Origin of the sequence: Nonomuraea helvata (genome assembly GCF_039535785.1) — a bacterium.
Classification (GTDB): Bacteria; Actinomycetota; Actinomycetes; order Streptosporangiales; family Streptosporangiaceae; genus Nonomuraea; species Nonomuraea helvata.
In genome coordinates this window covers 338,891-451,814 of record NZ_BAAAXV010000009.1, presented here as the reverse complement: position 1 = coordinate 451,814, position 112,924 = coordinate 338,891, and the positions used below count along the sequence as shown (strand labels likewise).

At 69.6% G+C, this 112,924-nt stretch carries 109 protein-coding genes (2 of these 109 cut by a window edge); 69 read left to right on the top strand and 40 right to left on the bottom strand.

Annotated features, from left to right (window positions below; genetic code table 11):
• The 6 genes from ABD830_RS34680 to ABD830_RS34655 all read left to right on the top strand — a co-directional run.
• Positions 1-104 carry the 3' portion of a BMP family lipoprotein gene (locus ABD830_RS34680; protein WP_344997236.1) on the top strand. The gene continues 964 nt to the left of window position 1, outside the view, so 104 of the gene's 1,068 nt are visible here — the last part of the coding sequence; its start codon lies off the left edge, out of view; it ends in the stop codon at positions 102-104.
• Positions 105-187: 83 nt separating this feature from the next.
• Positions 188-1,774 (top strand): ABC transporter ATP-binding protein, encoded by a 1,587-nt coding sequence (locus tag ABD830_RS34675; RefSeq protein ID WP_344997233.1) that lies wholly within the window; start codon positions 188-190, stop codon positions 1,772-1,774.
• Positions 1,774-2,916 (top strand): ABC transporter permease, encoded by a 1,143-nt coding sequence (locus ABD830_RS34670; RefSeq protein WP_344997231.1) that lies wholly within the window; start codon positions 1,774-1,776, stop codon positions 2,914-2,916. Before ABD830_RS34675 ends, ABD830_RS34670 begins: the two co-directional genes overlap by 1 nt.
• Positions 2,913-4,193 carry an ABC transporter permease gene (locus ABD830_RS34665; protein WP_344997229.1) on the top strand — a complete coding sequence of 427 codons (1,281 nt, stop codon included), beginning with the start codon at positions 2,913-2,915 and terminating at the stop codon, positions 4,191-4,193. Before ABD830_RS34670 ends, ABD830_RS34665 begins: the two co-directional genes overlap by 4 nt.
• Positions 4,190-4,588 (top strand): cytidine deaminase, encoded by a 399-nt coding sequence (locus ABD830_RS34660; protein ID WP_344997227.1) that lies wholly within the window; start codon positions 4,190-4,192, stop codon positions 4,586-4,588. Before ABD830_RS34665 ends, ABD830_RS34660 begins: the two co-directional genes overlap by 4 nt.
• Positions 4,589-5,866 carry a thymidine phosphorylase gene (locus tag ABD830_RS34655; protein ID WP_344997225.1) on the top strand — a complete coding sequence of 426 codons (1,278 nt, stop codon included), beginning with the start codon at positions 4,589-4,591 and terminating at the stop codon, positions 5,864-5,866.
• A gap of 27 nt (positions 5,867-5,893) precedes the next feature.
• Here the strand turns inward: ABD830_RS34655 and ABD830_RS34650 are convergent, their stop codons facing one another.
• Positions 5,894-6,280 carry a MarR family winged helix-turn-helix transcriptional regulator gene (locus tag ABD830_RS34650; protein ID WP_344997223.1) on the bottom strand — a complete coding sequence of 129 codons (387 nt, stop codon included), beginning with the start codon at positions 6,278-6,280 and terminating at the stop codon, positions 5,894-5,896.
• 87 nt (positions 6,281-6,367) lie between these two features.
• Here ABD830_RS34650 and ABD830_RS34645 point away from each other — a divergent pair, with 87 nt between their 5' ends.
• The 8 genes from ABD830_RS34645 to ABD830_RS34610 all read left to right on the top strand — a co-directional run bounded on the left by ABD830_RS34645 (position 6,368) and on the right by ABD830_RS34610 (position 12,855).
• Complete coding sequence (locus ABD830_RS34645) at positions 6,368-7,780, top strand: MFS transporter (protein ID WP_344997221.1); 1,413 nt, start codon at positions 6,368-6,370, stop codon at positions 7,778-7,780.
• A gap of 137 nt (positions 7,781-7,917) precedes the next feature.
• A complete protein-coding gene (locus ABD830_RS34640; protein ID WP_344997219.1) occupies positions 7,918-8,505 on the top strand; it encodes an AMIN-like domain-containing (lipo)protein in 588 nt (195 codons plus the stop codon).
• A gap of 4 nt (positions 8,506-8,509) precedes the next feature.
• Complete coding sequence (locus ABD830_RS34635) at positions 8,510-8,860, top strand: cupin domain-containing protein (protein WP_344997218.1); 351 nt, start codon at positions 8,510-8,512, stop codon at positions 8,858-8,860.
• Between the two features lie 33 nt (positions 8,861-8,893).
• Positions 8,894-9,967: an adenosine deaminase gene (locus tag ABD830_RS34630; protein WP_344997216.1), complete on the top strand. Its 1,074-nt coding sequence runs from the start codon at positions 8,894-8,896 to the stop codon at positions 9,965-9,967.
• Positions 9,964-10,575, top strand: a complete 612-nt coding sequence (locus ABD830_RS34625; RefSeq protein WP_344997213.1) for a hypothetical protein — start codon at positions 9,964-9,966, stop codon at positions 10,573-10,575. The genes ABD830_RS34630 and ABD830_RS34625 overlap by 4 nt, the downstream gene beginning before the upstream one ends.
• Positions 10,576-10,629: 54 nt before the next feature.
• Positions 10,630-11,448 (top strand): MerR family transcriptional regulator, encoded by an 819-nt coding sequence (locus ABD830_RS34620; protein ID WP_344997211.1) that lies wholly within the window; start codon positions 10,630-10,632, stop codon positions 11,446-11,448.
• Positions 11,448-12,359, top strand: a complete 912-nt coding sequence (locus ABD830_RS34615; protein ID WP_344997209.1) for a sigma-70 family RNA polymerase sigma factor — start codon at positions 11,448-11,450, stop codon at positions 12,357-12,359. The genes ABD830_RS34620 and ABD830_RS34615 overlap by 1 nt, the downstream gene beginning before the upstream one ends.
• Before the next feature lie 10 nt (positions 12,360-12,369).
• Positions 12,370-12,855 (top strand): GyrI-like domain-containing protein, encoded by a 486-nt coding sequence (locus ABD830_RS34610; RefSeq protein ID WP_344997206.1) that lies wholly within the window; start codon positions 12,370-12,372, stop codon positions 12,853-12,855.
• A gap of 667 nt (positions 12,856-13,522) precedes the next feature.
• On the opposite strand, the gene ABD830_RS34605 is transcribed toward ABD830_RS34610, so the two are convergent.
• Positions 13,523-13,657 carry a hypothetical protein gene (locus ABD830_RS34605; RefSeq protein WP_344997203.1) on the bottom strand — a complete coding sequence of 45 codons (135 nt, stop codon included), beginning with the start codon at positions 13,655-13,657 and terminating at the stop codon, positions 13,523-13,525.
• Here ABD830_RS34605 and ABD830_RS34600 point away from each other — a divergent pair.
• Positions 13,656-13,988: a hypothetical protein gene (locus ABD830_RS34600; protein ID WP_344997200.1), complete on the top strand. Its 333-nt coding sequence runs from the start codon at positions 13,656-13,658 to the stop codon at positions 13,986-13,988. The two genes, ABD830_RS34605 and ABD830_RS34600, sit on opposite strands and share 2 nt — an antisense overlap.
• Before the next feature lie 307 nt (positions 13,989-14,295).
• Positions 14,296-14,817 (top strand): NUDIX hydrolase, encoded by a 522-nt coding sequence (locus ABD830_RS34595; protein ID WP_344997197.1) that lies wholly within the window; start codon positions 14,296-14,298, stop codon positions 14,815-14,817.
• 160 nt (positions 14,818-14,977) lie between these two features.
• Here the strand turns inward: ABD830_RS34595 and ABD830_RS34590 are convergent, their stop codons facing one another.
• The 5 genes from ABD830_RS34590 to ABD830_RS34570 form a co-directional block, all read right to left on the bottom strand.
• A complete protein-coding gene (locus ABD830_RS34590; protein WP_344997194.1) occupies positions 14,978-16,387 on the bottom strand; it encodes an ATP-binding protein in 1,410 nt (469 codons plus the stop codon).
• A gap of 196 nt (positions 16,388-16,583) precedes the next feature.
• Entirely contained in the window at positions 16,584-18,212 is a 1,629-nt protein-coding gene (locus ABD830_RS34585) for a phospho-sugar mutase (RefSeq protein WP_344997191.1), read from the bottom strand.
• Positions 18,209-19,012: a purine-nucleoside phosphorylase gene (locus tag ABD830_RS34580; RefSeq protein ID WP_344997188.1), complete on the bottom strand. Its 804-nt coding sequence runs from the start codon at positions 19,010-19,012 to the stop codon at positions 18,209-18,211. The genes ABD830_RS34585 and ABD830_RS34580 overlap by 4 nt, the downstream gene beginning before the upstream one ends.
• A 3-nt stretch (positions 19,013-19,015) precedes the next feature.
• The gene (locus tag ABD830_RS34575; RefSeq protein ID WP_344997185.1) at positions 19,016-20,320 is read right to left on the bottom strand and encodes a M20/M25/M40 family metallo-hydrolase; all 1,305 of its coding nucleotides are present in this window, start codon (positions 20,318-20,320) and stop codon (positions 19,016-19,018) included.
• Positions 20,317-21,309 (bottom strand): Lrp/AsnC family transcriptional regulator, encoded by a 993-nt coding sequence (locus ABD830_RS34570; protein WP_344997182.1) that lies wholly within the window; start codon positions 21,307-21,309, stop codon positions 20,317-20,319. Before ABD830_RS34570 ends, ABD830_RS34575 begins: the two co-directional genes overlap by 4 nt.
• A 111-nt stretch (positions 21,310-21,420) precedes the next feature.
• Here ABD830_RS34570 and ABD830_RS34565 point away from each other — a divergent pair, with 111 nt between their 5' ends.
• Complete coding sequence (locus tag ABD830_RS34565; protein WP_344997179.1) at positions 21,421-22,722, top strand: MFS transporter; 1,302 nt, start codon at positions 21,421-21,423, stop codon at positions 22,720-22,722.
• Here ABD830_RS34565 and ABD830_RS34560 read toward each other — a convergent pair.
• Positions 22,719-23,210 (bottom strand): gamma-glutamylcyclotransferase family protein, encoded by a 492-nt coding sequence (locus ABD830_RS34560; RefSeq protein WP_344997176.1) that lies wholly within the window; start codon positions 23,208-23,210, stop codon positions 22,719-22,721. The two genes, ABD830_RS34565 and ABD830_RS34560, sit on opposite strands and share 4 nt — an antisense overlap.
• A 195-nt stretch (positions 23,211-23,405) precedes the next feature.
• Here ABD830_RS34560 and ABD830_RS34555 point away from each other — a divergent pair, with 195 nt between their 5' ends.
• From ABD830_RS34555 to ABD830_RS34515, 9 genes are all read left to right on the top strand, one after another.
• Positions 23,406-24,794: an NAD(P)H-quinone dehydrogenase gene (locus ABD830_RS34555; RefSeq protein WP_344997173.1), complete on the top strand. Its 1,389-nt coding sequence runs from the start codon at positions 23,406-23,408 to the stop codon at positions 24,792-24,794.
• 162 nt (positions 24,795-24,956) lie between these two features.
• Entirely contained in the window at positions 24,957-27,245 is a 2,289-nt protein-coding gene (locus tag ABD830_RS34550; protein WP_344997170.1) for a TIM-barrel domain-containing protein, read from the top strand.
• A gap of 18 nt (positions 27,246-27,263) precedes the next feature.
• Positions 27,264-28,571: an ABC transporter substrate-binding protein gene (locus tag ABD830_RS34545; protein ID WP_344997167.1), complete on the top strand. Its 1,308-nt coding sequence runs from the start codon at positions 27,264-27,266 to the stop codon at positions 28,569-28,571.
• The gene (locus ABD830_RS34540; RefSeq protein WP_344997164.1) at positions 28,572-29,435 is read left to right on the top strand and encodes a carbohydrate ABC transporter permease; all 864 of its coding nucleotides are present in this window, start codon (positions 28,572-28,574) and stop codon (positions 29,433-29,435) included. It begins immediately after the preceding gene.
• Positions 29,432-30,253: a carbohydrate ABC transporter permease gene (locus tag ABD830_RS34535; protein ID WP_344997161.1), complete on the top strand. Its 822-nt coding sequence runs from the start codon at positions 29,432-29,434 to the stop codon at positions 30,251-30,253. Before ABD830_RS34540 ends, ABD830_RS34535 begins: the two co-directional genes overlap by 4 nt.
• A 14-nt stretch (positions 30,254-30,267) precedes the next feature.
• Positions 30,268-33,147, top strand: coding sequence for a glycoside hydrolase family 3 C-terminal domain-containing protein (locus ABD830_RS34530; RefSeq protein WP_344997158.1), 2,880 nt, complete (start codon positions 30,268-30,270; stop codon positions 33,145-33,147).
• Positions 33,148-33,261: 114 nt separating this feature from the next.
• Positions 33,262-33,756: a DoxX family protein gene (locus tag ABD830_RS34525; protein WP_344997155.1), complete on the top strand. Its 495-nt coding sequence runs from the start codon at positions 33,262-33,264 to the stop codon at positions 33,754-33,756.
• A 126-nt stretch (positions 33,757-33,882) separates the two neighbouring features.
• Positions 33,883-36,576 (top strand): cellulose binding domain-containing protein, encoded by a 2,694-nt coding sequence (locus ABD830_RS34520; RefSeq protein WP_344997153.1) that lies wholly within the window; start codon positions 33,883-33,885, stop codon positions 36,574-36,576.
• Between the two features lie 602 nt (positions 36,577-37,178).
• On the top strand, positions 37,179-37,709 hold the full coding sequence (locus ABD830_RS34515; protein WP_344997150.1) for a hypothetical protein: 531 nt from the start codon (positions 37,179-37,181) through the stop codon (positions 37,707-37,709).
• Between the two features lie 344 nt (positions 37,710-38,053).
• On the opposite strand, the gene ABD830_RS34510 is transcribed toward ABD830_RS34515, so the two are convergent.
• Positions 38,054-38,554 carry a hypothetical protein gene (locus ABD830_RS34510; RefSeq protein WP_344997148.1) on the bottom strand — a complete coding sequence of 167 codons (501 nt, stop codon included), beginning with the start codon at positions 38,552-38,554 and terminating at the stop codon, positions 38,054-38,056.
• A gap of 111 nt (positions 38,555-38,665) precedes the next feature.
• On the opposite strand from ABD830_RS34510, the gene ABD830_RS34505 reads away from it, so the two are divergent.
• The 4 genes from ABD830_RS34505 (at position 38,666) to ABD830_RS34490 (ending at position 41,452) form a co-directional block, all read left to right on the top strand.
• Positions 38,666-39,130 (top strand): hypothetical protein, encoded by a 465-nt coding sequence (locus ABD830_RS34505; RefSeq protein ID WP_344997145.1) that lies wholly within the window; start codon positions 38,666-38,668, stop codon positions 39,128-39,130.
• Positions 39,131-39,208: 78 nt separating this feature from the next.
• Positions 39,209-39,676, top strand: a complete 468-nt coding sequence (locus ABD830_RS34500; protein ID WP_344997142.1) for a MarR family winged helix-turn-helix transcriptional regulator — start codon at positions 39,209-39,211, stop codon at positions 39,674-39,676.
• Positions 39,673-40,536: a glycoside hydrolase family 16 protein gene (locus ABD830_RS34495; protein ID WP_344997140.1), complete on the top strand. Its 864-nt coding sequence runs from the start codon at positions 39,673-39,675 to the stop codon at positions 40,534-40,536. Before ABD830_RS34500 ends, ABD830_RS34495 begins: the two co-directional genes overlap by 4 nt.
• Before the next feature lie 94 nt (positions 40,537-40,630).
• Positions 40,631-41,452 carry a patatin-like phospholipase family protein gene (locus tag ABD830_RS34490; RefSeq protein WP_344997137.1) on the top strand — a complete coding sequence of 274 codons (822 nt, stop codon included), beginning with the start codon at positions 40,631-40,633 and terminating at the stop codon, positions 41,450-41,452.
• Between the two features lie 156 nt (positions 41,453-41,608).
• On the opposite strand, the gene ABD830_RS34485 is transcribed toward ABD830_RS34490, so the two are convergent.
• Genes ABD830_RS34485 through ABD830_RS34465 form a run of 5 tightly spaced genes read right to left on the bottom strand, consistent with a single transcriptional unit; the run spans position 41,609 to position 46,524 of the window.
• Positions 41,609-42,763: an alpha/beta hydrolase family protein gene (locus tag ABD830_RS34485; protein ID WP_344997134.1), complete on the bottom strand. Its 1,155-nt coding sequence runs from the start codon at positions 42,761-42,763 to the stop codon at positions 41,609-41,611.
• A gap of 11 nt (positions 42,764-42,774) precedes the next feature.
• Positions 42,775-44,184: a S41 family peptidase gene (locus tag ABD830_RS34480; protein ID WP_344997131.1), complete on the bottom strand. Its 1,410-nt coding sequence runs from the start codon at positions 44,182-44,184 to the stop codon at positions 42,775-42,777.
• Positions 44,181-45,233, bottom strand: a complete 1,053-nt coding sequence (locus ABD830_RS34475) for an ABC-2 transporter permease (protein WP_344997128.1) — start codon at positions 45,231-45,233, stop codon at positions 44,181-44,183. The genes ABD830_RS34480 and ABD830_RS34475 overlap by 4 nt, the downstream gene beginning before the upstream one ends.
• A complete protein-coding gene (locus ABD830_RS34470; protein ID WP_344997125.1) occupies positions 45,230-46,120 on the bottom strand; it encodes an ABC transporter ATP-binding protein in 891 nt (296 codons plus the stop codon). Before ABD830_RS34470 ends, ABD830_RS34475 begins: the two co-directional genes overlap by 4 nt.
• Positions 46,117-46,524, bottom strand: coding sequence for a GntR family transcriptional regulator (locus ABD830_RS34465; RefSeq protein ID WP_344997121.1), 408 nt, complete (start codon positions 46,522-46,524; stop codon positions 46,117-46,119). Before ABD830_RS34465 ends, ABD830_RS34470 begins: the two co-directional genes overlap by 4 nt.
• A gap of 32 nt (positions 46,525-46,556) precedes the next feature.
• On the opposite strand from ABD830_RS34465, the gene ABD830_RS34460 reads away from it, so the two are divergent.
• Positions 46,557-46,727, top strand: coding sequence for a hypothetical protein (locus ABD830_RS34460; protein WP_344997118.1), 171 nt, complete (start codon positions 46,557-46,559; stop codon positions 46,725-46,727).
• A 453-nt stretch (positions 46,728-47,180) separates the two neighbouring features.
• On the opposite strand, the gene ABD830_RS34455 is transcribed toward ABD830_RS34460, so the two are convergent.
• Entirely contained in the window at positions 47,181-47,864 is a 684-nt protein-coding gene (locus tag ABD830_RS34455; RefSeq protein WP_344997115.1) for a TetR/AcrR family transcriptional regulator C-terminal domain-containing protein, read from the bottom strand.
• A gap of 110 nt (positions 47,865-47,974) precedes the next feature.
• Between ABD830_RS34455 and ABD830_RS34450 the strand changes: the two genes are divergently transcribed.
• On the top strand, positions 47,975-49,153 hold the full coding sequence (locus ABD830_RS34450) for an FAD-dependent oxidoreductase (RefSeq protein WP_344997112.1): 1,179 nt from the start codon (positions 47,975-47,977) through the stop codon (positions 49,151-49,153).
• A 29-nt stretch (positions 49,154-49,182) separates the two neighbouring features.
• Here the strand turns inward: ABD830_RS34450 and ABD830_RS34445 are convergent, their stop codons facing one another.
• Positions 49,183-50,070, bottom strand: coding sequence for an NmrA family NAD(P)-binding protein (locus ABD830_RS34445; protein WP_344997110.1), 888 nt, complete (start codon positions 50,068-50,070; stop codon positions 49,183-49,185).
• 218 nt (positions 50,071-50,288) lie between these two features.
• On the opposite strand from ABD830_RS34445, the gene ABD830_RS34440 reads away from it, so the two are divergent.
• Both ABD830_RS34440 and ABD830_RS34435 read left to right on the top strand, forming a co-directional pair.
• Positions 50,289-50,666, top strand: a complete 378-nt coding sequence (locus tag ABD830_RS34440; RefSeq protein ID WP_344997107.1) for a hypothetical protein — start codon at positions 50,289-50,291, stop codon at positions 50,664-50,666.
• 51 nt (positions 50,667-50,717) lie between these two features.
• Complete coding sequence (locus tag ABD830_RS34435; protein ID WP_344997104.1) at positions 50,718-51,917, top strand: serine hydrolase domain-containing protein; 1,200 nt, start codon at positions 50,718-50,720, stop codon at positions 51,915-51,917.
• A 4-nt stretch (positions 51,918-51,921) separates the two neighbouring features.
• Here the strand turns inward: ABD830_RS34435 and ABD830_RS34430 are convergent, their stop codons facing one another.
• The 6 genes from ABD830_RS34430 to ABD830_RS34405 form a co-directional block, all read right to left on the bottom strand.
• Positions 51,922-52,902: a WD40 repeat domain-containing protein gene (locus ABD830_RS34430; RefSeq protein WP_344997101.1), complete on the bottom strand. Its 981-nt coding sequence runs from the start codon at positions 52,900-52,902 to the stop codon at positions 51,922-51,924.
• Positions 52,899-55,985, bottom strand: a complete 3,087-nt coding sequence (locus ABD830_RS34425; protein WP_344997098.1) for an NACHT and WD40 repeat domain-containing protein — start codon at positions 55,983-55,985, stop codon at positions 52,899-52,901. The genes ABD830_RS34430 and ABD830_RS34425 overlap by 4 nt, the downstream gene beginning before the upstream one ends.
• Positions 55,986-56,183: 198 nt before the next feature.
• Positions 56,184-56,498, bottom strand: a complete 315-nt coding sequence (locus tag ABD830_RS34420) for a hypothetical protein (RefSeq protein WP_344997095.1) — start codon at positions 56,496-56,498, stop codon at positions 56,184-56,186.
• A 405-nt stretch (positions 56,499-56,903) separates the two neighbouring features.
• Positions 56,904-57,824 (bottom strand): carbohydrate ABC transporter permease, encoded by a 921-nt coding sequence (locus ABD830_RS34415; RefSeq protein ID WP_344997092.1) that lies wholly within the window; start codon positions 57,822-57,824, stop codon positions 56,904-56,906.
• Positions 57,825-57,912: 88 nt separating this feature from the next.
• Entirely contained in the window at positions 57,913-58,899 is a 987-nt protein-coding gene (locus ABD830_RS34410; RefSeq protein ID WP_344997089.1) for an ABC transporter permease, read from the bottom strand.
• Positions 58,886-60,505: a type 2 periplasmic-binding domain-containing protein gene (locus ABD830_RS34405; RefSeq protein ID WP_344997086.1), complete on the bottom strand. Its 1,620-nt coding sequence runs from the start codon at positions 60,503-60,505 to the stop codon at positions 58,886-58,888. The genes ABD830_RS34410 and ABD830_RS34405 overlap by 14 nt, the downstream gene beginning before the upstream one ends.
• A gap of 168 nt (positions 60,506-60,673) precedes the next feature.
• On the opposite strand from ABD830_RS34405, the gene ABD830_RS34400 reads away from it, so the two are divergent.
• The 13 genes from ABD830_RS34400 to ABD830_RS34340 all read left to right on the top strand — a co-directional run bounded on the left by ABD830_RS34400 (position 60,674) and on the right by ABD830_RS34340 (position 71,473).
• Positions 60,674-61,873, top strand: coding sequence for an ROK family protein (locus tag ABD830_RS34400; RefSeq protein WP_344997083.1), 1,200 nt, complete (start codon positions 60,674-60,676; stop codon positions 61,871-61,873).
• Positions 61,874-61,977: 104 nt separating this feature from the next.
• Positions 61,978-64,740 carry a glycoside hydrolase family 3 C-terminal domain-containing protein gene (locus ABD830_RS34395; RefSeq protein ID WP_378520737.1) on the top strand — a complete coding sequence of 921 codons (2,763 nt, stop codon included), beginning with the start codon at positions 61,978-61,980 and terminating at the stop codon, positions 64,738-64,740.
• Entirely contained in the window at positions 64,737-65,741 is a 1,005-nt protein-coding gene (locus tag ABD830_RS34390) for a LacI family DNA-binding transcriptional regulator (protein WP_344997077.1), read from the top strand. Before ABD830_RS34395 ends, ABD830_RS34390 begins: the two co-directional genes overlap by 4 nt.
• A 131-nt stretch (positions 65,742-65,872) precedes the next feature.
• Entirely contained in the window at positions 65,873-66,283 is a 411-nt protein-coding gene (gene gvpJ / locus ABD830_RS54415; protein ID WP_425567224.1) for a gas vesicle protein GvpJ, read from the top strand.
• 5 nt (positions 66,284-66,288) lie between these two features.
• Positions 66,289-67,101 carry a GvpL/GvpF family gas vesicle protein gene (locus ABD830_RS34380; protein WP_344997074.1) on the top strand — a complete coding sequence of 271 codons (813 nt, stop codon included), beginning with the start codon at positions 66,289-66,291 and terminating at the stop codon, positions 67,099-67,101.
• 3 nt (positions 67,102-67,104) lie between these two features.
• Positions 67,105-67,335 carry a gas vesicle protein GvpG gene (locus ABD830_RS34375; RefSeq protein ID WP_344997071.1) on the top strand — a complete coding sequence of 77 codons (231 nt, stop codon included), beginning with the start codon at positions 67,105-67,107 and terminating at the stop codon, positions 67,333-67,335.
• 4 nt (positions 67,336-67,339) lie between these two features.
• Positions 67,340-67,675 carry a gas vesicle protein GvpO gene (gene gvpO / locus ABD830_RS34370; RefSeq protein ID WP_344997068.1) on the top strand — a complete coding sequence of 112 codons (336 nt, stop codon included), beginning with the start codon at positions 67,340-67,342 and terminating at the stop codon, positions 67,673-67,675.
• Position 67,676: 1 nt separating this feature from the next.
• Positions 67,677-67,994, top strand: coding sequence for a gas vesicle protein GvpJ (gvpJ, locus tag ABD830_RS34365; protein ID WP_344997065.1), 318 nt, complete (start codon positions 67,677-67,679; stop codon positions 67,992-67,994).
• Complete coding sequence (locus ABD830_RS34360; RefSeq protein ID WP_344997062.1) at positions 67,991-68,821, top strand: GvpL/GvpF family gas vesicle protein; 831 nt, start codon at positions 67,991-67,993, stop codon at positions 68,819-68,821. Before gvpJ (ABD830_RS34365) ends, ABD830_RS34360 begins: the two co-directional genes overlap by 4 nt.
• Entirely contained in the window at positions 68,815-69,009 is a 195-nt protein-coding gene (gvpJ, locus tag ABD830_RS34355; RefSeq protein ID WP_344997060.1) for a gas vesicle protein GvpJ, read from the top strand. Before ABD830_RS34360 ends, gvpJ (ABD830_RS34355) begins: the two co-directional genes overlap by 7 nt.
• Positions 69,006-69,287: a gas vesicle protein K gene (locus ABD830_RS34350; RefSeq protein WP_344997057.1), complete on the top strand. Its 282-nt coding sequence runs from the start codon at positions 69,006-69,008 to the stop codon at positions 69,285-69,287. Before gvpJ (ABD830_RS34355) ends, ABD830_RS34350 begins: the two co-directional genes overlap by 4 nt.
• Positions 69,288-69,347: 60 nt before the next feature.
• Complete coding sequence (gene sigJ / locus ABD830_RS34345; RefSeq protein ID WP_344997054.1) at positions 69,348-70,244, top strand: RNA polymerase sigma factor SigJ; 897 nt, start codon at positions 69,348-69,350, stop codon at positions 70,242-70,244.
• Between the two features lie 104 nt (positions 70,245-70,348).
• Positions 70,349-71,473, top strand: coding sequence for an NAD(P)/FAD-dependent oxidoreductase (locus ABD830_RS34340; protein WP_344997051.1), 1,125 nt, complete (start codon positions 70,349-70,351; stop codon positions 71,471-71,473).
• Here the strand turns inward: ABD830_RS34340 and ABD830_RS34335 are convergent.
• Entirely contained in the window at positions 71,433-71,984 is a 552-nt protein-coding gene (locus ABD830_RS34335; protein ID WP_344997048.1) for a GNAT family N-acetyltransferase, read from the bottom strand. The genes ABD830_RS34340 and ABD830_RS34335 overlap by 41 nt on opposite strands.
• Positions 71,985-72,512: a P-loop nucleotide/nucleoside kinase family protein gene (locus ABD830_RS34330; protein ID WP_344997045.1), complete on the bottom strand. Its 528-nt coding sequence runs from the start codon at positions 72,510-72,512 to the stop codon at positions 71,985-71,987.
• Positions 72,513-72,646: 134 nt separating this feature from the next.
• On the opposite strand from ABD830_RS34330, the gene ABD830_RS34325 reads away from it, so the two are divergent.
• Together ABD830_RS34325 and ABD830_RS34320 are read left to right on the top strand one after the other, a co-directional pair.
• Positions 72,647-73,204 carry a DUF6939 family protein gene (locus tag ABD830_RS34325; RefSeq protein WP_344997042.1) on the top strand — a complete coding sequence of 186 codons (558 nt, stop codon included), beginning with the start codon at positions 72,647-72,649 and terminating at the stop codon, positions 73,202-73,204.
• A gap of 167 nt (positions 73,205-73,371) precedes the next feature.
• A complete protein-coding gene (locus ABD830_RS34320; protein WP_344997039.1) occupies positions 73,372-73,986 on the top strand; it encodes a nucleotidyltransferase domain-containing protein in 615 nt (204 codons plus the stop codon).
• Between the two features lie 83 nt (positions 73,987-74,069).
• Here ABD830_RS34320 and ABD830_RS34315 read toward each other — a convergent pair whose 3' ends face one another.
• From ABD830_RS34315 to ABD830_RS34305, 3 genes are all read right to left on the bottom strand, one after another.
• Positions 74,070-75,473, bottom strand: a complete 1,404-nt coding sequence (locus tag ABD830_RS34315; protein ID WP_344997036.1) for a hypothetical protein — start codon at positions 75,471-75,473, stop codon at positions 74,070-74,072.
• Positions 75,474-75,614: 141 nt separating this feature from the next.
• Positions 75,615-77,375 (bottom strand): acetyl/propionyl/methylcrotonyl-CoA carboxylase subunit alpha, encoded by a 1,761-nt coding sequence (locus ABD830_RS34310; RefSeq protein WP_344997032.1) that lies wholly within the window; start codon positions 77,373-77,375, stop codon positions 75,615-75,617.
• A gap of 27 nt (positions 77,376-77,402) precedes the next feature.
• Positions 77,403-78,122, bottom strand: a complete 720-nt coding sequence (locus ABD830_RS34305; RefSeq protein WP_344997029.1) for an SDR family NAD(P)-dependent oxidoreductase — start codon at positions 78,120-78,122, stop codon at positions 77,403-77,405.
• Positions 78,123-78,253: 131 nt separating this feature from the next.
• Here ABD830_RS34305 and ABD830_RS34300 point away from each other — a divergent pair, with 131 nt between their 5' ends.
• The 3 genes from ABD830_RS34300 (at position 78,254) to ABD830_RS34290 (ending at position 82,049) form a co-directional block, all read left to right on the top strand.
• Complete coding sequence (locus ABD830_RS34300; protein WP_344997026.1) at positions 78,254-78,526, top strand: WXG100 family type VII secretion target; 273 nt, start codon at positions 78,254-78,256, stop codon at positions 78,524-78,526.
• 99 nt (positions 78,527-78,625) lie between these two features.
• Positions 78,626-79,768 carry a S8 family serine peptidase gene (locus tag ABD830_RS34295; protein ID WP_344997023.1) on the top strand — a complete coding sequence of 381 codons (1,143 nt, stop codon included), beginning with the start codon at positions 78,626-78,628 and terminating at the stop codon, positions 79,766-79,768.
• A gap of 115 nt (positions 79,769-79,883) precedes the next feature.
• A complete protein-coding gene (locus tag ABD830_RS34290; protein WP_344997020.1) occupies positions 79,884-82,049 on the top strand; it encodes a protein kinase domain-containing protein in 2,166 nt (721 codons plus the stop codon).
• Between the two features lie 41 nt (positions 82,050-82,090).
• Here the strand turns inward: ABD830_RS34290 and ABD830_RS34285 are convergent, their stop codons facing one another.
• Genes ABD830_RS34285 through eccCa form a run of 3 tightly spaced genes read right to left on the bottom strand, consistent with a single transcriptional unit; the run spans position 82,091 to position 87,527 of the window.
• Positions 82,091-83,212, bottom strand: a complete 1,122-nt coding sequence (locus tag ABD830_RS34285; RefSeq protein WP_344997017.1) for a transglycosylase SLT domain-containing protein — start codon at positions 83,210-83,212, stop codon at positions 82,091-82,093.
• Positions 83,209-83,544, bottom strand: a complete 336-nt coding sequence (locus ABD830_RS34280) for a hypothetical protein (protein ID WP_344997014.1) — start codon at positions 83,542-83,544, stop codon at positions 83,209-83,211. The genes ABD830_RS34285 and ABD830_RS34280 overlap by 4 nt, the downstream gene beginning before the upstream one ends.
• A complete protein-coding gene (gene eccCa, locus ABD830_RS34275; RefSeq protein ID WP_344997011.1) occupies positions 83,541-87,527 on the bottom strand; it encodes a type VII secretion protein EccCa in 3,987 nt (1,328 codons plus the stop codon). The genes ABD830_RS34280 and eccCa overlap by 4 nt, the downstream gene beginning before the upstream one ends.
• Positions 87,528-87,628: 101 nt before the next feature.
• On the opposite strand from eccCa, the gene eccD reads away from it, so the two are divergent.
• On the top strand, positions 87,629-89,098 hold the full coding sequence (gene eccD, locus ABD830_RS34270) for a type VII secretion integral membrane protein EccD (protein ID WP_344997008.1): 1,470 nt from the start codon (positions 87,629-87,631) through the stop codon (positions 89,096-89,098).
• A gap of 18 nt (positions 89,099-89,116) precedes the next feature.
• Here the strand turns inward: eccD and ABD830_RS34265 are convergent, their stop codons facing one another.
• Positions 89,117-89,554, bottom strand: coding sequence for a YbaB/EbfC family nucleoid-associated protein (locus tag ABD830_RS34265; RefSeq protein WP_344997005.1), 438 nt, complete (start codon positions 89,552-89,554; stop codon positions 89,117-89,119).
• A 111-nt stretch (positions 89,555-89,665) separates the two neighbouring features.
• On the opposite strand from ABD830_RS34265, the gene ABD830_RS34260 reads away from it, so the two are divergent.
• From ABD830_RS34260 to ABD830_RS34250, 3 genes are read left to right on the top strand one after another with little or no spacing between them, the layout of a single operon-like run.
• On the top strand, positions 89,666-89,989 hold the full coding sequence (locus tag ABD830_RS34260; protein WP_344997002.1) for a hypothetical protein: 324 nt from the start codon (positions 89,666-89,668) through the stop codon (positions 89,987-89,989).
• Positions 89,989-90,996: a hypothetical protein gene (locus ABD830_RS34255; protein WP_344996999.1), complete on the top strand. Its 1,008-nt coding sequence runs from the start codon at positions 89,989-89,991 to the stop codon at positions 90,994-90,996. Before ABD830_RS34260 ends, ABD830_RS34255 begins: the two co-directional genes overlap by 1 nt.
• Positions 90,997-91,044: 48 nt before the next feature.
• On the top strand, positions 91,045-91,482 hold the full coding sequence (locus ABD830_RS34250) for a YbaB/EbfC family nucleoid-associated protein (RefSeq protein WP_344996996.1): 438 nt from the start codon (positions 91,045-91,047) through the stop codon (positions 91,480-91,482).
• A 52-nt stretch (positions 91,483-91,534) separates the two neighbouring features.
• Here the strand turns inward: ABD830_RS34250 and ABD830_RS34245 are convergent, their stop codons facing one another.
• Genes ABD830_RS34245 through ABD830_RS34220 form a run of 6 tightly spaced genes read right to left on the bottom strand, consistent with a single transcriptional unit; the run spans position 91,535 to position 95,934 of the window.
• Positions 91,535-92,926 carry a hypothetical protein gene (locus ABD830_RS34245; RefSeq protein ID WP_344996993.1) on the bottom strand — a complete coding sequence of 464 codons (1,392 nt, stop codon included), beginning with the start codon at positions 92,924-92,926 and terminating at the stop codon, positions 91,535-91,537.
• 22 nt (positions 92,927-92,948) lie between these two features.
• Entirely contained in the window at positions 92,949-93,380 is a 432-nt protein-coding gene (locus tag ABD830_RS34240; RefSeq protein ID WP_344996990.1) for a hypothetical protein, read from the bottom strand.
• The gene (locus ABD830_RS34235) at positions 93,377-94,828 is read right to left on the bottom strand and encodes a WXG100 family type VII secretion target (protein WP_344996987.1); all 1,452 of its coding nucleotides are present in this window, start codon (positions 94,826-94,828) and stop codon (positions 93,377-93,379) included. Before ABD830_RS34235 ends, ABD830_RS34240 begins: the two co-directional genes overlap by 4 nt.
• Positions 94,828-95,190 carry a hypothetical protein gene (locus tag ABD830_RS34230; protein WP_344996984.1) on the bottom strand — a complete coding sequence of 121 codons (363 nt, stop codon included), beginning with the start codon at positions 95,188-95,190 and terminating at the stop codon, positions 94,828-94,830. Before ABD830_RS34230 ends, ABD830_RS34235 begins: the two co-directional genes overlap by 1 nt.
• Positions 95,191-95,236: 46 nt before the next feature.
• Positions 95,237-95,548, bottom strand: a complete 312-nt coding sequence (locus ABD830_RS34225) for a WXG100 family type VII secretion target (protein ID WP_344996981.1) — start codon at positions 95,546-95,548, stop codon at positions 95,237-95,239.
• A 50-nt stretch (positions 95,549-95,598) separates the two neighbouring features.
• Positions 95,599-95,934, bottom strand: coding sequence for a WXG100 family type VII secretion target (locus ABD830_RS34220; RefSeq protein ID WP_344996978.1), 336 nt, complete (start codon positions 95,932-95,934; stop codon positions 95,599-95,601).
• Between the two features lie 256 nt (positions 95,935-96,190).
• On the opposite strand from ABD830_RS34220, the gene ABD830_RS34215 reads away from it, so the two are divergent.
• A complete protein-coding gene (locus tag ABD830_RS34215; RefSeq protein WP_344996975.1) occupies positions 96,191-97,267 on the top strand; it encodes a hypothetical protein in 1,077 nt (358 codons plus the stop codon).
• Between the two features lie 7 nt (positions 97,268-97,274).
• Complete coding sequence (locus ABD830_RS34210; RefSeq protein WP_344996972.1) at positions 97,275-98,096, top strand: hypothetical protein; 822 nt, start codon at positions 97,275-97,277, stop codon at positions 98,094-98,096.
• Positions 98,097-98,105: 9 nt separating this feature from the next.
• Here the strand turns inward: ABD830_RS34210 and eccB are convergent, their stop codons facing one another.
• The gene (gene eccB, locus ABD830_RS34205; RefSeq protein WP_344996969.1) at positions 98,106-99,521 is read right to left on the bottom strand and encodes a type VII secretion protein EccB; all 1,416 of its coding nucleotides are present in this window, start codon (positions 99,519-99,521) and stop codon (positions 98,106-98,108) included.
• A gap of 93 nt (positions 99,522-99,614) precedes the next feature.
• Complete coding sequence (locus ABD830_RS34200) at positions 99,615-101,036, bottom strand: alpha/beta hydrolase family protein (RefSeq protein WP_344996966.1); 1,422 nt, start codon at positions 101,034-101,036, stop codon at positions 99,615-99,617.
• A gap of 79 nt (positions 101,037-101,115) precedes the next feature.
• Between ABD830_RS34200 and ABD830_RS34195 the strand changes: the two genes are divergently transcribed.
• On the top strand, positions 101,116-101,700 hold the full coding sequence (locus tag ABD830_RS34195) for an ArsR/SmtB family transcription factor (protein ID WP_344996963.1): 585 nt from the start codon (positions 101,116-101,118) through the stop codon (positions 101,698-101,700).
• A 9-nt stretch (positions 101,701-101,709) separates the two neighbouring features.
• Here the strand turns inward: ABD830_RS34195 and ABD830_RS34190 are convergent, their stop codons facing one another.
• Positions 101,710-106,332 carry an FtsK/SpoIIIE domain-containing protein gene (locus tag ABD830_RS34190; protein WP_344996960.1) on the bottom strand — a complete coding sequence of 1,541 codons (4,623 nt, stop codon included), beginning with the start codon at positions 106,330-106,332 and terminating at the stop codon, positions 101,710-101,712.
• A 311-nt stretch (positions 106,333-106,643) separates the two neighbouring features.
• On the opposite strand from ABD830_RS34190, the gene ABD830_RS34185 reads away from it, so the two are divergent.
• From ABD830_RS34185 to ABD830_RS34140, 10 genes are all read left to right on the top strand, one after another.
• Positions 106,644-107,315, top strand: coding sequence for a hypothetical protein (locus tag ABD830_RS34185; RefSeq protein WP_344996957.1), 672 nt, complete (start codon positions 106,644-106,646; stop codon positions 107,313-107,315).
• Position 107,316: 1 nt separating this feature from the next.
• Positions 107,317-108,033 (top strand): hypothetical protein, encoded by a 717-nt coding sequence (locus ABD830_RS34180; RefSeq protein ID WP_344996954.1) that lies wholly within the window; start codon positions 107,317-107,319, stop codon positions 108,031-108,033.
• Complete coding sequence (locus tag ABD830_RS34175; RefSeq protein ID WP_344996951.1) at positions 108,030-109,325, top strand: TadA family conjugal transfer-associated ATPase; 1,296 nt, start codon at positions 108,030-108,032, stop codon at positions 109,323-109,325. Before ABD830_RS34180 ends, ABD830_RS34175 begins: the two co-directional genes overlap by 4 nt.
• Before the next feature lie 3 nt (positions 109,326-109,328).
• Positions 109,329-110,183 carry a type II secretion system F family protein gene (locus ABD830_RS34170; protein ID WP_344996948.1) on the top strand — a complete coding sequence of 285 codons (855 nt, stop codon included), beginning with the start codon at positions 109,329-109,331 and terminating at the stop codon, positions 110,181-110,183.
• Positions 110,176-111,096: a type II secretion system F family protein gene (locus tag ABD830_RS34165; RefSeq protein WP_344996945.1), complete on the top strand. Its 921-nt coding sequence runs from the start codon at positions 110,176-110,178 to the stop codon at positions 111,094-111,096. Before ABD830_RS34170 ends, ABD830_RS34165 begins: the two co-directional genes overlap by 8 nt.
• Complete coding sequence (locus tag ABD830_RS34160; protein ID WP_344996942.1) at positions 111,096-111,326, top strand: hypothetical protein; 231 nt, start codon at positions 111,096-111,098, stop codon at positions 111,324-111,326. The genes ABD830_RS34165 and ABD830_RS34160 overlap by 1 nt, the downstream gene beginning before the upstream one ends.
• Positions 111,313-111,741 carry a TadE family protein gene (locus ABD830_RS34155; RefSeq protein ID WP_344996939.1) on the top strand — a complete coding sequence of 143 codons (429 nt, stop codon included), beginning with the start codon at positions 111,313-111,315 and terminating at the stop codon, positions 111,739-111,741. Before ABD830_RS34160 ends, ABD830_RS34155 begins: the two co-directional genes overlap by 14 nt.
• Entirely contained in the window at positions 111,738-112,133 is a 396-nt protein-coding gene (locus ABD830_RS34150; protein WP_344996936.1) for a TadE family protein, read from the top strand. Before ABD830_RS34155 ends, ABD830_RS34150 begins: the two co-directional genes overlap by 4 nt.
• Complete coding sequence (locus ABD830_RS34145; RefSeq protein WP_344996933.1) at positions 112,126-112,530, top strand: Rv3654c family TadE-like protein; 405 nt, start codon at positions 112,126-112,128, stop codon at positions 112,528-112,530. Before ABD830_RS34150 ends, ABD830_RS34145 begins: the two co-directional genes overlap by 8 nt.
• 70 nt (positions 112,531-112,600) lie before the next feature.
• On the top strand, positions 112,601-112,924 hold the 5' portion of the coding sequence (locus ABD830_RS34140; RefSeq protein ID WP_344996930.1) for a BTAD domain-containing putative transcriptional regulator. 2,382 nt of this gene lie beyond the right edge of the window; the window shows 324 of its 2,706 coding nt (coding positions 1-324); the start codon lies at positions 112,601-112,603; its stop codon lies beyond the right edge, outside the window.

The window sequence follows — 112,924 nt, the reverse complement described above, 5'->3', positions numbered from 1 at the left end:
GCCTGTCCACCACCGGTGGCGAGATCGACGACATCAAGGACAAGCTCGACGCGGCAAAGAAGGACATCGTCGACGGCAAAATCACGGTTCCGTCGAAGCCGTAATCGGGGTAGGAGTGACAGCTGAGGGCCCGGAGTCCTTGACTTCGGGCCTTCTGTCTATCTCCCGCCCCCCGCTAGGAGAGGCAATGAGTGCTGACACCCTGGCCACGGTGAAACCCGCCGTAGAGCTGGAGGGCATCACCAAGCGTTTCCCCGGTGTCATTGCGAACCACGACATTCGCATCACCGTCCAGCAGGGCACCGTGCACGCCATCGTCGGGGAGAACGGCGCGGGCAAGTCCACGCTGATGAAGATCCTGTACGGCATGCAGAAGCCGGACGAGGGCACCATCAGGGTCAACGGCGAGGAAGTGAGCTTCCGCACGCCCAGCGACGCCATCGACGTGGGCATCGGCATGGTCCACCAGCACTTCATGCTGGCCGACAACCTGACCGTGCTGGAGAACATCGTCCTCGGCGCCGAGCCGAAGAAGGGCGGCAGGCTCGACACGGCCTCCGCCAGGAAACGCATCACCGAACTGGCCGAGAACCACGGACTGCGGGTCGACCCCGACAGGCTCGTGGAGGACCTCGGCGTCGGCGACCGCCAGCGTGTGGAGATCCTCAAGGTCCTCTACCGCGGCGCCCGCATCCTGATCCTCGACGAGCCGACGGCCGTGCTGGTGCCGCAGGAGGTCGAGGAGCTCTTCCAGAACCTGCGCGAGCTCAAGGCCGACGGCCTGACGGTCATCTTCATCTCGCACAAGCTCGACGAGGTGCTCGGCATCGCCGACGCGATCACTGTGATCAGGCGCGGCACCACGGTCGCGAGCGTCGACCCCGGCGAGGTCACCGCGCGCCAGCTCGCCGAGCTCATGGTCGGCAGTGAGCTGCCCACGCCCGAGACTCGCGAGTCCACGGTGACCGACGTCGTGACGCTGCGGGTCGCCCAGGTCACCATGGAGGCCGACGGCTACCACGCCGCCGCCGACCTGGCCAAGCTGCGCGAAGAAGGCAAGCGGCTGCTCCTCGACGACGTGTCGTTCGAGATCCACCGGGGCGAGATCCTCGGTATCGCGGGCGTCGAGGGCAACGGCCAGTCCGAGCTGATCGAGGCGATCATGGGCATCCGGCCCGCGCACGGCGGCATCGAGCTGGACGGCCAGGACATCAGCGAATGGTCCACGCTCAGGCGCAGGGAGTCCGGCATCGGCTACATCCCGGAGGACCGGCACCGGCAGGGCCTGCTGCTCGAGGCCTCGCTGTGGGAGAACCGCGTGCTCGGCCACCAGACCAGGAAGCCCGCCCGCAGCGGCATCTGGATCGACCGCCGGGCCTCCAAGGCCGACACCGAGCGCATCATCAAGGAGTACGACGTACGCACGCCCAGCGTCGACACGCTGGCCCTGGCCCTGTCGGGCGGCAACCAGCAGAAGCTGATCGTGGGCCGGGAGATGAGTGGCGAGCCGAGATTCCTCATCGCGGCCCACCCCACCAGAGGCGTGGACGTCGGCGCGCAGGCCGCCATCTGGGACCACCTGCGCAACGCCAGGGCCGCCGGGCTGGCCGTGCTGCTCATCTCCGCCGACCTCGACGAGCTGATCGGCCTGTCCGACACGCTCCGGGTGATCTACCGCGGGCGGCTCGTGGCCGCGCTCGACCCTTCCGACATCACGCCCGAGCGGCTGGGCGGCTACATGACCGGCGCCATCGCCGGCGATGAGGAGACGTGATGCCCGCCGGTCTCAACCGGGCGCTGTTCACCGTGGCGGGCGCCGTCATCGCCATCGTCCTCGCGATCGCGATCTCCAGCGTGGCGATCATCGCGGCGGGCGCCAGCCCGCTCGACGCGTTCGCCGCCTTCTTCGACTTCGGCGCGACCCCGCGGGCCGTCTCCAACGGCATCGCGACCTTCCTCAACCGGGCCGTGCCCCTGTTCATCGCCGGTCTCGCGGTCGCCGTCGGCTTCCGCATGAACCTCTTCAACATCGGCGTGGAGGGCCAGTACCGGCTCGCGGCCATCGTCGCCGCATACGTGGGCTCGACGTTCCAGGCGCCCGCGCCGATCCAGATCGCGGTGATCATCGTGGTCGCCGCTGCCGTCGGCGGCCTCTACGCGCTGATCCCCGCGGTCATGAAGGTGACCAGGGGCGTGAACGAGGTCATCGCCACGATCATGCTGAACTACATCGCGATCAACCTGACGTCCTACCTCGTACGCGGCCCTTTCGCGGGTCAGCGTGCCGCGGGCCAGCTCACCACGACCACGCCGCAGCTGCCCGAGTCGGCCATGTTCCCCAACCTGAACTTCCTGTTCGACGGGTTCGGCCTGCTCCCGCCCACGCGCGGTGGCGGCCTGTGGGGCTTCCTGATCGTGGCGATCGTGCTCGGCGTGGTGGTCTGGGTGCTGCTGGAGCGGACCAGGTTCGGCTTCAACGTCAAGGCCAGCGGCCTCAACGGCCCGGCCGCACTCGCCTCAGGTGTGAACCCCAAGACGATGGTCATCGCGGCGATGGTGCTGTCCGGCGCGATCGCCGGGCTCATCGGCCTGCCCGAGATCCTTGGCGACAAGGGTGCGTTCAACTCCAACTTCACCGCCGGCCTGGGCTTCCTCGGCATCGCGGTGGCGCTGCTCGGCAGGAACAAGCCCGTCGGCATCGCGATCGCCGCGCTGCTGTTCGCCTTCCTCGACCGGGCGCAGGGCGCGCTGCAGATCGCGAACGTCCCGCCGTCCGTCATCACGATCATGCAGGGCGTCATCGTCCTGCTGGTCGTCGTGGCCAACGAGGTGACGAACCGGCTCGCGCTCAGACTCGAAGAGCGGCGGGCCGCCCAGGAGCTCGGCAGGAACACCCCGGTTGAGGTGGCAGCATGACCAGGCTTGGCAAGTACCACGTGGCGCTCCTCGGAGTCGCCGCACTCATCCTGCTGATGTCGCTGGTACGGGTCGTGTCCGGCCAGAACGACATCACCTCGTCCGGCACGTTCGCCGCGGCGCTGCTGCTGGCGGTGCCGATCGGCCTGGCCGGCCTCGGCGGCCTGTGGGCCGAGCGGGCCGGCGTGGTCAACATCGGCCTCGAAGGCATGATGGTGCTCGGCACCTGGTTCGCCGGCTGGGCCGGATACCAGTGGGGCGCGGTGGCCGCGCTGCTGGCCGGGCTGCTCGGGGGCGCGCTCGGCGGCCTCATCCACGCCGTCGCGACCGTGACGTTCGGTGTCGACCACATCATCAGCGGCGTCGCGATCAACCTGCTCGGCCCCGGCATCACCCGCTTCCTGTCCGAGGTGTTCTACAAGGACGGCACCGCCGCGGCGGACGCGGGCGCGGGCTTCACCGGCTCGCCCGCGATCACCTCGCCCGCGCCGTCGCCGAGCCTGCCGCTGCTCTCCGACGGGCCCGACCTCCTGGGCAAGCTGGAGGGGACCCACTGGTTCCTCCTCTCGGACCTCGCGGGCATCCTGCGCGGGCTCACGCACGAGGTGAACGTGCTGGTCATTCTGGCGGTCCTGCTGCTGCCCCTGACCTACTTCGTGCTCTGGCGCACCGCGTTCGGGCTGCGCCTGCGCTCGGCGGGCGAGAACCCGTGGGCGGCCGAGTCGCTGGGCGTGAACGTCTACCGGATCAAGTACATCGCGGTCGTCATCTCCGGCGCGTTCGCCGGGCTCGGCGGCGTGTTCCTGGTCTTCGTCTCCACCAAGTACGTCGAGGGCCAGACGCAAGGGCGCGGCTTCATCGGCCTGGCCGCCATGATCTTCGGCAACTGGCGTCCCGGCGGGCTCGCCATCGGCTCCTCGCTGTTCGGCTACGCCAGCGGGCTCCAGCTGCGCAGCACCGGGGCGATCACCTCGTTCTTCCTGTTCGGCGCGGTACTGCTGCTCGCCTACCTGATCATCAGGGTCCGCCGGATGCTGTCGCCCGAGCGGCCCGCCGAGCTCGCGGCCAGGAGCGCCAGGGAATATACGCTGATGGCGGCCGCCGCGGCGGGTACGGTCGTGCTCTTCTGGCTCTGGCTGACCGTCGACCAGCTGCCTAACGAATTCGTCTTCATCACACCACACGTGCTCACGCTGCTCGTGCTCCTGGTGGCTTCGCAGCGGCTGCGGATGCCCAAGGCCGACGGCGTGCGCTATCGCCGGGGGGAGCAGCATTGACCGCCATCGACTGGGACGGCCTGCGGGACACGGCCGCGGAGGCCATGCGTAACGCGTACGCGCCGTACTCGAAGTTCCCCGTGGGAGCGGCGGCTCTGGTGGACGACGGGAGGGTGGTCACCGGCTGCAACGTCGAGAACGCCTCCTACGGCGTGGGCCTGTGCGCCGAGTGCGGCCTGGTGTCGGCGCTCCAGTCGTCGGGCGGCGGCCGGCTGGTGGCCTTCACCTGCGTGGACGGGCACGGCGAGCTGCTGATGCCGTGCGGGCGCTGCCGCCAGCTCCTTTATGAGTTCGGCGGCGACGACCTGCTGGTCGAGACCGTGGACGGGCCGAAGCGGATGGCTGAGATCCTGCCGTACGCGTTCGGTCCGCAGGACCTCAGCCGGAGCGCCTGAATGGACGCCATTGAGGTCATCCGCGCCAAGCGTGACGGCGGGGAGCTGACCACGGCCCAGATCGACTGGGTGATCGACGCGTACACCCGCGGCGGCGTGGCCGACGAGCAGATGTCCGCGCTGGCCATGGCCATCCTCCTGAACGGCATGAACCGCCGCGAGATCGCCGACTGGACGCAGGCCATGATCCGCTCGGGCGAGCGCATGGACTGGTCCGAGCTCGACCGGCCGACCGCCGACAAGCACTCGACGGGCGGCGTCGGCGACAAGATCACGCTGCCGCTCGCCCCGCTGGTGGCGGCCTGCGGCGCGTACGTGCCGCAGCTCTCGGGCCGCGGCCTCGGGCACACCGGCGGCACGCTCGACAAGCTCGAGTCGATCCCCGGCTGGCGGGCCTCGCTCTCCAACGGTGAGATGCTGCACGTCCTGCGCTCGGCGGGCGCGGTCGTGTGCGCGGCCGGGGAGGGCCTGGCGCCGGCCGACAAGAAGCTGTACGCCCTGCGCGACGTCACCGGCACCGTCGAGTCGATCCCGCTGATCGCTTCGTCGATCATGTCCAAGAAGATCGCCGAGGGCACCGGATCGCTCGTCCTCGACGTGAAGGTGGGCTCCGGCGCGTTCATGAAGACCCCTGAGACGGCCCGCGAGCTGGCCGAGACCATGGTGGCCCTCGGGACGGACGCGGGGGTGCGCACGGTCGCCCTGCTGACGGCGATGGACCGGCCGCTGGGACGGGCCGTGGGGAACGCCCTGGAGGTCGCGGAGTCCGTCGAGGTGCTCGACGGCGGAGGGCCCGCTGACGTGGTGGAGCTCACCGTACGGCTCGCCAACGAGATGCTGGAGGCCGCGGGGGTGTCCGGCAAGGACCCCGCCAAGGCTCTGGCGGACGGATCGGCGATGGACGCCTGGCGTCGGATGATCAGCGCGCAGGGCGGGGATCCCGATGGGCTGCTTCCCCGTGCGGCGGAGACGCTGACGGTGGAGGTGCCGTCGTCCGGCGTGCTGACCCGGCTGGACGCGTACGCGGTGGGTCTGGCGGCCTGGCGGCTCGGGGCCGGGCGGGCGCGCAAGGAGGACCCCGTGTCGTTCGGTGCCGGCATCATGCTGCACGCCAAGCCGGGCGATCTGGTGCGCGCGGGGCAGCCGCTGATGACGCTGCACGCGGACGAGACGGAGCGCTTCCCGCGGGCTCTGGAGGCGCTGGAGGGTGCCTACGCGGTGGGCGAGGCGAGCGAGGAGCTGCTTCCCCTGGTCATCGACCGCATCACGGCCTCGTAGCGGCTGCGCCCGCCTGTGGCGGGCTCGTCAGCGGGCGAGGGCCGGCGCGTCGGCGAAGATCTCGGCCAGGACGGCGCGCTGCGTGGGCAGGGCCTCGGCGTGGCGGGCGCGACCCTCGTCCGTGATGCAGACGAACACCCCGCGCCGGTCCGCGTCGCAGACCCCGCGCGACACGAGCGCGGCCTTCTCCAGGCGGGCCACCACCCGGGACAGGGCGCTCTGGCTCAGGTGCACCTCGTCGCAGAGCTCCTGGATGCGGAGCTTCCTGTCGTGATGGACGATCCGGTCCAGCACCTCGAACTCGCTCGGCCCCAGCCCGTGCCGATCGCCCAGCTCGCGCTCCAGCGCGCACATGGCCTTGGCGTGCTTGGCCAGGACGTAATGCCAGGTGTCGACCACGAACTCCTCGTCCATGTCGCGGAGGTTACCACTTCGCTAAAACTTATGCAACGGCATTAAATGCGTTTGCATTAGATGTGCTTGCATGTAGTGTTCTGTTCCATGTCCTCTTCCTCATCCCGTTGGGGCGCGCTCGTCGTGCTCTGCGCAGTGGTCTTTCTTGATGCCCTGGATGTCTCGATGGTCGGCGTCGCCCTGCCGGCCATCCAGCACGAACTGGGCCTGAGCACCTCTTCTCTGCAGTGGGTGGTCAGCGGCTACGTGCTCGGCTACGGCGGTCTTCTGCTGCTGGGAGGCAGGACCGCCGACCTGCTCGGACGGCGCAGGGTGTTCCTGGCCGCCTTGGGCGTCTTCGCCGTGGCGTCGTTGCTGGGTGGCATTGTGAACGACGGCGGGTTGCTGATCGCGGCCCGGTTCGTCAAGGGTGTGTCCGCGGCCTTCACCGCGCCCGCGGCTTTGTCGATCATCACGACTACTTTCCCCGAGGGTCCGGAGCGCAACAAGGCGTTGAGCATCTTCACCGCCTGTGGCGCCAGCGGCTACTCGCTCGGCCTTGTGCTGTCCGGCTTGCTCACTGAGATCGGCTGGCGGTGGACGCTGCTGATGCCGGTGCCCGTCGCGATCCTCGCGCTGCTCGCCGCTCCGAAGGTGCTGCGCGGCCGTGACGAGCGGGCCGAGGGCGGCCACGACCTGATCGGCGCGGTGCTGATCACCGCGTCCATGCTGCTGCTGGTGTTCACGGTCGTGCAGGCGCCGGAGGCCGGCTGGGCCTCGCTGCAGACCATCGGCTCGCTGGTGGGCGTGGCCGTGCTGCTCGGCCTGTTCGTCCTCGCCGAGCTGCGGATGCGCCACCCGCTGGTGCGGCTCGGCATCCTGCGCTCCGCCCACATCGTCCGGGCCAACCTGGGGCTGCTGATCCTCATGGGTTCGTACGTCGCCTTCCAGTTCGTCGCCATGCAGTACTTCCAGAACCTCCTCGGCTGGTCGGCCCTGGGTACCGCCCTGGCGTTCCTGCCCGCGGGCCTGCTCGTCGCGGTCACCTCGACCAAGATGGGCGACTTCGCCGACAGGTTCGGCACCGGCAAGCTGATCGTCATCGGCTCCGCCGCGCTGGCCGGCGGGTACGCGATCTTCCTCGGCATCGACCGCGACCCCAGCCTGGCCGGCATGGTGATCCCGGGCATGCTCCTCATGGGCGTCGCGTTCGCGCTCTCGTTCCCCTCACTGAACATCCAGGCCACCACCGGCGTGGACGACGACGAGCAGGGGCTGGCCTCCGGGCTGCTCAACACCTCCGGCCAGGTGGGCGGCGCGATCGTGCTGGCCGTGGTCACCGCCGTGCTCACCTCGGGCGGCGGCGAGACGCTCTCGATCGGCTCGCTGCGCTCGGCGATCGTGGTGTCGCTGGTGCTGGCCGTGGTCGGCCTGGCGATCGCGGCCACCGGCCTGCGCGCCCGCAAGGCCCCGGCCGTCGCGGAGGCCGGCGAGAACGCCAAGGTCTACGAGACCGTCTGACCGCCATCTCGACGCGACAGGGCCCCGTCGCACCCGGCGGGGCCCGGCCGCGTCATTCCGGCCCGGTCGCGAACGGCGGCCGGGAAACCCGCGCCGATCCGTTGCTTGCAGGCCCGTAACCTGGGCATCTACCGGGCATGCGCTCGTCATCCCCGGCCGCGCGCCGATCGGCCCGCTGCCGCGCGGCCGTCCTGCCGGCCTGCCTGGCCCTGCTCACCGCCTGCGGCACGGGCACGCAGGCCGTACTGACGGACAGCCCGTCCGTCAGCGGGTCTGCCGGGCACGAGCCCGGCGCGCCGACGAGCACCGCCGAGGTGGACGTCCAGCGCGACGGCATCGAGCCCGCCGTCGTGACAGGCGTGCGGTACGCCGCCCACGACACCTACGACCGCGTGGTCGTCGACCTGAAGGGCGAGGTCCCCGGATACACCGTCAGGTGGGTGGAGCAGTTCCTGGAGGAGGGCTCGGGCAAGCCCATCGAGGTGCGCGGCGGGACGTACCTCCAGGTCACGCTCTCCCCGGCCGACGCCCACGACGCCGACGGCAAGCCCACATGGACAGGCGGCCCCGTCTTCCCCGCGAACCTGGAGAACCTCACCGAAGTCGTCAGGACCGGCGACTTCGAGGGCCATGTCGGCATCGGGCTGGTGCTGGCGAGGCAGGCCGCGTTCCAGCTCAACGAGCAGGGCGATCCCAGCCGCCTGATCATCGACGTGGCACACTGACCTCGTGGTGAGAAAGATCGAGGCCCCGGCCCGCATACCCGTTCCCGGCGGCAAGCTCATCGACGAGCACGTCGGCCGCGTCAACAGTGGTGACGACGCGATCTCCATAGCCCACATGACGGCTCCGCCCGGCTGGACCGAGCCGCCGCAGACGCCGGAGTTCACCGAGTACACCGTGGTCCTGCGCGGCCTGGTGCTGGTCGAGCACGCCGAGGGCACGACGGAGGTCGCGGCCGGGCAGTCGGTGGTGACGTCGCCGGGGGAGAAGGTCCGCTACAGCACCGGCCCCGAGGGCGCCGAGTACATCGCGGTGTGCCTGCCCGCCTTCTCGCCGGAGAGCGCCGGTCGCGACTGAGCCGTACCACGTGGACGCCCTTATCATGGCCAGATGAGTCCCACGCTTGACGCGATCCGGCGGGCTCCCAAGGTGCTGCTGCACGATCACCTCGACGGCGGGCTCCGCGCCGAGACGATCGTCGAGCTGGCCAGGGAGACCGGCTACGATCGGCTGCCCACCACCGATCCCGACAACCTTCGCCAGTGGTTCGAGGAGGCGTCCGACTCGGGCTCGCTCGAGCGCTACCTGGAGACGTTCGAGCACACCGTCGGCATCATGCAGACGCGCGAGTCGCTCGAGCGCGTGGCCGCCGAGTGCGCCCAGGATCTGGCGGCCGACGGCGTGGTCTACGCCGAGGTGCGTTTCGCGCCCGAGCAGCACACCACCATGGGGTTGAGCCTCGACGAGGTCGTCGAGGCGGTGCTCGAGGGGTTCAGGAAGGGCTCTGCGGGGCGCGGCATCCGCGTCGGCACGCTGCTCACGGCCATGCGGCACAAGGCGCGCTCCATGGAGATCGCCGAGCTGGCCGTGCGCTACCGCGACGTGGGCGTGGTGGGGTTCGACATCGCCGGAGCCGAGGCGGGCTACCCGCCCACGCGGCATCTCGACGCGTTCGAGTACCTCCAGCGGGAGAACGCCCACTTCACCATCCACGCGGGCGAGGCGTTCGGCCTGCCGTCGATCTGGCAGGCGATCCAGTGGTGCGGCGCCGACCGCCTCGGGCACGGCGTGCGGATCATCGACGACATCTCCGTGGCCGAGGACGGCTCCGCCAAGCTGGGGCGGCTGGCGGCGTACGTGCGTGACAAGCGCATCCCGCTGGAGATGTGCCCCACCTCCAACCTGCAGACCGGGGCCGCCGCGTCGATCGCCGAGCACCCCATCGGGCTGCTGCGGCGGCTGAACTTCCGGGTCACCGTCAACACCGACAACCGGCTGATGAGCGCGACCAGCGTGTCGCAGGAGTGCGCCAAGCTGGTCGAGGCGTTCGGCTACGGCTGGGATGACCTGCAGTGGTTCGCGGTCAATGCGATGAAGTCGGCGTTCATCCCGTTCGACGAGCGGCTGGCGCTGATCAACGGCGTGATCAAGCCGGGTTTCGCGCAGCTCAAGTGGCAGCCGTGAAGCAGACCTACCGGTCCAGGACCGCGTTCGTGCTGGGGTGGGTCTGGCTGGCCTTCGTCGCCTTCAACGTGTGGGACCTGATCGCCCACTACACCGGCAAGTCCTCGCTGGTCGCCCTGGCCGTGCTCGGCGCGCTGACGGCGCTGGTCTACGTGGTCGCGATGCGCCCCGCCACCGTGTTCACGGAGGAGGGCCTGCTCGGTCGCAACCCGCTCCGCACCACGTTCCTGCCGTGGGCCTCGGTAGGGGACGTGACGGTGTCCCACTCGATCAACGTCGAGTACGGCGACGGGCAGGTGCTGCGGCTCTGGACGCCGATGAGCAGCGCCCGGGAGCGGGCCAGGGCGCAGCGGCGCGGGGCGCCCAGGCAGACGCGGGGGCGCTACCGCACCGAGCCTACGCTGTCGAAGGCCGAGCAGGCGGCGGCGGAGGCGTTCGCGGGCAAGACGCACGCCGACTGGGTGGGCGAGCAGATCCGCGAGCGCGCCGAGTCGGCCAGATTCCGCGATCAGGAGGCGGCGCCGGGCCGGGTCACGTGGTCCTACGACGCCATCGCGGTGCTGGTGGTGGCCGTGGTGCTGGTGGTCGCGGCGATCGTCATCGCCTAGGTATCGCCATAGGTTGACCCTGACACGGTGTGAGGCCCTACACCTAGAGGTGTCATGTTCAGCATCGGAGATTTCGCCAGGCTCGGGTTGGTGTCGGTGCGGATGTTGCGCCACTACGACGCCATCGGCCTGCTGCGCCCCGCGCACGTGGACCCGGTCACGGGCTACCGCTCCTATCAGGCCGCACAGCTGTCCAGGCTCAACCGGATCGTCGCGATCAAGGGCCTCGGCTTCACGCTGGAGCAGGTCAGCGCGATCCTGGACGAGAAGGTCAGCGCGGAGGAGCTGCACGGCATGGTACGCATGCGCCGCGCCCAGCTCGAAGCCCAGATCAACGCCGACCTGGCCAGGCTCCGAGGCGTCGAGGCGCGATTGCGCACCATCGAAAGGGAGGGCCACTTGCGGACGGCGGAGATTGTTCTCAAGTCGGTGAGTCCCGTCCGGGTCGCCGAGCTGAGCGCCCGGGCGGCCGGCTATGAGAGCGAGCACATAGGCCCCGTGATCACACCGCTCTTCGGCGAGCTCTGCCGCCGGCTGGAGGCCGCCTCCGTCCGGATCACCGGTCCGGGGCTCGCGTACTACGAAGAGGAGGACGACGGGTCCGTCATGATCCACGCCTGCCTGCCGGCCGCCGTGACGTCCGGCGACCCGTACGACTTCCAGGTGGTGGACCTGCCCGCGATGCCGACCGCGGCCACGATCATCCACCATGGGTCGATGGACGCGGCGCTGCCGACGTTCCAGGCGCTGGCCCACTGGATCGAGGAGAACGGCTACCGTTCTCTGGGGCTGGCGAGGGAGATCTCCCTCTACTGCCCCGACAACCTGGACGAATGGGTGACCGAACTCCAGATCGAGGTGACTCCGGCGTAGTGGACGCGACGGAGCTGGAGTGGCACCGGGGCGAGCTGACCGGTTACTGCTACCGCATGCTGGGCTCGGGGTTCGAGGCCGAGGACGCGGTGCAGGAGACGTTCGTCAGGGCGTGGCGCACGTACGACGCTTCGCGCGGACCGCTGCGCTCGTGGCTGTTCCACCTGGCCACGAACATCTGCCTCGACATGCTGCGCGGCCCGCAACGCCGAGCCCGCGCCATGGACCTCGGCCCGGCCGCCGTCCCGGGCGCCGAACTGGGCGCGCCCCTCCCTCCCGAACGCTGGATCCACCCCATCCCGGACAGTCGCGTCAGCCCCGAGGACCTGGCGGTGGCCCGCGAGACCGTCCGCCTGGCCTTCGTGGCGGCCCTGCAGCACCTCCCGCCCCGGCAGCGCGCCGTCCTCATCCTCCGCGACGTGCTCAGGTGGAGCGCCGCCGAGACCGCCGTTCTGCTGTCCACCACGGTCACCTCCGTCAACAGCACCCTGCAACGGGCCCGCGCCAAGCTCCCCGCCGTGGAGCCCGCCGACCTGGAGGTGGACGAGGAGCTCCTGTCCCGCTACGTGTCCGCCTTCGAGCGGTACGACGTGTCCGCGCTGGTGTCGCTGCTGCACGAGGACGCCACGATGTCGATGCCGCCGTTCACGTGGTGGCTGCGGGGCCGCGAGAGCATCCGGGCGGTGCTGCTCGCGTCGGACGCGCCGTGCGCCGGCGCCCGCCTCCTGCCGACCCGCGCCAACGGCTCGCCGGCCCTCGGCCAGTACATGGACGGCCGGGCGTTCGCCCTGGTCGTCCTGGACGTCGCGGGCGGCCTGATCACGGGCGTGACCACGTACCTGGATCCCGGCCTGTTCCCCTTCTTCGACCTGCCGATGAGTTTCGCCCACGCGCTCCGTACTGAGGGGTGAAGGAGGAAACATGCCACACATCATCGATGTCCCGGACCGTCCTTACATCGGGATCCGCAGGACCATCACCATGACCAGCTTCGGCCTGGTCGGGGACCGCATCGCCGGCCTGATCGGCTGGCTCGCCGAGCGCGGCGCGGCCCCCACCGCGGCCCCGTTCCTCAGGTACGACAGCATCAACATGGCCGAGGACCGGCTGGTGGTACAGGCCGGGGTGCCGGTTGCCACGCCGGTGGAGGGAGAGGACGACATCTTCGCCGACGTCCTCCCCGCGGGCCGCTACGTCACGGCCTCCCACCACGGCCACCCGGACCAGTTGGCCGGCGTCATCTCCTCGGTGCTGAAGTGGGGCGAGGAGCAGGGGCTGACCTGGGACATGACCGAGAAGGACGGCACCGAGCTCTGGGGCTGCCGCCTGGAGTTCTACAAGACCAATCCGCTGGAGGAGCCCGACATGAACAACTGGGACACCGAACTCCAGTTCCGCCTGGCCTGACCTCGAAAGCGCACAGAGACACCTGAAGCATCGCCTTCACAAGGCGCGCTCCGCGCGTCGAGAGCTTCGGACAACGCCCTGTGGGGGGCGCGGCCCCCCACAGGACGAAGCCGCCGACCGGTTTCTCCGAAGGACCCTGACAGAACGCCCTGGGGACATTTATCGCGTGTCATTCTTCCGCAAGCTCGACTCGGCGGAGACGCCGAAAACCACGGCTCCGAAGAGGCTTCGGATAGAAACACAATAATCGTCTTGAGTTTCATCTCCTGCTTGTAGTCCGTGGTCGTCGCGGGTGGCGATACGGGCCCGTCCGACTTCGCAGGACATTAAAGTACTCGCCTTCCGTTTTTCTTCCGTCCCTCTTCCGTCGCAGGTGAGCGATGGGATTGTCGCCTGGGAAGCCACTTTTCCGCCGCCGGTCGAACGGAGGGGATTGTTGTCGTGGGCGCTCCCATAATTCGCCGCCGCCCTCGAAGTCCGGGCGAATCTGGTATACCTCTCAAGGCCGCGCGAAATGCGCGCGCATAAACGATCGCGGAGTGCCTGACACAGGTCGTTGAACACCGCATCGTGCGAGACGCACAACGTTCCGGAAAGAGATCCGCATGTCCATGTACGAACGGCAAGCACCCGCCCACTTCGAAGACCGGCGCGCCGCCGAGGCCCCTCAGAGGCCGGCGAACTTAAGCCGAGCGGTGTACGCAGCCATCGCCGCCGCGACGCTCAACGTGATCAGCGCCATCGGACTCATCATCTCCGGCGCAGAGGCGATCAAAGAACAGATCGCCGCGAATTCGGACATGGGCTCTGCCTCCATCAACCCCGCCGAGGTCGACATCCACAGCGACCGGTTCGAGGGGCTCCAGATGATCTACTCTGGGCTCGCCTACAGCACGATCTTCTGGTCGCTCGTGCTCGTACTGCTCGCCTGGCTGGCGTTGCGCGGCGGCGGCGTCGTCCGGATCTTCGCCACGATCATCGTCATCATCTCCGTCCTGTTCAAGGCGGCGGACCTGTTCATCACCCTGCCCACGCTCACGCTGGTCGCCGACGTGCTCGTCGTCGTGCTGGGTGTGGCCGCGGCCATCTTCTTCTTCGGCGCCGGTGGCAAGGCCGCCCGCCAGGGAAGGTGACCCGCTCCGCCGCATGGCAGGCCCCAATGCCGGGAAGTTGAGGTCATCGGCGGTTGGCCAAGGTATCGGCCCGGAAACCGGAGGCATGAGAACGGAGATCCAGCAGAACAGGTGATCTTCCACGACCATCCGTCAACGGACTGGATCTCCGTCGGCGGAGCATGGGCTGCTGCTCCGTCCGGCATCGCGGCGACAGTCGGGAATGCCGTCATGAAGGCGGGCCGGGGATTTCTACGAGCTGCGGCTGTTGAGCTGGGTCAACGCGAGGTGGGTGTGGCTTGTCGGTGGGGGCTGAGATTGTTTCTCCGTGGATGAGTCGATCGAGCGCGTCGATGATCTGGACCGTGTGCTGGGGGTGGTGGATCGAGGCGAGGCGGTGCGTCGAGGCTGGTTGCATCGGATCGCGACGACGATCTGCCGCGACGAGGTGGGGCGGATCCTGGTGCTGCGCCGTTCGGAGCGGCATATCCGCTTTCCCGGTCACTATGACGTTCTGGTCGGTGGCGGTGTTGGCGTGGGCGAGTCGTATGAGGTGGCAGCGGCCCGGGAACTGGCCGAAGAACTGGGCGTCGGTGTCCCGGTGCGTTTCCTTTTCAAGTTTCTGTGCGGGCAGGGGGTCAGTCCCGTCTGGTTCGGCGTGCATGAGGCCGTCCTCACCGAACCGCTGGTCCCGGACCCGTCCGAGATCGCCTGGCTGGGCTGGCTGACCGAGACCGACCTGGCCGAGGTCGTTGATCAGTGGCGTTTCGTTCCATGCGGTCGAGAGGCCCTGCGCCGGTATCTGGGCGCGGGGTTCTGCGGCAGCGCGGAGCAGCCGTCGCCGGGATGACCTGTGCCAAAGCGTAGGTCGGGCGCCAGGGACGTTGCTCGACCGTCGCCGCTCAGTTCGATCATCCGATTTTGGCGGCTCACCTGGGTGCGGCAGGTTGTGGGCTTCCCGCAGCCGTCGTGTCCTCAAGTAGGTCTCATCGGTGAGACCAAGAGCGCCCTTATCGCCAGACGTCCAGCAGTTTCTCCGGCGTGATGTGCGTGATGCCCGCCACATCGCATCCGCTTCGGGAGACCGCATAGAGCGGCGTGGACGTGTCTGCTCCCGGCATCTTTGACTGGTGGACGATGAGTTCTTTCATGTCGTGTTGATCGAATGGCCGGTTCTCCAGCCACTTGATGGAGCCGAGCATGGTGATCTGCTTCGCGATCGGCTCCCGGTCGGCACCGACGATGTCGATCTCCGGATCGTTGCTGCGTGTCCAGTAACCGCCAATGGCGCCAGTCGGCTCGGGCAGCCCGTCCATGCGGCGGAACGACTCCTGGATCAGGGGCTCGATGGCCATTCCTCGCCACGATGTCCAGGACAGGCGGATCCGCTCCAGGACTCTGTCTCCACGGCCGCGCTCGATGTCGGTCAGGCGGGATCCGATGAAGGGGATCCAGAATCGCAGATGCGAGTCGATCACGCGATATCGCGAGTCCCGGGATGGGCGCGTCGACAGCGGTCTGTCCACGGCGATCATGCGCTTTTCCAGAAGAAGCTGGAGTGCGCGATTCATCGTCGCACGGGGGATGCCCTGGGTGGCGGTCGCGATATTGGAGTGCGTGCGTTGCCCGGAGCCGATGGCGTTGAGGACTTGATGAGCGTGCGCTTCAGGCGGGCACTCAGCAGCCAGGGCCCGCTCTCCGCTGACTATCAAGGCCGAGAGCGGGTCCTCGAGTGCCTGCTCCAAATACGTCCAGAGGGAACCGCCCTTGGGCCACTCCTCGCAGATCATCGGCAGCCCGCCCGACACCAGATGTGCGTCGAACGCCTCTGCGGGGGGAAGGTCGAGTGCCTCTCCGATGTCATATGGCGTCAGAGGGTGAACTACGAAATCAGCGGCCCGCTGGTAGAAGGGGCGGCTGTAGGTGTTGATCGCCTCCATCATGGACAGGTCAGAGCCGATGAGGAGCAACAGGACAGGCCGTCTGGAGAACTCCTTGTCGAAGAGCTTCTGGAGCACCCCCTCCAACGTGGGGTCCGCCTTGATGAGGTAGGGAAGCTCGTCGATGACCACGATGCTGGGGGAGTCCTCTGGCAGAGCCCGAGCCAGAAGGGAGAGAGCGTCATGCCATGATCCGGGTTGCTTGTCATCGAAGACCGACGCGGCGGGCAGGTTCGACGCGCGCGCCTCCTCGACGAAGGTGCGGAGTTCCTCGCCCAGCGTCTGACCGGTGGCTGTGTAGTAGACGTGGGGCAGCTGTGCTTGCCGGATGAACTCCTCCGCCAGCCGGGACTTCCCGACCCGGCGGCGCCCCCGTATGAGCAGCGCACGCCCAGGTCGGTCGAACCGCTGACGCGCCGTCTTCTCGAGAGCTCGCCGCAGGACGGTGAGCTCGCGGCGCCTGCCGATGAACGGTTCCATCGATCCTCCAGTTAGTCTCATGAATGAGACTAACTGAAGCGTTGGTATCAACGCATGGTCTTCGTGGCCCTCACTGAGGGTTTGGTCTCACGAATGAGACCTAGTCCTCCGCATGATGACCTTGACGGGGCGGTGCAACCAAATGTGGTTGCACCATCATTGGTTGTCTCGGCGATGAGACCAACCGAGAACCGGGCTACAGACCCAGAGTGACGGACAGGTCGCTCTTCAGGGCGTCGAGGTCGTGGGCGGCCTGGGCGCGCGCCTCCGCCACCTCACCGCTCACCGGAACGACGACCTCCAGATAGCACTTCAGCTTGGGCTCCGTACCGGAAGGCCGGACGACCACGCGGGCGTCGCCGGCGAGCCGGTACCGCAGCCCGTCCGTCGGCGGCAGGCCCCCGTCGCCCTCCGTCAGGTCGTCCGCACGCACCACTGCCCGGCCGCCCAGAGCGGACGGTGGGTGGGTGCGCAGGCGGGTCATGGCGTCTCTGATCAGGGAGAGGTCGCTCACGCGGAACGACAGCTGGGAGGTCGCGTGCAGGCCGTAGCGGCGGGCCTGGTCGTCCAGGAGGTCCAGCAGGGTACGGCCCGAGCGCTTGGCCGCCGCGGCGATGCCGGCCACCGTGAGGGCCGCCCCGATGCCGTCCTTGTCGTGGACCGGGAGGCCCGCGTCGGAGCCGACGCTGTAGCCGATGGCCTCCTCGTAGCCGAAGACCAGCCCGGGACCCGCCTTGATGATCCACTTGAAGCCGGTCAGCGTCTCCCCGTAACGGACGCCGTGCGCGCGGGCGATCTTGCTCAGCAGGGTGGAGGAGACGATGGTGGTGGCGACCATGCGGTCGCCGGTGGTGTGGCTGATCACGTGCTCGGCCAGCAGGCCGCCGACCTCGTCGCCGGTCAGCATGCGGCACGTCCCGTCCGGCAGCGGCACCCCCACCGCGCACCTGTCGGCGTCCGGGTCGTTGGCCAGGACCAGGTCGGCGTTGAGCTTGGCGGCCAGCGCGATGGTCAGGTCCATCGCCCCGGGCTCCTCCGGGTTGGGGAAGGAGACCGTGGGGAAGTCGGGGTCGGGGTTGCGCTGCTCCTCGACGGCCACCGGGTTCTCGAAGCCGGCGGCGAGGAAGGCGCCTGTGAGTGTGGCGCCGCCCACCCCGTGCAGCGGTGTGTACGCCACGCGCAGGCCGCGGGCGTCGCCCAGGGGCAGGGACTTCACGGCGGTGATGTAGTCGTCGACGATGCTCTCGCCGAGCTCCGTCAGCGTGCCGGGACCGTGGAGGGGGAGCAGGTCCACGCGGCCCACGGTGTCGATGGCGGCCGAGATGTCACGGTCGACGGGCGGCACGATCTGGGAGCCGTCGCCCCAGTAGACCTTGTAGCCGTTGTCCCGCGGCGGGTTGTGGCTGGCCGTCACCGTCACCCCGGCGTCCGCGCCGAGGTGACGTACGGCGAAGGCGAGGACGGGCGTGGGCAGCGGGCCGGGCAGGAGGGAGGCGTGCAGTCCGGCGCCCGTCAGCACGGCGGCCGTGTCGCGGGCGAAGACGTCGGACTTGTGGCGGGCGTCGTAACCGATGACCACGTGCTTGCCGGGCCCGAGCACCTTGGCCAGGCCGGCGGCGGCGCGCATGACGGTGACGCGGTTCATCCGGTTGGGGCCCGCGCCGAGCTCGCCGCGCAGGCCCGCCGTGCCGAACTCCAGCTTGGTCCCGAAACGGTCCTGCAGCGCGGGAAGGTCCCAGCGCTCCAGCAGGTCGGAGAGCTCGGCGCGGGTCTCCGGGTCCGGGTCCTGGGCCAGCCACTCACGGACCGCCCTTTCCAGGGTCACAGCTCGTCCACCACCTTGGACAGGAGCACGCCCATGCGGGCGGCCGTGGCGCGGCCGACCTCCAGGACCTCCTCGTGGTTGAGCGGCTCGCCCGACAGCCCCGCGCCCGGGTTGGTGACCAGGGAGACGCCCAGCACCTCCAGGCCGGCCTCGCGGGCGGCGATGGCCTCCAGGACGGTGGACATGCCCACCATGTCGCCGCCCAGCGTGCGCAGCATGCGGATCTCGGCCGGCGTCTCGTACGTGGGCCCGCGGAAGGCCACGTACACCCCCTCAGCCAGACTCGGGTCGATCTCGTGCACCAGCGCGCGCAGGCGGCGCGAGTAGACCTCGGTGAGGTCGATGAACGTGGTGCCGGTGATCGGGTTGGTCCCGGTCAGGTTGATGTGGTCGCTGATCAGGACCGGGTCGCCGACGTTCTGCGTCTCGGGGCGCAGGCCGCCGGCCGCGTTGGTGAGCACGAGCGTGCGCACGCCGGCCGCCGCCGCCGCGCGTACGCCGTGCACGACCGCGTCCACCCCGAGCCCTTCGTACAGGTGCGTGCGTCCGAGGAAGACCAGCGCGTGGCGCCCCGCCGAGGTGCGCACGACGCGGATCTTGCCGCCGTGCCCCGCCACGGCGGGCGCGCGGAACCCGGGCAGGTCGGTGAACGGCACCTCGCTCACCGACTCGCCGATCGCGTCGGCGGCGGGCACCCACCCCGACCCCATGACGAGTGCCACGTCGAAGGTGTCGAGGCCGGTCGCGTCGCGGAGAGCGGCGGCCGCCTCGGAGGCCAGGGTGTATGCGTCGATGGTCACAACTCAGTAGTTTATGAGGAGCCTGTCCAGTACCCGCACGCCGAACTGCAGGGCGTCCACCGGCACCCGCTCGTCCACGCCGTGGAACATCGACGCGAAGTCCATGTCCGCGGGAAGCCGCAACGGCACGAACCCGAACCCGCGCACCCCGAGGTCGGCGAAGAACGTCTTGTTGTCGGTGCCGCCCGACATGCAGTACGGGATCGCGCGAGCCGCCGGGTCCTCGGCCTTGAGCGCCGCGATCATCGACTCGACCAGCGCGCCGTCGAACGAGGTCTCCAGCGCGATGTCATGATGCACGAACTCGCGCCGCACCTTCGACCCGAGCAGCGAGTCGACGGTCTTGAAGAACTCCTCCTCGAACCCCGGCAGGAACCGCCCGTCGATCACCGCCGTGGCCTGGCCGGGGATGACGTTCGACTTGTAGCCGGCGTCGAGCTGGGTCGGGTTGACCGTGTTGCGCAGCGTCGCGCCGACGAAGCGCACGAGCGGCCCGATCTTGTCCAGGACCGGCTGCGGGTCGTCCTCGTCGAACGGGATCCCGAACGCGTCCGCGACCTCGGTGAGGAACCGCCGCACGGTCGGCGTGTAGGTGAGCGGCCAGTCGTGGTCGCCGATCCTCGCCACCGCCTTGGCGACCTCGGTGACGGCGTTGTCGCCGTTCAGCATCGAGCCGTGTCCCGCCGTGCCGTCGGCGATGAGCTTCATCCAGGCCAGGCCCTTCTGGGCCGTCTCGATCAGGTAGAGCCGCAGCGACGGGTCGACCTCCAGCGAGTACCCGCCGACCTCGCTGATCGACTCGGTGACGCCCTCGAACAGCTCGGGGTGGTTCGCGGTGAGGTACTTGGCGCCGTACACGCCGCCGGCCTCCTCGTCGGCGACCCACGCGAACACGATGTCCCGGCGCGGCCTGCGCCCCTCGCGCTTCAGCTGGCGGAGCACGGCCAGCATCATCGCGTCCATGTCCTTCATGTCCACGGCGCCGCGGCCCCAGATGTAGCCGTCGCGGACCTCACCGCCGAAGGGGTCGACGGACCAGTCGGCGGCGTTGGCGGGCACCACGTCCAGGTGCCCGTGCACGAGCAGGGCGGGCAGTGACGGGTCGGTGCCCTCGACGCGGGTGATCACGTTGCCGCGGCCGGGCTCGCTCTCGATGTACGTGGACTCGATCCCGACCTCGGCCAGCCTGGCCATGACGACCTCGGCCGCGGCCCGCTCGCCGGGGCCGCTGCCGTCCCCGTAGTTGCTGCTGTCGGCGCGGATCAGCTCCACGCAGAGGTCGGCGACTTCCTTTTCGGCGGGTGTCATGGCGTTTTCTCCCAACGGTGATCCAACGTGAGCAGTCCGGACTTATGGAGATGACCGCGTTTGTAGGCGCGGGTGATCAGGGTGAGGTCGCTGTCGGTGATCTCGTCGAACTGTCCGACGACGCGGGTCATGAAGCGGTAGAGGTCCGCCTCGTGCGCGGCCACCACCTGCACGATCAGCGAGTGGGTGCCCGAGGTGGCGGCGCAGTAGCGTACGTCTGGGTGGGCGGCCAGTCGCTGACCGACCAGGTCCAGCCCGTACGGACGCACCTTCAGCCAGAGCATGGCCTCGACCTCGAGTCCGAGCAGCGCGGGCTCCACCTCGGCGCGGGGCAGCAGCAGCCGCCGCTCGATCAGCGAGGTCACCCGCCTGCGCGCGGTCGGCACGGAGACGTCGAGGCGCTCGGCGACGGTCGTGAACGCGATCCTGCCGTCGGCGGCGAGCAGGTGGGCGATCTCCTCCTCCAGAGGAGACAGGCCCTCCTCGTCGGGCCGGCACTCGGGGGGCGGCGCGGGCCGCAGCTCGGCCACCTCCTCCTCGCTGAGGTACGGCGCGTGCCATTCGGCCACGGTCCTGAACGTGTGGAGCACCACCATGGCCTGCGTCTGCCGCACGCCGTCGATCTCGGAGACCTGTGCGGACAGGATGTGGTGCAGCTGCTCGCGCGACGGCGGGACCAGCTCGCAGCCGATGTCGGCGGCGCCGGTCAGCGCGTAGACCGAGCGCGTGTCGGGCCGGTCGGCCAGTGCCTCGGCCACCTTGCCCGCCGTGCCGGGACGCACCTGGACGTGCAGGTGAACCGGACGCCCGTGCCCGGTGCGCAGGTCGTCGTAGATGGCCGTGACGCGGACGACCCCCTCGGAGATCAGGCGCTGCAGCCTCCTCGCGACCGTGCGCTCGTGCTCGCCCACCGCTCTGCCGATCTCGCCCCATGAGGCGCGCGGACTGACTTGCAGCGCGGCGACGAGGCGCCGGTCGAGATCATCCACCTGCAACCTGTTCTATGTCGGGTTTGTAAATATCTGGCCAGAGATTTGACTGTTTCGGTCGTCCAACTGCACAGTAAGCCATCTCCGCACATTGCAGCAAAGGAGCCCCCCGTGGCGACCTCCCCCGTGACACATTCGCCAGTCGGCATCCCCAAGAGTCGTGTCCGCCAGCTCATGGCGGCCAGCATCGGCAACGTCGTCGAGTGGTACGACTGGTACGCCTACACCTTCCTCGCGACATACTTCTCCGCCCAGGTCTTCCCCAAGAGCGAGGGCGGCCTCGTGGCGCTGCTGAGCGCCTACGGGGTGTTCGCGGTGGGCTTCTTCATGCGCCCGCTGGGCGGCCTGCTGGTCGGCGCGTTCGCCGACCGGTTCGGGCGCAAGGCCGCGATGACATTCACGATCGTGCTGATGGGCGCGGGGTCGCTGCTGCTCGGCTTGACGCCGACGTACGAGGCCGTCGGCCTCCTGTCGCCGGTCATCCTGACCCTCGCCCGGCTCATCCAGGGCCTGTCCGTGGGCGGCGAGTTCGCCGCCGCCACGACGTTCCTGGTGGAGTCCGCCCCGCAGGGACGGCGCGGCCTCTTCTCGAGCTTCCAGTACGTCAGCACCACCATCGGCCAGCTCCTGGCCTCCGGCCTGGCCGCGCTGCTCGCCTCCAACCTCGTGAAGGAGGACATGGGCTCGTACGGCTGGCGCATCCCGTTCATCGTGGGCGCGGTGATCAGCCTCGTGGGCCTGTGGATCCGCAAGGGTGCGGACGAGACCTCGGCCGTGGCGGAGGAGATCCAGCGCGGTGAGGCCAAGCGGCCGAAGCTCTTCGAGTTCCTGGTGGGCTACCCGAAGGCGGCCGCCACGATCGTCGGCATCACGATCGCGGGCACCGTGGCGTACTACACCTGGACGAGCTTCCTGCCGATCTACGCGCAGATCACGGTCAAGTTCGACGCGGCGCAGTCGCTCCAGGTGGGCACGGTCTCGCTGTTCTTCTTCATGGTGCTGCAGCCGCTGCTCGGCATGCTGTCGGACCGCATCGGGCGCAAGCCCATGCTGATCACCTTCGGCGTCGCCTTCGTGGTGCTGCCGGTGCCGCTGCTCAGCACGCTGGGCAACTCGTTCGGGAGCCTGCTGGCCGTGCAGCTGATCGGCATGCTCTTCCTCGGCTGCTTCACCTCGATCTCGGCCGCGGTGAACTCCGAGCTCTTCCCGACCAGGGTGCGCGCGGCCGGCGCGGGCTTCCCGTACTCGCTGACCGTGGCGCTCTTCGGCGGCACCGCGCCGCTCCTCGGCACGGCGCTCAAGGACGCGGGCAACGTCGAGGTGTTCCCCTACTACATGTCGGCGCTGGCGCTGATCTCCACGCTGGTCTACATCTTCGTGCTGAAGGAGACCAAGGACCAGCCGCTGAGCTAACCGCCGTAAGAGGTGCAGGGGCGCTCCCGCAACTCCTTGACGTAGTCGTCGGGGGCGCCCGCCCGCTCCGCCGCCTCGGCCAGGCTGCCGAGGTAGCGGGCCGAGGGCAGGCCGCCCTCGTAGCCGTCGAGCACGTAGAACCAGGCCACGACCTCGCCCTCGAGGGTCTGCACGCGCAGCCGCACCTTGTGGTAGGCCCCGCGGACCGCGCCCTCCCACTGGTCGAGCGAGGTCTCCTCCCAGTCGGGCACGTCGTAGAGCACCACGAACACGTGCTCGTCGGGGTCCTCGACGATCGTGGCGAGCGCGCCGTCCCAGGCGGGGTCGTATCCGCCGAACGTCAGCCGCCATCCGGTCAGCCAGCCGACACCCCAGATCGGGGAGTGCGGGGCACGCATGGCCATCTGCTCCGGGTCCATGTTCGAGCCGTACGCGGCATAAAGCCGGAGATCACTCGGCTTACCTGCAGGACCTGAAAGCCACGCCACGATCCACCCCTCTCACCGGGTGCCGCTCGTCATTCAGCTACCGCGCCATCCTGTCACGCCGGCCGGCCGTCTCGGTCCATCGGCTGCACACCGGAGGACGACGTGTCACGCTTCGTGATCAAAGCTCCGCGCGTTCTCCCGAGATCCCATGGGTCAGTTGCCGCCTTACCCAGCTCATGCGGGACAATGGTGTATGTGACGAGGATCGTGATCATTGGTGGCGGACCGGGCGGTTACGAGGCGGCTCTGGTGGCCGCCCAGCTAGGCGCGCAGGTCACGATGGTCGAACAGGACGGCCCCGGTGGCGCGTGCGTGCTGACCGACTGCGTGCCGTCCAAGACGCTGATCGCGACCTCTGTGCGCAAGCAGGCGCTGCACGACGCGCCGTCGTTGGGCATCTCCTTCGACGGCGGGCCCGACGGCGAGACGGGCACGGTCGGGGTCGATCTCCCCCTGGTCAACAAACGGGTCAAGGAGCTGGCCCAGGCCCAGTCGGCCGACATCGCCACGCGCGTGGAGGCCGAGGGCGTCGAGATCATCAGGGCGCGCGGGCGGCTGGTCGAGCCGCAGGTGGTCAAGGCGGGCGACCGTACGATCAGGGCCGACGTGGTGCTCCTGGCCACCGGCGCGACGCCGCGCGTGATGCCCACCGCCGAGCCCGACGGCGAGCGCATCCTCACCTGGCGCCAGCTTTACGACCTGGAGGAGCTGCCCGAGCACCTCATCGTGGTCGGCTCGGGCGTGACGGGCGCGGAGTTCGCGGGCGCGTACCGCTCGCTGGGCTCCGAGGTCACGCTGGTCTCCAGCCGCGACCGGATGATGCCCAACGAGGACGCCGACGGCGCCGAGGTGCTCGAAGAGGTCTACCGCCGCCGCGGCATGAACGTCATGGGCCGTTCACGTGCCGCCGGTGTCAAGCGCACGGCCGACGGCGTGGTCGTGACCCTGGAGGACGGCCGCACGGCCGAGGGCACCCACGCGCTGATGACGGTCGGCATGATCCCCAACACCTCCGGCATCGGCCTGGAGGAGGCCGGGGTGCAGCTCGACCGGGGCGGCTTCATCAAGGTCGACAAGGTCTCGCGCACGTCCGCGCCCGGCGTCTACGCGGCCGGCGACTGCACGGGCGTGATGATGCTCGCCTCGGTGGCGGCCATGCAGGGGCGCATCGCGGTCTGGCACGCGCTCGGTGAGGCCGTCCAGCCGCTGCGGCTGTCCACGGTGGCCTCCAACATCTTCACCGATCCGGAGATCGCGGCGGTCGGCGTCGCGCAGCAGGTCATCGAGGCGGGCGAGGTCGAGGCGAACGTGGTCAAGCTGCCGCTGGCCACCAATGCGCGGGCCAAGATGCAGGGGTTCAACGACGGGTTCGTCAAGCTGTTCTGCCGGCCGCACACCGGGATCGTGCTGGGCGGCGTGATCGTGGCGCCGCGCGCCTCCGAGCTGATCCTGGCGGTGTCGGTGGCGGTGCAGCAGCGGCTGACCGTCGACCAGCTCGCCCACACGTTCGCCGTCTACCCGTCGCTGTCCGGGTCGATCACCGAGGCGGCCCGCCGCCTGATGCAGCCGGGCGTGTCCATCTAACTCTCGTTCAGCGCCTCCGCCTCCGCCTCCGCGCGCCGAGGCGCTCCTTGCCATGCCCGCCCACCGCTCTCAGGGGGAAGTAGGGCTCTGACCGTTGACGTTTGTTGGTATGGACAGCAAACTAATTCACGAGTTGGCGCAGCCGTTCGTTAAGGAGCTTCCATGCCCTATCGCCCCCCACTGGTCGCGCACGAGTATTTCGTCGCAGACCCGCCCGAGCTGCCGGTTCGCGCACGAGGCGAGGGTGGTCTGTCGGCGGTGACCGCCGCGGAGCTGGTCGCGGCCGACGGCGCCGAGGTGATGGTGAAAGCCGTCACCACGGCGGAGGAGACGCTGGTCGTCCAGGTGGGAGTGGCCGGTGAGGGAGTCATCCGGGTGCGGCTGTCGGAGGACGCGACCGCCAGGCCGCGTTCGGAAGGCGCCATCTCGCTGGTGACCCCCGGCACGTATCGAGGGGCACGTGTCGGGGCCGCGCCAGGGGAGCCGATCGTCGTGGACGCGGGCTCGCTGCGGGCCGAGATCAGCCTGGCGCCGTGGCACCTGCGCTTCACCGACGCCACCGGGAGGACGCTGGTCGAGCAGGACCGCGGGCACACCGACATCAGCGGGCGGCTGCGCACGCTGCCCTTCGGCCGCTCCAGCTCCGACGGCGCCCCCGTCGCCTACCACGAGAGCTTCGCCGCCGCCCCGGACGAGGCCTTCGCCGGGTTCGGCGAGTCGTTCACCCGGCTCGACAAGCGCGGCCAGCGCCCGCTCATGTGGAACTTCGACGCGTTCGGCGCCGAGTCGCAGCGGGCGTACAAGAACATCCCCCTGTACGTCTCCAGCAGGGGCTACGGCGTCCTCGTGGACAGCGGGGCCCCGACGGAGTTCGACGTGTGCCAGTCCACGCACAGCGTCGTGCAGATCATCGTGCCCGACGACGTGATGGACTACTACGTGATCGCCGGTCCGACGCCTTCCGACGTGCTGGACCGTTACGACCTGCTGACCTGCCGCCCGTCGCTGCCGCCGAAGTGGGCGTTCGGGACCTGGATCTCCTCCGGGTTCTGCGTGGACAGCCAGGAGCGGGTGCTGGCCAGGGCGCGGACGATCAGGGAGCGCGGCATCCCGTGCGACGTGCTGCACCTGGACACGTACTGGCAGGCCGACGGGCACTGGTCGGACCTGCAGTGGGATCCGGTGAACTTCCCCGACCCGGAGGGGATGCTGGCTGAGCTCAAGGGCATGGGGTTCCAGGTCTGTCTGTGGATGAATCCCTATATTTCCCACTTGAGCCCCGCCTTCTCCGAGGCCGCTGAAGCCGGATATTTCCTGAAGAATCAGGAGGGGGAGACCTACGTCGCCGACTGCTGGCACGGGTCCTTCCCGCCGTGCGGGATCGTGGACCTCACCAACCCGCAGGCGGTCGAGTGGTTCACCGGGCTGCTGAGAGACCTGCTCCGCCAGGGCGTGGCCGCGTTCAAGACCGACTTCGCCGAGGGCGTGCCCGCCGACTCCGTCGCCTTCAACGGCATGACCGGCACCGACCTGCACAACGTCTACACGCTGCTGTTCAACGACGCCGTCGCCGCCGTCACCCGCGAGGTGCACGGCCACGAGCTCGTCTGGGCCCGCTCCTCCTACCTCGGCGGCCAGCGCCACAGCGCCCAGTGGGGCGGCGACACCTACACCAGCTACGCCGCCATGGGCAGCACGATCAGGGGCGGCCTCGCGCACGGCCTGTCCGGCGTGCCGTTCTGGAGCCACGACGCCGGCGGCTTCACCGGCCGGCCCACCGACGACCTGTACGTGCGCTGGACCCAGTTCGGCGCGCTCTCCCCGCTGCTGCGCCTGCACGGGACGACCACCCGCGAGCCGTGGGAGTTCCCCGCCGTCGAGGAGCAGGCCGTCGGCGCGCTGAAGCTGCGTTACCGGCTGATGCCGTACATCTACTCGGCGGCCGTCGAGGCCGCGCGCACCGGCGCGCCCATGATGCGGGCGATGTGCGTGGACCATCCGGACGACCCGGTGGCCTGGCAGGCCGACCTGCAGTATCTGCTCGGCCGGGACCTGCTCGTCGCCCCCATGACCGCGCCCGAGGGCACCCGCCAGGTGTACCTGCCGCGCGGCCAGTGGGTGGACTACTGGACGGGCGAGGTGCTCGAAGGCTCCCGTTACGTCACGGTCAGCAAGCCGCTCGACCAGATCCCCCTCTTCGTACGGCACGGTGCGATCATCCCGGTCGCCACCACACCGGGAGACACGGTGGACGTGCCGGCCGAGATCACCCTCGTCGCCTTCGGAGGCGGCGACACGACGGTGGAAATCCACGACGAGGACGGCGTGACGGTCGCCGTCGTCACCAGGGACGGCGACGTGCTGCGCGTCGCCGTCACCGGCCCGAAGCGCGTCACCGGGGTCGAGATCGCCCCGGTGACCGGAGCTCCCGCACGGGCCGTCATCCAGTAACACCCCCCTGGAGGGATCATGGTCAAGTCAAGAGCCGCGGCGGTGCTGGCCGCTGCGGTCCTGGTTCTGTCGGCGTGCGGTTCCGGCGGCTCGGAGACCCCGGCCGCCCAGAACAGCAGTCAGCCGCGCACACTCAAGCTCTGGCACTACGAGTCCGCCGACAGCGCCATGGGCAAGGCGTGGGCCGAGGCGATCAAGAAGTTCCAGGCGTCGCACCCGAACGTGACCGTCAAGTTCGAGGAGAAGGGCTTCGAACAGATCCAGAAGACGGCCAGCATGGTGCTGAACTCGGACGAGGCGCCCGACATCATGGAGTACAACAAGGGCAACGCCACCGCGGGCCTGCTCTCCAAGCAGGGCCTGCTCACCGACCTCAGCGACGAGGTCACCAAGCGCGGCTGGGACAAGCTGCTGCCCGGCGGCCTGCAGACCACCGCCAAGTACGACGACCGCGGCGTCATGGGCTCGGGCAAGTGGTACGGCGTGCCCAACTACGGCGAGTTCGTGATGGTCTACTACAACAAGGACCTGTTCGAGAAGCACAAGGTCCAGGTGCCGACGACGTTCGAGCAGTTCACGGCCGCGATGGACACGTTCGTCAAGGCAGGGATGACCCCCATCGCCACCGCCGGCGCCGAGTACCCGGCCCAGCAGATCTTCTACCAGCTCGCGCTCTCCAAGGCGCAGAAGCCGTGGCTCGACGCCTTCCAGTCCTACAAGGGCAAGGTGGACTTCCACGGTCCCGAGTTCACCTACGGCGCCGACACGTTCGCCGACTGGGTGAAGAAGGGTTACATCGCCAAGAACTCCTCCGGGGTGAAGGCCGAGGACATGGGCGTGGCGTTCATGAACGGCAAGTTCCCCATGATGATCAGCGGTAGCTGGTGGTACGGCCGCTTCGCCTCGGAGATCAAGAAGTTCGAGTGGGGCCACTTCCTCTTCCCCGGCGCCACGATGTACCCGGGCTCCAGCGGCAACATCTGGGTGGTGCCCGAGAAGTCGGAGAACAAGGACCTGGCCTACGACTTCATCGACATCACGATGAGCAAGGACATCCAGAACCTGCTGGGCAACTCCGGCGGCGTCCCCGTGGCCGCGGACCCGGCCGCGATCACCGACGCCAAGAGCAAGGAGCTCATCGAGACCTTCAACAAGGTGACCAGCGGCGACGGCCTGGCCTTCTACCCCGACTGGCCCGCGCCCGGCTACTACGACGTGCTGGTCGCCGGAGTCCAGAACCTCATCAACGGCAGCAAGGCGCCCGCCGCGGTGCTGGACGAGATCGCCAAGCCGTACGAGGACAACCTCGCCGACATTGGCAACTAGATGAGAGTGCGCACGAGGGGATACTGGCTCTACCTGATCCCCAGTCTGCTGCTGTTCCTGGTGGTCATCGTCGTGCCGTTCCTCATGAACGTGGGCGCGAGCTTCACCCGCTGGTCTGGGGTGGGCACGCCCAGGTGGATCGGGTTCGACAACTACGCCAGGCTGCTGAAGGACGAGCGGTTCTGGCAGTCGTTCCAGCACAACGTGGGCCTGATCGTGGCCATGGCCATCGTGCCGACCGCGATCGGCCTCGTGCTGGCGTCCGCCCTGTTCGACTACATCGGCAAGCGGTTCGGGCCGCGTACGGCCTCCGCGCTGCGGGCCATGTACTACCTGCCGCAGGTGCTGCCGGTGGCGGTGGCCGGCGTGGTGTGGGGCTGGATGCTGCACCCGTCGTACGGCGCGGTCAACCAGATCTTCGGCCTGGACCTCGACTGGCTCGGTGATCCCGACCTGGCGCTGGCCACGGTCATGGCGGTGATGGTCTGGTTCCAGCTCGGCTACCCGGTCGTGATCTTCATGGCGGGGCTGCAGCGCGTGGACCCGGCCTACTACGAGGCGGCCGAGATCGACGGGGCCTCGTGGTGGCGCAGGTTCTGGCACATCACGCTGCCGCAGATCCGGCCGGAGATCTTCGTGGTGCTGCTGACCTGCACGATCGCCGCGCTGAAGGTGTTCGGGCCGATCTTCGTGCTGACCCGCGGAGGGCCCGGCAACGCCACCATGGTCCCGTCGTACTTCTCGTACCTGAACTTCTTCCAGAAGAGCAACGTCGGGTACGGCTCCGCCATCGCCACGGTGCTGGCCCTGATCATCATCGTGGTGACGTTCCTGTTCCTGCGCGTCCAGGAGCGTGAGCAATGAGGGGGCCGGGACGCTGGGCGGTGCTGTTCGCGCTGGTCGTGCTGGCGGTCGTGATGGTGTTCCCGTTCGCGATCGTGGCGATCAACGCGGTCAAGTCGCCGGCCGAGTACAGCTCTCAGGGCCCGCTGAGCCTGCCTGACGGGCTCTACCTCCAGGGGATCATCGACTTCTGGAACCGGGTCGAGTTCGGCACGAAGCTCTGGAACAGCCTGCTGATCAGCGCCTCCGTGGCGGTGCTCGCCGTCGTGCTGTCGGTGCTCAACGCGTACGCGCTGGGCATCGGCCGGGTGAAGGGCCGGCTGTCCATCCTCGTGCTGTTCCTGGTGGCCAACACGCTGCCGCAGGAGGCGCTGGCCTACCCGCTCTACTACCTGGCCAAGGCCGTCGGGCTGTACGACACGCAGCTGGCCGTGATCATCGTCATGACGGTGATCCAGGCGGCGTTCGGCACGTACCTGCTGAGCGCCGTGCTGGGCCAGTTCCCGAAGGAGATCCTGGAGGCGGCGGCGATCGACGGCGCGGGGCGGCTGCGGTCGCTGTTCCGGATCGTGGTGCCGATCAGCCGGCCCACCCTCAACGTCCTGCTGATCTTCTTCTTCATCTGGACCTGGAACGAGTTCTTCCTTCCTCTGATCTTCCTGATCTCCAACGACACCCAGACGGTGCCTGTGGCACTCGGCGTCCTGCAGGGCGAGAAGTACATGGACGCCACCATGTCCAGCGCCTCGGCCCTGCTCGGCGTCGTGCCGGCGGTCGCCTTCTTCCTGATCTTCCAGCGCACGCTGACCCGTGGTGTGACGGTCGGCGCCATCAAGTGATGGAGAACCCCCCAATGCGAAAAATCCCGATACTGGCCACCCTCACCCTCGCGGCCGCGCTGCTGGCCGCGCCCCCCGCCCAGGCCGCCGACTACCCGTTCCAGAACCCGGCCCTGCCGGTGGAGCAGCGGGTCGAGGACCTGCTCGGCCGCCTCACGCTTCCGGAGAAGCTGGGGCTGCTGCACCAGTCGCAGGCGGCCATCCCGCGGCTGGGCATCGCCTACCACAAGAACGGCACCGAGGCGCTGCACGGCGTCGCATGGTCCAACGACTTCAACGACAAGTGGAGCCAGAAGCTCGCAAGCGGCACCATGTTCCCGCAGGCCGTGGGGCTGGCCAGCACGTGGGACCCGACGCTGATCAAGAAGGTGGGGTCCGCCGTCGGCGACGAGGCGCGCGGCTACAACGCCATGGATCCGACCCTGTGGGGTCTGCAGGTGTGGGCCCCCGTCGTGGACCTGCTGCGTGACCCGCGGGCGGGCCGCAACGAGGAGGGCTACTCGGAGGACCCGCTCCTGACCGGGGCGATCTCCACGGCCTACGGCAAGGGCCTGCAGGGTGACGACCCCTTCTACCTGAAGACCGCGCCCGTGCTGAAGCACTATCTCGCGTACAACAACGAGACCAACCGCAGCCTCAGCTCCTCCAACCTGACGCCGAAGCTCAGGCACGAGTACTACGAGCAGGCGTTCAAGGCGGCCATCTCGGCCAACGCCGCGACCGGGGTCATGGCGTCGTACAACCTGGTCAACGGGCGGCCCAACCACGTCAACCCCGACCTCGGCACCACGATCAGGTCGTGGACGGACAAGACGCTCTACAACGTCAGCGACGCCTGGGGGCCGCACGCGCTCACCGACCTGGAGAAGTACTACGACACCAAGCCTGAGGCGTTCGCCGCGGTGCTCAAGGCCGGGCTCGACAGCTTCACGATCGACGACAACAACCCGGGGCCGCTGGCCGAGCAGCTCACGGCCGCGCTGAACCAGGGGCTTATCACGCAGGCCGACGTGGACAGGGCCGTACGGAACGTCCTGACCATCCGCACCCGGCTGGGGCACTTCGACCCGGACGGCGGGCCGTACAAGAAGATCACCAAGGACGTGATCAACAGCCCGGCCAACCAGAAGCTCAACCGGGAGGCGGCGGGCAAGGCGGCGGTGCTGCTGCGCAACTCCGGCGCCCTGCCGTTCAAGGGGCCGAAGTCGGCGGCCGTGGTCGGGCCGCTGGCCGGGACGCTGTACCACGACTGGTACGGGGGCACCATGCCGTACCAGGTGACGCCGCTCGACGGGATCAAGGAGCGCGTCGCCGACGTCAGCACCGGAACCGGGCTGGAGCGGATCGCGCTCAAGCACCTGGCCTCCGGCAAGTACATCACCGCCACCGGCACCGGGCCCGACGACAACGCGGCCCTGGTCGACACCGCGCCCACCGCGGCCTCCCAGTGGGACCTGACCGACTGGACCGGCGGCGTGTCCACGCTGCGCAACGCGGGCAACGGCAAGCTGCTCGGCGGCGACTGGCGCTCGCTCGACACCGACGACGACGAGCCCCACGGCTGGTACGTGCAGCAGCAATTCGAGCTCCAAGCACAGGCCGACGGCAGCTACCTGATCAGGTACGCGGGCTACGAGACCGGCGATGGCTGGTACGGCCTGCCCGAGCCGTACGTCACGGTCTCCGCCGACGGCACGCTCGGCCTGGGCGCCAAGGAGCAGGCGGCGAAGTTCGGCAAGGAGGTCGTCTCCGACGGCGTCGCCGAGGCCGCCGCGCAGGCCGCCAAGGCCGAGGTGGCGGTCGTGGTGGTCGGCAGCAACCCGTTCGTCGCGGGCCGCGAGGTCCACGACCGCCCCAACCTGCAGCTCGGCGAGGGGCAGCGCCGGCTGATCGAGGCCGTGCGCAAGGCCAACCCGCGCACGGTCGTCGTCCTGGAGACCAGCTACCCGGTCATCGTGGACGCACCGAACCTGCTGTGGACCACGCACGCGGGCCCGGAGACCGGCCACGCGGTCGCCGACGTGCTCTTCGGCGCCGTCAACCCGGCCGGCCGGCTCACCCAGACCTGGCCCGCCACCGACGACCTGCCGAGCATCTACGACTACGACCTGGCCAAGACCGGGATGACGTACCTGTACGGGAAGGACAAGCCGCTCTACGCGTTCGGGCACGGCCTGAGCTACACCACGTTCGGCTACCAGGGGCTGAGCGTCAAGGGCAACGTGGTGAGTGTGAAGGTCACCAACACCGGCAAGGTGAAGGGTGACGAGGTGGTCCAGCTCTACACCCACCAGCAGCAGTCCCGCTTCAAGCAGCCCGTCAAGCAGCTGCGCGGCTTCCAGCGGGTCACGCTGAACCCCGGTGAGACCCGTACCGTGACCTTCCCCTTGAAGAAGTCGGACCTGGCGGTCTGGGACTACACCCGGGGCAAGTGGACCGTCGAGAACGCCACCCACGACGTGCTCGTCGGCTCCTCCTCCGACAGGATCCGCGTGTCCACGACGCTGCGCGTGTCCGGCGAGACCATCCCCGTACGCGACCTGACCAGGACCACCCGGGCCATGGACTTCGACGACTACGCGGGCGTGACGTTCGCGGACGAGACGAAGACCGGCGGCGAGGCCGTGGAAGGGTCGGCCGGGGACTGGATCTCCTTCACCGGCGCCTCCTTCGGCTCCCGCTTCACAGCCGGGGTGTCGTCGGTGAGCGGCGGCGCCATCGAGCTGCGCTCGGGCTCGCCGACCGGCGCCCTGCTGGGGACCGTCCAGGTGCCCGCCACCGGCGGGATCTACCAGTGGGGTACGGCGACCGCCTCCGTCAAGGCGGGCAGCGGCAGCCTGTACCTGGTGTTCAAGGGTGACCTGCGGATCAAGGACTTCGCCCTCACCCGATGACGTTTCGTGGCGGCCATGAGCATGGTCGTGGCCGCCACGAAACTCCTCTTGCCTCGTATGGATAGTTGTGCTATCTAATTACTAGATAGTTTCGCTATCCAATGGAGGCTTGCGGTGGTTGTGATCGTGTTGCTGGTCGCCATGTCGGCGTTCCGGCTGCTGGGTGTCCTGGGTGTGCGGCGGTTCGGCTCCTGGAGGGTGAGCGCCGCACATGGGCTGGCCGTCATGCTGGTGATGACGGCCAGCGCGCATTTCGTCCCTGCGGGCGTGACCTTCATGCCCAACCACGCCGACATGGTGGCCATGGTGCCGCCGTTCGTGCCGTTCCCGGCCCTGGTGGTCTACCTGACCGGCGTGCTCGAGCTGGCCGGGGCGGCCGGGCTCGTGCTGGAGAGGACCCGGAGGGCCGCCGGGATCTGCCTGGCGCTGCTCTTCGTCGGCCTGCTCCCGGCGAACGTGTACGCCGCGCTCGCCGGCCAGGCCGTGACGCCGCTGTGGGAGCGGATCCCCGAGCAGATCCTCTACATCGCCATCGCGCTGTGGGCGGCCATCGGCCCCCTTAATTCGTCGCCTGTCCAAACTATTGACCCTCGCCACACCCGTGTGTGAGCCTTCTGGTAGAGCTCATGCGCGAAGGCGCGGCGACGGTCAGGGTCCTGCACTCTGCTCGTGCATGGCGGTCATCTGCAGCCTTTGGGGGCGCCTGTCGGCGTGCCTGGAAAGGAAGAGCCGCGCATGCGAAGAAGATTATTCGTCATGCTCACCATCGCCGCCGCCCTGCTGGTGGCGGCGGTCGTGCGAATGTCGCCGGTCTCGGCCGTCGCCTCGGACCCGTACGCGTACAAGAACGTCAGGATCGACGGCGGCGGCTTCGTACCCGGGATCATCTTCAACCCCACGGAGAAGAACCTCATCTACGCCCGCACCGACATCGGCGGGGCGTACCGGTGGAACCAGTCGACCAAGTCCTGGACGCCCTTGTTGGACTGGGTCGGATGGGACAAGTATGGCTACAACGGCGTGATCAGCCTCGCCACTGACCCCGTTCAGACCAACCGCGTGTACGCCGCCGTCGGCATGTACACCAACAGCTGGGACCCCAACAACGGCGCGATCCTGCGTTCTACGGACAAGGGCGACAACTGGCAGGTCACGCCGCTGCCGTTCAAGCTCGGCGGGAACATGCCCGGCCGGGGCATGGGCGAGGCCCTGTCGGTGGACCCGAACAACGACGCCGTCCTCTACCTCGGCGCCCCCAACGGCAACGGGCTGTGGCGCAGCACCGACTACGGCGCCACCTGGTCCAAGGTGGCCAGCTTCCCCAACGCGGGCAACTACGCCCAGGACCCGAACGACTCCACCGGCTACCTGAGCCACAAGCCGGGCGTGGTCTGGGTGACCTACGACCCGCGCTCGTCCGCCAAGGGCAGCACCACCAAGACCATCTATGTGGGCGTCGCCGACAAGGAGAACAGCGTCTACCGCACGACCGACGCGGGCGCCACCTGGTCGCGCGTGGCCGGCCAGCCGACCGGCTACCTCGCCCACAAGGGCGTGCTGGACACGGCCAACGGCTACCTCTACATCGCGACGAGCGACACGGGCGGCCCGTACGACGGAGCCAAAGGCGACGTGTGGCGCTACAACACGGCGACCGGCGCCTGGACCCGGATCAGCCCCGTCCCCTCCTCCAGTTCCGACGACACCTTCGGCTACAGCGGCCTGACCATCGACCGGCAGAAGCCCGGCACGATCATGGTGGCCACGCAGGTCTCGTGGTGGCCGGACGTGATCTTCTTCCGCTCCACGGACTCGGGCGCGACCTGGACCCGCGTGTGGGACTTTACCTCGTACCCGAACCGCAGCTTCCGCTACAAGCAGGACATCACGGAGAACCCGTGGCTGACGTTCGGCGCCAACCCGCAGCCCCCTGAGGTCACGCCGAAGCTCGGCTGGATGACGGAGTCGCTGGAGATCGACCCGTTCGACTCGAACCGGATGTTGTACGGCACCGGCGCCACCGTCTACGGCACCGAGGACCTGGCCAAGTGGGACTCGGGCGGCCAGTTCACCATCAAGCCCATGGCCAAGGGCCTGGAGGAGACGGCCGTCCTGGACCTGATCAGCCCGCCGAGCGGCGTGTCCCTGGTCAGCGCCCTGGGCGACATCGGCGGCTTCCGCCACACGAACCTGGACGCCGTACCGTCGATGCTGTTCACGGCGCCGATCTTCACCACGACCACCAGCCTGGACTACGCCGAGAAGTCGCCGTCGATCATGGTCAGGGCGGGCAGTTTCAAGGACTCCGATCGCCCGAACGACAGCCACGTGGCCTTCTCCACGGACGGCGGCGCCAACTGGTTCCAGGGCACTGAGCCGGGCGGCATCGACGAGGGCGGCACGGTGGCGGCGGCCGCCGACGGCTCCCGCTTCGTCTGGGCGCCGAAGGGTGCCACGCCGGTCTATTCGGTGGGGTACGGCAACTCCTGGCAGCAGGCCTCCGGCCTGCCCACCGACGCGATCGTGGAGTCGGACCGGGTCAACGCGTCGAAGTTCTACGGCCTCAGCGGCGGCCGTCTCTACGTCAGCACGAACGGCGGCGCGTCCTTCACCGCCACCGCCGCCACGGGCCTGCCGACCAGCGGCAAGTTCAAGGCGCTCCCCGGCAAGGAGGGTGATCTGTGGCTGGCCGGTGACGGCGGCCTGTGGCACTCCACCGACAGTGGCGCGTCGTTCACCAAGCTCTCCGGGATCACGAGCTCGGTCAACGTCGGCTTCGGCAAGGCGGCGCCCGGGGGGACCTACATGGCGGTCTTCACGGTGGCCACGATCGGCGGGGTCACGGGCCTGTACCGCTCGGACGACGCCGGGGGGAGCTGGGTGCGCATCAACGACGACAAGCACCAGTGGGGCAACATGGGCGAGGCGCTGACGGGCGACCCGCGCGTGTACGGCCGCGTCTACGTCGGCACCAACGGCCGCGGCATCCTGTACGGCGACCGCACGGGCCCACCGGTGACCGTCACGCCTACGGTCACCCCGACTGTCACCCCGACCGTCACGCCGACTGTCACACCCACGGTCACGCCTACGGTGACGCCGACGGTGACGCCGACCACCGGGTCGGGTTGCGCGGCGACGTACAAGGGAGTGAACGATTGGTCGGGCGGCTTCCAGGCTGAGGTCACGGTCAAGAACACGGGCACGGCGCAGATCTCCGGCTGGAAGGTCACCTGGACCTGGGCCGGGAACCAGAAGATCACCCAGCTCTGGAACGGCACCCCGACCCAGACGGGCACGAACGTCAGTGTCGTGAACGCCAGCTACAACGGCTCCCTTGCGCCGAACGCGACGACCTCGTTCGGATTCACGGGCTCCTACACCGGCACCAACACCCCACCCACCACCCTCACCTGCACCCCGGCGTAAGGGAGCGCCCCTGGGAGGCCACATGCCGCCTCCCAGGGGCGCCCGAGGGAAAAGCACGGCCTTCCACGAGGGCGCTTCGCGCAGGGGTTCCAGACAGCACCTCCCAAGGGGCTCCGCCCCTTTCGATCCCCGAAACCCCCGCTCGCTGTCGCTCGCCATCGCCCACCCGTGACCGGGTTATCGGCTTGGCCTGCTGGAGCCCACCCCGAACGCAACTCGCCGGCGCTCGGACGCAGCCTGACGTGACTGATCGTGATGCCCTAGGCCGGTCGCCTGAGGCTACTCCGTTCGGCCTCCACTCTGGGGATTGTGTGAGACTCTCCGGTCCCGCTCAGTCACATTGAGTCGCAAAGTCGTGCGCCAGGGACAACGCGGGTGGCACGATTGGGCAACACGTCCAGTCCATAGGAGATGGCGGAGCGTGTTGATTGCGCTTCCCCTGCCGCCACGCTCGCGTCCATGCCGGGGCAATGGGAGGCGTCAGGGCGGCAGGCCGAACCGGTTGCAGCCCGAGGCAAAGCTGTGCCCCGGCTGCTTGCTCTGCAGAGGCAACACCGGGGCTTATGCGTTAACCGTAGCACGTCATGAAGAGGTCAGTCAGGATGCAGGAGGCAGAAGCCAAGCGGTTGAGGGACTTGCTCTCCCCAGCTCGCCTGGCCGAATATGAAACGCCCTGTTCGGGCGATTCTGTTGCTGCCCTGCGTCTGCACTGTTGGAACACCGAGATCAGCGAAGCGTTCTTCGGGCCGCTCCAATACTTGGAGATATCCATACGCGCCGCCATGACGAGGGAACTGTCGGCCATGTTCGGGCGTCCGGACTGGTGGTCCCATCCCCAGGCAGTACTCACTTATGGCGCCTGCCAGAGGATCGGCGAGGCAACGCAACAGATACAGCGCACCGGTTTGCCCGCCGATCCACAGTTGATCAGTGAGGAGCTCTCCTTCGGCTTCTACGTGGCCTTGCTGGGGCGTGGCAAGAACTATGACCAACGGCTCTGGCGCCCCGGCCTGTACCGCGCGTTCCCCGGCTACCGCGGACCCCGTCGCGACCTGCACCGAAAAGTCGACTACCTTCGTGTTTTCCGCAACAAGATCGCCCATCATGGGCCGATCCACCATCGCCACCTGTAGCCGATCACGACGCGATCTTGCAATGCCTCGGCTTCATTGACGTCGGTCTGGCCGAAATGGTGGAACGGCACAGCAGAGTCCACGAGGTTCTCACCCGCCGTCCCCGATAGCCGTGCTCTCCAGCCGACGGGGCGACCGGATGGGCTCCTGCGGATTTCCTCAAGATGAAGCCGCCACCGCGCTCATCGGCTTCGCCGACGCCTGCCTGGATCAAGCCCGTGACTGAACATGGGCATGAGCTGATCCGGACTGATCAGATCGTCGCCATGGGAGCCGGCCCTTTGTGTGGGGCATTCCTGGGCTGCAGTGCCTCAGAATGGATGAGGAAGATCGATGCGGTCCTCTCATCGGTCATGAGGCAGATCTGTGGGCGTCTCAGCCCGCAAATAGGTGTCTCTCATGCCCTCCGATGCTCTGGCGGTCTCGGCAGCGTGCTCGTCGGCGGTCATGCCGAGGTTGGGGTCGTGGCGGTTCAGGTCGTGCTGGTCGTCGGCCCATCGCCGGTAGTCCCGCCGAACGGTGAGCTCGTCGGAGTCGATGACGTGGGCGATATCGGCCCAGGTGACCCCGGCCAGCAACGCGTGGTGAACGTTGGCGGGATGGCGCACGGTGCGTGCGATGCACTCCGCCAGCGCCAGGAGTTCGATGTGCTCGGCCACGGTGAGTGGAGGACGGTCATCAGCTCCATGCCGGGCGGGGTCATAGATCCCTCGGTCCACCAACTCCGTCCGGGCGCGAGCCGATGCGTGCTTGGCGGCCAGTTCGTTGTAGCGCTCCAGCTGCCGACCGACGGGCATGTCGTAGCGAGCGTCGCGCCAGGTGGGGATGTGCTCAGGCGTGGTCATCACGGCTTCTCCAGGGCGATCAGGTCATCGGCTTCGATACTGCCTCACCCCTGCGCCGGTCGGTCAGGCAAGTAACCTGGCCCCACGTGTCGCGCCGGCGAAGGGCTGCTCATGATCATCGACCCGACGATCACCCGGATCGGCCAGGGGGTGGAGTTACATCACCACCAAGGTCAGCGTGAAGCCGCTCGCGACCTGTTCGCACAGATCTGGGATGACATCGGCGGCGAGGAAGGCGACCCGCTGCATGTTTGCGTTCTAGCCCACGCGATGGCCGACGTGCAGGACGACGTGCACGAGGAGTTGATGTGGGATCTGCGGGCGCTTGCCGCCGCCGATCTGGTCACCGATGAGCGGGTGGCGCAGGCTGGGGTGACGCTTTCGGTCGCGGGCCTGTATCCGTCGTTGCACCTCAACGTGAGCGAGTGCTACCGCAAGCTGGGCGATCTCGGTCGCGCCCGTGAGCACCTGCGGCAGGCGCGGGCCAAGATCGGCGCGCTTGGCGATGACGAATATGGGCTGCTCATCAAGGGCGGCCTGGAGCGGCTGGCCGAACAGTTGGATGACGCCACCTGATGTTGTTGCTGTTCAGCGCGGGGCCGCAGGCAATCGCGGCGTGGCGGAGAATAGTTGCTATGCGGTAGCATCTAATGTGTGCCTATACCGGAGGATGAGATCGCCGCGCTGGCCGGCGCGGTAATGACGTTGGTGAATCGGATCCGGCGTGGTCAGGCGAAGACGTTCAATCCGGAGCTGGTGGCCGTGCTGGAGACACTGGCCGACCGGGGAGAGCTGGCGCCGAGTGAGCTGGCCGAGGCGCTGGCGGCGCCGGCATCGTCGGTCAGCCGCCGGATCAAGGCGCTCGACGACCTGGGCTGGATCATGGTCATGCCCGGCACGCGGGACCGCCGGTCCTACCGGGTTGCGCTGTCCGCCGCCGGCCGGGCGGAGCTCGACCGGCTTGCCGGGCAGGGCCTGGCCGTGTTCGCCGAGCTGGTCAAGGACTGGGACGTCGAGCAGGTGCGTGCCTACACCACATTGACCCGACGGCTGGCCGAGGCCACGCCACCACCCGACCCACCGCAACCCCGCCGGCTTCCCTGGTGGAAGGAGACCCCATGACATTACGCGGTCGGAGCTGGGCCACACTCGCCGCGGTTGCCGCGCTCGGCTTGCCGCTCGCGATCTGCGTACCGGCGGCGGGTGCGCAACCGGACGGTACGCGGTCGGCGCGCGCACGGCCGGATGGGCCGGCAGTCGTCTGGCGTGACGACTTCACGGGTCCGGCGGGCACACGTCCGGATCCGCGGCGCTGGCAGGTTGACGGCGACGGCCATCACGAGGTCGGCGATCTGGAGGTCTACCGTGACGACCCGGAGAACGTGGCACTGGACGGGCGGGGGCACCTTCGGATCACCGCGACCCGCGACGCGTCGGGACACTACTGGTCGGCGCGCCTGCTGAGCGTCGCGCACGACCTGCTGCCGCCACCGCACGGCTCGCTCACGATCGCGATCCGGGTGCGGGTCGCCCCCGGCGCCGGCGTCGCCACGTCGATGTGGACCTGGGGCGACGACGTGGCGAGCTGGCCCGCGAACGGCGAGATCGACATCGCCGAACAGCTCGGCCGGGAACCGGATCAGGTGCACACCGCGATCCAGTGCCCCACCTGCCACGAGACGGCACCGCCGTTCGGGCTTGGCACCGTCTATGCCGCGCCGGACAGGCGGCCCTACACTGACCGGTTCCATACGTTCGCCGTGCGGTGGACCCGCGATCCGGACACGATCACCTGGTTCGTCGACGGCCGGCGCGCTGACACGCGCACACCCGCCGACACCGGCGTCGCGGGCTGGGTCTTCGACCAGCCGATGTTCCTGTTGCTGTCCGTACGGGTCGGCGGCCCCTTCGTCGGAGACGTGGCATCCGGGACTCTGCCGGCGACGGCCCTGATCGACGACGTCACCGTGATGCGCGCGTAGCCGTACGCGCCTGGCCTGCCTCGGCCCTCGTTCCGCACGATCGAGTCTCCTGGCGTGTTGACCTCAAGCATGGTTGAGGAAGCAGGATGGCGGCATGACCTCTCCTCAGTACGGGAAAGCGCTGGTCCTCGGTGCCGGCGGACTTGTCGGCACGGCCTGGCTGGCGGGGCTCGCCGCAGGGCTGCGCCGGGCAGGCATCGACCTCGCCGACGCCGACCTCATCGTGGGCACCTCGGCCGGAGCCATCGCCGCGGCGATGCTCACCACCGGCCGGGACCTGGCCGATGTGGAGGTGCTGCCGTCCGCGCGCGCCGGGCGTTCCGGGTCACCGGACCTGGCCGCGATGGGGCAGGCGTTCGCCATGCTGGGCGACCCGACTCTGGAACCGGACGACAAACGCCGCCGGGCGGGACGTATCGCGCTCGCTGCCGAGGCCCCGTCCGAGGAGGGACACCTGGCCGGGATCTCCTCCCTGGTCGAGACCGAGACGTGGCCCGACCGTCCCTTGCTGATCACCGCGGTGGATGCCGAGACCGGCGAACCGAAGGTGTGGGACCGCGACGGCGAGGCGACCCTGGTCGAGGCCGTGGCGTCGAGCTCCGCGTTCCCCGGAACGGTCGCTCCGATCACCGTCCACGGCCGCCGCTACATGGACGGCGCTCTGCGCGACGGCGTGAACGCCGACCTCGCCGCCACCGCCGTGACCCGCATTTTCATCGAGCCGCTGGCCGACCGTTCCCCGGCGAGCGAACTCCAGGGCATGCGCATCGGCCCGGACGCCGAGGCGTTGGCGGCGTTCGGCCCCGACCTCGGCAACCGGGAGGCATGGACACCCGTCTACCGCGCCGGAGTCCGACAGGCCCTGCAGGTTGCGGCGATCCTGCGCCCCGTCTGGGACGCGGCTTCCGTCGCCTGACCGGATGCGGCGGCGGCTCGGCGAGAGCCGCCCACCGCTCCTGTCCGTTCAGCCTGTACGAGATTCCCTTCACGTTCCGACATCGGGATACTCCTTTCCGCACGGCTGGACATCGACCTATCGCCACAAAAACACGACAAAACCGACTCTCGCGTCTCAGGAGTGAGCGCAGGTCGCGGGGCAGAACGTGGCCTCGGGGTAGCGTGATGACGGCTTGTCCAGGAGGGGCTGCGGCTGCGACTTCAGGTGCTGGTCGAGGAAGGCCGCCACGTAGGTGCGGGTGAGCTCGGCGGCGCGCGCGGCGGGCAGGACACCGGGGAGGGGCTTGATGCCGAGGGAGTCCCCCAGCAGCGGAGTGTCGGTGAAGGACTGGTGTTCCGAGCCCGACAGCACGATCCAGCGTTTCCACCCGGTCAGCAGCTTCCAGTCACGCTCCCACGAGTTGTCGCGGCCGCCAGGGACGTGCGGCGGCGAACCCAGGAACATGAACGGCCGGGAGAACCCGTTCTTGGGGATGCGGGCGTAGGTGGTGCCGTCCATGTCGATCCCGGCGCGGATCCGAGAGTCCTTGATCATGGCCGCCATGGCGCTGGCACCGCCGATCGACTGGCCCGCCATCGCGATTTTGGAGCGGTCGATCAGGCCGGAACCGTCCCACTTCGTCGTCAGCTGGTCGAGCACGAAGGAGACGTCGGCCGCCCGGCCCGTCACCACCCCGGTGCCGAAGCCCGTGTCAGTGTCGCTGTCGCACGCGAGGCATTCGGCGACCTGCCCGTCAGCCAGGGTCGTGGCGTAGCTTTCGTAGGTGTGGTCGATGCCGGCCACAACGTAGCCTCGGCTGGCCAGATCCTCGGCCAGGGACGTGAGCATGCTCATCGGCCTGGTGAAGCCGGGGGAGAGCACCACCAGCGGAATCTTGCGCCCCGCGGGTTTCGCGTCTTTGACGGCGTTGGTTCGAGTCTTGCTCAGCGTGTCGTCCGGCACGCCGCCGATCCCCCACCCCCTCAGGACGAGCTCCGACTCCTTCGGCGACATGTACGGCGCCTTCCGCCCGTCGCGCTGCTTGGTCGGATACCACAGGGTGACCTTGAGCTCCCTGGCATCGACGTCGAGGTTCCAGGGATCGGGGCGCGAGGTGTCCTTCATATGCAGGACGGTGGTGCCGACCGGATGGGCGCCAGTGGGCGCGGGCAGGACGGCGGGGCCGGTGGGCGTGGCCGACGGGACAGCGGAGCGAGGCGGCGTGGGCGCGGAGCAGGCGGACGCGGTCAGGACGGCCAGTCCGGCGGCGGCTGCCAGGAGGAGTCTCATCGAGGAGTCCTTCATTTGTGCAGCAGGGTCAGGGCCTTGGCCAGCGCGGGGTCGCGCCCGGCGGCCGCGTCCTGCGGGGCCAGGGGCACGTGGTGGTCGGGAGCCACACCGATCCGGTTGATCTCCTCGCGGTCGGCCCCCAGGCCGTGCCTCGAGGGGAAGGCCAGGACGGTGTTGTTGCTGAGCAGGTACGGCTGCGCCGGGCCGGACATGAGACCGGCGGTTCTGGTGCCGACCAGCTTGCCGATGCGCAGGTCCTTGACCGCGGAGCTGACGTGCTCGCATGCCGAGACGCAGCCGCGATCGGTGAGCACGATCAGCGGCAGGTTGAGCAGCTCCACGGTGTCGTCAGTCCGCAGGCTCTCGCATTTGTCGTCCACGGTGCACAGGTAGTGGGTGACCTTGCCGTGGATGAACGCGCTCAGCAGCCGGGTCGACTCCGTGATTTGGCCGCCGCTGTTGCCGCGCAGGTCCAGCACGACGCCGGCGAGCGTCCGGCTGGTGCGCAACCTGGAGATCGCCTTGAGCACCCTGTTCGCGGAATCGGGAGCGAACCCGCGCAGCCGTACATAGGCGACGTCTTTCAGCAGCTTCGACTGCACCGTTTGCAGGGTGGCCAGGTCCCGCTGGTAGAGGCCGGGCTTGAGCGACACGCTCCACCGGCGGCCGGTGCTTTCCCGCAAGATCCCCAGCCGGACCGGAGGATCCTGCGGGTATCGCGGGAAGAGGGCGGCGATCGCGGGCGTGGCCTTCCCGTCGATGAAGGGCGCCGAACCGTTGATCGATTCGATGATGTCGCCCGGGCGCAGTCCGGCCTTCTGCGCCGCGCCACCCTGCACGGTGGTCACGAACAGCGGAGGCAGGGCCACCCCCAGGTTGCGGTCGCCATCGACGTTCGCCTGCAGACCCAGGCCGTAGCCGTCGCCTTCGTAGTAGTCGGGGTGCCGCCCTTTGACGTCGTGTGCCCAGGAGGCGTGGTTGTCGTCGAGGCTGGCCACCATGGCCTCCAGGGTGGCCACGGCCAGCTTGACGTGCAGGTCGGGGACCTGATCGGTGACCTTCCGGAAGGTGGCCTCGAAAGCGGTCCAGTCGGCTTTGCGGTCACCTTTCAGCGCCGGCATGGTCGCCTCGGGCACGTCGTGCCCGTTACGGTTGAGCTCCTGCGTCAAGGCGATGAATCCGGCGATCAGCAGTGAGCGGGCGTCCAGCGTGGCGCCGCTGTAGTAGTTGGCGAGGATGCAGAAGTAAGCCTGCTCGACCACGTCGATCGTGGTGGGCTTCTCCTCGCCGGGAGCGCTCTGGGGCGCCGTGCAGACCGTGCCGCCCGCCGTGCTCGCCTGGCTGCGCGGGGGCGTCGGCGCCGTGCAGGCCGCCGCCAGGAGGAGGGCGAGCCCCGCGGTGGCGGTCCTGATGACGGTCATGACAGCCGCCTGCGGATCCACCAGAAGGACAACCAGGTGAGGGCGAGGGTGAGGATGGCGTAGATCCCGGTCTCGATCCACTGCAAGGGCCAGAAACGTTCGAGGGGCTGGTAGGTCGCCTGCTGCCGGTAGCCGAGCCGGTTGATCTCGGCCAAGCAGCCGTCCTGACCGGCGGCCGATCCCGATGGTGCACAGGGTCCCGACGTCGTGGAGATCCGGATGGATGCTCCACCATCACCACCGGCGATCGCGCGTCCGGATGGGTCGAGCAGATTGTTGGTCAGGACCCAGGCGCCCGCGTGGCCGGGAACGGCCGAATTCAGCGTGATCCTCGGATATCGGCCTCCGTCCCGTGGAATGTTGATGCTGTCCACGTTCGCCCGGCCGAGTTCGAAGGTCGCGGTGATCGAGGGCATCAGGTGGGGACGGATCAGCAGCGGCATGGCGAGCTGGATCGCGGCGAAGACGGCCAGCGTAAGGGCCATGGCGGGCAGCGTGCGGCGCACCAGCATGCCCACGGTCACGCCCAGGACGAAGGCGAAGGCTGCATACCCCATCGGGGCGATGCCGCGTGCGCCGAACACCAGGGGCGCCATCAGGGCCAGGTCCCCCGGAGCCGACTTGTCCAGAGGCTCGGACCACCAGGTCACCGCGAGGCCGCACAGGCCGGTGGCGGCCACGGCGACCAGGCCGGTGAGCCCGAGCTTGACCGCCAGCCAGCGGGCGCGGGTGATGCTCTGGTTCCACACCAGCAGGTGCGTGCCCGTCTCCAGCTCGCGGGTGATCAAAGGTGCTCCCCAGAAGAGCCCGACGAGAGCGGGCAGGAGCAGCACGACGAGGCTGACGGCCATGAAGGGAAGGTCGTACTGGCCGAAGAAGCGGTCGTAGAAGCGGCCGCAGGTGTCGTCCTGGATACAGCCGGCGATCCCGGCGGAGTAGCCGGAGGCCAGGCCCGGTCCGGTCGCAGCCAGGGCGATGGCGAGAATGACGAGCAGGGCGGCCACCATCGCGGCCGAGGCGCGGAGCTGGCGCCACGTCAGCCAGATCATCGCTGCACCTCCAGGGCGAGGCGCCGGTTATCGGCGGTGTGCTTGTCCATGTAGGCCAGGACGAGGTCCTCCAGGTTGAGCTGGGTGACCGTCCAGGCGGGGTCGTGGATCGGGGCGTCGGTACGGATCACGAACGTGCTCTGCCGGTCGGTATGCCGGGCGGAGATCACGTGCTGGTCGGCGGGGAGCCGGTCGGGATCGCGGCGCGGGCCGGTGAGCCGGTGATGAGTGGCCAGCAGCTGGTCGACCTCTCCCGCCACCTGGACGCGGGAGTCGACGAGCACGATCAGGAAGTCGCAGACCCGTTCCAGGTCGGAGACCAGGTGGGAGGAGAGCACGACGCTGAACTGGTGCTCGACGGTCGCCTCCATCAGCCCCTGCAGGAACTCGCGGCGGGCGAGCGGGTCGAGCGAGGCGACCGGCTCGTCCAGGATCAGCAGCTCGGGACGCTTGGCCAGGCCCAGGGTGAGGGCGAGCTGAGCGCGCTGACCGCCCGAAAGCCTGCCCGCCCGCTGGGTGGGGACGAGACCGAGTCGCGCGATCCGTTCCCGCGCCATGGTGGCGTCCCAGCGGGGGTTGAGCCGAGCTCCCAGCCGCAGGTGATCGGCGACGGTCAGCCCGGCGTAGACGGGGGTGTCCTGGGCGACGAAGCCGACCTTGGCCAGCTGTCCGGGACCGTCGGCGGGACGGCCGCCGAGCACGGTGATGCCGCCGGCCGTGGGGTTCAGCTGGCCGCCGGCCAGCTTCAGCAGCGTGGTCTTGCCGGCGCCGTTGGGGCCCACCAGCCCGACGACGTGCCCCGCCGGGATGTCGATGGTGCAATCGCGCAGCGCCCAGCGTCGGCCGTATTTCTTGCCCAGCCCCTGGGCCTCTAAGACAGCGGTCACGCTATGTCCTCCTCTTGTGAGCTGGTCCGAAAGGTGGCCATGAAGAGGGCCTCGATGCTTTCGTCGTCGAGTCCGGCCCGGCGAGCCCTGGCCAGCCAGCGCCGCAGGTCTTGACGGAGCGGGCCGTGCGCGGCCAGCGAGGTGTCGGTCAGCGTCTTCGTCACGAATGTCCCGACGCCCGGCCGGGCGGCCGCCAGGCCCTCGTGCTCGAGCTCCCGATAGGCCTTGAGCACCGTGTTGGGGTTGATCGCCAATTGCGCCACCACCTCCTTGACGGTCGGGAGCTGGTCACCCTCACGCAGCAGACCGAGCCGCAGCGCGTGTCGTACCTGCTGAACCAGCTGCAGGTACGGCGAGACACCCGACCTGCCGTCCAGATGGAACTCGATCAACGGCTCCTCCATTTATCTAGTCTCCTAGTACTTTAGATGCCTAGATGTTAAAGGATCATAAGGAGCGCTTTCTGGCCGCCGTCGCGGGACTGCTCGCCCTCACGGCCCCCATCGTCTGGGCGCCGGCCCCCGCCGCTGCCGCGGGCACCCAGGACGCTGTATCTCCCGAAGCCGACCGGCCCCCCACCGGGGCGGCACGACATCACTGCACCTGACCGACACCTCCCGCCCCGACCCGTGGGTCCCCGCGGCCAAGACGAGGGAGCTCATGGTCTCCCTGTGGTACCCGACGGCGGCGCGTGCCGGACGGCGTACGCCGTACGTCACACCCAAGGAGTCGGAGCTGCTCTTGAAGGGCTCCGGGGATGGCGCGGCGCATGCGGCGATGTCCGCTTTGGGCGTAATGCGAGCTTGTGGGGGTATATCGCCCTGGTGGGTCGTGAATACGCCCATGATTTCTCGAAGGGGGCGAAGCCATGACCTTCCCGCGTTACATGTCCGCCGCGAGAATCTGCCTGCTCGTGCCCGCTGGGCCGGGGCCGGATCCGGTGCATCCGCGCAAGAGGATCAACAGCGACAGCAGCAGTCGTTCCCGGCATCGTCGCAGTCGTCGTTGAGCCACCCTGGCCGCCCGCTCCCTCGGGAGCGGCGGCCAGCGCATGACCGGGTCATTCAAGACGCCGGCGGTCGAGTTCGCCGAGGATGCCGACCAGGCCCAGTTCGAAGCGGTGGGTGAGGCCAGGGCGGGCGGTCAGCTCGTCCGCGACGGCCGTCAGGTGGGGGTAGCGGTCGGCGGGCAGCTCGCGCAGGAAATCGGTGATCTGGCTGAGGCGTGCGTGGTTGGCGGGACCCTTGCCGAAGGCGATCTCCTGACCGGCGAAGCCGACGACGTAGAAGAGCAGGAGCAGATAGCCGTAACCGGACAGCCGGTTGTCGAACCCCGCCTGGCGCAGGATGCCGACGATGTGGTCGGCCAGCCGCAGCCCGTTGGGGCCGAAGGGGACCCTGCCCGGCAGGAGGCGGGTGGCCGCGGGGTGGGCGAGGAGGACCTGCCGGAGTTCGAGGCCGATGCCGACCAGCCGCTCGTCCCAGGGCCGGCTGTCGTCGTCCGACAGCGGGCACTTGCCCACGACCACGTCGATGAGCAGATCGAACAGCTCGTCCTTGCTGCGTACGTGCCAGTAGAGCGACGGCGACTTGATGCCGAGCGCGACGGCGAGCTTGCGCATGCTGAAGGCGTCGAAGCCCTGTTCGTCCAGTAGGTCGAGCGCCGCCTGAGCGATCTGGGCGCGGTCCAGCCGAGGTTCCGCCTCCCCGACGCCGCCTGGGAAGCCGGGATCTTGACGTGCCATGCGGGCTCCCTTGTTTCTGCGCGTCCCCAATCTAGCACTGCAAGGGAATCCCTAGCAGTGTTAGGGTACGCCTTGCAGTGCTAGGGAACATTCGCGAAGGGACGGCTGGAATGCAGGTGATCGTCATCGGTGCCGGGCTGGGTGGACTGTGCCTGGCTCAAGGGCTCCGACAGAGGAACATCGACGTCGCCGTGTACGAGAGCGACGCCTCGCTCACGTCCCGCCGGCAGGGCTACCGGATCCACATCGACGGGCACGGCGACCGGGCCCTGGCCGCCAATCTGCCCGCGCAGCTGCACCGGCTGTTCCGGGCCACCGCCGGAGTGCCGCGGACCAGCACCCCGGTCTTCGATCACCGGCTCGAGCGGCTGGCGGTCCTGGAGCCGTCCGACGACGGTGTGCACCTGGCGGTCAACCGTTTGACGCTGCGGCAGATCCTGCTCGCGGGCCTGGAGGACGTGGTCCGGTTCGGCAGACGCTTCACGCACTACCGTGTCGGTGCCGGCGACCGTGTCACCGCGTACTTCTCCGACGGCACCGCCGCGACCGGCGACGTGCTCGTGGCGGCGGACGGCGTGAACTCCCCGGTGCGCAGGCAGTACCTGCCGCACGCGCGCGTGGTGGACACGGGCCTGCGGCAGCTGTACGGCAAGGTGCCGCTCACGCCGCAGACCCGCGACCTGTTCCTGGACGACATGTTCGCCGTGTTCACGCCGATCGTCGGCCCGGACGGGAGCTTCGTCGGCGTCGCCCCGGTGGAGTATCCCGAGCCCGTACGGCAGGCCGCCGCCAGGCTCGCCCCCGAGGTCGGACTGCGTGACACCGAGGACTACATGACCTGCTCCTTCGGCGCCCGCCGCGAGCTCCTGCCGCCCGACGACGAACTGCGCGCGATGTCAGGGGCCGAGCTGCGTGCCATGGCACTGCGGATGATCGACGGCTGGCATCCCGGGGTACGCGCGATCATCGACCACTGGGACACGTCCACGGTCTTCCCGCTGGCCCTCCGTACCAGCGTGCCGATCGAGCCCTGGCCGACGACCGGCATCACGCTGCTCGGGGACGCCATTCACGCGATGAGCCCCGCGGGCGGGGTCGGCGCGAACACCGCGCTGCGGGACGCGGGCGCGCTCGCCGCCGCGCTCGGCGAGGCCGCCGCCGGCAGGCCGCTCGTTGCGGCGCTGGCCGAGTACGAGGCCGCGATGGTCGCCTATGGCTTCGCCGCCGTACGTACCTCTGCCGAGAACGGGCGGCGCCTGCTCGGCCAGGACCCTCTTCCCGCAGCCTGACCGTGAAGCCGGCGAGCGGGAGTGCGCGGTCACGCCGGCAGGGAGTCCAGCTGGGTGAGGAGCCGCGCCTTGCCCGATCGGTCCAGCCAGGTGCCGAAGTCCATGAGGCCGGCGTGGGCCTCTCGCAGAGGCCCGAGGTCGGAGTCGTAGTAGGTCTCGTCGGCCCAGGTGAAGACCTTGGCCACCTCGGGATCGTGCTCCCACAGGACCTCGAGCGGGATCCGCGTGTGCGGCACCGGCCGGCCGGCCGCCGCGCTCAGCGCGTCGGCGATCTGCGGGGCGGTCAGCCTGTCGCCGGTGACGTCCACGGCCTTGCCCAGGTACGCGGCAGGGTCCGCGAACGCCAGCGCGGCGACGGCCCCGATGTCGTCGATGGCGACGAGCTGCATGACCACGTCGTCCCGCCAGGGCACGTTGAGCGAGCCGTTCTGGAAGAACCGTGCCGGGCTGGTGAAGTCCTCCATGAACCCCGCGGGGCGCAGGATCGTCGCGGGCACATCCAGGTCGCGGATGTGCTTCTCGATCTGCCACTTGTCGATGGCGCCCCAGCCGTGCTCCACGTAGAACCGGTTCTGGCTCTCGACGCCGCCGACTGACGAGTACACCAAGTGCCGCACGTCCGCGGCCTTGGCGGCGTCCGCGACGTTCTTGCCTTGGGCGATCTCGTTGTCGTTGGCGGACTGGACGCTGTAGATGCCGTACGCGCCGCTCGCTGCCGCGGTGATGGAGGCGCGGTCGTCGAGGTCGCCGCGGACGAGTTCGGCGCCGGCGGCGGCGAGTTCGACGGCCGCGGGCACGGTGTCGTCGCGAACGAGGGCACGGACCCGCCAGCCGTCGGCCAGCAGGTGGCGGGCGGTGGCGCCGCCCTGGTTCCCGGTGGCGCCGATCACGAGGACGGTCTTGTCGTGCGTGTCCATCAGTTGCTCCTGCTTTCGGGTGATGTGGCTGACGAGTCGTGACTATATGACGATTTTCAAAAGTTAGTCAACTAAAGAATCGTCGTCTCCTCTGTAGACGATGTTTCTTTCGCGCGCTAACGTTGTCTTCGACGGAGACGACGTTGGAGGAACCCTGCGTCGGGCGTGGTAGTACTGGGAATCCGCGAAGGAGGCCGGACAGACAAGCAGGGGCACCCATGACCCAGCGCTACCTCGGTGTCCTCGGCATCGCCGAGGCCCTGAGCGTGACCAGGCATGCGGTGCACAAGTGGCGCAGCCGCTATTCGGACGACTCCGATCACCCGTTCCCCGTGCCGGACGTCGAGGTCGACGGGGCTCCCGGCTGGCGGCCGGAACGGCTGACGGAGATCGTGCAGTGGCGTGAGGGGCTGCCCGGACGCGGCGCGGGCGGGGGGCGTCCTTCCCTCGCGCGTCAGGAGTACCTCAAGGAAGCGGCGGCGCGTGGCCTGACCCGTGACGAGGCGATACGCACGCTCGCCACGTTCACCGAAGAGTTTCCCGAGATGACCGAGCCGGAGCTCTGCGCCTGGCTCGTCGGGAAATGGCGTAGCTAGCCCTTCCGCCAGACCTCATCAGCACCTCATCAGCACGGAAGGCGATGACGCATGCCCGAAATCGGCCCAACAGTCGGCGGGAACACCGCACCGGGATTCGAAGCAGTACGTGAGGCGTTCGCGGCCAACCTGGCCGGCGGCGCGGACATAGGAGCCGCGGTCAGCGTCTACCTGCACGGACGGAAGGTCGTCGATCTGTGGGGCGGTATCGCCGATCCTGAGACCGGCCGCCCGTGGGGACGCGACACCCTGCAACTCGTCTACTCCACCACCAAAGCCGTCACGGCCACCTGCGCCCTCCTGCTGGCCCAGCGGGGAGAGCTGGACCTCGACGCGCCCGTGGCCGAATGCTGGCCGGAGTTCGCGGCCAACGGAAAGGACCGCCTCCCGGTCCGCTGGCTGCTCACCCACCAGGCCGGGCTGCCCGCGCTCGATCACCCGGTCACGCCGGAGGAGGCGATCGCCTGGGAGCCCATGGTGGCGGCGCTGGCGGCCCAGCGTCCGTACTGGGAGCCGGGCACGGACCACGGCTACCACGGGCTCACGTACGGCTGGCTCGTCGGAGAGGTCGTCCGACGGGTGTCCGGCCGCAGCATCGGCACGTTCCTCGCGGAGGAGATCGCCGCACCGCTCGGGCTGGACCTGTGGATCGGGCTGCCGAAGACCGAGCAGCACCGGGTCAGCCGGATCATCGCGCCCCCGCCCGACTGGGAGGCCATGGCCAGGATCGACCTGAACGCCCTGCCCGAACCCCTGCGCGAGGTCATGGCGGCCTACGCCGATCCGGCCTCGCTGACCAGGCGCTCGCTCGCCGTCGTCACGCCCCCGCTGGACCACGACAGGCCGGAGGAGCAGGCCGCGGAGATGCCCGCGACCAACGGCATCTGTACGGCCCGCGCGCTGGCCCGCTTCTACGCCGCGCTCATCGGCGAGGTCGACGGGCACCGCATTCTCACCGCCGAGACCTTGGCCGCCGCGACCACGGAACAGGTCAGCGGCATCGACCGCATCCTGCGGGTACCCGTCCGCATAGGCACCGGTTTCGGTCTCCCGACACCGGACGCGTTCTGGTACTCGCCCACCGCCTTCGGCTTCCCCGGCCGCGGCGGATCGATCGGCTTCGCCGACCCGGCGACCGGGCTCGCGTTCGGCTACGTCATGAACCGTGTCCTGGAAGGCGTGCCGGACCTCAGGGCCGCGAACCTCCTCGCCGCGGTCCAGCGGTCGATGAAGGCTCTCGGCCTCGGATAGCTTCTCAGAGCGTCCAGAGAGAAGCGGTGCCGTCCTTGCAGCCGGTGGCCAGGTGGCGGCCGTCCGGGCCGAAGGCGAGCGTGGTGACGGCCTTGCGATGGACGGCGCCCTCGGCGAGGAGACTGGGGTGGTAGGGATCGGAGACATCCCAGAAGGCGACGCCGCCACGGGTGTCTCCGGTGGCGGCCAGCGGCTCGGACGGGTGGAAGTCGGTGCTGCGCCACACCCCTGGGCGGACGCGGTCGCGGGCCAGGTGCGCCACGGGTTCGCGGCGGCGAGGCTCGTGCAGATCCCACAGGCAGACCCCGCCGACCGTGCTGGCGGCCAGGAGCCTGCCGTCCGTGCTGTAGCGGAGCCAGCGAGCCCGGCCGTTGTTCGTCTCCAACGTCTGCGCCAGGCTCAGCCGGCCGCGCTCCGTGACCTGCCACACGAAGACCGCTCCGCGCCTGTCAGGGCAGGCCAGGAACGCCCCGTCGGGTGAGAACGCCAGCGCGTCCACGGTGGGCGCCTTGATCTTCGTCTCGGTGAGCTTCTGCGGCGAGGCAGGCTCTCCCAAGTCCCACATCCGCAGCCGCCCGCCCGCGTGGCCGGTCGCCAGCATGCCCGTGCCGGGGCGGAAGGCCAGCGCGAAGGCCGCGCTCACGTCTCCTGTGGCGAACGCCGTCGAGCGGTCGTACCACCTGTGCACGTAGAGCGACCGGATCGGACCGGAGCCCGGGTACTCCCACACCGACGCCACGCGCATCCTGCCGCCGTTGGTCGCCACCACCGGCTGTCCGGGGTGAAAGCCTGCCGTGGTCACCGACTGCGGTCCGGTGCCGGGCCGTACGGCGCCGCGGGCGACCGGACCGTCCCCCGCGCTCAGACCCCACAGGGTGGTCTGCCGGCCCGCGCCCACCAGCAGCAGGTCACCGGCGGCGTTGAAGACGACGACGCTGATCCGCCCGTGCTCACCGGGCAGGGCGCTGACGAGTCGAAGGTTCACCGGTCCTCCTCGAGGTCCCACAGGACGACGGTCTGGTCAAGGCTGCCTGTGGCCAGCCGGCGACCGTCCGGGGTGAAGGCCGCCGCGGTGGCGGTCCCCTGACCGCCGAGCGTCGCCACCCGTACCGGGTTGCGTGGGTCGGAGATGTCCCAGAGGATCGCGCACGACACCGACGTCCCGGTCAGGAGCAGGTGTCCCTGCGGGCTGAAGGCGGTGGTGAGAGCCGCGTCGTCGCTCGCCAGCCGCGTCTGACCGGTGATCCGCGCCAACTGGGTGGGGTTGTCGCCCAGCCCCCAGATGCTCACGGTCGCATCGCGCCCGGCGACCGCGAGCAACCGCCCGTCCGGGCTGAAGACCGCGGCGAACACCCACCCCGAACGACAGCGGAGGCGGTGGCGCACGGCCGGCTCCGACGGCTCTCGCACATCCCAGAGCAGCACGTTTCCATCTCTGCCGCCGGTCGCCAGCCACGTGCCGTCCATGCTGAACGCGACCGTGCGCACGGCCCTGCCGTGCCCGGTCAGCGTGGCCACGCGCGTCGGCGTGAACGGGTCCGAGAGGTCCCAGAGCCCGGCCGTCCTGTCCTGGCTGGCCGTCGCGAGCAGCGATCCGTCCGGGTGGAAGGCCAGACCGGCCACCGGCCGGCGGTGTCCCTTGAGCGAGGAGCCGCGGGTGGGCCTGCGCGGGTCGGAGATGTCCCAGAGCATGACCTGGCGGTCCCAGGATCCGGTCGCCAGGGTCCGCCCGTCCGGGCTGATCGCCACAGCGTCGATCCTCCGCACCTTGGTGGCGGCCATGCCGTGCCAGAATCGCGCGGCTTCGTCCCCCTCCGCCGTGTCCCACAGCACCGCTTCGGCGGCGCGGCTACCGGCGGCCAGGTGGCGTCCCTCCGGGGAGAAGGCCAGGCTGATCACGACGCCTCCGAGGCGTTCGGACCGGAAGACGGGCTCGGGATGCGGCAACCGGGAGAGCTGGAGCGCGTCGCCGCCGATCGCCTCCGCGCGGCCGGCGAAATGGTCGCGGATGATCCGGTGGGCGAACTGGTAGCCGCCACCGACGCGGTTCAGGATCAGGTGATCGGTCGCGTGGTCGAGGAAGGCGACCATGTCGGAGGGGATCAGCCGGTCGCCGCGCAGCCGCCGGACCAGCAGGCGATGACGCAGGTAGGAGTTGCCGCCGACACTGAACAGGCAGGCCAGGCCGGTGAGGAGTGCGGTCAGCCCGCCCAGTGGAAGGCCGGTGCCGGGCTCGAGGCCCTCGTAGCAGACCCCGCTCATGATCCCGGCCGCGAGACCGTGCAGCGCCCCGCGAACCAGGCCGCCCCTTCCGGCGGCCTGGATGCCCTTTCCCGGCACCTGCGGCCGCAACGCCGGTGACGCGTCGGCGGACATGGACAGTATCGCCAGCTCCGTCACCAGCGCCGCCGTGATCAGCGCCGTGACGAGGTCCACCCCCCAAGCCGTCCCCGTGCCGGTCCAGATCAGAAAGAGCGACGCCCGCCAGCGCTGGCGCCGCATGAACAGCTCGGTACTGATGTGGATCGGCTCGACCGGCTCGATCCCGCGCTGCGCCATGAAGATCAGCACCAGGTCCAGCGCGAGCAGCGCCCCGGTGATCGAACTGGCGTACGGCGGGCTCACGGTGACGGAGATCAGCCAGATGAGCAGCGCTCCCGCCAGGCCCAGGACCGCCGCCTCGAGCACCGGGAGCCCCAGTCGTAGCCACCTGGCCCCGCGCTGGTCGGGCAGCCAGTTGGGCTGCATCCAATCGGGATAGAAGTCGACCAGGTTGCGGTGGTGGAGCTCCCAGGCGATCCAGCTGAGCCAGCGATGCGAGTCATCCGGCTGGTAGGGCCGGTCTTCGGGCCGCCGCAGCGCCTCGACGGCCCCGCGGGGGCGTGCCAGCATGCGTTCGGCGTACGTGGCGACGATCGCGGCACGCCGTTCCTCGAGGTCTCCCGGCCCGGGGACGGATACGGGGCCGGGCCCGGCGGAGATCGCTGCGACGAGGGAGAGCATCAGCGGCGAGGAGACGATCTGCGCGAGCTGCGCATCCGAGCGAATGGCGGCCAGCACGCCGGCGAGCGCGTCACCACCCGCCTGGAGGAACTCCTCGATCTGGCTCGGTGCTAAAGGGTGAATGACCACGGCCCCCTTGAGCCGCAGCTTGCCGGTGAGCGACTCGTAGTCGGCGGTCCTGCTGCACACGGCCAGGGGGACCATGCCGTGATCTCTGTTGTACTGGTTGATCGCCTGCAGGCAGGCCTCGCGGTCTTCGGAGACCACCTCGTCGAGCCCGTCGAGCAGCACGGCGAAGCGATTTTCCGTCACCCACTTGGTCGCCGTCTCCGCCGGCATGCCGTACCGTTCGCGCAGTTCGTCGGCCAGCCACGTCGCCAGCGCGCCCTTCGCCGCCGTCCAGGTGGCGAGCTGGAAGTAGACCGGGATGCGGCAGTCGGCGTTCTCTTCGGCCTGCCGTAGCAGGTCGCTGAGGTAGGTCAGCAGCATCGCGGTCTTGCCGCTGCCCGGCTCGCCCAGCACCAGCAGGTGGCCGTTGAAGCCCATCGCGATCTCCAGCAGCGAGGCTGTACCCGGAAGCGGCTGGTCGGGCTGGTCGTACTCGCGGACCCAGGCGCCGAAGGGGTGGTCGACGGCGCTGTTACGCAGGGTGGCACCGAGGTCTAGCCAATGGGGCTGCGCACGCCGGACGTCCGCCAGGACGCCGTCCACCCAGTACGCGCGCACGACGGCCAGCAGTTGCGCCCGGATCTCCCGCTCCCTCGGGTCCGGAGCGGCGATGTGCTGCTGGATGAAGATCGCGCCGACGTTCTGCGCCGCCACGGACTGCTGCCCCGCGGCGACGATCGTCGGCCCGCCGCCCTGCGCCGTCACGGGTTGCCGCACCTCGGTGCCTGGCTGCGCAAATGCCTTCGGGTCCGCCTCGACGGCCGCCGCCTTCTGGGCCGCTCTGAGCGCGTTGATCTCTCCCAGCGCGACGGCGAGCTTGCCGGCGAAGACAGGATCGGCCGCGGCCTCGGCCGCCAACGCGGCCGTGGTGGGGGACCGGCCGAGACGATCGGTCACAATGACGTGCAACCGCTCCAGAGCCGCATCGAGCAACCGCGAGACGGGGGTGTTCGAGCGTCCCGGATTTCCGGTCGCCCATTCTTCTAGATAATGCACAACCAGATCGAGCTCGGACATCGATTCCTTCAGCCAGCTGTACACCTTATTCGCGGACCGAGCGTACGTTAACCGCTGACGACCGTTCCGCGGAAATGGCTAATTCGTGTTCAGGTGGTTGTGATCACCCGTGACGACGTTGCCGAAAATCGTCTGGGCGGCGACGGAACCCTCGCCGGATGCCTCGATCCTCGGCTGTCCCCCTGCCGGCGTCGTCGGCGGGGCTGCCGCCTGGCGACGCGCGATGATCACGCTGTAGATCGACACGGCCAGGCCCGCGACTCCGACGAACAGCCCGGCACTGCTGGCGATTTTGTCTGATTTGTCGAGACCGACGCTGAAGAAGAGCCAGACGCCGAAACCGACCAGAATTACCCCACTTATGCCCGCGCCCCAGCGCAAGATCCTGGCCATGCCGTCATTATCCCATATACCGAAGAAAACGCCTCGCTTAATCAACCGTCCAGAGCGTATTCGAGAAGGTCATTCATGTTCGCGTGGCGCCGCCTGTCGGGGTCGCCGGGCCGCGGCGATCGAAGGACTACACCGATGACGGATGCCCCAACCCCCACGCTCCCCCACCCGGACGTGCTACGGGAGATCGCGCGTCTGGGGCGCCGGTGCTGGCGGGCAAGCGAACCGGGGCTTGGGGTGGGCTCCAGCAGGCTTGCCCGGTGACCGGCCAACGGATGGGGACGGCGAGCGGGGTGGTACGGGGGTAGAAGGGGGCGTGAGCCCCCTGGAGAACGCGGTCCGGAGCCGACTCGCGCGAAGCGCCTCCCTGGCGGAGGCCCCGTGCTTTTCGGCCCCGGGACGGGCTCAGCCTTTGACCGCGCCGACTATGACGCCCTTGATGAAGTGGCGCTGGACGAACGGGTAGATGGCGGCGACCGGGATCATGGCCAGCACGAGGACCGCCATCCGGACGGAGGTGACCGGGACGGCGGCCAGGCCCAGGCTGCTGGCGTCCACCGTGCCCGAGGCGGTCTGCATGGGGGCGCCGTCCAGCACGTAGGTCCGCAGCACCAGCTGCAAGGGCCACTTGGCGCTGTCATTGAGGTAGAGCATGGCGTTGAAGAACGCGTTCCAGTACGACACCGCGTAGAACAGGCCGATCACCGCCAGCGCCGCCTTGGACAGCGGCAGCACGATCTTGCGGAAGATGAGGAAGTCGCTCGCTCCCTCGATCTTGGCGCTCTCGATCACCTCTCCGGGGATGCCCATGAAGAACGAGCGCAGCACGACCAGGTTGAAGGCCGAGATGGCGCCGGGAAGGATCAGCGACCAGTAACTGTCGATCAGGCCCAGGCTGTTGACCAGCAGGTATGAGGGGATGATGCCGGGTCCGAACAGGAAGGTCGCCAACACCGCGAACAGCAGTGGCCGATGCAGGAACGAGCCTGGACGCGACAACCCGTAGGCGGCCATGGCGGTAACGCTCAGGCTGATGGCCGTGCCGACGGCGGTGACGCCGATGCTGACGAGGAGCGCCTTGACCACCACGCCGCCACCGAGCACCTCGGCGTAGGCCTGGAAGCTGAACCCGTCGGGGATCATCACGAGGCCGCCCGCCTCGTTGATGGCCTTCCCGGAGGAGATGCTCGTCAGCACCACGACGTAGATCGGGAAGACGACGACGAGCACCATGATGACGAGGCCGACCGCCTTGGTGAGCTTGCCGGCGATGGACGGCTCGTCGTCCCAGGTGGGCCGGAGCCGCGAGCGTGTGATGGTCGTCATGAGACGGCCTCCGGAGTGAGCATCGCAGGGAGCGCCAGCGGACGAGGAGCGGAGCGCAGGAGGCCGTCGGGAAAATTGGGAAATACTGTCATGAGCGCTGATAGATTCCCTGTTCGCCGAGCCGGTGTGCGATCTTGTTGGAGATCAGGATGAGGGTCAGGCCGATCACGCCCTTGAAGAGGCTGGCCGCCGCCCCGATGCTGTAGTCGGCGGTCTGCAGGCCGAGCCAGTAGACGTAGGTGTCGATCACCTCGGCCGCGTCGGCGCCCACAGCGGACCGCTGGATCAGGAACTGTTCGAACCCGACGTTGAGCGCGTCGCCCAACCGCAGGATCAGCAGCAGGATGATGACCGGCCGGAGGCCGGGCAGCGTGATGTGCCACATCCGCCGCCACCTGGACGCTCCGTCGACCGCCGACGCCTCGTACAGGTTCGGGTCGATCGTGCTGAGTGCGGCCAGGAAGATGATCATGCCCCAGCCGGCGTCCTTCCACACCGACTGCGCCGTCACCAGGAGGAGGAACGTCTTGGGCTGGGTGGCCAGGTCGAAGCCCTCGAACCCGTGCTTGTCGAGCTCCTGCGCGAGCAGCCCCGCCCCGCCCAGCATGTCCTGGAACACCGTGACCACCAGCACCCAGGAGAAGAAGTGCGGCAGGTACACGACGTTCTGGATGAGCGCCCGCAACCGTGGCCGCAGCACGCTGTTGAGCAGGATCGCCAGCGCGATCGGCACGGGGAAGTAGAAGACGAGCTGGAACGCGGTGATCGTGAGGGTGTTGCGCGCGGCGTGCCAGAAGGCCGGATCGCCGAGCAGGTAGACGAAGTTGCCGAACCCGACCCACGGGCTGCCCAGGATCCCGTCCACCGTCGAGTAGTCCTGGAACGCGATGACGTTCCCCAGCGTGGGGACATAGTGGAACACCAGGAGCAGCGCGAGGGCCGGAAGCGTCAGGAGCAGCAGTTGCCAGTCCCGCCGCAGCCTGGTGCGCAGGGCCCCGGCTTTCCGCCTCCCGCGTGTGGTGGCCGCGGCGGGAACGGCGGTGTCCACAGCTGTCTGGCCGCTAGATGCGGCCATTGTCCTTCAGCACCTTCGTGTAGAACGTCCGGGCCTCCTCGCCGCCCGCGTCCCGCCACTGCTGCACGACGGTCGACAGGTCGGACAGGGGGCGGCGGCCCTTGACGATGTCGAGGACCTTGTCCTCCAGCGGCTGCTGCGCGGCGGCCATCCGCGACGGGTCCTGGGTGCGCAGGCCCTTGAACGGGTAGTCCTCCACGCTTTGGGACCAGACGTCGAGGTAGTCTCCGTACGTCTTGATGTAGTCGGGCGTGTAGGGAGCCATGGGCTCGACCTGGTTGGCCAGGAAGAAGTAGGTGGCCGGCTGCGCCTCCTGCTGGCCCTTCTTGGTGTAGACGGGGAAGCCGTTGGCGTCCTTGTCCTTCCAGTCCGTGCCTTCCACGCCGTACTTCCAGGTGTGGTACTCCTGCGTGCCGATGGGCGCGGCCAGCCAGTTCAGTATGCGGAGGAGCTCCTCGACCTTCTCCTTGGGCAGGTCCTTCTTCAGGAAGACGAACATCCAGGCCGGGTCGGAGTACCACCCGTAGGGCTTGCCGCCGTCGGCGGTCCAGTTGTGGGGCTGCATGTTGAAGGCGGGGTTGACCGGCGCCTGGCGGCTGATGGCCTCGTGCCAGGCGCCGGTCCCGTCATCGAAGATCAGTGCCTGGCCACCCTCGAACAGCTCCTTGCTCGGGTCGTTGGCCGATCCCGCCGCGACCACCCTGGGGTGGACCAGCTCCGCCTCGAACAGCTTGCGCATGAAGGCGACGGCGTCGGCGTACTCCTTCGTCTCGTACTTGTGCTCGAGCTTGCCGTTCGCCAACCGCCACTTCGACGGCACCCGGAAGGCCCGCTCGATCTCCTGGTGGAGCGTGGCGAACGCCCAGCGCTTCTTGGACTTGTCGGTGAGCTGCTTGCCCAGCTCGAACAGCTCGTCGGCGTTGTTCCAGAGCTTGGCGCCGAGCGTGTCGAAGATGTCCTTGCGGTAGTACGTCATGCGGGCCGGGCCCTGGCCCGGGTGTGGGACGGACATGAGCTTGCCGTTCCACACGCCGAACGCCCAGGCCTCCTCGGAGATCGCGGCGAGCATCGGGTACTGCGCCGATTTGTCGCCGGACAGGTAGGGGCCGAGGTCGAGGAAGAGCTTGTCCGCCTGGCGGTTGAAGTCGCCGAGCTTCTGGAGGACGAAGGCGGGGATGGCGGTGAGGTCACCGACGTTGCCCGCCGCGAGGATTGGCGCGATCTTGTCCGCGAAGCTGTTGCCGTCGATGATCTGGAACTTGACCGTGGCCCCGAGCGACTTGTTGACCAGGTCGTAGTAGGGGTTCGGACTTGGCGGCGGCGGCCCCCAGAGCGGGGTGATCGCCGTATAGCTCCCGCCGGCTCCGGGGGTTTGCGGGACGGCCTTGACCAGGTTCTTCGGGTAGGTATTGAAGCCGATCGCGATCGGCGTGTTCACGTCGGGGGTGACGCCCTTGTAGGGGATGTGCTTGGGCAGCAGCTGGGCCAGCTTGTCGACGGCCTCGGCCTTCCCAGTGCCCTTGCGGGCCACGGGCTGGCTGCAGGCGGCGGACATCAGCGTCACGCCGGCCAGGGTGAGGAATCCGCGCCGAGTTGTGGAACTCACGGCGTGCTCCCTTCCGGGGTGGGGGGACTCCGAGCTAGAGTTAGTTCGTCTATCAATCAAACAAATTAACGGAGGGTGACCCGCCGCCACAAGGGATCGCGCCCGATTGGTGGCCGGGCCCGCGATGCGGCATCCTATGGTCACGCCAGAGCGGGGAACGGGGCTGATTTGATCACTTCTTCCACCAACCCACGGCCGGCGGACTTCGCCGACGTCCGGGCCACCAACCTCGCGGTGGTGCTGCGCTTCGTGCGCGAGCACGCGCCCTGCTCCCGGGCGGACATCGCCGCCTCCACCGGACTCAACAAGGCGACCGTCTCCAGCCTGGTGGCCGACCTGATCGACCGGCGGCTGGTGCGCGAGATCGGGCTGACGGAGAACCGGGTCGGGCGTCCTGCGACGATGCTGGTCCTGGACGGCTCGCCGTACGCGGCGATCGGGATGGAGATCAACGTCGGCTACATCACGGCCGTGGCCGTCGACCTGGCGGGGGAGCGGCTGCTGTCATGGCGGCGTTCCTTCGACTCGGCGGAGCCCGCCGGGCAGGGGGTGGCCACGGTGGCGGCCGTCGTGCGCCGGGTGGTCAACCGGATGGCCAAGCAGGAGCGGCAGGTGCTCGGGCTGAGCGTGGCCGTGCCTGGGCTGGTCGACACGGCCGGAAGTGTCCGGTTCGCGCCCAACCTGGGCTGGCGTGACGCGGACCTGAGCGGCGACCTGGCCAAGGCGCTGCGCGACCCCGGCTTCACCATCCAGGTGGACAACGACGCCAACCTCGCCGCCCTGGCCGAGCAGCGCTTCGGCGCCCACTCCGGCGCCTCCGACCTGATCTACCTCACCGGCGAGATCGGCGTGGGCGCGGGCATCATCCTCGACGGGCGGCTGCGCCGTGGGCGCCTCGGGTTCAGCGGCGAGATCGGCCACGTCCAGCTCGACCCCGACGGCCCCGAGTGCCACTGCGGGCGCCGCGGCTGCCTGGAGGTCATGGCGGGGTTGGGCGCCGTGCTGGGCAGGGACCCGTCGCCGGCCGAGATCCAGGTGGAGATCGAGGAGTCCGTACGGCTGGCCCGCGCCGGCGACCCCGCCACCCTGGCGACGCTGGAGTCGGTGGGCCGCAGTCTCGGCCAAGGAGTGTCCATCCTGGCGAACCTGCTCAATCCCGAGGTGGTGATCCTCGGCGGCTACTACGTCCCGCTGACGCCGTGGCTCCTGCCCGCCGTCCAGGACGAAATGGCCGACCGCGTGATCGCCGCGGAGGCCGGCGGCTGCCAGGTGGTGGCCTCGACGCTGGGCCATGACGCGGCGGCGCTCGGCGGCGCAGCGAGAGTGCTGGACTCCATAGATTCAGGAAGATTGCCCCGAGTCCCTTGACCTGGGTCACGGGGGCGGGCACTCTTCAGTAAATCCACCGAAATGTCCGCGTAACTTCCCGAGGCCGGTCGTCGAAGCGCTTCGACACTCTCAGAGGGATGACCATGCAAGAACCCTTCCGCGACCCCGCTGTTCCGATTCCCGACCGGATCGACGACCTGGTGTGCCGGCTGACCCTCGAGGAGAAGGTGGGTCTGCTGCACCAGTACCAGGCCCCGGTCGAGCGGCTGGGCGTAGGGGCGTTCCGCACGGGCACCGAGGCGCTGCACGGGCTGGCCTGGCTCGGCACGGCCACCGTCTTCCCCCAGGCCGTCGGGCTCGCCTCGACGTGGGACCCCGACCTCGTGCGCAGGGTGGGCGAGGCGACCAGTGACGAGGTGCTGGCCTTCCACCACAAGGACCCGGCGGGCGCGGGCCGCAACGTGTGGGCCCCCGTGGTGAACCCGCTGCGCGACCCCCGCTGGGGGCGGAACGAGGAGGGTTACTCCGAGGATCCGTGGTTGACCGGGGTCATGGCCGCGGCCTATGCGCGCGGACTCAGTGGGAGCGCTCCCGAAATTCTGAAGACCGCCCCGACGCTCAAGCACTTCCTCGCCTACAACAACGAGACCGACCGCTGCACGACCTCCAGCAACCTGCCGCCGAGGGTGCTGCACGAGTACGAGCTGCCCGCCTTCAGGCCGGCCATCGAGCAGGGCGTGGCCGTGGCGGTCATGCCGTCGTACAACCTGGTCAACGGCCGCCCGGCGCACCTCAGCCCGCTGATCGGGCAGGTGCTGCGGGCGTGGGCGCCCGACGACCTGCTGGTGGTCAGCGACGCGTACGCGCCGGGCAACCTCACCGCGCTCCAGGGCTATCACGACACGCTGCCCGAGGCGTACGCGCACGCGATCAAGGCGGGGCTCGACAGCTTCACCCAGGACGACGACCGCTCCGAGGTCACGCTCGGCCACCTGCGCGAGGCGCTCGCGAAGGGCCTGATGAGCGAGGAGGACGTGGACGGCGCCGTCCGTCACGCGCTGTCGATCAGGTTCCGGCTGGGGGAGTTCGACCCGGGGACGCCGTACGACGACGTCAACGGGAACGTGGTCAACTGCCCCGAGCACCAGGCGCTGGCCGGGGAGGCGGCGCGGCGCTCGTTCGTGCTGCTGAAGAACGACGGGGTGCTGCCGCTCGACGGCGTGACGAAGATCGCGGTGATCGGGCAGCTCGGCGACGCGCTCATGGAGGACTGGTACAGCGGCACCCTCCCGTACGCGGTCACCGCCCGCCAGGGGCTGGGCGAGCGGTGCGAGACCGTCTTCTGCGAGGCCGTGGACCGGGTGACGCTGTCGTCGGAGTCCGGGCCCGTGGCCGCCGACCCCGCGGGCGGGCCGCTGAGCGTGGGGGCCGCCGAGGCGGGCACGTTCGACCTGTTCGACTGGGGCGGCGGGGCCTACGCGCTACGAGCCGTGGCGACCGGCCGGTTCGTGTCGGTGGACGGTGTCACGCTGGTGAACGACCAGCCGGGGCCGAACGGGTGGGAGGTGCGCCAGACGTTCAGGATGGAAGAGCGGCCGCGCGGCACGCTCGCCCTGCGCCACATCTCGACCGGCTGCTACGTCGGCGCGGGCGACGACGGCGTGCTGCGCCTGGTTGATGACGCCGACCAGGCGGTCTGGCTGGCCATGGAGGTGGTCAGGAGCGGCACCGAGCAGGCCGCCCGCCTGGCCGCCGCGGCCGACGTCGCGGTCGTGGTGGTCGGCGACCACCCGCTCGTGAACGGACGCGAGACCGAGGACCGCATGACGCTGGCCCTCGCCCCCGCCCAGGACGCCGTGGTGCGGGCCGCCCGCAAGGCGAACCCGCGCACCGTCATGGTCATCACCAGCGGCTACCCGCTGACCTGGACCGACGACGAGATCCCGGCCGTGCTCTGGTCGGCGCACGGCGGTCAGGAGTACGGCCACGCGCTGGCCGAGGTGCTCTTCGGCGACGCCGACCCGGAGGGCCGCCTCACCCAGACGTGGTACCGCTCGGAGCAGGAGCTGCCCGACCTGCTCGACTACGACATCATCGCCTCCGACGCCACGTACCTGTACTTCCGCGGCGTCCCGCTCCACCCGTTCGGCCACGGACTCAGCTACACCACCTTCGACTACGCGGACCTGCGCGTACACGTGGAAGGCGACGTGGTCAGAGCCGAGGCCACCGTGACGAACACCGGCACCAGGCCCGGCGTCGAGGTCGTCCAGTTCTACACCCACCAGCAGCGCTCCCGCGTCAAGCAGCCGCTGCGCCGCCTGCGCGGCTTCGAGAAGGTACGCCTCGCGCCCGGCGAGAGCCGCGCCGTCACGCTGACGCTGCCCGTCTCCGAGCTGGCCTTCTGGGACGTGACCAGGGGCGGGTTCGTCGTGGAGAGCGCGCCGCACCAGCTCATGGTCGGCCGCAGCGCCACCGACCTGCGCCTGAGCGCCCGCTTCGAGGTCGACGGCGAGACCGTCCCGCCCCAGTCGGGGCTGCTGCGCGCCGCCGCCCACGACGAGTACGACGCGATCACGTTCGTGGACGAGACCAAGGTGGACGGTGACGCCGTCAGGTCCGACGCGGAGGGCGCGTGGATCCTGTTCCGGCAGGTGGACCTCGGCGCCGCCACGACCTGCGTGGCGACGGCGGGCAGCACGGAGGGCGGCGTGATCACCGTCCGCCGCGGCGACCCCCTCTACGGTCAGGCCCTCGCCACGTTCCCGGTACCCAGGACCGACCGCTACGGCTATCACGCCATCACGGCCTCGCTCCCGGAGGTGGACGGGGTGCACGATCTGTATGTGGTGTTCGAGAACGACGGCGTGACACTGGCCCAGCTCGACTTCGGAGCCGGGGCTTGAGCGGGCGCACGGTCACGATCGCCCAGGTCGCCAAGCACGCGGGCGTGGCCGTCAGCACGGTCTCCTACGTGCTCAGCGGCAAGCGGACGATCTCGGCCGACACCAGGCGGCGGGTGCTCGAGAGCATCAGCACGCTCGGCTACCACCCCAACGCCGGTGCCCGTGCCCTGGCCAGCAAGCGCTCCAACGTGATCGCGCTGGTGCTGCCGCTGCGGGCGGGCATGCACGTGCCCGTCCTGATGCGCTTCGCCAGCGCCGTGGTCACGGCCGCGCGCCGCTTCGACCACGACGTGCTGCTGCTGACCGCCGACGAGGGCACCGCCGGCATCCGGCGGGTGGCCGCGAGCGCGATGGTGGACGCGCTGGTGCTCATGGACGTCGAGCTGGACGACCGCCGGGTCCCGCTGCTGCGCGAGCTGCCCGAACCGAGCGTGCTCATCGGCTTCCCCGCCGAGCCGGCCGGGCTGACGTGCGTGGACCTCGACTTCGCCGCCGCGGGCGCGCGGTGCGTGGAGCACCTGGCCGAACGCGGTCATGAGGAGATCGCGCTGCTCGGGGCACCGTCGGTGGTGTACGAGCGGGGGACGGGGTTCGCCCGGCGGACGCGCGAGGGGTTCGTGGAGGCGGTGGAGGCCCACGGGCTCAAGGGCGTCGCGCTGCCGTGCGAGGAGACGTTCGACGAGGTCTACGAGACCGTGCGCGACCTGCTCCTCGACCATCCCGGCCTGTCCGCGCTGGTGGTGCACAACGAGGCGGCGGTCGGCCACGTGCTGGCCGCGCTGCGCCAGCTCGACCGGAGGGTGCCGCACGACGTGGCGGTGGTCGCGATCTGCCCCGACGACGTGGCCGAGCGCGCCGGCCCGCCCCTCACCTCGGTGCTGATCCCCGCGGAGGAAGTGGGCCGCGAGGCGGTCCGCCTGGTCATGGAGAAGCTGGAGGGCCGCGTGGTGCCCGACTCCACCCTGCTCACTCCCCTCCTCGCGGTCCGCGCCAGCACCTGACGCGAACCTCCCCTTCGCCTAAAGGTTGCACACCGTAGCGAGTCGACTACGTCAAGCCCTATCCGTTTTTGGGTTCTATGTGGTTCGGTGTCGCTTTTGGGGGCAGGCTGGCGAGGGCAAGGGGAGGGATGATGACTACGTCTGTGCAACCGGCGGCGACCGGCCAGATGGCCGGACGTCCGTCTCCGACGGGCCTGGCCGACGTCATCGACACGATTCTCGACAAGGGTCTCGTGATCGACGCCTACGTCAGGGTCTCGCTCGTCGGCATCGAGGTCCTCACGATCGACGCGCGCGTCGTCGTGGCCAGCGTCGACACGTACCTGCGGTTCGCGGAGGCCGCGAACCGGCTCGACATGGCCGAGACCGGCGAGCAGGGACTGCCCGAGGTCCTGGAGACCACGAAGGGCGCTCCCAGCGTGGACCGAACCAAGAAGGTGGTCCAGGGGGTCCTGGAGGCGGCGGACGAGAAGCTGACCGACATCGTCGAGAGCCACGGCATGAAGAAGAAGGCCCCTCGCCGGCGCGAAGAGGAAGAGTGAGGCAGATGGGACGATCCACCAAGGTTTCCGGCGGCTCCGTACCCAAGCAGGCCGCGCAGCGGCAGCAGAACATCGCGTCATACCTCTACGGGGTCGTGCCCGCGGACCTGAAGCTCGCCTCGGACGATCGCGGGCTCGGTGACCCGCCAGGCGAGGTCCAGCTCGTACGGCACGGCGAGGTCGCCGCCCTCGTGAGCGACGTGAACGTGGACCAGCCCCTGGGCCGGCCGGGCGACCTGCTGGCCTACGAGCGGCTGCTCGACTCCGTCGCCGCCAAGGGGCCCGTGCTGCCGTTCCGGTTCGGCGCGGTGCTGGCGAGCCCGGAGGCGATCGTGGAGGAGCTGCTCACGCCGTTCCACGACGAGTTCCTGGGAGCGCTGCAGGATCTCGAGGGGCAGGCCGAGTACATCGTCAAGGGCCGTTACGTGGAGTCCGCGCTGATGAGGGAGATCCTGGCGGAGAACCCGGAGGCCGCCGGCCTGCGCGAGGCCATCCGCGGCCAGGCGGAGGACGTGACCAGGAACGAGCGGATCAGGCTCGGGGAGCTCATCGCGGCCGCGATCGAGGCCAAGCGCGACCTGGACACCCGCACGCTGCTCGACGCGCTCTCCTCGCACTACTCGACGGCGATGATACGCCCGCCGTCGCACGAGCAGGACGCCGTACACGTGGCCATGCTCGCCAGGACCGGCGGGCAGCGGGCGCTCGAGAAGGCGCTCGGCGAGCTCGGCGAGACCTGGGACGGACGGGTGAGCCTCCGGCTGCTCGGACCGCTCGCGCCCTACGACTTCGTGATCGCGCAGGAGCCGGGGGTATGAGTCATGGGACTGCTTGGGCTGATCTTCGGGCTGCCGTTCGCGCCCTTCCGCGGGCTGCTCTGGCTCGCCGAGCTGTTCCAGGAGCAGGTCGACATGGAGACCAGGAACCCCGCCTCGGTCAGGCGGCACCTGGAGGAGATCGAGGCGGCCAGGGAGGCCGGGGAGATCACCGAGGAAGAGGAGAGCCAGGCGGTCGAGCGGGTTCTCCAGCTCATGGCCGCGGGGCGGAGGTAATCGCATGATCGAGAAGCGCCCCACGTCCACCCGGCCGCGTGAGGCCCGTGAAGTCCGTGAGCCAAGGCGGAGGGGGTTGACCGCCGCGACCGCCGGTGAGGCAGGGCTCCAACATATCGCCGATCTCACTACGAAGCAGATCGAGGGCGTCACGGCCGTCGAACCGGTAGAGGGCGGTTGGAAGGTCGGCGTGGAGGTCGTCGAAGACCGCCGCATCCCCTCATCGGGCGACATCCTCGCCCTTTATCAGACCGAGATGGACACGGAGGGGAACTTGCTGTCATATCGGAGGCTACGGCGGTACCGGCGCTCCAACGCCGACACCGGTGAGGCGTTGTGACGTGGACAGGGCAGGAACGGCCACCCCTGTGGTGCGCCAGCCGTACGGGGGCACGAGCCGCGAGCCGGCCAATCTCGGGGACATCCTGGAGCGCGTGCTCGACAGAGGTGTAGTGATCGCCGGAGACATCCGGGTGAACCTGCTGGACATCGAGCTGCTCACGATCAAGCTGCGCCTGCTGATCGCCTCGGTGGACACGGCCAGGGAACTCGGCATCGACTGGTGGCAGCACGATCCGTGGTTGTCCGGGCGCGACCGCGAGCTGATCGAGGAGAACCGCCGCCTGCGCCGCCAGCTCGCCGCCAGGGGCGAGGAATGACCGGCACCGGCACGTACGTGTACGCGGTCGCCCGCTCTGCCGTCGAGTGCCCATGTGAGGGCGTCGCGCCCGTGCGCACGATCGCCGGGGCCGGCCTGGTGGCCTACGTGAGCACGGTGCCGCTGGGCGAGTTCGGAGAGGGACCCCTGCGCCGTTCCCTGGAGGACCTGGACTGGCTGGCGGTGACGGCCCGCGCCCACCACCGCGTGGTGGAGGCCGTGGCGGCCGCCACCCCGACGGCGCCGGTCCGGCTCGTCACCGTGTACGCGGACGACGCGCAGGTGCGGGACCTGCTGGAACGGCGCAGGGACGACTTCCTGGAGGTGCTCTCGCACGTCACGGGGAGGAGGGAGTGGGGCGTCAAGGCGTACGTCAGCCCGAGCGCGTCTTCGTCGTCTCCGGCGATCGGGGACGGCCACCGGGGGACCGGGAGCGGCGATCCAAGAGCCGGGGACGGCGATCCAAGGGCCGGGGACGGCGATCCAAGGGCCGGGGACGGCGTCCGGAAGCCCGGGACCGCGTATCTCCAGCGCCGCCAGGCGAGCCTGCGCGGCCGGGAGCGGCTCCGCCGGCAGATCGCCGGCCGCGCCGAGCACATTCACGCCGCCCTGTCGTCGCTCGCCGTCGCGAGCTGCCGCCACCGCGCCCAGGACCCTCAGCTCTCCGGCCGGAACGAGGCGATGCTGCTGAACGGCGCCTACCTCGTGGACGAGGGTCGCGACGAGGAGTTCGCCGCGACGGTCGGCAGCCTCGGCGGGGACGGCGTGGAGGTGCGTCTCACCGGCCCCTGGGCTCCGTACTCCTTCACGGTGATGGAGGCGTGTTGAGACGTGACGTGGTGGCCGACGACCGGATCCCGCCCGAACGCGTGGCCCTCGTGGACCTCCTCGACCGGCTGCTGGAGGGCGGCGTCGTCCTGACCGGCGACCTCGTCCTGTCGATCGCGGACGTGGACCTCGTACGCATCTCCCTCCGTACGATCATCGTGTCGATCGAGGGGGATGAGGCCGCGTGAGCGTCGACCGTCCCAGCCTGCGCATAGCCGCCGACTCGGAGACGATCGAGCGCGACCTGAGCCGCCTCGTGCTCACGCTGGTCGAGCTGATCCGCCAGCTCGTGGAGCGCCAGTGCGTACGGCGTATGGAGCAGGGGAGCCTGTCGGACGAGCAGATCGAGGCGCTCGGGGTGACCTTGATGCGCCTGGAGGAGGCGATGACCGACCTCTGCGACCGGTTCGACCTGGCGCCCGAGGACCTCAACCTGGACCTGGGCCCCCTCGGCACCCTCCTCTAGCGGCCCCGTGCGCCGGTGCCGCGAACCAGGGCGGAACGGCGTCTGGTTAGCATCGATCGGATGGACGGCCATGGGGCGGACGCGGGATCGGTGGAGGTGTTCGAGGGGCAGCGGGTGCGGCTGTTCGGGCTGGCGTACCGGCTGCTCGGCTCCGCCTCCGAGGCCGAGGACATGGTGCAGGAGACGTACCTGCGGTGGAGCCGGGCCTCCTGGCCCGTCGAGGTGCCCGCCGCGTGGCTGACCAAGGTGATCACCAACCTCTGTCTCAACCAGCTCGCCTCCGCGCGGCGGCAGCGGGAGAGTTACGCGGGGCCGTGGCTGCCGGAGCCGGTGCTCACCGCTGACGGCGCGCTCGGTCCGCTGGAGACCGTCGAGCAGCGCGAATCCGTGTCGCTGGGCGTGCTGATCCTGCTGGAACGGCTGACGCCGACGGAGCGGGCGGTGTTCGTGCTGCGGGAGGCGTTCGGGCACAGCCACGCGGAGATCGGCGACATCCTGGACATCGACGAGGCCCACTCCCGGCAGCTCCACCGGCGGGCCAGGGCGCACGTGGGGGAGCCGCGCAAGCGGTTCGAGAGCGACCGGGAGCAGCACCGCCGCATCGTGCAGAGTTTCCTGGAGGCGACCGTGACCGGGGACGTCGCCGCCCTGGAGCGGCTGCTCGCCGCGGACGTGGTCGCCTGGGCGGACGGTGGCGGCGCGACCGCGGCACGCCGGCCCGTACTCGGACCGGCCAAGGTGATCCGTTACCTGCGCGGGCTGCCCTCGCGGCCGGAGGCGGCCGGGGTGCGGGCCGAGATCCTGGACGTCAACGGGGAGCCCGCGGTGCTGGTTCGGCAGCCGGACGGTGACGTGCTGGCGATCATGGCTCTCGAGATCGCCGGGGACCGCGTCGTCGCGATCCGGACCATGGTCAGCCCGGCCAAACTCGCCTTCGCCGCCGTCCAGCTCGCCTGATCCCGCTGCCCGGGTTGGGCGGTGTGAGCGCGATCACAGGGCGGTCGTGTCACGGACGGGCGGGCTCGCCGGTTCAAGTGGGGACTTCGGACTCTGGAGGAACCATGACCGACCACATCGTGGTGCTGGGCGCCGGATACGCGGGGCTGGGGGCGGCCAAGCGGGCCGCCTGGCGGCTGCGGCGCGCGGACGTCCGGGTGACGCTGGTCAACGCGACCGACCGTTTCGTGGAACGCGTCCGGCTTCACCAGCTCGCCGCGGGCCAGCGGCTGCCCGACCTGCCGCTGGCCGGCCTGCTCGCCGGCACCGGCATCGAGCTGGTGGTCGCCCGGGTGATCGGGATCGACCTGGAGGCGAGGACGGTGCGCCTGGACGCGGCTCCGTACGACCTCTCCTATGACGTGCTGGTCTACGCGCTCGGGAGTGCCGCCGAGCTGGACGCCGTGCCGGGGGTGCGCGAGCACGCGTACACGCTGGCCGCCGCCGACGAGGCCGTCCGGCTGCGGGCGCGGCTCGCGGAGAGCCGGGAGGTGACCGTGATCGGCGGTGGGCTGACCGGCATCGAGGCCGCGACCGAGTTCGCCGAGACCGTCCCCGGGCTGCGCGTCTCCCTCGTCTCCGCCGGCCTGATCGGGGAGGGGCTTTCCGCACGGGCCCGCCGCCACCTCCACCGGGCCTTCTCCCGCATGGGCATCGCCGTACGCGAGCACGCGCCGGTCGCCAAGATCGGGCCCGGCGGCCCGCTGCTGGAGTCCGGGGATGAGCTGCCTTCCGAGACCGTGGTGTGGGCGGGCGGGTTCCGCGTATCCGATCTCGCCGCCGCGGCGGGACTGGCCACGGACCGGCACGGGCGCATGCTCGTGGACCGGTCACTGCGGTCGGTGTCACATCCGGAGGTGTTCGGCATCGGCGACGCCGCGGCGGCCGACCGGAGCGGGCGGCCCACCCGGATGGCCTGCCAGACGGGCCTGCCCATGGGGATGTACGGGGGCGAGGCGGTGGCCGACCTGCTGACGGGGCGTAAGCCGCGGCGCGCCAGGTTCCGGTACGTCTGGCAGAACATCAGTCTGGGCCGGCACGACGGGGTCACCCAGTTCACCCGGCGCGACGACAGCCCGGCCGACGCCGTACTCACCGGCCGGCTCTCAGCCGCCTTCAAGGAGGCCATCGTGCGCGGCACCGTCTGGGCTATGCGTCATCCGGGCCCGTACCGGCCGTTTCCGCGGTGATCGCCCACCGCTCGTGGTCCCGCCACGCGCCGTCGATGTACTGGAAGTTCGGCGAATAGCCCTCTCGCCGGAAGCCGACGCGCTTGATCAGGCTCAGGGAGGGGGCGTTCGTGGGCTGGATGTTCGCCTCGATGCGGTGCAGCCCCAGCTCGCCGAACGCGTACCGGACCAGCAGCCGCAGCCCTTCCGTCAGGTAGCCGCGCCCGGTCGTGGAGGAGTAGGCGCAGTACCCGAGGGTGCCGTCCTGGCGCGTGCCCCTGACGATGTTGTTGATGTTGGCCCGGCCCACGATGGCTCCGGTGTCGAGGCGGCAGATCACGAAGCCCTCGTTGGCCGGTTCGTCGAAGCGCGCCACGTACCCTTCGAAGACCTCGTCGGTGGTGATGGGGTCGCCGGGCATCCAGCGGGCGAGGAGGTCGGCGCTCTCCCGGTTCAGGGCCAGGAATTCGGCCCGGTCCTGGCGGCTGATGCGGCGGATCCCGACACGGGTCCCTTCGGCGAGATAGGTCACTTATCCGATGTTACGAATCTTGAAGTTGCCTTGATCCAGGCTCCGGAGGAGGCCGCCGAGCGACTCCTCCGGCGTCTGTCCGGAGGTGTCCACGACGATGTGCTCGCGCTCCCACGGCTCGTATTCGCGGTCGACGACCTCCTGCCAGGTGGGCGGCCGCAGGTCGGGGATGTCGATCGAACGCGAGGCCACGCGGTGGCGGTGCTCCTCCCGGTCGGAGCAGACGACCTCCACCTCGGCCACCGGTACGCCTGCCTTGGCCCCGACCTCCTGCCACGCGTCACGGGTGGCGGCCAGGGGGTTCACCGACTCCGCGACCACGCCCAGCCCCTGGCGCAGGTGCTCCTCGGCCAGTGCGTACCCGACCATGTAGCCCGCGGGGCCGAGGGGTTGGCGGGCCAGGCCGGAGCGGACGATCGCCTGCTCGATGGTGTCGATGCGCACGTGGACCGCGCCGAGGTGGGTGGCCAGGAGCCGGGAGAGCGTCGTCTTGCCTGTCGCGGGGAGGCCGCCGATGACGATGAGCATGGGGTTCATGCTGCCGGAAACGCGCGAAGGTCGCCTCAGAAGGCCCCAGCCCGCTCCGGCGGTCGCGAAAGCGAAAGTGTCGCCCCCTTCGGCCAAGCTGTACCGCGTCCGTTCCTGACCGAAGGGTTGTCACCGTGCCGATTCAGGTCGCCGGCCGCCGTCGTTCAGCCGCCTCGCTCGCCAAGGCCCATCCCGGCGCCGAGATCATCGACGTGACCTCCAAGGCAGGTGAGCCATGGGTGAGGATGAGCCCGTTCTTCCCGCACGGCGGCATCCCCGTCCCGCAGACCCCGGGCGTCTACAGCCAGACGGTCGAGGGGATCTGGCAGGCGCTCAAGGTCTTCGAGACCGCCGACGTCGACCCCACCAAGCTCGACATCACCAACATGACCGGCCTCAAACGCACCGTGCGGAAGCACGGGCTGGTGCGCGGCCACCGAGACGGCCTCTACGGCAGCCGGTTGCTCGACTACCCGACCGCCCGGCGCCGCATCTACCTTCCCGCCTACCGCTGGGTCCTGGAGAACAGGGTGAGCAGTCTCGTGAAGCGCTTGCGGCGGCTCGCTGACCGCGGCGATGTGGTTCTTCTCGACTACACGACCAACGGCGACGTCGACGACCCCGCCACCCCGCTCTCCCATGCCGCGCTGGTCTGCCACTACATCGAGGGCCGCTGGCCTGAGAAAGCTTGAGTTCGGGAGCGCCAGGAGACGCCTTCGACCAGGCCGACCGATGATGGCATCCCGACGACGTGGGCCGTCGACATGGATCTGTGAATTGATTTACGCTCACAACCGTAACTGGATTTACAGATCCCACGGGCGCGACGACAGAGGCTGCCGTCATGCATGATCTTCGGATGACGAGGATCGAGACGCCGTGGGGGCCCTGGGAGGCCGCGCCGCTTGACGAGGTCGTCGCGTTGATGCGCGGGCTGGCGGCGCCGTGGTGGGTGGCCGGCGGGTACGCGATCGAGCTGGCCGTGGGCCATCCGTATCGCGAGCACGGGGACGTGGATGTCGCGCTGCTGCGGCGGGACCAGCTCGCCGTGCGGCGGCTGCTGGACGGCTGGGACGTCCACGCCGCGGTCGTGCCCCAGACGCTGCGGCCATGGGCACTGGACGAGGTGCTGCCCGAGCAGGCACACGACATCTGGGTACGCGAGCATCCGGACGGGCCATGGCGCTTCCAGCTCATGCTGGACGAGGCCGACGGAGAGGAGTGGATCTACCGGCGTGACCCTCGGATCCGCCGCTCGCTGGCCGGGCTGACCGTTGAGGAGGACGGTTTCCACCGGCTTGCCCCGGAGGTGCAGCTGCTCTACAAGGCCAAGGGTGCGCGGCCGAAGGACGAGGCCGATTTCGAGGCGGTCCTCCCGTTGCTGAGCGACACGCAGCGGCGCTGGCTGGACGAGGCGCTGGAGACCGAGCACATCACCCATCCCTGGCGCGAACGCCTGCGCCGGATGGCTTGAGTCGGGAAGCCGAAAGGGGCGCTGCCCGGAGGTGATCCGCGCAACGCCCCCTGTGGAGGCCCGTACCTGTGGGCCTCAGGGCTTTACCAGTCGCCGCCGCCGAAGTCGCCGCCGCCGAAGTCTCCGCCGCCTCCGCCGAAGTCGCCCCAGCCGCCGCCACCACCGAAGTCGCCGCCGCCGCCGAAGTCGCCACCCCCGCCGAGGTCGCCGCCGCCGCCGTCCGCGTAGCCCTCGGCGTAGCCGGCGCCGTAGCCGCCGTAACCCCAGCCGCCGCTGAGCATGCTGCCCATCATGGTGCCGATGAACATGCCGGTCATGACGTCGCCGAAGCCGCCGTAGTAGCCGTACGCGTACGGCTGGTACGCGGGGCCCGCGTCGTAGTACGGACGGCGGTGGCCGTCGACCATGACCTCGCGCATCTGCGGGTCGAAGCCGCGCTCCACGGCCTCGGCGTCCATCCGGCAGGCCGGCACGTCGCGGAGCGCGCCGCCGGGCGGGGCCCAGCGGACGTCACGGACGGACGGGCCGTGCTGCGGGTTGAAGAAGCAGGGGGCGCGCCGCTCGGGGACCGGCTCGTTGTTGACCTTGGCCTTGACCACGGCCAGCGCGTAGCGGCCGTCCTCGAGGGTCTGGGTGACGTCGCGGACCTGGTCGGCCCGCTGGACGGTGGCCAGCTGCGTCTTGGCCTTCTCGTAGGAGTCGAGCGCCTGCTGCCATTCCTCGATGTGCTTGCCGCCCTGGCCGGCGAGCGTCACGTCGGTGTCGAGGGCGGTGATCTCCTCGCCGAGCTTGGTGACGTCCTCGTCCACGGTCTGCTTGACGGCCGCCAGGTCCTTGGCCTCCTGGATGGCCCGCTTCTTCTTCTTGTTGCTGGAGTAGAGGAAGTAGCCGCCACCGCCGACCAGCGCCAGCGCGCCCAGGCCGATCAGCGCCGCGGTGCCGCCGGCGCCGGGGTTGGCCTGGCTGTCGGTGTCGAGGGCGGAGCGGTCGCCCTTCATGGCCAGGTCCACGCGGTGGACGAAGTCCTTCATGCCGTCCGCGACGTTCGAGTTGGCGCTCACCGCGCGGTTGGCCAGCTCGCCCGCGAGACCCTGCTGACGCAGCGCGCTCGAGGCCGCGAACAGCGTCGGGCCGTCGAGCACGACGAACGTGGCCCGGTTACGGCCCGCGGCCGTCAGCGCCGAGTTGAGCGAGCTCATGTAGGAAGCAACATTGGAGTCGGTGATCGTGCCGTCGGGCAGCGCGACAGCGTAGATCTTGCTCTTGGCCCCCTTCAGCGCGTCACGGATCTCACTCTGCTGATCAGAGGTCAGCGGCGAGCCCGACTCCACGAAGAGCGGGTCCTTCTTGTCCTTCCAATAGGACACCACCGACTGAGCATCAGGGGGAGCCGCCGCGTTGGCGGCAGGGGACAGCGCAAGAACGACGATCAGACCGGCGATCAGAGCCGCGATCGCGGCCCCTGCTCGGCGCAGCGAATGGGTCATTGGCAGCAAGCCTCCTTCGCCCATGAGGACGAACGGGCGATCGGCAAAGTTCCTCATTGGGCACGCTACCCTCAGGCGAGCCGGCAAGCGCGCACCGTGACAGAAGAGCGACAGAAGAGCCTGGGGCCATGGATTCGCGGGTCAGGCGTCCTTGATCTCGCAGATCGTGGCGCCGGAGGTCACGGTCTGCCCGATCGCCGCCGTGAGCCCCGTGATGGTGCCCGACTTGTGGGCGGCCAGCGGCTGCTCCATCTTCATGGCCTCCAGCACGACGACCGTGTCGCCCTCGGCCACCACATCCCCGTCTGTGGCCACGACCTTGACGATCGTCCCCTGCATCGGGCTGACCAGCGCGTCACCGCCCGCCGCCGACGCCTTCCTGGAACCGCCGCCGCCCCGACGCGGCGCCTTGCCGGGGGCGGAGGCGGAGGAGCCGGGGCCGGACGCGGCGAGCCCGGCGGGCAGGACGACCTCCAGGCGCTTGCCCCCGACCTCGACCGTCACCGTCTCGCGCGCCGCGCCGGCCGGTCCTGCGGCGGTCTCCTCGTCGTAGGGCGCGACCGTGTTCTCCCACTCGGTCTCGATCCACCGTGTGTGCACGGAGAACGGCGCGGAGGCGAAGGCCGGATCGGACACGACGGCCCGATGGAACGGCAGCACGGTGGGCATCCCCGAGATCTCGAACTCCGCCAGCGCCCGCCGCGCCCGCTGCAGGGCCTCGTCCCGCGTCCGCCCCGTGACGATCAGCTTCGCCACGAGCGAGTCGAACGTCTGCGGCACCGTCATCCCGGCCTCGTACCCGGAGTCGAGCCGCACCCCGGGGCCGGAGGGCGCGCGCATGACGGTCAGCGTTCCGGGAGCGGGCAGGAAGTTGCGCCCGGCGTCCTCGGCGTTGATCCGGAACTCGATCGAGTGGCCGCGCAGCGCCGGGTCGCCGTATTCGAGCGCCGCCCCGTCGGCGATCCTGAACATCTCCCGCACCAGGTCGATGCCCGACACCTCCTCGGTGACCGGGTGCTCGACCTGCAGTCGCGTGTTCACCTCCAGGAACGAGATCGTCCCGTCCTGGCCGACGAGGAACTCGCACGTGCCGGCCCCGACGTACCCGGCCTCCTTCAGGATGGCCTTGGAGCTGGTGTAGAGGATCTCGACCTGCTCCTCCGACAGGAACGGCGCCGGGGCCTCCTCCACGAGCTTCTGGTGGCGGCGCTGGAGCGAGCAGTCGCGTGTGCTGACCACGACCACGTTGCCGTGGGAGTCGGCCAGGCACTGCGTCTCGACGTGGCGGGGCCGGTCGAGGTAGCGCTCCACGAAGCACTCGCCCCGCCCGAACGCCGCGAGGGCCTCGCGCACGGCCGACTCGTACAGCTCGGCGACCTCCTCCAGCCTGCGCGCCACCTTGATACCGCGGCCCCCGCCGCCGTACGCCGCCTTGATCGCGATCGGCAGCCCGTGCTCCTCCGCGAACGCGACGACCTCGTCGGCTCCGGAGACCGGGTCCTTGGTGCCGGCGACCAGCGGCGCGCCGACCTTCTGCGCGATGTGCCTGGCCTGCACCTTGTCGCCGAGCGCGGCGATGGCGGACGGCGGCGGGCCGATCCAGATCAGGCCCGCGTCGATGACGGCCTGCGCGAAGGCGGCGTTCTCGGCCAGGAAGCCGTATCCGGGGTGCACGGCGTCCGACCTGGAGCGGCGCGCGATCTCCAGCAGCTTGTCGATGTGCAGGTAGGTCTCGGCGGGTGACTGGCCGCCCAGCGCGTACGCCTCGTCGGCGACCTTGACGTGCAACGCCTCGAGATCCTGGTCGGCGTAGACGGCCACGCTGCCGATGCCGGCGTCCTTGCACGCGCGTGCCACACGTACGGCGATCTCGCCCCGATTGGCGATCAGAACCTTCCGCACCGACCCGACATCCTTCCTTGAGAGAGTTCAGCGGCCCAGGTAGGCGCCGCCGTTCACGTGAAGCACCTGCCCGGTGACATGCCTGGCTCCCGCGGAGGCCAGAAAGAGAACGGTATCCGCCACGTCGGAGGGGGTGCCAGGGCGGCCGTTGCGCGTGTTCTGCACGCGGGCCCTGATGCCCTCCTCCGTCAGCCGTCCGCGGAAGAACTCGGTGTCCAGGACGAGACCGGGGGAGACGACGTTCGCCGTGATGCCCCTGGGCCCGAGTTCGGCGGCGAGGTCGGCGATCCAGGACTCCATGGCGGCCTTGGCGGCGCCGTACGAGCCGGAGCCCGTGCCGCGTGCCGCGATCGAGCCGATGGAGACGACCCGGCCGCCTTCCCTGATGCGCGGCGTCAGCGCGGTGGTCACGAGGACGGCGGACATCAGGTTGGCGTTGAGGTTGGCCCACCAGGCCTCGGCCACGTCCATCAGCTCGCCGGACTGCCTGCGGTCGAGGTTGGTGTTGCCGCCGGCGTTGTTGACGAGCACGTCCACGTGCCGCGGCAGGCTGTCGAGCGCGTCCTTCACCGCGACGGGACTGGCGGCGTTGAAGGCCGCGTACGCCGCGCCGAGCCGCGACGCGGCCTCCTTGAGCACGTGTTCGCGCCGGCCGGTGATGGTGACGTGATCGCCGAGCGAGGCGAAAGCGGCGGCAACGGCGTACCCGATGCCGGTGCCTCCGCCGGTCACCACAACCTCGCGCATGTGAAGGACAGCTCCCAGGGACGAATCCGAACAATCCTCGGGTAGACCATAGCCGCTTGGCATAACTCCGGCGACGGCTGGTGGTCCCCCTTTAAGTTGAGGGCGCTTTCCCCATGTTCCAGGAGGTATGCATGAGCCAGAGCATGTTCGGCGGCGACCTCGCCGAAATGCAGCAGATGGCCAGCCAGTTCACGCAGCAGTCAGAGGCGGTCCGCACCACGATGACCGCGCTCGACCGCGAGGCCGCCAAGGTCGGCACGGCGTGGACGGGGCCGGGCGCCCAGCGTTTCCAGCAGGCGTGGCAGAACTACCGTACGGCCTTCCAGCGCATGACCGAGGAGCTGCAGGAGGCTTCGCGGGTCATCGGCACCTACCGCCAGAACATCGAGTCCGCAACGAAATGAGCAACGGACAGGGGCCCTGGCGAAGGTGCCGGGGCTTCCTTCCGTTGATTCCGGCGGTCCACGCGATCGGGTGAACCCGGCAAGCTACGCTTTTCCCCCATGATTGGTCGCGCCCTGGTGGCGAGCGCGCTCGCCCTGCACCTTCCGCTGGCGCCCGCGGTCGCGAGGGACAACTGCCAACCGCCCAGAGGCACCATGCAGGTGGGCGAGTCGTGGGCGCAGAAACGGCTCGATCCCAAACGTGCCTGGTCGCTCTCCACCGGCGCGGGCGTGAAAGTAGCGATCATCGACAGCGGCGTCGACCTGCAGCATCCGCAGATCCGCCTGGCGGGCAGGGCTGACCTCACCGGCACCGGCTACCGCGACTGCGTGGGTCACGGCACCGCCGTGGCGGGCATCATCGGCGCACAGTACATGCAGGGAGTGCTGTTCTACGGCATGGCGCCGGGCGCGCGGCTGCTCTCCTACAAGCAGACCGACTCCGAGCGGGACGGCGACCCCGATTTGCTGGTCAAGGCCATCAAGGCCGCCGCCGATGAGGGCGCGAAGGTCATCAACGTGTCCATATCGACGACCGACCAGCCCTCGCTCAGGGAAGTCGTCCAGTATGCGATGGCCAAGGACGCGCTGATCGTCGCCGCGGCAGGCAACGTCAAGAAGGAGGACGGCACCCCCGTTCCGGCGTATCCGGCCGCCTACGAAGGGGTGCTCGCAGTGGGGGCGGCGGGCCCGAACGGCATCCTGTCCGACTTCTCCAACGTCAAGACCCCTGTCGCCGTGCTCGGTCCTGGCCAGGGCATCACGTCCACCTGGCCCGGGCGCTCTTATTACAAAGACCTCAACGGCACCAGCTACGCCACTCCCTACGTGGCCGGTGTGGCCGCGCTCGTCCGGGCCCGCTTCCCGAAGCTGAACGAGGAGCAGGTGCGCCAGCGCATCATCGCCACGGCCGACGGCGCCACGGGCGGGGGCAAGGGCGCGGGCATGGTGAACCCCCTGCTGGCGGTCAGCGCCATCCTCCCCTACGAACCGGCCGACGCCCCCGTGGTCGCGCCTCCGCCCCCCAGTCCTCTTCCGGCGGACGCCTTGGCCAAGGTCCCGCCCGTGGACCACGACGCGTTCAACCTCGCTCTGATCATCGCGGGCTCCGCGCTCGGGGTGGCGCTGCTGGTGACGGTGGCCCGGTTCATGATCCCCATGGCGCGACGCAGAGGCTGGCGGCCCGGCCGTCCGACTGACTGAGCCGGCAAGAAGACAAGACGGTGAATTGTCGGGTACAGCCCGAAACTCCAGATACTGATGTGAAATATCTGGTTCAATGTGGCTAGATCATGCTTGGCTTGTGAAAGGTCTGGTCATGCACCCTTTGCGCCCTGGTGACCCAGAGCGGATCGGCAATCTCACCATTGTTGGGCTGCTGGGAGAAGGTCCGCGGGGCGAAGTGTTCCTCGGGCAGGAATCCGAGGACGCACCCATTGTCGCCGTCAAGCTGCTCCCGGCCGATCCCGAGGCCGGTCCCGACGCGCCGGCGAAGCATCTGGGCGCCAAGCGGGTGTCGAGCTCGTACGTGGCCAGAATGCTGGACTCCGGGCTTCACGAGGACCGCCCGTACATCGTCAGGGAGTACGTCGAGGGCAAGAGCCTGGCCCAGGCGGTGGCGGACGACGGGCCGCTGAGCGGAGACGCGCTCGAGCGCATCGCGGTCGGTGTGTTGACCGCGCTGTCGGCCATCCATCTCGCGGGGCTGTCGCACAGGTCGCTCACTCCGCACAACGTGATTCTCGGCCCCGAAGGCCCGCGGGTGACCGACGCCACGGTCGGGGAGCCTGCTGGGGAAGCCGCGTACCAGGCGCCGGAGCAGCTCCATGGCCTCCAGTACGGCCCGTACGCGGACGTGTTCGCCTGGGCCGCGACAATCGCGTTCGCGGGCACGGGCAAGGTGCCGTTCGCCGACCGGGACGCGGTGCTGAACGCCGAGGCCGAGGTCGACATCGAGGGCGAGCCGATGCGCAGGGTGCTGCTGTCGGCGCTGTCCAAGCAGGTGACGGAGCGGCCGACCACGTACAGCGCCCTCATGCAGTTGCTGGGGGACAGCGGCGCGGCCAAGCCGCCGGTCGCCGAGCAGCCCGCCATCGAGGGCGTGCCGCTGCAGGGCATCGCGATCGAGATCCCCGGCGTGCCTGGCCAGGGCCCCATCCCCGGAGCCCCCGGCCAGATCCCGCTGGACGCCACGCTCGTCCAGGGTCCTCCGCCCGTGCAAGGCGCCCCGATGGGGCCGCCCATGCAAGGTCCCCCCATGCAGGGGCCTCCGATGCCCGTGCATGGCGTGCCGGTGCCGTACCAGCACCAGCAGGAGGCCCCCATGTGGGGGCCGCCGGAGACGGACGGCTCCCCGCATCCGCCGCACCAGATCAGGCTGGAGGCGGTGCAGCCCACGACAGCCTCCAAGAAGCCGCGCCGTGGCTTCTCCTTGGTGCTCGTCGCCGGGGTCGGCGCGCTCGCGCTCGTCTCGGCGGTCGGCCTGTGGGGTGCGAACAGGTACGTGAAGCTCCAGCAGGTCAATCCGGCCGCCATGGCGCAGGCCAACGGGAACGAGATCCCGATGCCCGCCAGTTCTCCGGCGACCCCTGGTCCGCAGGGTAGTGACCCGGCCGTCGGCACCGACCCGCAGCAGTCCCAGCCCGAGGCCACGGTGCCCTGGGGGGCCACAGACGCCCCGACGGACGATTCGGGCGTCGGCCCGCTGACGCTGCCCACCGAGTGGTCGTCCACGGCGTCCGGCGTACCCACGGTGCCCGAGCTGACCGCCCCTCCCACCACCCCGGCCGCGATCCCGACGCAGCCGGTCCCGATCCCCACCGCTACGCAGCCGCCGACCGTGACCAAGACGGCCGAGCCGACTCCCACCAAGAAGCGGCACGGCAAGCCCACGGCGACCGTGACCAAGACGGTGGAGCCGAGCAGGACGCCCACTCCGACGCCCACGCAGACCGAGGAGCCGACCCGGTCCCAGGAGCCCACCAGGTCCCAGGAGCCGGACCCCACGCCTACGAAGACGACGGCCAGGCCGACGCCTACGAAGACGACGGCCAGGCCGACGCCGACCAAGACGACGGCCAGGCCCACGCCCACGCCCACGAAGACGACGGCCAGGCCCACGCCGACCAAGACCACGGCCAAGCCGACTCCGACCCAGGCCACGAACCCGCACACGCCCACGCAGGTGTGTGGACCGGGCTTCTCGGTCCAGCGCTCCAGCTCGTTCGCCGGCGGTGTGACGTACCAGCTCTGGAACAACAGCACCAGCCAGAACTGCGTGGTCACCATGAAGACCACCGACATCGGAAAGAGGACGCCGGTCAGCGCCACGCTGGAGGTCCAGGGCGGCGGCAGCCAGACCGACTCCGGCAGCTACGAGTACTATGCCGGGCCGGTCAAGCTGACCGCGAAGGGCAAATGCGTCCGGTACTCGGGCAGCGCGGGCTCCGGGAGCACCAGCGCCGGCTGGGACAACTGCGGCTGACCCGCTTCCCCGGGCCCTGGAGAAGGGCCCGGGGATCGGCATCAGTAGCCGACGTAGCCCAGGCCGCGCTTGGTGTTGACCACGCCGGGCACGTTCGAGACCGAGCCGTAGCGGGAGATCGCGTACTGCACTCCGGCGATGATGTTGTCCACCGGGTTGTAGATGTTCTTGTGCCCGGGCAGCGAGTGCGCGTTGAACGTCGGGTCGATGGTCTGCATCAGGCCCTTGGACGGCGTGCCCTTGGCCGCGTTGGAGTCCCAGTTGTTGATCGCGTTGGGATTCCCGCCCGACTCGTGCTTGATGATCATCCAGATGTCGCTGGCGTTCATCTTGGAGGCCGGTACGCCCTGCTTCTCCAGGATCGCGATGGCCTGTTCGATCCATTCCTTGACCTGGCCCGTGGGCGCGGGGCCGCCGCCGGCGGGCGGCGGGCCGCTGGGACCGTAGCCGCCGAAGGAGTTGCCGCCACCACTGCCGCCACCGCTGCCGCCCCCGCGCAGTCCTCCGGCACCCCCTTGCAGGGAGGTGCGGTCGGGCTGCTGCTGGTAGGTCGGGTCGCGTTCCCAGTCGATCTTCCTGCCCGGGGCGGGCGTGAACTCCTGGGAGGACACGTCAGGAATGGAGTGGAATGTCGTCCCGCGATCCTTCAGGAATTGATTGATGTCCTTCTTGGCCTTGGCAACCGCCTTATCAGCCTTGTCCACCCACGGCTGAGCGTCGGCCTTCGCCTGGTCGACCAGCTTCTTCAGCCCCGGCTCCACGTCCGCCTCCGTGGCGTCGGGGTCGTTGGCGTAGTAGCGGGTCTTGTAGTTGGCGGCGTTGGTGTTCAGGTCCCGGCAGATGGCGCTGATCTCACTGTGCGCCTCGCGTAGCGCGGAGGCGGCACCGTCGAGCGAGGAGGCGGAGTTGGCCAGCGCGAGCGTCAGGCCCTCCGCCGCACTGCCGTACTTGTTGATGTATCTGGCGAACGCGTCGGCGGAGCTGCCCTTCCAGGCGTCGTCCACCACCTGCGCCGCGGCGCCCAGCCCGCCCGCGAACTCGTTGATGTCGCCCGACACGCTGCGCCACGCCTTGGCGATCGTGTCGATCTCGCCGGGATCGCCGGTCACCTTCTTGAGCATCGCGTCGAGCGCGTCGCCTCCGGGCAGGTGCGAGACGCTCATGAGGTCGCCCTGTGTGCCTTGCGGATGTTCTCCTCCACGTCGCTCAATCCCCGTTCGGTGCCGGCCAGCTTCTTGCGCGCCTCGTCCATCTCGCCGATGAGGGCGTCCCAGACGTCGTTGGCGGCCTTGGCCAGCGCGCCGGAGTCGTCGAGGTGGCCGAAGGTATCCGCGCTGACGGCGGTGCGGTTGTTGCGCGGCTCGCCCTTGTCGTCGTATGTGATCTTTCCGGGATTGCGATCGAACAGCGTCTCCTCGTACTGGCCGGCGGCCTTGTGGATGGCCGTCCGGCACCTGTCGAGGGCCGAGAGGTGGATGTCGAGGTCCGCCATCATGCTCCGCTCGTCTTGTCGGCGTCCAGGTAGGCCGTCTGTATCAGGCGCGCGCCGAACCGCCGGTCGACCAGGTAGCCGCGGCCGGGAGGCTGGGGCTGGGGCCGTACGTTGCCGAAGAGGTAGCCCTCGTCCTTGCTGCCGGACATGAGCAGCGCCGGGGTGGCCATGTCCTTCATGCGCTGGATGAGCGGGTCGAACATGGCGCGGCCCGCGCCACCCATCTGGCGGGCCAGCACGAGGTGCAGGCCGATGTCGCGAGCCTGCGGCAGCAGGTCGACCAGCGGCAGCAGCGGGTTGGACGAGGTCGCGACCAGGTCGTAGTCGTCCACGAAGATGTACAGGTCCGAGCCCTGCCACCAGCTTCGGTCGCGCAGTTGGTCCGGCGTGAGGTCCGCCGGCGGCAGGCGGCTCAGCAGAGCCCCCTTGGCGTCGTTGATCAGGTCGGCGGCGGCGGCGCTCGAGGCGGCGTAGCCGATGCGGTGATCGGTCACCGCCGAGTCGAGCAGCGCCCGGCGGTAGTCGATCACGATCATCATGGCCTGGCTCGGCTGCTTCCTGGTCGTCAGCCCCTCGGCGATGAGCCGCAGCAGGTTCGACTTGCCGCTCTCGTTCTCGCCGAAGATCACGAAGTGCGGGTCGGAGTCGAAGTCCAGTGCCACGGGCGCCAGGGAGGCCTCGTCGATGCCGATCGGGATCCGTTCCTGGTCGTCCGGCAGCGCGGAGACGGGCAGCACCGCAGGGAGCAGCCTGACGGGCGGGGCGGGCGGCCCCTGCCAGGAGTCCCGTACGGCCTGCACCAGGTTGCGCGCTCCGCTCGCCAGGTCCGCCGAGTTCTGCACCCCGTCGATCCTGGGCAGCGCGGACAGGAAGTGGAATCCGTCCTTCGTCAGCCCGCGCCCCGGCGTCGCCTCTGGCACGGCCAGCGCCTGCTTCCTGCTGACCTCCGACTCGTAGGCGTCGCCGAGCTTGAGCTCGATCTTGGTCCCGAACAGGTCGCGGATGCTCGGCCGGAACTCCGACCATTTGTTGGTCGCGGCGACGAGGTGGATGCCGTAGCCGAGCCCACGCGCCGCGATGTCGGTGATGGTCGGCTCCAGCGTGTCGAACTCCTGCCGGAGCGTCAGCCATCCGTCCACGACCAGGAACACGTCGCCCCAGCCGTCCCCCTCGATCGCGCCCTCCTCACGCAGCTGCCGGTAGGTGGCCATCGACTCGATGCCGTGCTCGCCGAAGTCGCGTTCGCGCTGCTCCAGGATGGCGCCGATCTCGGCCACCGTGCGACGCACCCGGTCGGCGTCGAGGCGGGTGGCCACTCCGCCCACGTGGGGCAGCCCCTCCAGCGAGGCGAGGGCGCCGCCGCCGAAGTCGAGGCAGTAGAACTGGACCTCGCGCGGGGTGTGCATGAGCGCCATGCCGGCCACGAGCGTACGCACGACCGTGCTCTTGCCGCTCTGCGTGCCGCCCGCCACGCCGACATGCCCCGCGCTGCCGGACACGTCCAGCCAGAACGGGTCGCGGCGCTGCTCGAACGGCTTGTCGATGATGCCGATGACCGCGTGCAGCTTGCCCCGGCCCGGCCAGCCGGCGGTGGTCAGGCCGTGCTCCGGGGTGACCGAGAGCGGCGGCAGGAGATGGGCCAGGGTGGGCGGCTCGGCCAGCGGCGGCAGCCAGATGCGGTGCGCCGCGAGGCCGTGCCCGGCGAGCCGGCCGACCACGACGTCGAGCACGCTGCGCTGGTTGCTGCCTGCCGGCTCGTCGTCGGACTCCGTCGTCACCTGGACGGGGGTGGTGATCTCGGGCAGCGGCACGTGCGCGGGGCCGTACTCCACGACCTCACGGACGGCCGGCGTGCCGTCGGGGGCGGCGGCCTGGGCGGGGTCGTCGTGGTAGGCACCCGAGACGTAGGCGGCCTTGAACCTCGTCATGCCGGTCGTGTCGAACTTCAGGTAGCCGTTGCCCGGCGCCGACGGCAGCTCGTACGCGTCCGCCACGCCCAGCACGACCCGGCTCTCCATGGCGGAGAACGTGCGCAGGCCGATCCGGTAGGACAGGTGCGTGTCGAGGCCGCGCAGCCGCCCCTCCTCCAGCCGCTGCGAGGCCAGGAGCAGGTGCACGCCGAGCGAGCGGCCCAGACGGCCGATCATCACGAACAGGTCGATGAATTCGGGCTTGGCCGACAGCAGCTCGCTGAACTCGTCGAGCACGATGAACAGCGTCGGCATCGGCTGCAGGTCGACGCCCTGCTCTCGGGCCCGCTCGTAGTCGCGCAGCGAGGCGTAGTTGCCCGCCGCGCGCAGCAGTTCCTGCCTGCGGACCATCTCGCCGTGCAGCGCGTCGTGCATGCGGTCGACCAGGGGGAGCTCGTCCTCCAGGTTGGTGATGACGGCGGAGACGTGCGAGAGCCCCTCGAGGCCGAGGAACGTGGCGCCGCCCTTGAAGTCGACCAGGACGAAGTTCAGGATCTCGGACGAGTGCGTGATCGCCAGGCCGAGCACAAGCGTGCGCAGCAGCTCCGACTTGCCCGATCCGGTCGCGCCGATGACCAGCCCGTGCGGGCCCATGCCGCCCTGCGCGGACTCCTTGATGTCCAGCTCGACCATCCGGCCGTCGGCGCCCAGGCCGATGGGCACGCGCAGCCGGTTACGGCCGGCCCTGGGCTGCCATGTGACGGCCGGTGAAAGCCTGCCCGGGTCGCCCACGCCCAGCAGGTCGGTCAGGCTGGTGTTGGTGCCCAGCACGTCCTGCGACTCGCCACCTGAGCCCGCCGAGGCCCGCAGTGGCGCGAGCTGCCGGGCCAGCCCTTCCGCCCGCGCGTAGTCCAGCTTGTCGGGATCGCCCAGCCGGGTCGTGGAGCGTTTGCCTGCGTGGTCGATCTTCACCATGTGGAAGCCGTCGGGCTGGATGTCCAGCCGGAGCGTGCTGGCCTCCTCTACCGGCCCCGTCGCGTCGGACAGGTCGATCACCGTGACGCCCTGGATGGCGTCGATGCCGAGCTGGGAGTCGTGCGGCACGTGCCCGCCGTCCACGATCACCACGTGGTACGGCAGCGAGTCGGCGCCGGTGCCGGGACGGAACCTCGCCCGCTCCTTCAGCTCGTCTCCTACGAGCTGGTCGAGGTGGGACAGGTTCTCGCTCATCAGCCGCACCTGACCTGCGGCGTCCATCTCGTCCGGATGCAGGGCGTGCGGCAGCCACTTGACCCAGTCCCAATGAGGCATCCACTCCTTGCTCGCGCACACCATGACCCGCATGTCATCGGGTGAGTGGAAGGTGGCGAGCTGCGCGATCATCGCCCGGACCAGGCTCCGCACCGCCCGTGGGTCGCCGGTGAGGTGGATGCGCGCGAAGGAGTTGAGCGCGACCGCCACGGGCAGACCCGACACCGTGGAGTGCGCCCGGACGAACCTGCGCAGCGCGCCGGCCGTCAGCGCGTCGAGGTCCTCGACCGGCTTGGAGTCCGGGGGGATGAGCTGCACGGCCAGTTTCTGCACGCCGGTGCCCAGCCGTACCGTGCCGAAGTCCTCGTCGCGGGGACGGCGTTCCCACAGGCGTGGCCCCATGGCGACCCACCAGAGGGTCTCAGGGGCGGGCCCGCTCCACTCCAGGGCCTCGCGCTGCTGGACGGCGGCCTTGCGGACCCTCTTGCGGATCTGGGAGAGGTAGCGGAAGTAGTCGCGGCGCAGGCCGTTGAGGCGGTTCTTGCGCTCGCCCGCGTTGCGGCCGAACTGGCCGACCGTCATGCCCAGCATCGAGACCGCGAACAGGCCGCTGGCCACGTACATGAGGGGGTTGGAGTTGCCTCCCGCGGTGAACATCAGGCCCATGGCCGCGCCGCCCGCAAGCATCGGCACATACATGAGGACGCCGCCGAGTCCGGCGGGCTGCACTTCGGGGATCTCCGGTGGAGACTCCAGCAGGATCTCCCCGCGCGGGGCTTGGGGGCTGGGACGGCGTTCCGGGCGCCGTACAACAACAATGCTCACTTACGGAACAACCCTCCTGTCACCTGAAACACTTTCTTACCAGAGGTGCCATGCCTATATGTTCGGCATGTCGGATTTAGTCAGCCAGATCTGGAGTGGCCTTGACTTCGCTCGCTCATCCGCCGATGCAGCCGATGCAACCGGTGCCGCCGGGGCCGCCGGCGCACCCGGGGGCGCAGCCGCAGATGCGCGCGCCACTGGCGCCTCTGTGCCACGTCACGGTCGTCGCTCCGCGACGCCGTGTCGATCTCGCGCTACCTGCCGACGTGCCACTGCCGCACGTGCTGCCGGGGCTGCTGCGCGCGGTCGGCGAGGCGGGCGGCGACGCGGCCGGACCGCCCGGCTGGGTGCTCCAGCGGCTCGGCGGCGCGCCGTTCGACCTCGGGCAGACTCTCGCGTCCTTGGGGGTGCTGGATGGCGAGCTGCTGTACCTGCGGCCCCGCGAGTTCGCGCTGCCGCCCGCGCTCTACGACGACGTGGCAGACGTGGTGGCCACCGGCGTCAAGGAGAGCTCCGGCAAGTGGGAGCCCCGTCATACCAAGGCCATGGGCGCGGGCGCGGCGGCGATCATGCTGGCGCTGGGAGCGGTCGCACTGGTCCTGTCGGGGAGCGAGCCGCTGGGCGTGACGGTGGTCGCGGGCATGCTCGCGTTGCTGCTGCTCGGCGTCAGCGCGGCCCTGTCCAGGGCGGTCGGTGACTCCTCAGCGGGCGCGCTGGTCGGCTATGCCGCGCTGCCCTACGCGTTCCTCGCCGGACTGTACGGACTGGCCAGCGGCGCCACCTTGACCGGTTTCGGCGCGCCACACCTGCTGGCCGCGCTGACCTGCACCGCGCTGGTGGCCACGATCGGTGGCACCGTGGTCGCCGACGGTGTGGCAGGCTTCCTGGGCACGGCCATCGCGACGGTGACAGGAGCCATCGCCTCGGCCGTGGTCATGGTGTTCGGCGTGCCCGCCGCCGGCGTGGCGGCCATGACGGTGACGATCCTCATCGCGCTCAGCCCGTTGATCCCCACATTGTCGTTCAGGATCGCCAGGGTGCCGCTGCCCGCCCTGCCCACCAGCGCCGACGAACTGCGTGCCGACAACCAGCGGCTGGACAGCGACGGCGTGCTGGCCCGCACCGCCCAGGCCCGCCGCTACGCCACCGGGATGGTCGTCGGCATCGTTCTCAGCGCCATCGGGGCTCTGATCTTCTTGGTCGTCGAGGCGACCTGGCTGTCGATCGCGATGGCCGTCGTGCTCTCGCTGGTGATGCTGCTGCGGGCCCGCGTCTTCCACGGGCTCGGCCAGCGGCTGTGGTTGCTGGGCTCGGGCCTGGGCGGCCTGATGGCGGTGGGGATCGCGGTGAGCGCGGGCGCGGGCACGGTGGCCGCCGCCGCGGTGGTGATGGGCGTGCTCTGGGTGGCCATGCTGGTCGTGGGGCTCGGCCTCTGGCTGCCGTCCGGACGGCTCTCGCCGTTCTGGGGGCGTGCGGGCGAGATCGTGGACGTGATCCTGCTGATCGCGCTGTTCCCGCTGGCGCTGGGCGTGCTCGACGTCTACACCTGGATCCGCGGGCTGGCGGGCTAGCCTGCCCGGCATTTTCCGCTAGAAGTCGTCGCGTGGGTCACGCTCGCCCAGCCGCCTGATGCGGTCGTTCCTGTCGGCCGTCTCCGCACTGAACAGCTCGTGGAACTCGGAGAACTGGCGCTGGATGTCCTCCAGCCCGATCCGCTGCGACTCCGGCACGGCCAGCAGCTCCTGGGCCTGGCGGTCCTGGTCCTCCTGCGCCTGCCGTACCGCCTGGACGACCTCCTCGGCCAGGGCGGCGAGGTCAAGGCGCAGCACGCGGGGCGAGAAGGTCACGCGCTGGAGACGCCCGTCCGCGTCCACCACCGCGGTGGTCAGGCCGCTGCGGCTCTCGCCCTTGCCGCTGATCGAGCGCAGGTCGTCGGCGACCGCGGCGAGGCGGGCCAGCTCGCGCTCGTTCGCCTTCAGCAGCTCGTCCATATCGTGCTCGGTGTAGTCCATGGCACGCCACGTCACTGGCGGCCGGTTAACCGGAGGCGATGCGCGGCTGACCGGACGTTGAACCGATCATGAAGATCACAGCAAATAGCCTACTTCGTCGCGGTATGTAGCGAAGAATGCCATTTTGTGGGGAGTAATCAGCAAGCGGTCCAAGAGATCTACGTCACGTCGTCCACCATCGCGCACACGCGCAAGCGTGTCGACGAGGAACTGCATCCGGACGTGGCGTTCATTCACGGGCTTCTGGCGTCCACGGCCGTGGGTGGGATCGGCTTCGGGGCGGTCGGCGGCTATATGATCGGCGGCGCCTACGACGAATTTCGCCGCTGGGTGGACACCACGTTCACCGATATGGAGGGCGCGGTGCAGAGTTGGTCGGATGCTCTGGAACGGGCCAGGCGTAACTGGCGGGCGGCCGAAGAGGCGAGCATCGTGAGGTACCGCGGCTGATGAGCACCCCTGATCCTTGGGCGCACACCCGTACCACGCCCACCCAGCCGGTGCCCGGCAACCCTTATGCCACGACGCCCCCTAGGCCACCGGCGGGCCCGTACAACCCGTATACGCCGCCCAGGCCCGTCCCTGGCAACCCCTACGCCTATCCCTCACCGAACCAGCCCGTCCCCGGCAGTCCCAACGTCACGCCGCCCAGCGGCGATCTGGGCACAGGAAGGTTCGGTCCACCTCCGGAGCCGTACAACGCGGCGCGCCCGTCCATGCCGTCGCTGGGCGAGAAGTCGCTCAACGCGCTGAAAAGGGCGGGCAAGATCTCCCTGGCTCTGACTCCCGCCGTCCTCATCGCCGGCGGGATGCTCGCCAATGAGCCGGGCATGGCCCAGGCGGTCAGCGTCTGGCAGAGCGCCATGGCCCAACGGCTCGACGGCGGGATGAAGAACCTGCTCCCACAGCTGCGGGACACGGCCAAAGACGGCTGGATCGCGATGGACCGCGATGAGTTCGACAGGGTGCTCTGGACCTTCCAGCGCGAGTCGGAGGTGCTGCGCAACGTCCTGAACACGGCCGGCAGCTCACTCGACGAGGTCGCGGCCGCCTACCGGAGTTTCTGGATCTGGGTCGGGCGCACCGCGCTCGCCTCGATCGGCCTGCTCATCGCCGCCAAGACGCTGCAGCGGGCGCCACAGAGCTCGGTGTGGGGGGTGATGCTGGAGAAGTACATCGCGGCCCAGGTCAACATCGTCACGATCTTGCTGGCCCACTCGTTGGGCAGCAGCCTGAAGGAGGTCGCCAACGTGATGGCGACCATGGTGAAGAGGAATCACCAGTGGAACTACATCACGCCGAGCGGCGACGCCGCAGTCGACTTCAAGTCGATCGTGATCGACGCCGGCAAGTATCCCTCCTTCGCTGAGCCCCCCAAGAACTCCGGACTGCCTCCGGGTTACCAGGATTTCGACTGGATCGAGCCGAAGCGGGAGATCTCCCCTGCCACGCCTTGAGGATAAGGTTGTGAGTAAAGCGTCTTTTGTGGCACGTGGGGTGTGGGGATGATCGAGCGCGAGTTCGGGGCGGTTGACTTCGACAGGGTCCTCAAGAACGCCAACGCGCAGATGGCCCGCACCGCCGAGCTCCAGACGACCCTGACCGCTCTCGTCGGCCGGGCCGAGGATGAGGACGGCCTCGTCGTGGTCGAGTTCGGCCAGGCGGGGCTCAAGGAACTGCAGCTCCATCCCAAGGCCATGCGTCTCTCCGCCGGCGAACTGGCCGAACGCATCAAGCTCGTCCTCAAGGAGGCCATGGCGGACCAGCAGCGGCAGATGTCCGAGGCGATGGAGGAGGCATTCGGGGAGGACAACCCGATGCGCTTCGGCTCTGATCCGGAGGGGGCCATGGAGCTGGTACGCCGGTCGCAGGCGGCGTACGACCGCACCTTCGAGGACGTCATGGGAGAGCTCGACCGGATCCAGCAGCGCTTGGAGGGCTGATCCAACCTGAAGGGGCCGGACGCGCCGAGCGCATCCGGCCCCTTTTCAGCGGTCAGCCGATTTTCTCAGGGCCCACGGGGTGTGGCGAGGACCAGGCGTCGCCGTCCGGGTCGTAGAACTCACGCGTCGTCTCGTTGCGCTGCTCCTGGCCCGCGCCGACGCCCCCCACCGGCGGGTAGCCCATGAGCCCGGAGCCCGAGCCGGGCACCCTGCCGCCGATCACGGCCGGGCTGGTCGCGGCCGTGCCGCCGCCGCCGTACCAGGTGCCGCCCGAGCCAGGCTGCCCCGGGACGGTGGTGAACGGGTTGGCGGTGAACGGGTTGGCGGTGCTCGTGGGCACCGGCGTCGTCGTCGGCAGCTGGGTGTACGGGGTCGTCGTGCTCTGGTGCGGGCCCACGGTGGTGGTCGTCGGAGGGCTGGCGTCGGCGAGCTGCGTCTTGTTGTCGGCGCCGAGGACCGGGGGAACGTCCTGCTGCTGGGTGCCGTCCTGGCTCTGGCTCGGGGGCTGCTGTGCCGAGGTGTCCCCGGGCTGCTGCGGCGAGGTCGGGTCCTGCGTGCCCGTGGACGGGTCGTTCTGGTCCTGGCCCTTGTCCTGATCCTGGCCAGGCCGGTCCTGGTTGTTGTTCTGGCCCGAGGTCTGATCGCGGCCTTGGCCTGGATCGTCCCGGCCGTCCGACCCCTCGCGGCCGCCGCCCGTGCTGCCCGTGCTGCCCGACCCGTCGTTGCCGCCGCCGTGCCAGTATGTGGTCTTGCCGGTGGGCACGTTGGTGCCGCTGCCTGGGTTGATGTGCGGGGCCTTCGTGGTGTCCACCGTGATCGGCGTGATCGCGGGCATCTTGAAGTTGAGGCCCTCGGCGAGCTTGGCGTTCAGATCCGTGATCTCGTTGTTGAGCTTCTCCAGGTGTTTCCTGGCCTGCGCGTTGACGTCGGTGGCCGCAGAGGGCGGGCTGCCCGTCGTACCGCCGCCCGTGTTCTCGCTCTTGGTCGTCGGTGAGGTGGTGCCCGTCCTGTTCAGGCCGTACGTGGCGGCTTCGTCCGCCGCTGGGTCCTGGCCCCACATCAGTGTGGGGACCGTGGCGCGATAGTGCCTGACCCGCTCGGCGTACTTGGTCATCGGCTCGCCGGTCTGCTTCATGGCCTCGCCGAGGGCGGTCGCGCTGGCATGCAGAAGCCGCAGGGCCTTCAGCGCATCGGTGGCGCCCTGGCCGCGCCAGACCTCTTTCAGCTCATCGGCCGCCTTCCAGAGGGCGCCCTCGATCCCGTCCTTGCCCAAGACCAGCTTGGCTGCCTCGATGTAACTCTTACCGGCGCTCTCGATCTTGTCCGGGTCGGTGTTGTTGAGGTAACTGACGACCTTTTCCCTGGTGACAGTGCTGTCCGGGGTCGGATCGCCAAGATAGTCGTAGAGCCTGATCGGCTCCCAGCTGTCGACGCTTTCGGCCATCGAATGTCATCCTCGCCGCTCATCACGCGCTGCTGTCCGCGTGACCCTTCTCATAGTTGTCGATGGCTTTCTCCACCGCGTCCGCCCACTTCTCCACGTACGTCACGAGCTCGCTGTAGCTGCCGCCGAACACGTCGTACGCCCGGGAGATGTTCTGTCCGAAATAGTCGGCCACCTCCCACTTGCCGGTCTCATCGGGTCCGACTCCACCCATGCCGGCCACCTCGCCGACCGTGCCAGGTCCGCTGTAGGTGGCGCTCATCGACGGGGAAGGGCGCGCACCGGGGTCGGTGAGCAGCCCCTGAACCTGCTTGCGTACCCGGGAGACGATCGCGCGCACCTCGTGATGATCGACGTACGGCCCGCCTCCGTCGTCCCCGGTGAGCCCGGGGAAGTTCGGAGCCAGTTTGAGATCGGGTGGGGGGCTGCCACCACGATCAACCGGAAGACTCATGCCTTGCCTTTCGATTCACCGCGGATGTGGGAGTTCGTGGTCGGCTCGTCGCTGCGGAAATAGTCTTCGTCGTCCCACACGTACGTTCTCCGCTCCTGCTCCCGCTCTTCCTCACGATTCCGCGCTCCGGACAGCGGCAACCCCTGGAGCAGGGGGGACCCGTTGCCCAAGCCGCGCAGGCCGGCCGCGGCCGCGGTGTTGCCCTGGCTCGCGATGCCGAAGCCGCCTCCTCCTCCGCCGTACGGGTGGCCGATGCCGGTGGTGTCGCCGGGCGGGTTGGTGACGGTGGTGGTGGGGGTGGTGGTGTGGAACTGGGACGGGTCGGGAATCCCGGCCAGCGACGTTTTCGGGCTGCCCGTGTTCGGAACCTGGGAGCTGTCTGGGTTCGCGTTCGCGTTCGGATTCGCGTTGGCGTTGGCGTTGGCGTCAGGGACGGAGGGAGCGTTCATGCCGGGAGCGTTGACGTCCTGGCCGTTCGTCCCGTCCGCACCGACACCTGCGCCTGCCCCGATGTCCGAGCCGTCGGGGAACGTGCTCACCGGGCTCGTCTTGTCGAGGCCGGGGATCTTGTGCGCGTTCGGGTCGAACAGGCCGTCCTGGCCGGGCTTGAACCCGTCAAGGCCGGGGTCGCCCGGGTTGTACGGCTGGTTGAAGCCTGCGGGCACGGCGCCGTTGAACCCGTTGCCACCGTTGTACGGCGAGTTGGGAAGGTGCGGGGCGAGGTCCCCGAACTGGGGGATCTCGGTCCTGAGCTCGGCGGGGAACGCGTCGTTGTCCGCCTTGGTGGCCTCGGTGAGGAGCCGGATGTGCTCCTTCGCCGCCTTCCTGTCCTTCTCCTCCTTGGAGTCACCGATGAGGTTCTGGAAGGGGCCATCGGTGAAGAGCGAGGAGACGCCGCCGGCGATCGTACCCACGACGGCTCCGATCACCGCTCCGGGCGCGGCGCCGACACCGGCGAACAGAGAGCCGACGAGGCCGCCACCCGCGGCCCCTGCCGCCCCTCCCTGGAAGGCGCCCTCCAGGAATGAGACATCCCGGTCGGGGGCCTCGGGCAGGTTCTTGCCGCTGAAGGCCGCCAGCGTGTGGGCGTGCAGGAGGAGGGCGGGGGCGACGCCGGACGGGTTGGTGGGGCACTGTTTGGCGTTGACGGGCGTGTCGCTGATCGTGGTGGACACGTCCGCGGCAGCCTTGCGCAGCCTGCGCATCGAGGACTTGACCGTCTTGGCGTCCTCACCCGCCGTCCAGTGCTTGTCCAGCTCCTTGAGGTGCTTGTCGAGCACCTCAACCAGATTGTCGAGGCGCTGTTTGGCGCTGAGGAGCTCACCCGCCGCGCTGCGCAGCAGCTCGGGCTTGTTCTTCGACAGGGTGTCCCCGAGCACCTTGAGCGTCGCGCCGTCGAACTCCGAGGTGTCGATCGTTTGCCTGATCGTTCCCTGGTACTCGGCCATCAGATCTTCGCCTGCCCGGAACGCCCCTCGCTGTCGTGCTCCTCGCGGTCGTAGTTGTCCATCGCCTGCTTGAGGAGGTGGCGGACGCTCTGCACCTGCCTGACCACGTTGTCGTAGGAGCTGGTGACGTGGGCGATGCCGTTGTTGGCGCTCGACTGGAACCCGGTGGCCGCCGGCCAGAAGCCGCTCAACGCCTCGGGGTCGTTGCGCAGCTGGCCTACCGGTCCCGTCTCCTTGAAGGCGGACGTGGCTTCGTCGCCTTTCTTGAGATCGGGGTTCAGGAGCACGAGGGCCTCTTCCAGGTCGGTCCTGGCGGTCTTGATCGCTCTCCTGCTGAGATCTACTCCACGGTCCGCGCCCATGCTCCCCCTTCGCTGTCAGGGCCGGCGGTATCGCCCTCCGCCTGCGTTACTTTCCGTCGAAGATCTGGGAGTTGATCTTCTCGACCTGCTGCATGTTCAGGTTCGTGATGTTGATGTTCTTCTTCATCAGGTCGATGAACTGCGACATGTCCCTGGCCTCACGCTTCCAGAGCTCACGGACCTCGTCGAAGACGGTCTTCGTCTGGCCCTGCCAGATTGCGCTCTTGGTCAGCAGGTCCCGCTCCAGGTTGTCCAGGGTGGTGACCATGTCGTTGAACGCCCTGGCGAAGGCGTCCTCACCCTCGCCGAGGCCGGCGAAGTTGACCTTTGTGATATCGAATGTGTCTTTCGCGGGCACAGCGGCCTCCCCTTGCTGCTAGCTGGTCCTTGTCACTGGTACGGCGCTGGTCAGCGCGTCAGCGGCCCGGCGTTGATCAGGTTGGCGATCTGGTTGATGGCCTCGGTCCGCTCCTGGTTGAAGGAGGCGTAGTTCGTGTTGCTCGTCCCGATGTTCTCGGCCAGACGGCGCAGGCTGCCGAGGACGACGTCCATGCGCTCGTGCCACTTCCTGTGCACGGCGTCGAACGCGGCCTCGGACTGGCCGACCCAGTGGTGCTTGAGTGAGACGCCGGCCTGGTCCAGGTTCAGCTGGATGCCGCGCAGGCGCTCGGCCGCGTCCTCGATGAGGGTGATCGCGGCCTTGAGATCGGCTTCACTTACTTGAGTCTGCGGTTCTGCCCCCACAGAGTCCCTCCCTTGCTAGTCGGCTGACTCCAGCCGACAGCTGATGTCGGCCTATTTGGTCACATTAGTGAACATCGGTCCCTAGGGTCGCACGTGATCGAGTTAATTTTCCACATCTTCGGGATGGATCGTGGACCTATTACCGGGATACAGGGGTTTGGGGCCTTGCTCCGGATGGGTGTCGAGCGCCCGTATTGCCTGTACGGGCCAGACGTGGCTGGCGTAACCTATGGGACCGACGCGACAAGGGGGGCATGTGTCCAACTCATCCTCGTCCAGCGACCCGTTCGCGGGCCTCGTCGGCGCCGGCGGTCTCGGCAGCACCGACCCGAAGTCCGTCGACCGCAACTTCAAGATGCGGCACTCCAGCGTCAGGACGCTGGGGACGAACGTGGCGAGCTACGGCCAGGACCTCACGCACCTGAGCGAGAAGACCCGGGCCATCGATATGCACACGCTGACGTTCGGCGTGTTCGGCGGCGGTCTCAACGTCACCCACCGCTCGGCGCGCGACGCCGCGGCCGACGCCCTGAAGCAGGGCAGGGAGGTGCTCGAGTCGTGGAAGCAGGCGCTCAAGACCGCGGCCGACAACACCGAGACGGCCGAGGAGGCCAGCAAGGCCGCGAAGAAGGGCAGCCAGAACAGCTCCTTCAAGACGCCGAAGTTCAACAACACCGGTTTCGGCGACCCGAGCAAGCTCGGCAAGATGCCGTCGAATGCCGGTCTGGGCAACCTCGGCAAGAACGGCATCGACCCCGATGACTTCAAGGTCGACAAGCCGTCGCCGGACGACCTGAAGCAGCCGGACATTCCGCAGCCCGACGTGAAGCAGCCGGAGCAGCCCGACATCCCGCAGCCCAACGTGGACCAGCCCGATCTCCAGCAGCCGAACCTGGAGCAGCCGAATCTGCAGCAGCCGAATCTGCAGCAGCCGGATCTGCAGCAGCCGGATCTGACCACCCCTAACCTGAACCAGCCCAAGACCGATCTGCAGAGCGTTGACCCCCATCTGCCCACTTCCACCGCACCGCAGATCCGCACTCCTGACATCTCCCAGATCGACCCGCGCGCCGCCATTCCACGCACGACGGTCAGCTACCCCGAAAGCAACGTCGGGGGTCCCGCCGCTGGTACGGCGGGTGTCGGCGCACCGGGGAGCATCGCACGTGCTCTGAACACGGGGACGCCGATTTACCCACCGGGCGGCATGGGCGGCGCGGCGGGCAGCAAGGACGACAAGGACCGCGAGCGCGGCCCGCACGTGGGTGAGGAAGAGGGCGTGTGGGGAGCGGACGAGGACGCCACTCCGGCGGTGCTCGGCAAGGAGGTATGAGGGAGCGATGGCGCCCTACGAAGAAGCTCAAGAATGGATGCTCCAGGCGAAGCTGATCGCGTCAGGGGCGACATACGTGCTCCCGTACGCGGCTCCGCTCGTAGGGATGTTGTTGATGGCCGTCGGGGACTCGGCGGAACAACATCGGGCGGCTCAGCAGTGGCTCAACGAAACCCCGGTCGATGCGGGGCCGAAATACGGTCCGACGGCGAAGACCGCTCCGGCGGTGCACGCGAGCGGCGTCAGCGACCTGGCCTATCTGCGTAACGAGTTGCAGCGGCTGAGCAGGCAGATCGGTGAGTCCGAGGAGTGGCTGGGGCGCGCGTACGACTCGTTCCTGGAGAAGGTCAAAGAGCTCGATGCCAATCTGCAGAAGCTCGACAACAACAGGACCGCGTGCGGGAACACCCTCAAGTGCTCGGCCGCCGTGTACTTCGCGCTGACGATGTTCTTCTACGCCATCGCCGTCATTTTGGCGGGGCTGGCCGCTTGGGTGGTTTACATGCGGTCGACGGCGATCGGTCTGGGTGTGGAGCCACAGGCGATCAGCCAGGTGGTGAAACTGCACGAGACCGTTTCCAAGGTGGTCCAGCAGCACTCGCGTGGCGTCATAAAAGCCAGCGCGATCATCGCAGCCGCAGGCGTGGCTCTCAACCAGATCGCCAAGGATCTTCCGTTCGTGGACCCCGTGAAGGTCGAGAAGCCGAAGATGCTGGAGGCGAAGGCCATGTGGGACTCCGCGAAGTTGGACATCATCGACGACCCGCAGAGCGGTCTCGACACCGGCCAGTTCAAGCAGCCCTCGATCATGCCTGAGGTCGGCTGGTGATCGGCGCCCTTACCGGCCGCTGACGGTCAACGGCGCCCTGGCCGCGACCGGGTCGAGCGCCGGTCCCTGCGGGATCGCGTGCATGATGCTCGCCGGCACGGGCGCGATGTCCGCGGCGTCGTAGCCGAGCTTCGCCAGCACGTCGGCCGACGGGATCGGATAACGCACCCCCTGGTCGGTGATCAGCGACAGCGTGCTCGCCGCCGCGTTCAGCTGGCCCTCGCCGGGCAGCACCCCGGCCACCACGGCGCTGCCCGGCGGGAGCAGCACCTGGTCGTAGCGGTCCTGTACGCCTGAGCTCGACGGCGTCGGAATCGCGATCCTGCTGCCGACCGTGATGTTCGTCACGACCGAGCCGGACGCCGTGTTCGGATACACGGTGCACAGCGGTGCCGAACCGGACACGTTGATCACCTTGGGCATGGTGGTGGGCAGGCTGGTGTCCATGACGTTCTGGCGCGAGGGCGAGGCGTTGGCCGACGCGGCGTCGATCTGGATGGCCTGCACCGGGCGGTTGCCGTACGCCGTCTTGCTGGCCGGGTCCTCCAGCAGCAGCCTGGCCTGGACAGCGGAGATGGGCGCCAAGCCGTCGTTGAGCAGCACATACCACCGCGCCGCCGTGCCGGGCATAGCCGGGACCGTGAACACCTGTCCCACCACCGCCGCGACCTTGCCGTTGGCCCGCACCTTTCTGCCCCGGTTCGCGATGTTCGGTCCCCTGAAGTCGTGTCCGGCCGGCAGCGCGTTCAGCCAGGCCACCGGCACCTTCCTGGGCTGGGCGTTGAGCGCCCGGACGCCGTGCTCGTTGACGCGCATGCGACGATTGCCCCAGATCAACCAGTTCTGCTGCCCGTCGGAGACCACCATCGCGTCCACGCCCACGGGCCTGCCTCCGACGTCGGTCCCGCCGACCAGCGTCGTGTACGGCTTGCGCCCCCCGACGCCGTCGGGCCCTTCCGTCACGCACACCGACCACGGCGCCTTGACCAGCTTCTTCTTCTCCGGCAGTGAGTCCGGCGCCCCGGAGATCCCGATGAGCGGCCCCCTCGCGAACTCGGCGAGCGAGGCGGCCGTCACGCTCCGGGTGGTGACCTGCCCGGCGTCCAACACCAGTCTCGCCGACACGTAGTTCGCCACGGGCAGCAGCCGCTGCTGCTGCTGGCTGTAGACGAATGTGGCGCCGCTCTCCTCCTCGACCAGCAACTGCCCTGGGTCGGTCAACTTGGTGGCGTTCCCCGGCCGCACGAGCCCCCAGATCCCGAACACGGCCAGCACAAGGACCCCGACCAGGATCCCACCGAACGTGGCCACGTTCTGGCGCCGCATGGGAGACTCCGGGACGTCGGGCTCGGCCTGCAAGAGCGCCATGCCGAGCCGCTGCTGCATCAAGCGGTGAGCTTGATAGAGGTCCTTCTTGGTCTGCACAGCGCCTCCCCGCGGCTCAGAATCCGCGCATCAGCATAAAGGCCGTACCGCCCCACCGGCCCCAATCACCCCATTTCTTCAAACCCGCCAGGCTCAAGGTTGGAGCAGACCCCAGTACAGGGCCCACGGTAGGAACACCGCGGCTCCGGCGAGGAGAATCCCCAGACGCGTCCGCTCGCCGCGCCCGGCCACCCGCCGCAGCCTCAGCGCCGTCATGGCGGCGGCCACGAGCGTCACGACCGCGATCGCCTGCAACGCCACCCAGACCAGCGGCCTGCCCGCCACCAGCGGCCCCGGAGCCGCCAGCTTGCCGCCCGTCATGATCGCGTAGAACAGGTAGGAGAACCCGCCGAGCACCGTCACGAGTCCGCCCGCGCTGACCCACCGCGCCGCCTTGACGGGCGGTACACCGGCCCGGCGCCTGACCCGTCGCACCAGGGCGACCACGGGATACCCCGCGAACGCGACCAGGAACAGCACCAGCGCCGCGGCATGAACGCCGGCCGACTCCCACCACGCGACCGGCGGCACCGCCACCGAGTCGTCCGCCTGGACCGGCGCGGGCCCCGTCACCTGCGCGACCGGCGCCCGTCCCGAGGTCGCCTGTCCCACCCAGTCGCCGACCAGGTCCGCATAGCCGGGAGCGAGCTCGGGCAGCCGCGTGACCCCGCCGTCGGGCGTCCGGTGGGCAGCGTGATCGGCATCCGCGAAGAACCGGAACGTGTAGTGCCGGTTCCCGCCTCTCTCGAGGGCCCTGGCGAAGATGGGAGGCGTCTCCCGGGGAGGCGTCAGCAGGTCGTGCACGCCCCAGAGCCCCAGCACGGGCTGCCGCACGCTCGCGATGACCGGCTCAGGTTCGTAGTAGGACTCGGGGAACATCCCGCCGTCCGCGATCACCCGGTACAGGGTGGGCTCGGCCCGGTCGACGAACGACCCCCGCACTCCCGCCTTCCGCAGCCCGGCCGCCACCGCCCAGGTCTGCTGGCGCAGCGGGTGCAGCGCGTTGGCGCCGACGACGATCACGAAGGAGATGTCAGCGGAGCGCGACGCCGCGAGCGGCGCCACCCATCCGCCCTCGCTGAGCCCCCAGATGCCGACTTTCGACGGATCGACCCCGGCCTGCCGCCGGAGCGTCCCCACGGCTCCCAGCGCGTCGTCGGCCAGCTGCGAGTAGGACCGGTGGAACAGCGAGTACCCCTCGGAGCGCTTGTCGTAGACCAGCACCGACATCCCCTGCCGGGCGAACGCCACCGCCTCGGCCAGCAGCTTGTCCCGCTTAGTCCCGGTGCCGGCGCCGTGCACCAGCACGACGCCGGCTCGTCCGCTCCGGGCCCGTACCGGACTGATCACGCTTCCGTGCAGCTGTAGCCCGCCGCTGCCACGGAAGCTCACCTCGCTCGCCTTCAGATCGTCGGGCAAGGCCATCGGCGCGTCCCGAGCTGGACCGACGGCCAGGGCGGCGGTAGGGGCGAGCGCCAAGAGGAGGGCGGTGAGGACCGCGAGAATCGTTCGCATATCGCCGAACTTACTCTGCAGAGAGTTCTCGGCAAACAGAAGTCTGCAGATATCGTTCTGGAGGACTACCCTCCTCCTCATGAAGGACGAGGAGCCGAGACCGGAAGCCGACGAGCCGTTCATCCTCGACGATCCGGGCCGGCTCAAGGCCCTGGCCCATCCGATGCGCCGCCGCATGCTGACCCACCTCAACATCCACGGCCCCGCCACCTCGACCACCCTCGGGGAGCTGCTCGGCGCCAAGACCGGCACGACGAGCTACCATCTCCGGCAGCTCGAGAAGTACGGCTTCATCGAGGAGATCCCCGAGCGCTCGTCCGGCCGCGAACGCTGGTGGCGCCGCGCCCCCACCCCCAGAGACATGCGCGTCCCCACCCCCGATCAGCTGCCGCCGGAGGACCGCGCGGTCCTGGCCGAGTTCCACCGGATCGGCTTCGAGGAGGACCGCGCCCTGATGGAACGCTTCCCCGCCGCCTACCGCGCCGACCCCGACTGGGCCAAGGGCTCCAGGGGCCTGGCCCGCATGACGAAGGAGGAGCTGAACGCGTTCTACGACGAGTACGTCGCCCTGCTGCTCAGGCACAGCCACACAGCAGAGGACGCCCCACCGGACGCCCGCCCCGTGTACGTCCGCTTCTTCACCCTCCCAGCCGACGAGTCCTGAGCCGCGCGCTCAGCCGTCGCCGGGAAGAGCCGCCTGGATGGGGGTGATGGTGCCCGTCCGCACCAGGAAACCCCGCCCGGACGGACCGCCGACGGTCCCGCGCGGCAGGCGGATGGAGAAGAGGTCGCCGTCGGCCTGGCTCTGGACCGCCAGGAGCACGCCGGTGCGCGACTTGCGCGTCTCGGCCACGAAGCCCCGGTACGCGACCGCCAGATCCCCTGTCGCCCCGGCGATCAGCAGTCCATGATCGCCGTCCCTGCCCGACCTGAGCACCTCCTCCAGCGCCGTCCCCAGCGGGCCGTCCGCGTTGACCAGCTCGGCATCGTCCACCAGCACGACGTACTGCCGCAGCTCGGCGACCAGCTCGGCCAGGTTCGTGGCGTTGCCGTCCAGCACGGCCACGGCCCCGTCCAGGTCCCGCAGCGGGCTGCGCCGGGGCGCGACGGCGATGACGGGCGTTCCCCGGGCGATCAGCGAATGAGCGGCCGTCAGCAGGACCGACGATCGGCCGGAGCGGGACGGGCCGGCGATCACGGCGCCGGGCCCGTGGGCCAGCAGGTCGAGCCCGAGCGGCGCGAGGGCGTCCCCTCCTGCGCCGACCAGCGTCCACAGAGGGGACGGGGGCGTGAACGCGGGGTCGAGGGCGAGCGCCTGGGACGCCGTGATGCGCATCGGAAGCGCGTCCACCCGCAACGGCGGCTCCCCTTCCCGGCGCCGGCCCCCCTTGCCGGAGTCCGGCGCGCCGGCGGCACGGGACAGCGACTGGAGGGCCGCCACCTGTGCCGGGCCGGACGGATCGGGGGAGAGCAGGGCGATGTGGTGCTCGACGATGCCGTGCTCGCCCATCGAAAGGGCCCGGCCGGGCGGCATCGAGGAGGGGAGGCCCTTGAGGGGGAAGCCCGCCAGGCCGTAGTCGGCGGGGTCAGAGAGGCGGAGGAGCAGGCGGTCGTCGAAGACCGTCGAGACCTGGCCGAGCAGGCCGGAACGGTCGCTGGTGACCACGGCCCGCAGCCCTACCGCGGGGCCTTCGCGCAGGAGCTGGAGCAGCGCCTCGATCAGGCGGCCGTAGTCGTAGCCCTCGAAGGCGGCGACGAAGCCCTCCCAGCGGTCCAGCATGAACACCAGCCAGGGCAGGCGGTGCCCGGCCTGGCGGTATTCGGCCAGGGAGGCGTGCCCGGCTTCGGCCAGGAGCTGCTGGCGGCGGCCCACCTCGGCACGGAGACGGGTGAGCAGGCGCTCCACCCGGTCGAGCTGGTCACGGGTCACGACGGCGCCGCAGTGCGGCATCGCCACCAGCGGCAGGAGCGCGCCCGAGCCGCAGTCGACCGCGTGGACGTGCACGTCCTCAGGGGAGGCATGGGCCGCGATGGAGCCCGCGATCGTGCGCAGCGCCGTCGATCTGCCGGACCGGGCGGCGCCCGCTATGAGCAGGTGACCTCCGTGAACGAGGTCGAGCGCCAGAGGGTGCCGGTCCTGCGCCCACGGCCGGTCGGTCAGGCCGAACGGCAGCGGCGTCACCTCTCCCGACGCGGACCCTGCCGGGGCCTGGCGGTCCTGGACGAACTGCGTGGGGAGCGGATCCAGCCAGGGGCTGGGCTGCACGGGGACGCCGGCCAGGCGGGTGGCTTCGATGAGGGCGTCGGCGACCAGCGTGAGGTCGGTCGCCGTCGAGTCCTCCTCCGGCTCCGGGGCCGGCGGCAGCGGCCTGCCCAAAGAGCGCCAGGTCACCTCGAGCACCCGGACATGGGCGCTCGGCCCCGCGAACGGCCCGCTTGGAGAGGCCGCTCGTGCGGGGCTGCGGCCCCCTACCCTCGCCGTCTGTACGGCGGTCGCCGCCCCCACTCCGGAACGCACGTAGCAGCGGCCGGGCGTCGACTTGGAGATGTGGGCGGCGTCGGGCAGGTCGATGACGTCGGCCGACTCGGCGGGCTCGGTCACCCGCAGCGCGACGCGCAACGACGTGTTGGCCTGGATGTCGGCCGTGACCACGCCCGCGGGCCGCTGGGTGGCCAGGATGAGGTGGATGCCCAGCGAGCGGCCCCGTCGGGCGATGTCGACCAGGCCCGTGACGAAGTCGGGCAGCTCGGCCACGAGGGCGGCGAACTCGTCGATGATCAGCACCAGGCGCGGCATCCCCGGCCCCGTGTAGTCGTCGATGTCCTTGGCCCCTGCCGCCAGCAGCAGGCGCTCCCTCCGCCGGATCTCGGCGGCCAGCGAGTCGAGCGCGCGCTGCGTCAGGTGGCCGTCGAGGTCGCTGACCATGCCGACCGTGTGCGGCAGGCGTACGCACTCCTTGAAGGCGGCGCCGCCCTTGTAGTCGATCAGCACGAATGTGAGCTGGTCCGGCCGGTTGGCCACCGCCAGTGCGCAGATCAGCGTCTGCAGCAGCTCCGACTTGCCCGCGCCCGTGGTGCCCGCGATCAGCCCGTGGGGGCCGTCGAGCTTGAGGTCCACCGAGAACGGGCCGTCCGGCCCGACGCCGATCAGCGCCTGCGTGGAGCCGTGCTCGCGCCACTGGGCGGCCAACTCCCGGCCGGTCGGGTCGGGCATGCCCATCAGGTCGAGCAGGCGGACGGCGTCAGGGAGGTTGCCCGACAGGTCGTCCCTGCTCACGTCGCGGATCGGGGACAGGGCTCTGGCGAGGCGGTCGCACCAGGTGGGGGAGACGAGGTCGGCCAGGACGGGCCCGATGACGTCGAGGCCGCCGCCGCGCAGGCGGACGAGGCCGTCGCCGCCGCACGCGGCCACGGTCTGGCACTCCTCGGGCAGCAGGCGCTGGTCGTCGTCGATGGCGAGCGTGAACACCCCGGAACGCGGGCCCTGGCGCAGCACCTGCGGCATGTTGGGCAGGCCGCGCAGGACCTGGGCGCCGTCGAGGATCACGAGCACGTCGTACGGGCGCACGTCGTACGAGGAGTACGTGGGCTGCTCCGGACCGCCCAGATCGTCCCAGCCGGTGGGGATCTTGCCGAGCTCGGGGATCGAGGTGTTCTGGCGTTCGTCGATGAGGGCGGCGAGCTCGGACACGCGGCGGGCGGCCGACTCGGGATCGGTGCCGACCAGCGCCACGCACTCCTCGCCGGCGCGCGGTGCGCAGTGCGGCAGCCAGCGCGTCCAGCCCCAGCGGCGCTCGCCGTCGGCGTGCGCGGACACGACCACGATGGCCAGGTCGCGCGGGCTGTGCAGGGTCGCCGCCTGGGCGATCAGCCAGCTCGCGAGGCCGGCCGCCTCCGTACGCGGGCCCGTGACACCTGCCACGCCCAGCCTGCGCATGGGCAGCGCCACGGGCACGGAGCGGCAGATGGGCGGGTCGATGGGGCCGCCCTGCTCCTCCGACAGCTCCAGGTCGGCGGGCAGGTCGGCGAGCCCCACCCGGAGCCTGAGCGAGTCGGAGTCGTGGATCCTGCGCTCCCACAGTCGCCGGCGCGGCCCCGTGGCCGTGAGCAGCACCTGAGCGGGGTCGGGCGCGTCCGATCTGCGCGCCGCCTCGTCCGCCGCCCGCGCCCGCTCGACGTCGTCGTCGTACGCCTGGAGCTGCTCCGCGTACTCCTTGATCGCCTTCTTGTGCTGCTTCTTCCCGTGGCGGCGGTCGCTCCACCATTGGCCGATCATGATCACGGGGGTCATGAGGGCGACGAGCAGGTAGTACCACTGCTTCAGGGCGAACGCCAGCGTCAGGCCGAGCACGGCGGGCAGCAGGGCGGCGAGCAGCTGAAGGCGCAGCCCCTCGTTCCTGGACGGCTCCTTCGGCCTGACGAACTTGCGCTCCGGCTCGGGGCGCCGGAGCCTGGGCGGGCGGTTGTAGGAGACGCCGCCCTCGCTCCTCGGCGCCAGGTGCGCGTCCCTGGGCTCGATCGACGTCAGCACGAACACCGACGAACCGCAGGTCAGCACCGCCTGATCGGGCCACTCCGCGCGTTCGGTGAGCGGCCGGCCGTCGAGCTCCGGCACCTCGCCGTAGTCGGCGGCCAGCTCGGCCGCCTCCCGCTCCGCGACGCGGGCCGTGTACTCGGCGACCTCCTCGGCCCACCTGCCCTTGAGCTTGAGCTTCGGCGCCTCGTCCGGCGGGAGCCACGCGCGCTCGACCGTGATCGCCTCCGGTGTCACGCGTACGGTCACCGCCTCCGGGGCGAGCGCCGGGTCGGCGGTGGACATGGCGCACATCGGGTCGGAGCCGATGACGTGGACACCCAGCCCCAGCCTGTGCACGGTGCCGGCCGCCGGACCGCCCACCACGCGTACCTCGGCCACCCCGCCCGGCTCCTCGATGACGGTGGCGCGGGCCAGCTCCGGCTCCAGGGTGACCTTGTCGCCGTCGCGCAGCACGGCGACGGCGGGGGCGCGGGGATCGAGCGGGCGGCCGTCGCGCCACAGCACCGGCGCCGCCCCGGGAGGACCCGCCGTCGCCGCGGCGGCACGCTCCGGCCGCCGGGGGCGCGGCACGCGGGCGCCCATGTCGCCGGGGGCCGACATACCGTAAGGCGCCCGCGCTCCGGTCAGGCGGACGACCTGTGCCAGCGGCCCCCGGTCGCTGAGCGCCCCGCTCACCGCCGCCACTGTGGCGCCGTCGTCACCGTCGATCACGACGTCACGGTCGCCCTGCCCGCCGAGCACGGTGAGCATGATCCGCATGGTGTCGTCTCCTCGCTCGGACCTCGGGCGCCCAAAGGTAGCGCCCGGAACGGGCCCGGGCCCGCTGGTTGACGGCAATGGCATGGCAGGCGCCAAACGCTGTGAATATTGTGACAATCGTTGTTCAAGTGACGGCTAGCCGGAAATATCACCATCCGTCAACTCGATAGAAAGAGCCGGCATCGATTGTTTCGCGTCGGCATACCGTCACCTGCGAAACAAGCATGGGTCCTCGCATTCCGCCCACGAGCGCACGCCCGGCCCCACATAATGGCGGGGAATTCCACCATTCAATTGGGAGCCCCCCACCCATGAGGACCAGTGAAAAGCCTGCCGTCAACGCGGCGGCGGGGTTGTCCGGCCCGGCCTCGCGCAAGCTCCCCGTGCCCCCTCGAGAACGCAAGCCGGCCCTGGCGGCCCTGGCCGTTCTCCTCATACTCGGCGGCGCGCTGGCCACGACCCTGCTCGTGCTGCGCAGCGGCGACCGGGTCTCCGCCATCCGCGTCACGCAGCAGATCGGCGCAGGTCAGAAGTTCACCGAGCAGGCGCTCGAAGAAGTCAAGATCGCGGCGGACAGCGGTGTCGACTACGTGAGCTGGTCGCAGCGCGCCCAGGTGACCAACAGCTTCGCGGCCGTCACGATCCTTCCCGGCACCTTGCTGACGAACAAGATGGGCGTCAGGGCGAGCACCGAGCTGGGCCAGGGAAAGGCGACCATCGGATTGTCCCTCAAGCCAGGACAAATGCCTTCTGGAGTGCAGCCGGGTGACCGCGTCCAGGTGATATACGTGCCGAGCCGTTCCAGTCAGGGACAAACACGCGTACTCGCGGAAAGCGCGCTCGTCTTCTCGGTCGGCGACAAGTCCCGGACGGGAAATTCCGGTCAGATCACCGTGGTCGTGGATGCGACGGCGTCGCCGGAATTGGTGGGGTTCGCCTCCAGCGGGGAGATCGCCGTGGCCGAGCTACCGGGGGCACGCTGACGTGGCGCTGATCGTACTGGCCGCCGACAAGGGCGCGCCGGGTGTGACCACTGCGGCGACGGCCCTGGCGGCGGTCTGGCCGCGTCCCGTGCTGCTGGCCGAATGCGACCCCGCGGGCGGCGACCTCGCCTACCGGCTCCCGGCCGTGGACGGCGGCGTGCTCAACCCCGGCAAGGGGCTGCTCACGCTCGGCGCCACGGCGCGGCGCGGGCTGGAGCCCGCCCAGATCCATCAGCACACCCAGAAGATCGTCGGAGGGCTCGACGTGCTGGTCGGGCTGACGCACAGCGAGCAGGCCGCCGGGCTCACCTGGCTGTGGGGGCCGCTGGGCAGGTCGCTCGCCGCCATCCCGGACGCCGACGTGATCGCCGACTGCGGCCGGCTCGGCGCGAGCCCGCAGCTCGGCGACCTGATCGCCGAGGCCGAGCAGGTCGTGCTGCTCACCAGGGCCACCCTCGACCACGTCGCCCACCTGCGCGAACGCCTCCAGATCACCAAGGCGCACGGCGTCGCCGTGATCGCCGACCCGCGTAACTACCGCGCCTCCATCGAGGACGTACGCAGGATCGTCGGCCCGGTCGTCCCGTCCGTGTACGGCCTGGCGCACGACCCCAAGGGCGCCGAGCTGCTGCGCGGCCAGTGGGGCGGCCGCCTCGACCGCTCGCTCCTCATCCGTACGGCACGCGACCTGGCGGCGAGGCTGGTGAGCCACCGATGATCGACCACTCGCTCGTCAAGCGCTTCCGCCAGGAGGTCGGCGACCGCCTGGCCCACCAGCGCCGGCTCGATCAGGCCAACGGCCTGCCTCCGATGACGGGGGAGGACGAGCGCCAGTTCGCCAGGGCGCTGATCTCCCAGGTGCTCGAGGAGCACGCCCGCAACGAGATCGGCCTGGGCCGCACGCCGCCCACAGTCGAGGAGGAAGAGGCGCTCGCGGCCGGGATCCACGCCGCGCTGTTCGGCGTGGGCAGGCTGCAGCCGCTGCTCGATGACCCCGAGGTCGAGAACATCGACATCAACGGCTGCGACAGGGTGTTCGTGAGCTACGCCGACGGCCAGGAGGTCATGCACGACCCGGTCGCCGAGTCCGATGACGAGCTGATCGAGCTCATCCAGATCCTGGCGGCGTACTCCGGCCTGTCGAGCAGGCCGTTCGACACCGCGAACCCGCAGCTCGACCTGCGCCTCCCCGACGGCTCCCGGCTGAGCGCCGTCATGGACGTCACCGTCAGGCCGGCGGTCTCGATCCGGCGCGCCCGCCTCGGCAAGGTCTTCCTGTCCGACTTAGCAGGCAACGGCACGATAAGTCGGGACATCGCGAGGTTCTTGACGGCCGCCGTCGCCGCCCGCAAGAACATCATGATCGCCGGATCCACCAACGCCGGCAAGACCACCCTGCTCAGAGCCCTGGCCAACGAGATCCAGCCCAGCGAGCGCCTCATCACCGTCGAACGTGCCCTGGAGCTGGGCCTCGACCAGTTCCCCGAGCTCCACCCCAACGTCGTCGCCTTCGAGCAGCGCCTGCCCAACTCCGAGGGCCAGGGCGAGATCTCCATGGCCGAGCTGGTCAGGCGCTCCCTCCGTATGAACCCCAGCCGCGTCATCGTCGGCGAGGTCCTCGGCGACGAGATCGTCACCATGCTCAACGCGATGACCCAGGGCAACGACGGCTCCCTGTCGACCATCCACGCCAACTCCAGCATGGAGGTCTTCAACCGCATCTCCACCTACGCCCTGCAGGCCAGCGAACGCCTCCCCATCGACGCCACCCACATGCTCATCGCGGGCGCCATCGACTTCGTCGTCTTCATCACGAAGCGCAACGACTACAACGTCGGCGGCACCCTGCGCCGCTACGTCTCCAGCATCCGCGAGGTCAACGGCTGCGACGGCCGCGTCCTGTCGAGCGAGGTGTTCGTGCCGGGCCCCGACGGCACCGCCGTCCCGCACGCCCCGGTCTCCTGCCTGGAAGAGCTCGCCGCCCACGGCTACACACCAGGGGGGTGGTGAGCCATGGTGCTCGACCCCTTGGCGATGCTGGTCACGGTGCTGGCGGGAGCTCTCGGCGGCGGCGGCCTCTTCCTGTTCTTCATGTCCCTGTACGGCATGCGCCCCCGCCCGCCCCAGCCCAAGCGCCACCTGATCAAGATGCTGACCACCCGCACCGCGGTGGCGGCCGTGGCCGCCGGGCTCGTCCTGATCATCACCGGCTGGCCGGTCATGGCGGCGGGCACGGTGCTGCTCGTGTTCGCCTGGCGCGGCCTGTCGGGCGGGGCCGCCGAGGAGCGCGCCGCCATGCGCCGCCTCGAAGGGCTGGCCGCCTGGACGGAGTCCCTGCGTGACACGATCGCCGGCGCGGCCGGGCTCGAGCAGGCCATCCCGTCGTCCATCAGGGCCGCCGCGCCCACGCTCAGACCGCACCTGCGGGCCATGATCGACCGGCTGCACACCAGGATGGCGCTGCCCGAGGCCCTGGCGCTGTTCGCGGACGAGCTCGACGACCCCTCGGCCGACCTCGTGGTGGCCGCGCTCATCCTCAACTCCCGCCTGCGCGGCCCGGGCCTGCGCGACGTGCTGGGCGCGCTGGCCGTCTCGGCCCGCGAGGAGCTCGACATGCGCCGCCGTGTCGAGGCCGAACGCCGCGCGACCAGGCGCAGCGTCCAGATCGTGGTGATCACCGCGCTGGTCTTCGCCGGACTGCTCATCCTGTTCAACCCCTCGTACGTGGCCGAGTACGAGGGCTTCCTCGGCCAGGCCGTCCTGGTGGTCGTCGCCGGCCTGTTCGGGGCCGGGTTCGCCTGGATGAGGCGGCTGGCCAGGTTCGACAAGCCGACGCGGCTGCTCATGGGAGGAGGCGGCAATGGTTGAGGGCGCGCTGGGCGGAGCCGTACTCGGGCTCGGCCTGTTCGTGCTGCTGAGGGCGCTCTTCCCGGCCCGCCCCGGGCTGGTGGCGCGGCTGCTGGCCCTCGACGCCGTGCGCGAGGACGCGGGCGGCCCGAGCATCCAGCTCGTGCTGCCCGAGGAGGAGGTCAGCGCGTTCCGCCGCGGCCTGGGCGAGCGGCTGGCCCGCCTGTACGGGTCCCGCGGCTGGGAGGCCAAGTCGATCAGGGCCGACCTGGCGCTGCTCGGCCGCTCGTTCGAGGCGTTCCTGGCCGGCAAGGTGCTGCTGGCGGCCAGTGGCCTGCTGGCCTTCCCGCTGCTGCTCGGCTGGCTGGTGCTCATGGAGTGGGGCACCTCGCTCGCCATCCCGTTCTGGGCCGCCGTGCTCGTCGCGCTCGTCTTCTTCTTCCTGCCCGACCTTCAGGTACGCAAGGACGCGGCGGCCAGGCGGCGCGACTTCCGCCATGTGGTCGGGGCGTTCCTCGACCTCGTCTCCATGAACCTGGCCGGCGGCCGCGGCGTCCCCGAGGCCCTCATGATGGCCGTCTCGGTCAGCGGCGAGCAGCCCAACTGGGCGATGGGCCGCATCCGCGACGCGCTCAGCGGCGCCAGGATCGTCGGCATCACTCCCTGGCAGGCGCTCGGCCAGCTCGGCGAGGAGATCAACGTCGACGAGCTGCGCGACCTGTCCGCGGCGCTGGGCCTGGTGGCCGACGACGGCGCCAAAGTACGGGCGTCACTGACGGCCAGGGCCGCCACGCTGCGCCGCCGCGAGCTGGCGGAGATCGAGGGCAGGGCCGGCGAGCGGTCGCAGTCGATGCTCGTCGCTCAGCTCCTGCTCTGCGCCGGTTTCGTGATCTTTCTCAGTTTTCCCGCCGCAATGAAGATGTTGGGGTCCTGATGAACCATCCCTGGATCGTGTATCTCACCGCGTACCTGAGCGTGCGCATCCACCGCGCCCGCACCGCCCCCACCCGCGGCGCCTCCGCCGTCGAGTGGGTGATCATCACCGCCATCATCGCCGGTGTCGCGCTGGGCCTGGCCACGTTGATCAAGACGCTGGTCGAGCAGAAGCAGAGCGAGATCCAAGGCAACTTCGGCGGTGGCGGCGGCGCCGGTGACAACCCGTAAGAGAGACGAGCGGGGCGCGACGGTGATCGAGCTGGCCATCCTCATGCCGGTCATCCTGGCGGTCGCGCTGCTCATCGTGCAGGTCGCGCTCTGGTTCCACGCCCGCCAGGTCGCGGAGGCGGCCGCCCAGGAGGGCGCGCGCGTGGCCAGGGCGGCGCCGTTCGACTCGGGTGACTGGCCGGGCCAGGCCACCGCGAAGGCCACCGACATCATCAAGGCCGTCGGCCCGAAGCTGCTCCAGGGCGCCACGGCCACGACGTCCGAGAAGGAGCCTGACGAGCGCTTCGTCACGGTGACGGGCAGCGCCGTACAGGTGATCCCGCTCCTGCCGCAGCTGACGTTCACGATCACCGCCACCGCGGGCGGGCCCGTCGAGTGCTTCCGCCCCGACAACGGCGGCGAGGACTGCTCATGAGCGGGGGAGAGCGGGGCTCCATGGCCGTGGAGACCGTGATGCTGGCCCCGGTCTTCCTGCTGTTCCTCATGTTCCTGGCCGGAGCCGGGGTGCTGGTGGAGACGCAGGGCCGGGTCAACGGGGCGGCCAGGGACGCGGCCCGCGCCGCGTCGGTGCAGCGCTCGTTCGACGAAGCCGAGGCCGCCGCCAAGGCCGTCGCCGACAGCACGCTGACCGGCCCCTGCGGGTCCCCGTCGGTGTCGCTGGACGGCTCCGCATGGGAGCAGGGCGGTCAGGTCCAGGCCGAGGTGAGCTGCGAGCTGGACCTCGGTTTCCTGGGGTTCGGCGGCGCCAAGCGGATGACCGGCACGGCGGTGGTGCCGATCGAGCAGTTCAGGAGGGTCGATGAATGAGCGGGGGTCGATGTCGGTCTTCACCGTGCTCTTCTCCGTCGCCGTGTTCCTGCTGGCGGGGCTGCTCGTGGACGGCGGAGCGGCGATCAACGCCCGGCTGCGCGCCGCCGACGTGGCCGAGCAGGCCGCGCGGGCCGGCGCCGACCAGATCGACGTCGACCACCTCCGTGCCACCGGGCAGACCCGGCTGCTCGGCGAGGACCAAGTGTGCGCCAGGGCCGACGAGATCGTCGCGGCGCAGGGCGGCGGCGACGTGACCCGTGGCCAGTGCACCGTGGGTCAGGCGCAGGTGACGGTCACCGTGTCGGTGCGGGGAGAGGCGTTCTTCCTGAGCGCGATCGGGTTCCCGGACTTCGAGATGACCGGCCAGGCGGTCGCCGCGCCCGAAGCGAGATAGACCGAATCGCACCACTCAATGGATCGGCGGACGTACCAGGCACGACGCTGGACGGCGGAAGGGAGAGACGATGGCGACGCGAGAGCCAGCGCGTCCGCACGGGCGTCACAAGCCCGTGCGCGTCAAGGCCAGGCGCAGCGCGGGTGACGTGCTCGCCGGGATCGCGTCGCTGATCGTGCTGGTCGCGCTCGTGGGCGGCGTGCCGTACGCGCTGCTCACCTTCGTCGGCCCGCCGATCGCGCCCGAGCTGCTCGACCTCGACCTGCTCACCAGCCGCGTCGGGCCGAGCACGATCGTGGCCGTGCTGGTGCTGCTGGTGTGGCTGGCCTGGTTCCAGCTCTTCGTGTGTGTCCTGGTCGAGGTGTACGCCGGGGTCCGCAGGGTCGGCATGCCC

Bases quoted from the DNA above. Each gene is read 5' to 3' on its own strand.
- ABD830_RS34290 (WP_344997020.1), top strand. From the start codon at position 79,884: ATGCACCCTTTGCGCCCTGGTGACCCAGAGCGGATCGGCAATCTCACC.
- ABD830_RS34195 (WP_344996963.1), top strand. From the start codon at position 101,116: ATGAAGGACGAGGAGCCGAGACCGGAAGCCGACGAGCCGTTCATCCTC.
- ABD830_RS34530 (WP_344997158.1), top strand. From the start codon at position 30,268: ATGCGAAAAATCCCGATACTGGCCACCCTCACCCTCGCGGCCGCGCTG.
- ABD830_RS34650 (WP_344997223.1), bottom strand. From the start codon at position 6,280: ATGGACGAGGAGTTCGTGGTCGACACCTGGCATTACGTCCTGGCCAAG.
- ABD830_RS34165 (WP_344996945.1), top strand. From the start codon at position 110,176: ATGGTTGAGGGCGCGCTGGGCGGAGCCGTACTCGGGCTCGGCCTGTTC.
- ABD830_RS34255 (WP_344996999.1), top strand. From the start codon at position 89,989: ATGAGCACCCCTGATCCTTGGGCGCACACCCGTACCACGCCCACCCAG.
- ABD830_RS34645 (WP_344997221.1), top strand. From the start codon at position 6,368: ATGTCCTCTTCCTCATCCCGTTGGGGCGCGCTCGTCGTGCTCTGCGCA.
- ABD830_RS34440 (WP_344997107.1), top strand. From the start codon at position 50,289: ATGACCCAGCGCTACCTCGGTGTCCTCGGCATCGCCGAGGCCCTGAGC.
- ABD830_RS34465 (WP_344997121.1), bottom strand. From the start codon at position 46,524: ATGGAGGAGCCGTTGATCGAGTTCCATCTGGACGGCAGGTCGGGTGTC.
- ABD830_RS34410 (WP_344997089.1), bottom strand. From the start codon at position 58,899: ATGGCCGCATCTAGCGGCCAGACAGCTGTGGACACCGCCGTTCCCGCC.
- ABD830_RS34420 (WP_344997095.1), bottom strand. From the start codon at position 56,498: ATGGCCAGGATCTTGCGCTGGGGCGCGGGCATAAGTGGGGTAATTCTG.
- ABD830_RS34535 (WP_344997161.1), top strand. From the start codon at position 29,432: ATGAGGGGGCCGGGACGCTGGGCGGTGCTGTTCGCGCTGGTCGTGCTG.
- ABD830_RS34150 (WP_344996936.1), top strand. From the start codon at position 111,738: ATGAGCGGGGGAGAGCGGGGCTCCATGGCCGTGGAGACCGTGATGCTG.
- ABD830_RS34505 (WP_344997145.1), top strand. From the start codon at position 38,666: ATGATCATCGACCCGACGATCACCCGGATCGGCCAGGGGGTGGAGTTA.
- ABD830_RS34230 (WP_344996984.1), bottom strand. From the start codon at position 95,190: ATGGGCGCGGACCGTGGAGTAGATCTCAGCAGGAGAGCGATCAAGACC.
- ABD830_RS34460 (WP_344997118.1), top strand. From the start codon at position 46,557: ATGTTAAAGGATCATAAGGAGCGCTTTCTGGCCGCCGTCGCGGGACTG.
- ABD830_RS34610 (WP_344997206.1), top strand. From the start codon at position 12,370: ATGCCACACATCATCGATGTCCCGGACCGTCCTTACATCGGGATCCGC.
- ABD830_RS34630 (WP_344997216.1), top strand. From the start codon at position 8,894: ATGAGTCCCACGCTTGACGCGATCCGGCGGGCTCCCAAGGTGCTGCTG.
- ABD830_RS34575 (WP_344997185.1), bottom strand. From the start codon at position 20,320: ATGACACCCGCCGAAAAGGAAGTCGCCGACCTCTGCGTGGAGCTGATC.
- ABD830_RS34550 (WP_344997170.1), top strand. From the start codon at position 24,957: ATGCCCTATCGCCCCCCACTGGTCGCGCACGAGTATTTCGTCGCAGAC.
- ABD830_RS34590 (WP_344997194.1), bottom strand. From the start codon at position 16,387: ATGGAACCGTTCATCGGCAGGCGCCGCGAGCTCACCGTCCTGCGGCGA.
- ABD830_RS34245 (WP_344996993.1), bottom strand. From the start codon at position 92,926: ATGGCCGAAAGCGTCGACAGCTGGGAGCCGATCAGGCTCTACGACTAT.
- ABD830_RS34455 (WP_344997115.1), bottom strand. From the start codon at position 47,864: ATGGCACGTCAAGATCCCGGCTTCCCAGGCGGCGTCGGGGAGGCGGAA.
- ABD830_RS34545 (WP_344997167.1), top strand. From the start codon at position 27,264: ATGGTCAAGTCAAGAGCCGCGGCGGTGCTGGCCGCTGCGGTCCTGGTT.
- gvpJ (WP_425567224.1), top strand. From the start codon at position 65,873: ATGACTACGTCTGTGCAACCGGCGGCGACCGGCCAGATGGCCGGACGT.
- ABD830_RS34445 (WP_344997110.1), bottom strand. From the start codon at position 50,070: ATGGACACGCACGACAAGACCGTCCTCGTGATCGGCGCCACCGGGAAC.
- ABD830_RS34540 (WP_344997164.1), top strand. From the start codon at position 28,572: ATGAGAGTGCGCACGAGGGGATACTGGCTCTACCTGATCCCCAGTCTG.
- ABD830_RS34665 (WP_344997229.1), top strand. From the start codon at position 2,913: ATGACCAGGCTTGGCAAGTACCACGTGGCGCTCCTCGGAGTCGCCGCA.
- ABD830_RS34605 (WP_344997203.1), bottom strand. From the start codon at position 13,657: ATGTCCGAATTCGCGGCGATCTGTTCTTTGATCGCCTCTGCGCCGGAG.
- ABD830_RS34675 (WP_344997233.1), top strand. From the start codon at position 188: ATGAGTGCTGACACCCTGGCCACGGTGAAACCCGCCGTAGAGCTGGAG.
- ABD830_RS34490 (WP_344997137.1), top strand. From the start codon at position 40,631: ATGACCTCTCCTCAGTACGGGAAAGCGCTGGTCCTCGGTGCCGGCGGA.
- gvpO (WP_344997068.1), top strand. From the start codon at position 67,340: ATGATCGAGAAGCGCCCCACGTCCACCCGGCCGCGTGAGGCCCGTGAA.
- ABD830_RS34190 (WP_344996960.1), bottom strand. From the start codon at position 106,332: ATGCGGATCATGCTCACCGTGCTCGGCGGGCAGGGCGACCGTGACGTC.
- ABD830_RS34295 (WP_344997023.1), top strand. From the start codon at position 78,626: ATGATTGGTCGCGCCCTGGTGGCGAGCGCGCTCGCCCTGCACCTTCCG.
- ABD830_RS34510 (WP_344997148.1), bottom strand. From the start codon at position 38,554: ATGACCACGCCTGAGCACATCCCCACCTGGCGCGACGCTCGCTACGAC.
- ABD830_RS34480 (WP_344997131.1), bottom strand. From the start codon at position 44,184: ATGACCGTCATCAGGACCGCCACCGCGGGGCTCGCCCTCCTCCTGGCG.
- ABD830_RS34315 (WP_344997036.1), bottom strand. From the start codon at position 75,473: ATGACCCATTCGCTGCGCCGAGCAGGGGCCGCGATCGCGGCTCTGATC.
- ABD830_RS34235 (WP_344996987.1), bottom strand. From the start codon at position 94,828: ATGGCCGAGTACCAGGGAACGATCAGGCAAACGATCGACACCTCGGAG.
- ABD830_RS34250 (WP_344996996.1), top strand. From the start codon at position 91,045: ATGATCGAGCGCGAGTTCGGGGCGGTTGACTTCGACAGGGTCCTCAAG.
- ABD830_RS34435 (WP_344997104.1), top strand. From the start codon at position 50,718: ATGCCCGAAATCGGCCCAACAGTCGGCGGGAACACCGCACCGGGATTC.
- ABD830_RS34185 (WP_344996957.1), top strand. From the start codon at position 106,644: ATGAGGACCAGTGAAAAGCCTGCCGTCAACGCGGCGGCGGGGTTGTCC.
- ABD830_RS34340 (WP_344997051.1), top strand. From the start codon at position 70,349: ATGACCGACCACATCGTGGTGCTGGGCGCCGGATACGCGGGGCTGGGG.
- ABD830_RS34415 (WP_344997092.1), bottom strand. From the start codon at position 57,824: ATGACGACCATCACACGCTCGCGGCTCCGGCCCACCTGGGACGACGAG.
- ABD830_RS34395 (WP_378520737.1), top strand. From the start codon at position 61,978: ATGCAAGAACCCTTCCGCGACCCCGCTGTTCCGATTCCCGACCGGATC.
- ABD830_RS34170 (WP_344996948.1), top strand. From the start codon at position 109,329: ATGGTGCTCGACCCCTTGGCGATGCTGGTCACGGTGCTGGCGGGAGCT.
- ABD830_RS34380 (WP_344997074.1), top strand. From the start codon at position 66,289: ATGGGACGATCCACCAAGGTTTCCGGCGGCTCCGTACCCAAGCAGGCC.
- ABD830_RS34450 (WP_344997112.1), top strand. From the start codon at position 47,975: ATGCAGGTGATCGTCATCGGTGCCGGGCTGGGTGGACTGTGCCTGGCT.
- sigJ (WP_344997054.1), top strand. From the start codon at position 69,348: ATGGACGGCCATGGGGCGGACGCGGGATCGGTGGAGGTGTTCGAGGGG.
- ABD830_RS34330 (WP_344997045.1), bottom strand. From the start codon at position 72,512: ATGCTCATCGTCATCGGCGGCCTCCCCGCGACAGGCAAGACGACGCTC.
- ABD830_RS34475 (WP_344997128.1), bottom strand. From the start codon at position 45,233: ATGATCTGGCTGACGTGGCGCCAGCTCCGCGCCTCGGCCGCGATGGTG.
- ABD830_RS34360 (WP_344997062.1), top strand. From the start codon at position 67,991: ATGACCGGCACCGGCACGTACGTGTACGCGGTCGCCCGCTCTGCCGTC.
- ABD830_RS34240 (WP_344996990.1), bottom strand. From the start codon at position 93,380: ATGAGTCTTCCGGTTGATCGTGGTGGCAGCCCCCCACCCGATCTCAAA.
- ABD830_RS34655 (WP_344997225.1), top strand. From the start codon at position 4,589: ATGGACGCCATTGAGGTCATCCGCGCCAAGCGTGACGGCGGGGAGCTG.
- ABD830_RS34210 (WP_344996972.1), top strand. From the start codon at position 97,275: ATGGCGCCCTACGAAGAAGCTCAAGAATGGATGCTCCAGGCGAAGCTG.
- ABD830_RS34600 (WP_344997200.1), top strand. From the start codon at position 13,656: ATGGGCTCTGCCTCCATCAACCCCGCCGAGGTCGACATCCACAGCGAC.
- ABD830_RS34520 (WP_344997153.1), top strand. From the start codon at position 33,883: ATGCGAAGAAGATTATTCGTCATGCTCACCATCGCCGCCGCCCTGCTG.
- ABD830_RS34145 (WP_344996933.1), top strand. From the start codon at position 112,126: ATGAATGAGCGGGGGTCGATGTCGGTCTTCACCGTGCTCTTCTCCGTC.
- ABD830_RS34200 (WP_344996966.1), bottom strand. From the start codon at position 101,036: ATGCGAACGATTCTCGCGGTCCTCACCGCCCTCCTCTTGGCGCTCGCC.
- ABD830_RS34375 (WP_344997071.1), top strand. From the start codon at position 67,105: ATGGGACTGCTTGGGCTGATCTTCGGGCTGCCGTTCGCGCCCTTCCGC.
- ABD830_RS34485 (WP_344997134.1), bottom strand. From the start codon at position 42,763: ATGAGACTCCTCCTGGCAGCCGCCGCCGGACTGGCCGTCCTGACCGCG.
- ABD830_RS34640 (WP_344997219.1), top strand. From the start codon at position 7,918: ATGCGCTCGTCATCCCCGGCCGCGCGCCGATCGGCCCGCTGCCGCGCG.
- ABD830_RS34515 (WP_344997150.1), top strand. From the start codon at position 37,179: ATGCAGGAGGCAGAAGCCAAGCGGTTGAGGGACTTGCTCTCCCCAGCT.
- ABD830_RS34280 (WP_344997014.1), bottom strand. From the start codon at position 83,544: ATGATGGCGGACCTCGACATCCACCTCTCGGCCCTCGACAGGTGCCGG.
- ABD830_RS34670 (WP_344997231.1), top strand. From the start codon at position 1,774: ATGCCCGCCGGTCTCAACCGGGCGCTGTTCACCGTGGCGGGCGCCGTC.
- ABD830_RS34285 (WP_344997017.1), bottom strand. From the start codon at position 83,212: ATGAGCGTCTCGCACCTGCCCGGAGGCGACGCGCTCGACGCGATGCTC.
- ABD830_RS34160 (WP_344996942.1), top strand. From the start codon at position 111,096: ATGAACCATCCCTGGATCGTGTATCTCACCGCGTACCTGAGCGTGCGC.
- ABD830_RS34300 (WP_344997026.1), top strand. From the start codon at position 78,254: ATGAGCCAGAGCATGTTCGGCGGCGACCTCGCCGAAATGCAGCAGATG.
- ABD830_RS34175 (WP_344996951.1), top strand. From the start codon at position 108,030: ATGATCGACCACTCGCTCGTCAAGCGCTTCCGCCAGGAGGTCGGCGAC.
- ABD830_RS34320 (WP_344997039.1), top strand. From the start codon at position 73,372: ATGACGAGGATCGAGACGCCGTGGGGGCCCTGGGAGGCCGCGCCGCTT.
- ABD830_RS34495 (WP_344997140.1), top strand. From the start codon at position 39,673: ATGACATTACGCGGTCGGAGCTGGGCCACACTCGCCGCGGTTGCCGCG.
- ABD830_RS34305 (WP_344997029.1), bottom strand. From the start codon at position 78,122: ATGCGCGAGGTTGTGGTGACCGGCGGAGGCACCGGCATCGGGTACGCC.
- ABD830_RS34620 (WP_344997211.1), top strand. From the start codon at position 10,630: ATGTTCAGCATCGGAGATTTCGCCAGGCTCGGGTTGGTGTCGGTGCGG.